The organism is Mesorhizobium sp. WSM4871, from assembly GCF_055811295.1.
Window position 1 is genome coordinate 1 of sequence record NZ_JBVVPU010000010.1, and the last position, 110,553, is coordinate 110,553.

Here is a 110,553-nt window from a genome sequence, read left to right on the forward strand (position 1 = left end):
TCGCTCAACTGCCTCTCCAAAGAATCCTTTCTCTGTCTAAACTCAACCCCAAAATCGCCATATGCGATTCCCCTGCCCGCAAGGGGGAGATTGGCAGCTTCGGCGCGGTCGCTTCCCGAACGTGCCTCACCCCCGCCCGTTCACCAGATCTCCGACGATATCGTATTGGCCGGAAATACGCATCTTGTAGACCTCGTAGTTCTCCATCACGCGCTGGACGTAACTTCTTGTTTCCGTGTAGGGAATCCGTTCGATCCAGTCGACGACGGCATCCACGTCCTTGCCGCGCGGGTCGCCATACTTTGCCACCCATTGGGCGGCGCGGTTGGGGCCGGCATTGTAGCCGGCAAAGGTCAGCACGTAAGAGCCGTTGAAGCGGCCGAGCTGTTCGCCGAGGAAGGCGGCGCCCAGCGTCGCATTGTAGCCGGCATCGGTGGTCAGCCGCGCCTGCGAGAAAGTCATGCCGGCCTTCTTCGCCAATTGTTTGGCGGTCCCCGGCATGAGCTGCAAGAGCCCGCGCGCACCGGCGCTGGACACCGCGCCGATGTTGAATTCGCTTTCCTGGCGGGCGATCGCATAGGCCAGCGCCTTGCCGGAGCCGGAAATGTTGGCGGTATCGGGAATGACGCCGAGCGGATGCGACAGCGCGCCGACGTCGATGCCGCGCGCCCCGGCGATCTTGCCGACTTTCAGCGCCAGGAAATGATTGCCCTGCTTTTCCGCCATCACGGCGAGCAGCGCCAGTTCTCCCGGACTGGTCAATTGCCCGGCAAGGTCGCGGTAAAGCGTGTCGGCATAGCGCTCGTAACCTGCCTCCTGCAGCCGCTTGATGGCGCTGACGGCCTCGCGGCCGGCGAAATTGCGGCGGTCGGTGTTATCAGGCGAGGGATAGGTGATATTGAGCACCTGCCGGCCGACCCGCTCGCCGGCGAGCTGGCCGTAGAAGGTGGTGCCGTATGTGGCGGCGCGGGTGAAATAGTCCTTGGCGCTGCCGGGGCCGCCAGCTTCGGCGGCGCGGCCGAGCCAGTAATAGGCGCGCGACAGCGACATCGGCCCCTGGGCGAGATCCGCGATCCGCGCAAAATGCTTGGCGGCGGTGTCGGGGTCGTTGAGGCCGCGCAGCGCGTACCAGCCGGCATGGAACTCCGCTTCCGCCGCGTTTGTGGCGCTTTCGGCGGCATGCGCCGCGACGATCTTGTAAGCGGTCTTCATGTCGCCCTGGTCGACCAGCTCGCGCGACAGCACCCGGCGCTCGACCCACCAGGCGTCCGGGTCGACCAGCGCGCCGCGGTCGGCGGGCGCCCGCATCACAACCGCAGCGGCATCGGAAAACTTCTCCTGCTTGCGCAGATATTCGGCCTCGGCAAAGAGATAGCCGCCAGCGCGCTGCGCCGTCGGCACCGCCTTCAGCAGTTTGGCGGCGTTCTTGTCGCCCCTGGATACCGCCGCCCAGGCGTCGGCCAGCGGCTCAGCGCCGGCGAGACCGGCGACCCGCAGCGCCGAATTGACCCGGTCGGCATAGAACATGCGCTCCATGCGGAAACGATGGTCGGCGGTCGGGATGAGCTTGCCGAACTCCCTGATGATATTGGCTTCGTCCCTGGCTTCGAGCTTTTCAGTGCGCCAGAACGGCGAGAGCACCGAGCGCGCCGCCTTGGCGTTGCCCAGCGCCACGTAGGAGCGTGCCAGGATCATCACGCCCTCTGGCGTCCGCGGCTGGCTGCCGCCAAAGGCCTGGACCACGACTTGCGGGGCGGGGTTCTCGCGGTAGAGCGCGCGCTCGCTGTTTTCGCGCAAGGCCATCGTGCCTGGCCAGGCCGGCAGCATCCTGGCGGCATCGGCAATGTCGCCGCTCGGCACCTGGTCACCACCATAGAGCGCGATCGCCCAGGCAAGGATATGCCGGTCGAGCGAATGGGCCGGCAGGCCCTCGCGCACCTGGCGCGCACGGGCAATGTCGCTGGCAGCCAGCGCATCGAGGCCGCTCTTCAACCTGGCGATACCGGCCGATGGCGAGGAATCTGGCCTGTCTTGCAGGCTCGGCATCGGGATGGCCGACGTGACCTGCACATCGACATTGCTGCCGACGGCCACGCCCGGCACCAGCATGGCAGCGACGCCAAGCAGAGCGAAAAGGTGAGGCCGTCCGGTCGGCATGGTTCGCGTCATTCCTGTCCTTGCACGGACCAAAAGGCACAGATGTTCTGAAGCCTAGTCGCCCGTGATGAAGAGCACGTAAACAAAAGCTTATCGAGGTCGTTCAAATTGCGCTTGCGGGTTCTTGCTTATGCATTTTGCTATTCCCCAAACCGGTTTCCACTTTTGGGGTGACATGCATTGACGCCATGCTTGCCGCGCAACAATGTCGAGACTATGGTGCGCCGCTTCGCTTTCGGCTAGAAGGCGCGCACGACAGACCAAGAGATTGTTTCGAAATTCGCTCTGGCGAGTCATATGGTGGTGGTTTCGAGAACCGGAGCGCAGCGGACATTTGGGTCCGTGAGCACCGGAAGCGCAGAAAACGCCATCAGATGACCGCCAAAGTAGAATTTCCAAACAGGCTCAGAGAAGTTCCAAGGAGTTGGACGACATGCTGAGAGGCTCGCTCACCGCGCTCGTGACACCGTTCGAAAAGAGCGGCCGTTTCGACGAGAAAGCCTTTCGTGCATTCATCGAATGGCAGCTCGGCGAGGGCACCACGGGCCTCGTCCCGGTTGGCACGACAGGCGAGTCGCCGACGCTGTCGCATGACGAGCATCGCCAAGTCGTCAAAGTCTGCATCGAGGTGGCCAAGGGCCGTGTTCCCGTCGTTGCAGGCGCCGGCTCCAACAACACCGAAGAGGCGGTCGGTCTGGTCCAGTATGCCGAGACGGCCGGCGCCGACGCGGTACTCGTCGTCACGCCCTACTACAACAGGCCGACGCAGCGCGGTCTCTATGCGCATTTCGCCGCTGTCGCGAAGGCGACGAAGCTACCGATCATCATCTACAACATCCCGCCACGTTCGGTGGTCGACATGACGCCCGAGACGATGGGCCGGCTGGCCCACGACTTCAAGAATATCGTTGGCGTCAAGGACGCCACCGGCAAGGTCGAGCGGGTTTCCGAGCAGCGCGCCACCTGCGGCAAGGATTTCATCCAGCTTTCGGGTGAGGATGCCTCGGCGCTCGGCTTCAATGCGCATGGCGGCGTCGGCTGCATCTCGGTGACGTCGAATGTCGCGCCCAGGCTCTGCGCCGAATTCCAGGAGGCGACGCTTTCCGGCGACAGCGCCAAGGCGCTGGATTTGCAGGACCGCCTGCTGCCGCTGCACAAGGCGATCTTCCTCGAGCCCGGCGTGTCCGGCGCGAAATACGCGCTGTCGAAGCTCGGCAAGGTCGAGAATGTGCTGCGTTTGCCGCTGATGACGGTCGAGGCCTCGACCGCCGAGAAGATCGATGCGGCGATGAAGCACGCCGGCTTGATTAACTAGGGATGAGGCGCCACCTCTCCACATCATGAATCAAGTCAGAAAAGCCGATCCCAACAACAAGACCGTTGCGGAAAACCGCAAGGCGCGGTTTTCCTATGAGGTGCTCGACACGATCGAGGCCGGCCTGGTGCTGACCGGCACCGAGGTCAAGTCGCTGCGCCAGGGCCAGGCCAACATCCAGGACAGCTACGCCTCGGTCGAAGGCGGCGAGATCTGGCTGATCAATTCCTATCTGCCGGAATATCTGCAGGCCAACCGCTTCAACCACGAGCCGCGCCGCCGCCGCAAGCTCTTGCTCAACAAGCGCGAGATGGCGAAACTGTCACAGAGCGTCGACCGCGAAGGCATGACGCTGGTGCCGCTGAAAATCTATTTCAACGACCAGGGGCGCGCCAAGCTCTTGCTCGCCGTCGGCCGCGGCAAGAAGCTGCATGACAAGCGCGAGACCGAGAAACAGCGCGACTGGTCGCGTGAGAAGGGCCGGCTTCTAAAAGAGCGTGGCTAAGCTTGAAGAGCCGGATCCTCCTCTGGGGCACGGCTGGCCTGGTTTTTGCGGGTCTCGTCGCGGCCGGCGGCCTTTTCTATTTCCATACGTTCTCGCCGGACCGTGACAGATTTCCGGTCAGGGGCATCGACGTTTCCCACCATCAGGGCAAGATCGACTGGCAACGTGTTGCCGCCGACGATGTCGCCTTCGCCGTCATCAAGGCAACCGAAGGCGGCGACCATGTCGATGACGCCTTCGCCACCAATCTGAGTGAGGCCAGGGCTGCCGGCCTTGCCGTCGGCGCCTATCATTTCTTCACCTTCTGCCGGCCGGGTGCCGATCAGGCGAGGAATTTCATCTCCATTGTGCCGCGCGATCAGCCTCTATTGCCGCCGGTGGTGGACGTCGAATTCGGCGGCAATTGTCCGCAGCGGCCGTCGCCCGAGCAGTTGCAGGCCGAGCTCTCGGCGTTTCTCGGCCCGGTCGAGGCAGCGTTCGGCAAGACAGCGATCGTCTATGTGACGGACGAGGCCGCCAGGATCTATGCCGAACAGATCGCCGGCCGCCCGCACTGGCGCCGTTCGCTGGCGCTGCGGCCAAGCCACGACAACTGGATCTACTGGCAGTACCACGACAAAGGCCGTGTTAACGGCATCGTCGGCGACGTCGACCTGAATGTTTTGCAGGGTGGACCGGAGAAATTGGCCGAGCTGTTTGCCGCGACGCTTTCCGGTTCTATTCCTGCAGAAACGCCGCGATCTCCTTGAACAGGTTGAGGAACATCTCTGCTGTCGAAACGCCGATTGTAGCGCAGGGTGACTGGAATCCTTTGCTCACGCCGCGGCTTGTGACGCCTGCGGGCCGAGCATCACATTCGCATCGCCCCAGGCCTTGAGCGCTGTGATTACCGGCTCCAGGCTCCTGCCGCGCGGCGTCAGGCTGTATTCCACCTTCGGCGGCACCTCGGCATAGACTTTGCGGGCGATGAGCCTATCGGCTTCCAACTCGCGAAGCTGGTTGGTCAGCATGCGCTGCGTGCAGTTCGGAATGCGTCGACGTATCTCGTTGAAGCGCAGCGTGCCTTCGAACAGATGATAGAGCACGACGCCTTTCCACTTCCCGTCGATGTAGCGGAGCGTGCCCTCCACGGTGCAGCCGGGGCTGCAATCGAATCGCTCATGGCGAATGCGCGGCATGACGGTATCCTTTTCGACACTATGTGCATTATATGTGCATTCTTGCGCTTGACGCACATAATCCGCATCTGTGTCCTAGACAACGCTCAACAGCAATCGCGGAGATCAGAATGCGCGCCGTCGGCTATCAAATCCCAGCTCCCATTACCGATGGGTCGTCTCTCGTCGATATCGACTTGCCCAAACCAGAGCCGAAAGGCCGTCAACTGCTGGTCGAGGTGAAGGCGATCTCGGTCAATCCGGTCGACACCAAGATTCGGAAAAGCGCCAAACCCGAAGCCGGAAGCTGGCGCGTGCTTGGTTGGGACGCCGCCGGCCGGGTCGTCGCCACGGGTCCGGATGCCAACCTGTTCAAGCCCGGAGACGACGTCTTCTATTCCGGTGCGCTGGCGCCGCAAGGCACCAATGCCGAGTTCCACCTCGTCGATGAGCGCCTTGTCGGCCGCAAGCCCGGCTCGCTTGACTATGCGCCGGCGGCGGCGTTACCGCTGACGGCAATTACCGCCTTTGAGGCGCTGTTCGATCGCCTTGACGTGAAGAAGCCGGTCGTAGGCGCCGCGAATGCCATCGTGATCATCGGCGGTGCAGGCGGCGTCGGTTCAATTGCGGTCCAGCTTGCGCGACAGCTGACCGATCTGACCGTGATCGCCACCGCATCGAGGCCTGAAACACGTGACTGGGTGCTTGGGCTTGGTGCCCATCACGTCGTCAATCATTCCAGGCCGCTCGCTGCAGAAGTCGCAGCCCTCGGCACCGGCGCACCGGCCTTCGTGTTCTCTACGACCAACACTGACAAACACCTGACCGAAATCGCCGAATTGATCGCACCGCAGGGCCGTTTCGGGTTGATCGACGACCCCCAGACGCTCGACATCAATCCGTTCAAGCGCAAGAGCGTTTCGGTCCATTGGGAACTGATGTTCACCCGCTCGCTGTTCGAGACGCAGGACATGGCCGCGCAGGGCGAGTATCTGAACGAATTGGCACGGCTTGTCGACGCCGGCACTATCCGCACCACATTGAGCGAGACGTTCGGTCGTATCAATGCCGCCAATCTGAAGCGCGCCCATGCGCTGATCGAGACCGGCAAGGCCAAGGGCAAGATCGTGCTGGAAGGCTTCTGACAGCGTTCGACTCTAGGCCTGCAGAAACGCCGCTATCTCCCTGAACACATTGACGAACATCGCTTCGGTCAAAACACCGGTATTGGTGTTGTAGCGTGAGCAGTGATAGCTGGAAAATAGCGCAATGCCGCCGATTTGCTGCTGTCCGCCGTGCTTGAAGGGATGGGCGGCGACACGCCCGCCCAGCGCCCGCACGGTCGACTGGTGGGCGATCGAGCCCAGCGCCAGCACGGCGCGCAGATTGGGAAACCGCGCAATCGTCGGCACCAGGAACGTCCGGCAGGTGGCAATCTCCGCACCCACGGGCTTGTTCTCCGGCGGCACGCACCGCACCGCATTGGTGATCGCCGTCTGGACAAGCTCCAGCCCGTCGTCGGGCCGCGCCTTGAATTCGCCGCGCGCCAGACCGTGCGCGATCAGCGTGCCGTAGAGCAGGTCGCCGGCATAGTCGCCGGTGAAGGGGCGCCCGGTTCGGTTGGCGCCGCGCAGGCCGGGCGCCAGCCCGACGATCAAAAGCCGCACCGCATCCTCGCCCCCGGACGGCAGGAAAGTCGGCACCGGCGCGTTGAACCAGGATGGTTCGCGGCGCCGCCATTCGGCAATGAAATCATGCAGCCGCGGGCAAAGCGGGCAATTGCGGTCGGGTTCCGGGGAGGCGACCAAGGGGGCAGGGGCCGCAGCGGTCAAGGCCACCGCCGTCAAAAGTCGTCCTCGTCGACTTCGGCCGGCTCGGGCCGGCGCACCGGCCTTTCGGACGGATCGCGGCCCACATCGTTCTTCAGCGTCATCAGATCGATGAAATGGTCGGCCTGGCGGCGCAGATCGTCGGAGATCATCGGCGGCTGCGAGGCCATGGTCGAGACGATCGACACCTTGCGGCCGCGCCGCTGCAGCGCCTCGACCAGCGTGCGGAAATCGCCATCGCCGGAAAAGATGACATAGTGGTCGACGACATCGGCGAGCTCCAGTGCATCGACCGTCAGTTCGATGTCCATATTGCCCTTGATCTTGCGGCGGCCGGTCGAGTCGGTGAATTCCTTGGCCGGCTTGGTCACCACCTTGAAGCCATTATAGTCGAGCCAGTCGATCAGCGGCCGGATCGAGGAATATTCCTGATCCTCGACCAGCGCCGTGTAATAGTAGGCGCGCAGCAGGTAGCCGCGCTTCTGGAAGCTCGACAAAAGCTTGCGGTAATCGATGTCGAAGCCGAGCGCGCGAGACGTGGCGTAGAGATTGGCGCCGTCGATGAAAAGGGCGATTTTCTCACGAGGATCGAACATGGAAATATCCTTTTTCGAAATAAACGGTCGTCTAAATGCGTGAGTGACTATCGGTCCGCCCTTAATAAACCGGCTGACCTCTCATCGTTCGAGATAACGCCAGTTTTGCGGCAATCCAAGGGTGCGGTGCTGTACTGCAAGCAATTGTGATCGGACGCCGGATCGTCGCTCGCTGTCGGCGCCCCGAATCACGGTGTTGAATCCCGGTATTGGCCCAGCCCGGCCCCATATTGCCGTGAAGCTTGTATTTTGGCGGCGTTCGGGTTATGGACCGCGCCTGTTTTCCATCAAATCCATCGCATGAAAGGGGCAATCCATGGCCCGCGTAACCGTTGAAGATTGCATCGACAAGGTCGACAACCGCTTCGAGCTGGTGCTGCTCGCCGGTCATCGCGCCCGTCAGATCAGCCAGGGCGCGCCGATCACCGTTCCTCGCGACAACGACAAGAACCCGGTCATCGCGCTGCGCGAGATCGCGGACGAGACGCTGTCGCCCGACGACCTCAAGGAAGATCTGATCCACTCGCTGCAGAAGCATGTCGAGGTCGATGAGCCGGAAGCCGACGGCGAGGCCATCGCCGACCAGACCGGTACTGCCGTTGCAGCGACCGACGCCGACGACGCCGAGGACAACATCGCTTTCGACCGCATGACCGAGGAAGACCTGCTGGCGGGCATAGAAGGCCTGGTGCCGCCGGAAAAAAGCGACGACTATTGATCCTTGGCATAGCTGCCGACACTTTCGTATCGGCAGTTTCGTGGCTATCTATGACATGCGCCGCATTCCAGTGCGGCGCATGATTCATTTCAGCACCGCGAGATCCCGCCCATGATGCGTCAGTATGAGCTTGTCGAGCGCGTCCAGCGCTACAAGCCTGACGTCAACGAGGCGTTGCTCAACAAGGCCTATGTCTATGCCATGCAGAAGCATGGCCACCAGAAGCGCGCCTCCGGCGATCCCTATTTCTCGCATCCGCTCGAAGTCGCCGCCATCCTCACCGAAATGCACATGGACGAGGCGACCATTGCGGTTGCCCTGCTGCACGACACGATCGAGGATACCACCGCGACGCGGGCCGAGATCGACGAGCTGTTCGGCCCGGAAATGGGCAAGCTGGTCGAGGGCCTGACCAAGCTGAAGAAGCTCGATCTCGTCTCCAAAAAGGCCGAGCAGGCGGAAAACCTGCGCAAGCTCCTGCTGGCGATCTCGGAAGATGTGCGCGTGCTTCTGGTCAAGCTCGCCGACCGTTTGCACAATATGCGTACCCTCGACCATGTGCCGGAGGCCAAGCGCCTGCGCATCGCCGAGGAGACGATGGATATCTACGCGCCGCTGGCCGGGCGCATGGGCATGCAAGGCATGCGCGAGGAGCTGGAGGAGATCGCCTTCCGCTTCATCAATCCGGAAGCCTATCGCGCCGTCACCGCGCGGCTCGCCGAAATCTTCGAGCGCAACAAGGGGGTGCTGTCCGAGATCGAGAAGTCGCTGTCCACGCTGTTCGACAAATACGCGATCAAGGCCGAGGTCAAGAGCCGCCAGAAGAAGCCGTGGTCGGTGTTTCGCAAGATGGAGGCCAAGGCGCTGTCTTTCGAGCAGCTCTCCGACATCTTCGGCTTCCGCGTCGTCGTCGAGACGGTCGAAGACTGCTATCGGGCGCTCGGCGCTATTCACATCACCTGGTCGATGGTGCCCGGCCGCTTCAAGGATTACATCTCGACGCCGAAGCAGAACGACTATCGCTCGATCCACACCACCATCGTCGGGCCGTCGCGCCAGCGTGTCGAGTTGCAGATCCGTACCCAGCAGATGAACAAGATCGCCGAATACGGCGTTGCCGCGCATTCGATCTACAAGGATACCGGCGGCAAGGTGAACGGAACCGTCCATGCGATCTCGAAGGAGACCAACGCCTATGCCTGGCTGCGGCGCACCATCGAGCAGCTTGCCGAAGGCGACAATCCCGAGGACTTCCTCGAAAACACCAAGCTGGAGCTGTTCCAGGACCAGGTGTTCTGCTTCACCCCCAAGGGCATGCTGATCGCGCTGCCGCGAGGCGCCACGCCGATCGACTTCGCCTATGCCGTGCACACCGATGTCGGCGACACCTGCGTCGGCGCCAAGGTCAATGGCCGCATCATGCCGTTGATGACCGAACTGAAGAACGGCGACGAGGTCGAGATCATCCGCTCCAAGGCGCAGGTGCCGCCGGCGGCCTGGGAATCGGTCGTCGTCACCGGCAAGGCGCGCTCGGCGATCCGCCGCGCCACCAAGAATGCCATTCGCAAGCAGTATTCGGGTCTCGGTATCCGCATTCTCGAACGCGCCTTTGAACGGTCCGGCAAGACCTTCACCAAGGAAAGCTTGAAGTCGGTGCTGCACCGGCTGGCGCGCAAGGACATCGAGGATGTGCTGGCCTCGGTCGGCCGTGGCGAGCTTGCCTCCACCGATGTCATGAAGGCGGTATTCCCGGACTACAAGGACGAACGCGTGACGCTGGCAGCACCCAAGCAGCGCGAGGAGGGCTGGTCGAAGATCCGCAACGCCGCCGGCATGCTGTTCCAGATCCCCGGCCGCGCCGCGCGCAAGGACAAGAACCAGCCGCGCGACGGCGCCGTGCCGATTCGCGGTGTGCGCGGCGACCTGCCGGTGCGCTTCGCGCCGGAAGGCGCCGTGCCCGGCGACCGCATCGTCGGCATCATCCAGCCGGGAACCGGCATCACCATCTACCCGATCCAGTCGCCGGCACTGCAGGCCTTCGACGACCAGCCCGAGCGCTGGATCGATGTGCGCTGGGACATAGACGAGCGCACCAAGGAGCGGTTTCCCGCACGCGTCTCGGTCACCGCCATCAATGCGCCGGGTTCGCTGGCCGACATCGCCCAGGTCGTTGCCTCGAATGACGCCAACATCCATACCTTGTCGATGGTGCGCACGGCGCCCGATTTCACCGAAATGCTGATCGATCTCGAAGTCTGGGATTTAAAACACCTGAACCGGCTGCTGTCGCAGCTCAAGGAAAATTCGAGCGTCAGCGATGCAAGGCGCGTGAATGGGTGAATAGTGAATAGTGAATAGTGAAAGAAGAGACGCGTTCACTACTCACTATTCACCCATTCACCATTCACCATTCACCATTCGCCATGGACATGGAGCGAGCAATGAACACCGATGAAGTGCTGGGCATTTTCCGCGAAGCCGGCGCCGTTCTCGAAGGGCATTTCATCCTGACGTCGGGGTTGCGGAGCCCGGTCTTCCTGCAGAAGGCCCGCGTCTTCATGCATGCCGACAAGACCGAGCGCCTGTGCAAGGCGCTGGCCGAAAAGATCCGCGCCGCCGTGCCAGGCCCGATCGACTATGTCGTCGGTCCGGCGATCGGCGGGCTGATCCCGGCCTATGAAACCTCGCGCCATCTTGGCGCGCCGGCAATCTGGGTCGAGCGGGAAGGGGGCGAGTTCAGGCTCCGCCGCTTCGAGATCGCCAAGGGGTCGCGCGTCGTCATCGTCGAGGACATCGTCACCACCGGCCTGTCTATCCGCGAGACCATCGACTGCCTGCGTGCGCTCGGCGCCGAGGTCGTTGCCGCCGCCTGCATCATCGACCGCTCGGCTGGCAAGACCGATGTCGGCGTGCCGCTGATCGCGCTCGCCGAATATGAGGTTCCAGCCTATCCGGCCGACAGGCTGCCGCCCGAACTCGCCGCCATAGCGGCCGTCAAGCCCGGCAGCCGCAATATCTGATGCCGCCATGCATGAAAACAAGCACTTGAGCGCGTCGCTTGAATCTCTTCGGGAGCGGTGCGCGCCGACCGCGGCGCCGTCGTGATCGCCGGGATCGACCATTTCGTGCTGACGGTTCGCTCGGTGGACGACGCCTGTGACTTCTACCAGCGTGTGCTTGGCATGAAGCGCCACGACGAGCCGAACCGGCCGACGGCGCTGCTGTTTGGATTACAAAAGATCAATCTGCATGAGGTCGGGCGCACCTTCGAGCCGAAGGCCAAGGCGTCGACGCCGGGTTCAGGCGATTTCTGCCTGGTCGCCGCAAGGCCGCTTGCCGAAATCCGTGCCAGCCTCGCCGCCAACAACGTTGCCATCGAAGTGGGGCCGGTTGAGCGAATCGGTGCCCGTGGTCCGATGATGTCGCTCTATTTCCGCGACCCGGACGGCAATCTGGTCGAGGTCAGCGACTATGGATTGTAGATCGCCACGGATTGTCTGCTGATTTCCACGGCGACTGCGCCTCCTCAAATCCGCCGCGATTGTACCATCCTCGAAGCGGCGAAGCGCCGGCACAGACAACACCGGTGCAGACAAGGGGCCGCACGCAGCTTCGGTTGTTCGGCGGCCGCAGTATCGCTATATCAAAGTCGTTGTTGCCTTTCGATGACCGCAAAGCGCAAGATGTGGACGTCGAGCCCTTGGCCCGCGATGGTCGAGCGTGGTGAACCGGGAACTGGAACAGAGTGCTTTTTCGACGCCGCAAGCCTGATGGTGTTCTCGAGCGCGTGCGTACCTATCTGTGGCCGCGCCGCTCGTTTTCGCGCTCGCTGCGGTATTTTTCCAAGCGCATCCTGCGGCTGAAAGCCACTCCGCATGCCGTGGCGGCCGGCGTCGCGGCGGGCGTTTTCGCCTCGTTCTTTCCGCTCGGCTTTCACTTCATCATCGCTTTTGCAGTCTCATGGGTGATAGCAGGCAATCTGGTGGCGGCGGCACTCGGTACCGCACTTGGCAATCCGCTGACCTTCCCGCTGTTGTGGGGCGCCTCCTGGGAGACCGGCAAGCTGATCCTGCATGAGCGCCTGCCGGCGCACGGGCCGCCCACGCATCTCGGCGACATGCTGCACAACCTTGCCTTTTCGCAATTGTGGGGACCGATACTGAAGCCGATGACGATCGGCGCGGTGCCGCTTGGCCTGACCTTCGGGCTTGTGTTCTACGGCATCACGCGCTGGGGCATGGCCACCTTCCGCGAGCAGCGGCGCAAGCGCCTGGCCGAGAGAGCCGGCAGGACCGGGCGGGAAGTTCCCGCGGAATGATTATCGGCATCGGCAGCGACCTGATCGATATCAGACGCATCGAAAAATCGCTGGAACGCCATGGCCAGCGCTTCATCCAGCGCATCTACACCGAGGTCGAACAGGCCCGTTCCGAAAACCGCGGCGCTCGTGCGGCCTCTTACGCCAAGCGCTTTGCCGCCAAGGAGGCGTGCGCCAAGGCGCTGGGCAGCGGCATCGCGCAAGGCGTGTTCTGGCGCGACATGGGCGTCGTCAACCTCGCCAGTGGCAAGCCGACCATGGCGCTGACCGGCGGGGCTGCCGATCGGCTGGCCAAAATCCTCCCTGCGGGGCACACAGCGGCAATCCACCTCACCATCACCGACGAATTTCCGCTTGCTCAAGCCTTTGTGATCATCGAGGCGTTGCCGGTCGAAGAAGCGCCACATTGATTGCATCTGACCACCGGCATGACGTTGCCCAGCGCGCGCCGAGACTCTATACCAACCAACGCACAATCGAGGACGACATGAGCGTGGCTGAAAAATCCCAGAAGAAATCCGGCGGGCTTGGCGAAACCGTCAGCGTCATCGTCCAGGCGCTTTTGCTCGCGCTGGTCATCCGCACGCTCCTGTTCCAGCCGTTCTCGATCCCCTCCGGGTCGATGCGGCCGACATTGCTGGAGGGCGACTATCTCTTCGTCACCAAATGGTCCTACGGCTTTTCCCGGTATTCGCTGCCGTTCGGGCCTGATATCTTTTCGGGCCGCATCTGGGGCGCCGAGCCCAAGCGCGGCGACGTGGTGGTGTTCAAGTTCCCGCCGGATCCTTCCGTCGACTACATCAAGCGCGTCGTCGGCCTGCCGGGCGACAAGATCCAGGTCAAGGACGGCCAGCTCTTCATCAACGGCGTGGGCGTGCCGCGCCAGAAGGTCGGACAGATCGACAATCGCGATATCACCGAGGAAAACGGACCGGTCGACGTCTATCGCGAGACCCTGCCGAACGGCGTCAGCTATGACACGCTCGACCTGACGCCGAATTCGATCGGCGACAATACCAAGGAATTCGATGTGCCGCCCGGTCACTATTTCATGATGGGCGACAACCGCGACAACTCCGCCGACAGCCGCTTCACTGTCGGTTTCGTGCCGGACGAGAATTTGGTCGGCCGCGCCAATATCATCTTCTTCTCGATCGCCGGCGGCGCCAGCCCGCTCGAAATCTGGAAGTGGCCGTCGCAGATGCGGGCGTCGCGCCTGTTCCACTTCGTCAACTGATGGCTTTGAAACGCCCGACTGGCGAAACATTGGCTGGTGCGGTGGAGGCCAGGACAGGGCATGCATTCAGGGACATGCGGCTGCTCGAGACCGCGCTGACCCATTCCAGCGCAGTCAAGGCGGTCAGGAACAATGAGCGTCTGGAGTTTCTCGGCGATCGGGTGCTTGGCCTCATCGTCGCCGACATGCTTTTTCAGCAGTTTCCCGACGCTCCTGAAGGAGAAATCGCGCCGCGCTTCAACGCACTGGTCGATTCGCGCACATGCTCCGACATCGGCATTGAAATGGAGCTGGAAGATCTGGTCCGCGCCGACGCTGCCTTGAAGTCGCGGTCGCGGGGCTCGGGCGGCAATTATCTCGCCGATGCGGTAGAAGCCCTGATTGCGGCGATTTACGTCGATGGCGGCATCGATGCTGCTCGACGTTTCGTCCTGCGTTACTGGGAGCCGCGCTCCAGCATGGTGGTCGTCAAGCCACCCAATCCCAAATCCGAATTGCAGGAATGGGTTGCCAAAACCAGCGATGCCCGTCCTGAATATGTGATCCAAAACCGCGAAGGGCCGGACCACCAGCCCGTTTTCACGGTTTCGGTACGGGTTGACGGTTTTGCGCCGTCAAGCGGCACAGGCGGTTCGCGCAGGGCTGCCGAAGAAGCGGCGGCCTCGGCATTCCTGCTTCGCGAAGGTGTCTGGCCTAACCAAGGGGGTGCGGTATGACCGCCACCGAAGACGCCGCCCCGCCTGCGGAAGCCGCCGCTACCCGTTCGGGTTTCGTCGCGCTGATCGGCGCGCCCAATGCCGGAAAATCGACGCTGGTCAATCAACTGGTCGGCGCCAAGGTGTCGATCGTCACCCACAAGGTGCAGACCACCCGCGCGATCGTGCGCGGCATCGCCACGCATGAGAATGCGCAAATCGTCTTCGTCGACACGCCCGGTATCTTCAAGCCGAAGCGGCGGCTGGACACGGCGATGGTGACCACAGCCTGGGGCGGCGCCAAGGATGCCGATGTCGTGCTGCTGCTGATCGATGCCGAACGCGGCATCAGGGGCGATGCCGAGGCCATCCTCGAACGGCTGAAGGACGTCCGCCAGCCAATGGTGCTGATCCTCAACAAGGTCGACCGGGTCAGACCCGAGGCGCTTTTGGCCCTGTCCGCGGCAGCGAATGAAAAAGTGCCCTTCAAGCGCACCTTCATGGTTTCGGCGCTGACCGGCTCCGGCTGCAAGGATTTGCTCGACTATCTCGCACAAGCCCTGCCGGCCGGCCCCTGGTATTATCCGGAGGACCAGATCTCCGACCTGCCGATGCGCCAGCTCGCCGCCGAGATCACCCGCGAGAAGCTGTATCTCAGGCTGCACCAGGAACTGCCCTATTCCTCGCATGTCGAAACCGAGAAATGGGAAGAAAAGAAGGACGGCTCGGTGCGCATCGAGCAGGTCATCTATGTCGAGCGCGACAGCCAGAAGAAGATCGTGCTCGGCCACAAGGGCGAGACCATTCGCGCCATAGGCCAGGCGGCGCGCATGGAGATAGCAGGCATCCTCGAACAGAAGGTGCACCTCTTCCTGTTCGTCAAGGTGCGCGAGAACTGGGGCGACGACCCCGAGCGCTATCGCGAGATGGGGCTGGAGTTTCCGCATTAGGGTTCCATGGACGGCAAGCTGAATATCGATACAGCTCTCGTCAGCCGACTGGTCGCCACCCAATTCCCCCGGTGGAAGCACCTTGCGGTCAGGCCGGTTGAACCAGGCGGCTGGGACAACAGGACTTTTCACCTCGGCGACGAGATGCTCGTGCGGCTGCCGAGCGCTGCCGCTTATTCCCTGCAAGTCGAAAAAGAGCATCGCTGGTTGCCAAGGCTGGCGCCGCTGCTGCCGCTGCCGATCCCGGTGCCCCTGGCGATGGGGATCCCGGCCGAGAGCTATCCCTGGCATTGGTCGATCTATCGCTGGATCAACGGTGAGACGGCAAGGCGGGAGCGTATCGCCAGCCTGTCGCAATTCGCAGCAAGCCTGGCCAAGTTCCTGGTCGCCTTGCAACGGATCGATCCCACCGGCGGGCCGCCGCCCGGGCAGCACAACTTTTTTCGCGGCGGACCGCTCAGCGTCTACGATGGCGAAACCAAACAAGCCATTGCCGCCCTCGACGGCAGGATCGACACCGAGGCCGCGAATGCGGTCTGGGAGGCAGCCCTTGCCGCGACGTGGCATGCCGCTCCCGTCTGGTTCCATGGCGACGTCAGTTGGGGAAACCTGCTGGTGAGGCACGGCCGGCTGAGCGCCGTGATCGACTTCGGCACGTCGGGCGTGGGTGATCCCTCATGCGATCTGGCGATTGCGTGGACGCTGTTCGAAGGCAAGAGCCGGGATGCCTTTCGCGCCGGTCTTCCTGCCGATGAAGCCATGTGGGCGCGTGGCCGCGGCTGGACGCTGTGGAAGGCGCTGATCACGCTCGCCGGACACATCGACGTCAATCCGGTCGAAACTGAAAAGTCCCGACATGTGATCGACGAGGTGCTTGGCGACCACGCGCGCGGGACGTGATGCCGCCGCAAATTGGCCTATCCACGCTGTCCGAGTGCAAGCAGCACGCCGCTGACAAGGTGCTCCACGTCGGACGGATTTTCGAACGGAACGCCTGTCCTCGCATAGTCGATCGGCGAAAAACCGGATCCGTCGGCGTTGATGAACGCGGCCTGGCGCCTCGCCGCCTCCATCTTGCCAAGCTGCGCGTAGCAGGCGGCAAGTCGTGTCCTGATCCACGGTGTTGGCCGAGTTGCCAGTTCCAGCGCCTCGGCAGCTGGCAGGTATTCGCCAAGCATATAGAGCGCGAGCGCGCGGTCGTATTGATACCAGTGCGGATGGAGCGGGTTGATGCGAATGGCGCGCGCTAGCCAGGCGAGGCCATCGAGCGGTCGGCCGCGCATCGTCAGCAGATGTCCCATCTGCTCGATACAATCGGCATCATTTGGATTGAGTTCGAGCGCGATTCGCAAATGATGCTCGGCTGCCTCATGGTCGCGCATGTTGAGCCGCACCAGCGACTGGATGCGATGCGCAGTCGCCTGGTCGGGCGACAGTGCAATGCCGCGGTCTGCAAGATCGCGGGCTCCCTCAAGATCGGCCTCGCAGGTGGGCCCGAACTCGCTGTGCAGCACACGCGATAGTGCCAGATAGGTGTAGGCGAGGCCGTAGGCCGGATCCTTGACGATCGCTGCCTCGAAGAACGCCGCCGCTCCTTTCAGATCGCTTTGCGCCGGGTCGCGCAACAGGGCGACACCGCGCAGCACCAACTCATAGGCGGCAAGGCTGGTAACCGGCCGACGGGAGGCGCGCTGCAGGCCGGCATTGTTCACCCGCACCACCAGCCGACCGACGATCTCCTCGACAATATCCTGCTGAATGGCGAGCAGCCCGGCGCCCTCGACCTGGTATCGATCGCCCCAGAGCTGGGTCGCACTGGTGGCATCGACTAGGTTGACCGCAACGACGAAGCCATTTGCCTCCCGTCGCACCGACCCCTCGACGAGATATTCGGCGCCGATGCGCGAGCGGATCGCCGGCCACTCCGCGGGCGAGTGGGAGGCAAACGAAAAGCTCGAATTGCGCGCCAGGACCGTTATCGTGCCAAAGCGCGCCAGGCCATTGATAATGTCTTCAGCAAAGCCATCGACGATCGCTTCGTCAGCAGGACCGGTGCCGTCGTTACGAAATCTGAGCACCGCCACGATCGGCTGCGCACCGGCTTCGGGCACCGCTTCCGTCTCGGGCACCAGCATGTAGCCCCGCTTCGACACTGTTCGCACCAAGTCCCCGCCCAGCACCTTGCGGATTTCGCGGATCGACTGCGTTAGCGAATCCTCGGTGACGAAAACGCCGGGCCACACCGTGTCCATCAATTCCGATTTCGGCACCACGCGGCCGATGTTGCGGGCGAGATGCGTCAGCAATGCATAAGCCTTCGGCCGCAGGAAGGCCGGCTGATCGGCCCGGCTGAGCATGCCCTTGCCCAGGTCGAGCGTGAAACCGCTGAACTCAAATACCTGATCGGCGATCGAGACCGGCATCAAAAGGCCCACTCCGTGGAAGCCATGCCGGCATTGGGCTATGGCTGACGGGCTGGGTCAAGACCTCTGTTGTTTTGGGACTCCGACGAAAGGTCGCGGCACCCCCGACTACGGGCGCCGCGATCATCTGCAAATCTAGACTGCACTGGCGGCGGCAATCTCGGTTCGCGACCTGCGGGCGAAACTTTCGCTGCCGTAGAAGGCCACGATGGCAATTGCGATCGCCGCCCAGATCGCAACCCCGATCCATTGCTGCTGCACATAGTCGCCGCCGGTGAACACCTTGCCGAGGAAGCGCACGCTGTTCTGATGCGTGGCGTGCATTAGTATGGCGAGAAGCACGCTGCCGGTGTTCTGATAAAGCCAGGTGAACACCACTGCCGCCAGCACAACGTTGATCGTGCCATAGAGGCTGAGGTCGCCGACTAGACCAAGTGGGAAGTGCCAGATCGCCCAGATCACGCCGAGGATCAGGCCTCCGGCGAGCGCCGAGTGACCAGCCAGCAGACGTGGCGTCGCAAAGCCGCGCCAGCCGGGCTCCTCGCCAAGCGGACCGCTGAAAACCGCATACAGCGCAACGATCGGCAGTATCTGCAAGAAGGCAGGAATATTGCCCCAGGCGGGTGCTGCCGCGCCAAACAGCGGATTGATCAGGATCGAGGCCAGTTGCGCTCCGAACGGCAGGCCGAACGCCACCAGATACCAAAACGGATGGACCCGCCATTTCACCATCGAAGCGAGGATTGCCTTGACCGAGGCCCAGCCGCCGGCAAGTGCTGCAACGATCAAGCCGGCAACCATCGGCCCGAAGGTAAACCAGGGAATGCTGTCGCCACTCGACAAATAGAATGGGATGAAGGCCAGCCAGGTGAGGGCCAGCGCTAGCGAAAAGAAGGCGGTCAGCTGATGCCTTCGCACCAGGTTCAGGAAGGAAGTCATGTCCGGTCCTCGCGGCGGGCAGGGTCATGAGAGGTCGCCGGCTGCCCGATCGGTCGACTTGCGTCTGGGACTGAGCTAGCCGAACGGTTTCGGCAGGCGTCGACCGCGTCGGTCAACCCGTCCTTATTGGCACCTGCGCCGTTCAAAATCCCGAGCGGTTTCTGATGAATTTCCGATATTGTTGGCGCCGTCGGCGATTGCATTTCCTGCGTCAAGCTCAGCCAAATCTTGATTTCGCCACCGAAGCGGTGACAAGCTCCGTTCATGGAATGGCGCGATGAGGGAATCATCCTCGGCACCCGCAAGCATGGCGAAACCAGCGCCATCCTCGAGGTGATGACGCGCGCGCATGGCCGCCACCTCGGCCTGGTGCGCGGCGGCCGCTCGCGCAAGCAGCAGCCCGTTCTCCAGCCCGGCAACCGCGTCGACCTGTTGTGGCGGGCGCGGCTTGACGAGCATCTCGGCACCTTCCAGGCCGAGGCGATCGAGATGAATGCCGCCCGGCTGATGGATAGCGCCGTCGCCGTCTATGGGCTTCAGACCATGGCCGCGCATCTGCGCCTGCTGCCCGAGCGCGACGCTCATGGCGGCCTCTACGAGACGCTCGCCGTGATGATCGTCCACCTCGACGATGCCGATGCCGCCGGCGAACTGGTGGCGCGCTTCGAACTGCTCGTTCTCGATGAACTCGGCTTCGGCCTCGATCTCAGCCAGTGCGCGGCGACCGGCGCCAGGCAGGACCTTGCCTATGTCTCGCCGAAATCCGGGCGCGCGGTGTCGCGCCAGGCCGGCGCGCCATGGCGCGACAAGATGCTGCCGCTGCCCGCCTTCCTGCAGCGCGGCTCCGGCCTGCGCGCCGATCCGGCGGCGATCGAGGATGCTTTCCGGCTGACCGGCTTCTTCTTTTCTCGCCATGTCTACGAACCGCGTGGCATCGAGCCGCCCGGCGCCCGCGCCGGCTTCCTTGCGGCGCTGCGCAAGCACCATGCGCCCGGCAAGCCCGTCGTTGGAGAAGCCGTTCCCGGAGAGATTACCCGATGAGCGAAGTGGAACTCTATCCCGGCCGGGTCTCGCCGCTCGGCCTCGGCATCCCCACGTGGAAAGACGCCGATGCTGATCGATGCTAGCGGTGCAATAGAGCGGAACCGTAAACTGTTGCAGGCAAGCGCGTGGGCGATGGAGAACGTTGCACTTGGCAACGCGGCAATCGATGTCCTTCGCGCGTCCTGCGATTTGGACCTGAAGTCAGATGACCATGTAACAGTGCTGAGGCTGGCAATTAGGCTGATAAACACGGCAGGCGCTGCCGGTGACGCGGTGATGAGTGGATACTATCAGCCAGCCGCGGCCCTGATCCGGGACCTTATCGAGGTTGGCTTTTTGATTGATCTTTTTCGCCGTGAGCCAAAAAAAGTTGAGGAGTGGCGCCTAGGAGATCGTGGCTTGCGTAAGAAGGAGTTTTCAGCCTTTGAGCTTCGCAAGGCTCTAAATCGTCTTGATGGCTCTACCGAGAACAAGCGGAATGAAGCTTACCAGTATTTCACCTCGCATGGCACGCATGTCGATCCTGATGCGATTGCCCTCACATCACCTAATCGAATGACATTCGTCGGGCCATTTCCCGACCGAGATCGGTTGGTCGGACTTAGTTTTGACCTTGCTAGATACCTCGCTGCCGGCACCGAATATTTTATTCACTGGCTCCTGCTGCAACAATCCGGCACCGGGCCGAAAGTCGACATCGTTGCCGCTCACATCAACCGCTTTCGCGAGGTATGCAACGATATGGTCATTCGACAGACGGATCCCCGAGCATAGACAAGCTGCTGGCTTTCGGCATCGAAACATGCTCGATTTTTCCGGCGGCCAATCTGGCGGCCCGTTGAATCTGCCCGGCCGCCTTGCGGCCGTGGTGTCCGGTCGTCGCCTGGCGGCCGTAATTGCCCGCCGCTTGACGGCCGTATTTGAGTGTCAGTGAAACTGGTCTGGTTTGGGGGAACCGCCATGTTCGAAAGCCTGATCGGCCTTGTCGCCATTATCGCGCTGTTTGTCATCATTGCGCGCCAGCAGAGTCGCATCGGCCTGATCGAGCGCGAGCTTGGCGCGCTGCGCAGCCTCGTGCTTTCGGGCGCGCCTGTGGCTCCGCCGCAGCACAAGCCGGTGGAACCGGCCGCAAACGACAGCAAGCCGGCGGACGCAGCGGCAGCAGCGGTGGCCGATATTGTTTCGTCACCGAAGGACAAGGCTGCGCCAAAGCGATCGGCGAATGCTAAGATAGGCGAGGTCGAATCCGGCCCCTGGACCACGGGCAAAACGGCGCCGGCCGGGTTCGCGCCGGCAGAGCCGGCCGCCGCAACGGCTCAGAAACCCGACATCGAAACGGCGCTCGGCACCCGCTGGGCGGTCTGGGTCGGCGGCATCGCGCTGGCGCTGGGTGGCCTGTTCCTGATCCGCTACACCATCGAGGCCGGCATCTTCGGCCCAGGCGTGCGGCTAGGCATGGCCGCATTGCTCGGGCTGGTGCTGGTCGGCGGCGGCGAGTTCATCCGCCGCACTGGCTTCAGGCTGCCGGTGCAGGGCGCTGCCGGCGCCTATATTCCGGCGATCCTGACTGCGGCCGGCGCGTTCATCCTGTTCGGCACGGTCTATGCCGCGCATGGCGTCTACGGCTTCATCGGCCCGGCACTGGCCTTCACGCTGCTCGGCGCCATCGGCGTGGCGACCATTGCCGCGGCTCTCGTCCACGGCCAGGCGCTGGCCGGCATAGGCTTGCTCGGCGCGATGGTGACGCCGATGCTGATTGCCTCCGAGGCGCCCAATGCCTGGGCGCTGTTCGGCTATCTCGCGATCGTGCTTGCCGCCACCGCCATCATCGCCCGCATGCGCGACTGGCAGGCGTTGATGGCGGCCGCCTTTGTCGGCACCGGTATCTGGGTCGTCCTCTTTATGACCGATGCGCCGGGCGCCAACCTGCCGGTCATCCTGTTCATCGACGCCGTCACCCTGGCCGTGCTTGCCTTCGTTTGGCTCGGCCGTCTCGGTGGCGAAACGGAACCTGACAAGGGCGTCGACTGGCCCTCGATCGCCCCTGGTTTCTTCGTCGGTCTCTCGGCCTTGGCGTTGTTCGTCGACCCGGCTTACGCTGCCGCCAGTGGAGCCCTGGCTGGAGCAGCACTGATCGCGGCCCTGGTGGCGGCGGCGCTCTATCGGCCTCGGGCGCTGGCGCTCCTGCACGCCGCCGGGCTGGTGACGGTTCTGGTCTATCTCGGCATCATTCCGCCGACCTCGGTTGCCGCCGATTTTTCAGGCGGCGCTGTCGGCGTCGACGGCCAGCCGGCGCTGATATCCGACCCGCTGATGCTCAGGATCGGCATCGGTCTCGGGCTTGTTTTCATCGGCGCGGGCTTCTGGGCCGCGCGCAGGTTCGCGGCAACTGCCTGGGTGCGGTCCGCTTCATGGGCGGCATGGGGCGTCGTTGCGCCACTGGTCATTCTGCTGGCGCTCTGGTTCACCTTCGGCAATCTCGACCGCGATCTTGTCTATGCGGCGGCAGCGGCCCTTCTGGTCGCGGGCTTCGCCGCCGGCGGCGAGTGGATCGCGCGAGGCGAGGAACCTCCGCTGCAGGGTGGCGCGGCTGTGTCCTTTGCGCTCGGTGGTGCGGCGGTCGCCGGTCTGCTGATGCTGCATATGGCTTGCGGGTCCGGCTTGACCACCATTCTTCTGGGCGCCGCAGCCGTCGTGCCGGCGCTGGCCACGCGCTGGCGCGCCTATCCGGTGCTCGGCTGGATTTCGGTCGGTGCCGTCATCGCCGTGCTCGCTCGCGTCGCCTTCGATCCGACAATCGTCGGCGCCCAACTTCTGTCGACGACGCCGGTGTTCAACTGGCTGCTGCCGGGATATGGCGTGCCGGCGCTCGCCTTCGGCTTCGCCGCCTGGCAGCTCGCCAGCACTACCGATGGCCGGCCGCGCCTCGCCATGGAAGCGGCGGCGGCGCTGTTTGCGCTGCTGACCATCGCCATGCTGGTGCGTCACGCCATGCATGGCGGTGTCATCGACACCGGTGTGGTCACGCTCGCCGAGCAGGCGATCTACACGCTGATCGCCCTCGGCGCTGGCGCCGTCCTGGTCGCCATCGACATGCGCTCGCCGAGCTCGGTGCTGCGCTACGGCTCGATTGCCGCGGGCGTGGTCTCGGTCGCTTTCATCGTCATCCAGCATTTTCTCGCGCTGAACCCGCTGTTCACGGACGAATCGACCGGTCGGATCCCGGTGTTCGATCTCCTGTTCCTCGCCTATCTCCTGCCGGCGGTCGCTGCCGGGGGGCTTGCCCTCTACGTCAGAGACAAGCGGCCGAAATGGTATGCCGCGATGCTGGCGGTGGTGGCGGCAGTGCTCGCCTTCGCCTATGCGACACTGTCGGTCAGGCGGCTGTTCAAGGGCGAGTTCATCGGCCTGTGGAGCGGCCTCGGCCAGCTCGAGACCTACACCTATTCGGCGCTGTGGCTGGTCATCGGCGTGGCGCTGCTTACCGCTGGCGTCCGGCTGAAATCGCAGGTGCTGCGCATCGCATCCGCGGCGCTGATCTCGGTTGCCGTGCTCAAAGTCTTCGTCTTCGACATGTCGGAGCTGGAAGGCGTGCTGCGAGCGCTGTCCTTCATCGGCCTCGGCGCCGTGCTGATCGGCATCGGCCTGTTCTACCAGCGGCTGCTGACAAGGGCAGCGAAACCTAAGGAAGCGTAAGGCTCAAGCCAGATCGGTCTGCGAGAAATCATTGCCCTTGTAGAGCAGTGGGACTCGGTAGGACTTGGCACATGCATAGCTGAAGCAGTCGCCGAAGTTCAGCTTGGCGGGATGGCCGACATATCGACCGTAGTCGCGGGCGGCTTTGATGGCGAGTTCGCGAATGGCGGTATCCAGAGGAACTTCCACGGCCTTGAGTTCGGCCAGGAAGCCGATGACAATCGTTTGGCATTGATCGATCAGAGCAGGAGGTGTCGGAGCTTGATCGCCGCTTTCAGCTACAGATTTTCTGCGGGCTATCCCCAAAATCGCTTCAAACGCGGAACTGGGCGAGAAGTAAAGCGCATCGGCGGTTTCAATCCTTCCTAGCAAACGCTCTGCATCTGCCTCTCTCAAAATCAGTGTGATAATGGCGGAGGCATCAAGGAACATCGGATTCTCCCCATGCTTCGTCCATAAATTTCTTCATGTCGAAGGTGGGGTCATCAGGACCAAGTGCGCTCGCGGCATCCTGATACTTTTTGATGCGCTCTCGCAGGGGAAGCACGGCATAAGTTCGTTCTAGTTCGCGCTTGAGAGCGATCCGCACCGCCTCCGTCTTCGTGGGGGCCTTGATGGCAGACTGCAATTGACGAGCCAGCGCATCGACCTCGTCATCGCGAATGTAGAGGGACATATCGACTCCCCGTTTGGTGTATATTCCAAAATGAATATACTAAATATACGACATTGAATATACACCTTTGGCTATGCGCTTTCAATCTGAAATTTCTCGTCCCCGAGGCATAAATCTCGACAGGAAACCCCACGTCAGCCGGGAATAAACCGGTGCCCGCCAGCGTTGTTACATTGCTTGGGTGACCGGGGCGGCAGGCCGCTTCGCTTTGGCCGCTTGCGCTGCGCCGCGAAGACGCATTCAATCGGGATGACAGGGCGACCTCAGAATCAGCGGTCATGGACGAAAAGAAGGCAGCGATCCTTGGCGAAATACCGCGGCTGCGTCGCTACGCGCGCTCGCTGCTGCGCGACCGCGATTCCGCAGACGATCTCGTTCAGGACTGCCTGGAACGGGCGCTTGTGCGGCTCGACAACTGGCAGACTGGAGAAAGCCCCAGAAGGTGGCTGTTTACGATCATGCATCATTTGTTCATCGACCAGATGCGCAAGGTCAACCGGCGCGGTGAGGCCGCTATGCTGCCGCTGGAAGCAAGCGAAGCGCAGGCAGCGCCTGCCGAGCAGGTGGCGGGCATCGCCACGCGCGAGATCGTCGACGCGCTGCAGGCGATCAGCCCCGACCGGCGTGCGGCACTGGTGATGGTCGCCATCGAAGGCTTTTCCTATGCCGAGGCCGCCAACATCCTCGGCGTTCCCGCCGGTACATTGATGTCGCGCATCGCGCGCGGGCGTGAGGAATTGCGCGGATTGCTGGAGGACACCGCGCGCCGCCGCTCGATAAGGATCGTCGAGAAATGAGCCGGCACGATTTTTCCGAACGCGACATCCACATGGCCCTCGACGGCGAGTTGCCGGGCGACGAGCGCGCGGCGTATGACGCCTGGCTCGACGCCAATCCCGAAATGAAGGTGAAGAGCGCCCGCTATGTCGCCGACCGTGCCGCGCTCCATGCCGCCTTCGCCGGCGTGCTCGACGAGCCGGTGCCGGCGCGGCTGCAGAAAATCGTCTTGGGCGAGACGCCGGCAAGGACGGCGGGAGGGCGCTCGCGCTGGTGGCTTGCCGCTGCCGCGGCGGCGGTGCTGGCCGTCGGCGGCGCCGGTGGCTATGTCGCCGGTATCGACCGTCTGGGCCTGGAAGATCCCGTCGACGACCAACTCGCCGAGCAGGCGATCGCGGCCCATGTCATCTATGCCGCTGAAAAACGGCACGCGGTGGAAGTGCCGGCCAGCGACAAGGATCATTTGCAGACCTGGCTGTCCAACCGGGTCGGCCTGAAACTGGTCGCACCGGATCTGGCGGCGGAAGGGTTCCAGCTCGTCGGCGGCCGGCTGCTGCCCGCCGGCGATGGCAAGGCTGCGATGCTGCTCTACGAGGACGACAAGGGCGAGCGCATTTCCCTCTTCGTCACTTCCGAATCGGCCGGAAAAGCCAAGGGCACCTATGGATCGGAAGAAAACGGCCCCGAGGCTGTCTACTGGCTGGACAAGGGATATGCCTGCGCCGTCGTCGGCTCGCTGCCGCGCGCGCAACTGACCTCGGTGGCCAAGAACGCCTACAGCCAGCTTCTGGCCGGCCTGGCCGGCTGAAGGCGCCATCTTTTCAAAGCCGGTGCGACCGCTGGAACTGTCACAATTCGGCCCGAATCGAGGTGCGATAGCGCTTGACGAATGCTGGTGTTTCCGCCGGTGTGACCGATGTTTCGACCAGGGCCGTTTCCACAACCCAATCGAGGTTTTCTGAGCCCGCATGCCTGCCGAGATTCGCAAGGCCCGCGCGTCCGACGTCGATGACCTCGCCGCCATCGAGAAAGCTGTTTTCTCGAGCGACCGTATTTCCCGCCGCTCCTTTCGCCAGTTGATCGAGCGCGAGACCGCCGAGATGCTGGTCGCCGAAAGCGATGGCCGCATCGCCGGCTATGCGGTCGTGCTGTTTCGCAAGGGCAGCGGCGTCGCGCGGCTCTATTCGATTGCCGTCGGTTCCTTCTTCGGCGGGCTCGGCATTGGCCGCATGCTGCTGGAGCGGGCCGAGGAGGCCGCCTTCGAGCATGACCGCATGATGCTGCGCCTCGAAGTGCGCGAGGACAACAGTCGGGCGATCCGCATCTACGAGCAGAGCGGCTACCGCAAGATCGGCCGTGAACCCGGCTATTACGAGGACGGCGCCACTGCGCTTCGCTATGAGAAGGCGTTGCGCGGCGACATTCCGGTCGCCACCAGGGTGCCGTTCTACCAGCAGACCTGCGAATTCACCTGCGGCCCGTGCTGCCTGATGATGGCGATGGCCAATTTCGATCCCGGCTTCGTGCCGGATCCGGTCATGGAAATCCGTCTGTGGCGCGAAGCAACCACCGTTTTCATGATGTCGGGGCCGGGCGGCTGCGAACCGTTCGGGCTCGCTGTCGCCGGCTATGAAAGCGGGCTCTCGGCAGAGATCTACGTGTCCTTCTACGGCGCGCTGTTCCTGCAGTCGGTGCGCAGCCAGGACAAACGCCGGGTCATGGAACTGGCGCAGGTCGACTTTCGCCGGCGCGCGGAACTTTACGGCATCCCGGTGAATTACCGTCCATTCGCCATCGACGATATCCGCGCCGCCATCGCCGAAGGCAAACTGGTGCTGGTCCTGGTCAGCGGCTTCCTGATGTTCGGCAAGAAAGTGCCGCATTGGGTTCTGGCCATCGGCGACGATGGCGACCATATCCTGATCCATGATCCCTGGGTCGAGGACGAGAGGCAGGAGACCATCCTTGATGCCGCCAACATTCCCGTGCCTTACGGCATCTTCATGAACATGGCGCAGTTCGGCCGCGACGGACTGCGTGCCGCCATCACGCTAGGAAAGCGCTGAAGACAATGACCTGGGTCATCCTCACCGGCCGGCAGAACGATCTCGACCAGGTGGCGACGCCGCACAAGATCATCACCAACCGCGACTATCTTGCGCATCCGGCGCTGTTTCGCGGCCAGCGGCCGAAGGTCATCAACCTGTCGAACAATTACGGCTATCAGAGCCGTGGCTATTATGCCTCGCTGCTCGCCGGCTCGCGCGGCCACAAGGTCATCCCGACGGTCGAGACGATGATCGACCTGTCGGAGCGCAAGCTCTACGAGCATGCGCTGCCCGAACTCGAGCTCGCGCTCAACAAATGCCGCAAGGATCTCGGCGGCGCCTTTCCGCAGAAGGTCTGCATCTTCTTCGGCATCGGCCCGTCGAAAGTATGGGATCGATTCGCCAAGCTCCTGTTCGACTGGTTCCGGGCGCCGGCGCTGGAGGTCCACATCAAGGACAGCGCCGAATGGGCGGCGATCCGCAAGATCGGCTTCCATCCGCTGATCCGGATGACCGACGAGGAAAAAGTGCACTTCCTGCGGTGCCTCGAGACCTACACCAACCGCGAGTGGCGCGACACCAAGGGCCGCACGCCGGCGCGCTACACCTTCGCCACGCTGGTCGATCCGCATGAGGAACTGCCGCCGTCGGAGATTTCGTCGCTTCGCTATTGGGCCAAGATCGCCGAGAAAATGGGCGTCGAAATCGAGCCGATCACCAGGAAGGACCTGGCCAAGCTCGCCAATTACGACGCGCTGTTTATCCGCGAGACCACCTCGATCTCCAACCACACCTACCGCTTCGCCCGCCGCGCCCAGCAGGAAGGCATGCCGGTCATCGACGACCCGCTGTCGATGATCCGCTGCACCAACAAGGTCTATCTCAACGAGCTGATGACCTATAACAAGGTGCCGGTGCCGCCGACGGTGATGATCGCTGGCACCTCGGACCTAGAATTGGCGGCGCAGACGCTGGGTTTCCCGCTGGTGCTGAAGATCCCGGACTCCTCATTCTCGCGCGGTGTGAAGAAATGCGAGACCTTCGAGGAGCTGAAGACGCTGGCCACCGAATGGCTGGAGGATTCCGACCTTTTGATCGCGCAAAAATTCATTCCGACCGAGTATGACTGGCGTGTCGGCGTGCTCGGCGGCCAGCCCTTGTTTGCCGTGCATTATCTGATGGCCAAGAAGCACTGGCAGATCGTCAACCACAAGGCCAACGGCAAGCCCGACCAGGGCGGCATCAAGACCTTCACGCTGAAGGAAGCGCCGGCCCATGTTGTTGAAACTGCGGTCAGGGCTGCGCGTTGTATCGGCGACGGCCTCTATGGCGTCGACCTCAAGGAGACCAGGGACGGCGTCTTCGTCATCGAGGTCAACGACAATCCCAACCTCGACCATGGCTGGGAGGATTCCGGTGAAAAGGACGAGGTCTGGGTGCGGCTGACGCAGTGGTTCCTGGAGCGGCTCGACCGGCCGGGGCGATAATCATCCGAATAGGGGGCGGCGATGCTGTTTTTCGTGACCGAGGATTTTCGCGGCTGTGACCGCAAGGAGATCTACCGTCGCTTCCGCGACCAGGGCCGCCTGAAGCCGGACGCGCTCGTCGTGCATCACAGCTGGATCGCTGCGGATATGAGCCGCTGCTTCTTGCTGGTGGAGGCCGACGACGTCACGCTACTGCAGCGTTGGGTCGTCGAATGGGCGGATCTGGTCGAATTCGAGATCGTTCCCGTGGCGACGAACAAGCACATGGTGGAAGCATTGAGCGGACATCTCTGAGCGAACAACCGCCGTCACCGGCCCTCGGATGGCCGAGTGATCAACGCCGGCGAACCCACCGAGCACAGGCATTCCTCGATCAGCCATTCCTTGAACGCCGCCACCACGTCGCGCCTCAAGCTTCGTTGCGGAATCGTCAGGCAATAGGGCTGGCGCAGCTCCAGCGCCTGTGCGACGGGCCTCACCAGCCTGCCGTCTTCCACCGCCTCGGCGCAGAAGACGCCTTGCGCCAGCGCGACGCCGAGGCCCGAGATGGCCAGATCGAGCGCCGCCCGCGACGAATTCGCCGACAGACCGCGCTGGCTGGCGCGGCCGGGCTCGATGCCGGCCGTCTCGAACCAGCCGCGCCAGGATGGAAAGGAGGCGCCTGTCGGCCCCCAGTCGGTGTGGATCAACGGCAAGCGGGCAAGCGCGGCGGCGCCTTCGAGATCGCCGATCTCCCTTGCCAGGCCAGGTGCGCAAACAGCATAGACGGCGTCTCTCACGATGTCTTCCGTCGCCTGGTCGCGATAGTGGGCGCGCCCATAGGAAAGACGTATGTCGATCATGTCGCGGTCGAATGACACCGGATCGTCTTCGCCTCTCAGCGATATGTCGACCGCGCCATGGCTGACGACAAAGCTCTTCAGCCGCGTCGAAAGCCAGCCCATCGCCATTGATGGCGGCACCGAGACGACAAGCCGCGATCGAAACTCCGCGCCGCTGAGCTCGCGCGACACGCTGCCGATCTCCTCGAAGGCCGTGGTCAGCCGAGGCAGCATTTCCCGGCCGGCATCGGTCAGCACGGCACGGCGGTTGACCCGGTGAAACAGCTTGCGGCCCATCTGGTCCTCGATGGTCCGGATCAATTGGCTGACCGCAGCCGCGGAAATCGAAAGTTCTTGCGCCGCGGCGGCAAAGCTGCCGCAGCGCGCCGCGGCCTCGAAAGCCTGGAGTCCCCGCAAGGATGGAAGTGCGACCATGGCGACCAACAGATAAGTTGAGCTTGTCTAAATTGCAGAAATCCTCGTTTTGCGAAAGCTGTTTTGGCGATTAGGCTCCTCCGATCGACAGTGCGGGATCAAAACCATGGACCATCGCGACGTGATCGCATCGCTGACGCAGCAACAGCGCGATCGGCTGACCGCCAAGTCGGATCGCCTCGGGTTGCTGCAGCTTGGCGCTCATTGGGGCGCGATTATCGTCATCGGCGCACTGATCATCGCCAAGGTGCCGTACTGGCCGCTATTGATGCTGCCGCAAGGCATCCTCATCGTTTTCCTGTTCACGCTTCTCCACGAGACGGTCCATCGCACGGCTTTCGAAACACAGCGGCTGAACGATTTCGTGGCTCGCGTCTGCAGCCTGGCGATCGCGCTGCCGGCCGACTGGTTCCGTTATTTCCATTTCGCCCATCACCGCTTCACCCAGGATCCGGAGAACGACCCGGAACTCGCCTTCCCGAAACCCGAAACCTGGCGGCAGTATATCGTCCACGTTTCCGGGATTCCGGTGTGGCGGGGCCACTTCAAGACGCTCTACACCAACGCGACCGGCGGCTGTCGGGACAGCTACGTGCCGCCAAAAGGCCGGCCCAAGGTGCGCGCCGAGGCCCGCGCCATGATTGCCTTCTATGCCGTGGTGCTGGTGCTGGCCCTCTGGTTCCGGGTAACCACGCTGCTCTATATCTGGATCGTGCCGGCGCTGCTCGGGCAGCCATTCCTGCGCCTCTATCTCCTGGCCGAACATGGCCGTTGTCCGCTTGTCGCCAACATGCTGGAAAACACCCGGACCACGCTGACCAACTGGTTTGTCCGCAGGCTCGCCTGGAACATGCCCTTCCACGCCGAGCATCATGCCTATCCGGGTGTGCCTTTCCATCAACTGCCGGCGTTTCATGCCCTGATCGAGCGTCATCTCAAGGAGATCGAAGCCGGTTACGTGCGCTTCCACGAAAAATACATCGAAACATTGCGCTGATGGCTGAGGCCGAGCCGCTGACTGGCTCGGCCCTGCCGCGATCAGCCTGATTGCCTGCTTGCCGCGCACGTCTCCAGCAGGCGAGCGATGTCCGCTGCCTTGGATGGCACGCCGATCAGGTAGCCTTGGGCCTCGACACAGCCCTCCTTGCGCAGGAACTCCAGTTGAGCTTCGGTTTCGACACCTTCTGCTGTAACGGTGATGCCGAGCTGCGCGCCGAGCCCGATGACCGTGCGCACGATCGCCGCGGTATCGCGGTTGTCGATGTCACGGATGAAGGAGCGGTCGATCTTGATCTTGTCGACCGGGAAGCGGCGAAGATAACCCAGCGACGAATAGCCTATGCCGAAATCGTCCAGCGCGATGTGGATGCCAAGCTCACGCAACTGCCTGAGTGTCTTCAGCACCGTATCGCTTTCGTCCATCAGCACCGTTTCGGTGATTTCCAGTTCCAGCCGGCTGGCCGGCACACCTGAAAATGCCAGTGCCGAGATGACGCTGCGGGCAAAGGTGCCGCTTTTGATCTGCACGGCCGAGACATTGACCGCAATGCGCAGCCCATGCGGCCAACCTGCCGCCACCGTGCAGGCTTTCCTCAGCGCCCATTCGCCAAGCGGCACGATCAGCCCGATTTCTTCGGCGACGGGGATGAAATTGTCCGGCGCCACCCGGCCGCGTGCCGGCGAATGCCAACGCATCAACGCCTCGGCGCCGACGATTTCGCCGGAAGCGATGTTCATGATGGGCTGGAAATCCAGCTCGAACTCCCGCCGCGGCAACGCTGCCTCAAGGTCGGTTTCCAGTGCCCGTCGCGCCCGCACCATCGCATCCATGCCGGGCTCGAAGAAGCGGTAAACATTGCGCCCTTCGCTCTTTGCCCGGTAGAGGGCCATGTCGGCGTTTTTCAGGAGCGTGTCGGCGTCTGTGCCGTCGTCGGGGAAAAGCGCGATGCCGAGGCTGATGCCGACATGCATGTCGCGGCCTTTGTCGCGAAACGGTTTTCCAATCATGTCGACGATGCGTTTTGCCAATTTTTCCGCATCGGTAGCGCCTTTGGGATCGAACTGGATGATGACGAATTCGTCGCCGCCGAAACGGGCGACGACATCTGTTTCATTGCGCAGGCAACGCTGCAACCGTTCGGCCACGCATTTCAGCAGCCAGTCGCCCACCGGGTGCCCCCACGTGTCGTTGACGGCCTTGAAGCGGTCGAGGTCGAGCGACAATATCGCCAGATTCGCAGCCTCGCCCAAGGCTTGGTCGAGCCGGTCGCGGAACATCGAGCGATTGGGCAGGTTGGTCAGCGTATCGTGAAGCGCAAGATGGGTCATGCGCTCTTCGGCGCGTCGGCGTTCGGTGATGTCGTCGAAAGTTGCCACCCAGCCGCCGCCGCTCATCGGTCGCTGCACGATCGACAGTGTCCTGCCATCGGCAAGATGGCGCTGGATCGACCGCATTTTTCCAGCTTGTAGGCTGGACACGGTGTTCGTGATTTCGCTATCGATGTCGATCCCTGCATAGACGCCCAGGCGGACAAGCTGCTCGATCAGGTCGCGATGGCTCATGCCAAATGGAAAATCGGCTGGCGCTACTTTGTAGAGTTCCAAAAAGCGTTCGTTGCGCACGATCAGCTTGCCGTTCGCGTCGTACATCAACAGGCCTTGCGACATGTTGGCGAGTGCAGCGTCGAAGCGGCGGTTCTGTTCCTTCAGCTCCCGTTCGGCGCGTCGTTGCTCGGTGATGTCCTCGTAGATCGACACCCAGCCGCCCGAGGCCAGCGGTCTGTGCGAAATGTCGACGATGCGCCCGTCCGAGAGCGTTTCCTCGTAGGTCGAGGGTTTTGCCTGGTCGATATAGGGCTTGCGGATGGCGTAGAGTTCTTCGGCGCTCTGCGAGGCGACGCCGATGTCGACGCTGTGCTGGAGGATGTCGAAAAACCGGATGCCTGGTCGCACGATTTCGGCGTCGAGGCAGAAGATGCTGACATAGTTGCCGTTGCAGATGATCATGCGCTCGTTGGCGTCGAACATGCACAGCCCATGCGACATGTTCTCGACAGCTGCCGAAAAGCGTTCGTTCTGCTCGTGCGGTTCGTCTTCGATGCGCCGCTTCGGGCCGAAGCCTCCAGCGCCGCGCCTGCGTGCGGGCGAACCAGCCTTGGCATGAGCGACGGGCATGTATGGGCCTGCGGGACCGAGATCGGACACGGTACTGTGCTAGCCGCCGGTTAATTTAGCGTTCTTTTACTTCGCCGAGTGCACCGTAATCGCTGCCCGACGTTTCGTTTCAATCGCCGCATACCGCTTGAGGAAGGCGTCTTGCGCCCAGGTCACCGAACGCGGCATGAAATCGAAGCGCTCTGCATTGAAGCCGCGCGGCCGGCCGAAATACTCGGTCGCCTCCGCCGTTGAGAAGCCGGCCAATAATGTCGCCTCGTAGTAGGCGGCGATCTGGTCGGCGCGCTTGATCTCCTTGCGCAGGCCGGCGCCGAGTTCAGCCGGCAGCGAAAAGCGCTGGTGGATGGCGCGCTGAAGCCGAAGCTCGCAATCCTTGTAGCTGCCGCCCATCACCGATTTGAACGGGGAGATCATGTCGCCGATGACATATTCCGGCGCGTCGTGCAGCAAGGCAGCCAGCCGCGCATCAGCCGAGGCGTCCGGCACCAGTTCGGAAAACAGCGCCTCGACCAGCAGCGAATGCTGGGCGACCGAAAACGCGTGATCGCCGCTGGTCTGGCCATTCCAGCGGGCGACGCGGGCAAGCCCGTGCGCGATGTCGGAAATTTCGATGTCGAGCGGCGAGGGGTCCAGCAGGTCGAGCCGCCGGCCGGACAACATGCGCTGCCAGGCGCGCGGCGGGGCGCCTGCGCGATCGGCTGCCATCAGGCTTCCTCCGCGCCGACAGCTTCCTGCGGAAAAGTGAATTTCGCCCAGGCCGGAATGGTGAGCGAGACTGCGACATCACCCGCGATGACAGGCTGGCCGGCGTCGAGCGCCGCCTTGACCCGGTCGATACGGGCGATGGCAAGACCCGTCGTCCCGGTCGTCGAGCCGAGCGTGCCGACCGGCCGTCCGCCGACCGTCAGCTCGGCGCCTGGCGCGGGCAGCGGCCGCTCTGCCCTGGCGATCAGCACACGCCGCCTGGCGGTGCCACGATGCTGCATGCGCGAAACCACTTCCTGGCCGACATAGCAGCCCTTTTTGAAACCGACGCCGCCGGTCTCATCGAGCAGCACGTCATGCGGAAAGGCATCGCCAAGCTGGTAGTCGCTGCCGCTTTCGGCGATGCCATGGGCGATGCGCAAGGCCTGCCACGCGGCGGGGTCGCCACCTTCGGCTGTACCACCATATCGGCGCTCGACCTCCACATCGCGAAAGCGGTTGTCGGCAACCCTGGTTGAATCAGATTGTGAAGCGGTTGAATCATTGCCCCACGCAACAACGACAAGCCCTTGGTCGGCTTTGGCAATCTCGACCTTGGCGCGCAGTTTGTAGAGCATCAGCCGGCGCATGAAGTCGTCGGCGACATCGGCGCGGCATTCGAGGTGGAAGGCACTCTCGCCGGCGCGCGAGATCAGGAAATCGAACAGGATCTTGCCTTGCGGCGTCAAAAGCGCGCCTGGCTTTGCCTGGCCGGAAGCAAGCGTGTCGAGGTCGGTCGTCAGGATGTTCTGCAAAAAATGCTCGGCGTCCGGGCCTGACACCGAAATGAGCGCACGGTCGCTAAGCAGGGCAAAGGGCATGGGCTGGACAAAACCTGATCTTGCAAAACGGTCGGCCTTTACGTAAGCCGCTGACACTCCCCCCGCAAGAGACCGGATCGGCATGGCCACGACCTACGACCTCATCCTGACAGGCGGCACCGTGGTCAACCATGACGGCGAAGGTCTTCGCGATGTCGGTGTCAAGGAGGGCCGCATCTCGGTGATAGGCGATCTCGGCCAGGCCTCGGCCGGCGAGACGATCGACTGCCGCGGCCTGCACATCCTGCCCGGTGTCGTCGACAGCCAGGTGCATTTCCGCGAACCGGGGCTGGAGCACAAGGAAGACCTCGAGACCGGTTCGCGCGCGGCGGTGCTCGGCGGCGTCACCGCCGTGTTCGAAATGCCCAACACCAATCCGCTGACCACCAGCGAGGCCGCCCTTGCCGACAAGGTGCGGCGTGCCAGCGGGCGCATGCATTGCGACTTTGCCTTCTGGGTCGGCGGCACCCGCGACAATGCCGGCGATGCCGGTGAACTGGAGCGGCTGCCCGGCGCCGCCGGCATAAAAGTGTTCATGGGCTCGTCCACCGGCGACCTGCTGGTCGAGGACGACGAGGGTGTCGCCGCGATCCTTGGGAATACGCGCCGCCGCGCCGCCTTCCACTCCGAGGACGAGTTCCGGCTGCGCGAGCGGCTTGGCGAACGCATCGAGGGCGATCCGTCCTCGCATCCGGTCTGGCGTGACGAGATCGCCGCACTGCGCTGCACCGAGCGGCTGGTTCGGATCGCCCGCAAGGCGCGCGCCCGCATTCACGTGCTGCACATCTCGACCGCCGAGGAGATCGCCTTCCTCGAACGGCACAAGGATGTCGCTACCTGCGAGGCGACGCCACATCATCTGACACTCGCAGCCGACGATTATGCGCGGCTCGGTACGCTGATCCAGATGAACCCGCCGGTGCGGACAGCGCGCCACCGGGACGGTGTCTGGCACGGCATCGGGCAAGGCATCGTCGATGTGCTGGGTTCCGACCATGCACCGCACACGCTGGCCGAGAAGGCAAAACCCTATCCGGCCTCGCCGTCGGGCATGACCGGTGTGCAGACGCTGGTGCCGATCATGCTGGATCACGTCAATGCCGGCCGGCTGACCCTGCAGCGCTTCGTCGACCTTTCCAGTCATGGCCCGCAGCGCATCTTCGGCATGGCCAGGAAAGGCCGTATCGCGGCCGGCTACGACGCCGATTTCACCATTGTCGACCTGAAGCGCCGCGAGACCATCACCAATGCGCAGGCCGGCTCGAAGGCCGGCTGGACGCCCTATGACGGCAAAGAAGTCACCGGTTGGCCGATCGGCACAATCGTGCGCGGCCGGCGGATCATGTGGGATGGCGAGATCGTCGCGCCCGGACAGGGCATTGCTGTGGAGTTTTCCGAAGCCTTGGTCGTTTGAGCGGACCCTCAATCCCCGGCGACGAAGAACGTCCACTCTCCGGCGGGCGTGATGCCGACGCGGTAGAAGATGTAGGCGCCGAACTGCTTCATGTCGTTATAGTCGCCGGCGGTGACGATCTTGAACAGCTCGACCCTTTGCCTGGCGTCGAGCTTGTCCAGCGGCAGCGCAAAGAAATACGGCCAGACATAAAGCTCCTGCGGCGTGCCGGCATCGACATGGACGAAGCCGGCATTGAGCACCTCTTCCAGTATGGCGAGGATTTCCTGCCCTTCCGTGTCGCCCGCAAGGCCTTTGAGGAAGGCGATCGGGTCGCCGTCGATCTCGCCCAGCGACAATTGGGTCATCGCATCGCCCGTGCCGATCAACGGCCGGAGTTTTTCGATGTCGCCGCTCTTGCAGGCCTCGACTATCAGATCATGCATGCGCCGGACTGGCTCCGGCAGTTTGCCGAGGTCGTAGACGACTTCGGGCAAGGGAGCGTCGGGATCGGCATGCGGGCTGGCCATGCCGCCATCATTCGCCGGCCCCTTTGGTTCTTTCTGTCCCGGCTCGTCGGACGGTGGCGGCTGACTGGCCGCGGGCGGCGTGGTGCCGGGTTGGTCGGGCATCGGCACCGCGTTTCCTGGCGGCGACATGTCATCATTGGCGGGCGGCGTGACCGGCGCGGGAAGGTCCTCGCGCTTGATTTCACTCAGTGCATGGGTGGGGCTGATCGTTAGGCATAGGGCAATCGGAATCGCAACGCTGCAAACGGCGAGCCAGATGCTGAGGACCAAGCCACTCGGCTTGCCTGACATCGAGAAAATCACTGCCTGCTTCTCCCTGGTTCCCGCGCCCGCCCGGGATGCCGGTTAGTGCCGCAGTTTTTCAGGCTCGAAAGCCCCGGCTATCACTTTTTCACGCATGCGGTCGAGCAGGGCAAGGGCGGAAGTCTCGCCGTTGGCGCGCAGCATCTCGCCAAACGCAGTCTCCAGCGCGGCTTCGGCGATGATTTCCGGCTCGATTCCGGCCGAAAGCCCTTCCGCCCAGGCTTCGCTGTGGCTTTCCACGGCGGTCAGGCGCTTTTCTTCCCTGACCAGCGCGTCGATGTCGTTGACGGCATGTTCCATTGCGATGTCCACCCTTTTCAAGCGGCGATCCGATAGACGCGGATCAGGCTTGGGCTGTCCCTTTTTTACGCGGATCTAATAAGCCATTGTAAATACGACATTTCTTGGGTCGTCTTCGACAAGGCTCGTCGCGTCTAGCAAACCTGCGTTCGATCCGATTCAAAACTTAGCCGATTAGACCGGCGAGCGGGATGAAAACCTTCAGTTTGAGTTAATTCCACATCTACGCCGTAACGTTTCGTTAATGCTGTTGCAGAAGTGCAACATGAGGATTGCACCAAGATGCTCCCGGAAACAAGGAGGGAGGATCAAATGCCCCGATGTGGCGAACGGCGCTGGGGCGGAGGGCGGCGGAAAAATTGGCGTCAGTTGCCGTAGCGCGAGGCGATGTCGCGCGACAGCGTTTCGCCTTCTTTTATGTAACGGCTGATGGCTTCCGTCGCCGAAGCGGTGCATTGCGTATAGGTGCCGCCGAAGGAGCGATAGCCGTGGTTGAAACTGGCGATGAAGCGGGCGCGCCGCTCCGGGTCGGGGTTTTCGGAAGCTATCAGCTTCTCCATCTCGACGCGCCACTGGTCGCTTTTCTCGCCGCACAGATTGCGCAGGAAATGCAGCGAGCCCAGCACCTCCGCCAGCCGCATCAATCCGGGCTCGAACGAGGCTTCGGCACTGAACGCCGGCCGCGCGCCGACAGCCATGCTGACGGCGAGGCAAGCTGCGAGGAACAGCGAGGTGCGGGTCATAAGTCTATGTGGCCAAACATTTTGTCGCCCGCAAGGCGGATTCTTGGGGGTTATTCGCCTGTATTTCCGAGCAACTCCTCCGCCACCTCAAACACCGAGCCGGCGAGCGGCAGCGTTCTCATTTCGCCGAGCGTATAGAAGGCTGCGGTCTCGGCGTCGTCGCTGGCCATCGCCTCGCCATCGGCATAGGCCGCGCCGAACACCGTCAATCGGTAATCGACCGGATGGCTCTCGTCGCGTCCGTCGATATGGATTTCCCGAAGCGGCCAATAGCCTTCGGCCCGCAGGCCGGTCTCCTCCAGCAGTTCGCGGGCTGCTGCCTCCTCCAGCGTCTCGCCGGCCTCTACCTTGCCGCCCGGGAAGGCGTAGAGGCCTTGCGAGGGCGGCCTGGCTCGCTTGACCAGCAGCACCGTGTTCCCACGCACGACGGCGACCGAGACTGCCGGAATGATCCTGCGTGTTTCCATGAGTTCCCGCTTGATGGACACAGCCCGTTGTGGACCGGCCGTCGGTGAACAGCTTTAGCGGTTGCGAAAGGCAGGTTCCATCGCCACTTTCACATGTCACCAATTCGAAAGTTGAATTCATGTGCGGACGCTTTGCCCTGACCGCCACACCGGACCAGACCGCTGCCTTCCTTGGGCTGGCGGAACTGGAGGATTTTCCGGCCCGCTACAATATCGCGCCGACGCAGCCGGTGCTGATGGCGCTCGCCGGTCCACCGCTTGCGCCGGGTTCGAACCTGCCTGACAGGCAAGCGATGCTGGTGCGCTGGGGACTGATTCCGGCCTGGGTGAAAGACACCAGGGAGTTTCCGCTGCTGTTCAATGCGCGCTCGGAAGGAGCGGCGGAAAAGGCCTCGTTCCGTGCCGCTATGCGCCATCGCCGTGCTCTGGTGCCGGCCTCCGGCTTCTACGAGTGGCGGCAAACCGGTGGCAAGAGGGGGCAGCCCTATTGGATCAGGCCCAGGCATGGCGGGCTGGTCGCCTTCGCCGGGTTGATCGAGACCTATGCCGAGCCGGGCGGTTCCGAAATGGACACCGGCGCCATCCTGACCGTCCGTGCCAATGCCGACATCGCGCACATTCATGACCGGATGCCGGTGGTGATCCACCCGCGGGATTTCGCCCGCTGGCTGGACTGCCGAGCGCTCGAGCCGCGCGACGTCATCGACCTGTTGCGGCCGGCGCAACTTGATTTCTTCGAAGCCATCCCGGTTTCCGACCTTGTCAACAAGGTCGCCAACACCGGGCCGGAGATTCAGGTGAGGGGTGTCGTCGGGCCGGAGCCCGAGAAGGTCAGGCGCCAGAAGCCAGGCGCTGACGACAGCCAGATGACCTTGTTCTAGCTGCTATTTTTCGGCGGCCTTTGGCACCCTCTTGCCGGCGCATGGCGTCGGCTGGACGTCACCTCAGGCAGCGCGGGGTGATGTGATCTTCTGTGCCGGCTTTTGCTTCTTTGCGGTGTGCAGAAGGGCGGCGACGATCGCGGCCGGCCCGATCGCCCGGTACTGGCTGGCCAGCGTCGGTTGCTTGGCGCGGTTGGTTTCTTGCTTGGTTCGAGGCATTGTCTTCTCTTCCCTGGTAACGTCTTCGTGTCTGCGTTTGCTGGTCGAATCCGACCAAATCGTGACGTCTGGTGATCTAGCCGGCGAATGTTTCATGACTGTGCTGACATGTTTAATAAAATGTTTCAGTGCATCATTACCTGTGATCCAGCGACGCTTTTGCTTGCAGTAGCGACTTGACGGCAACACTGGGTGAGGCGATAAAGCCGCCTATGAAAACGTCTTTCGCCATTTGTGGCATTTGCATTATTGGCTAGCCTCGCGCTGGTCCGGACGTTTTCGCCTCATCTTTCCCTAGAGTGGACAAACGCCCCGGCCAGCAGGCTGGAATCTGACTGGCGTCTCGGCGCGGGAACGACTCCCAGCCCAAACAAAGTACCGGACCGGGAAGGCACGAATGTCTGACGCATCGAAGGGCCTGCGCCTCTACAACACGCTGACGCGGACGAAGGAGGACTTTGTTCCGATCGATCCGCGCAATGTGCGCATGTATGTCTGCGGCCCGACGGTCTACGACTTTGCCCATATCGGCAATGCGCGGCCGGTGATCGTCTTCGATGTGCTGTTCCGTCTGTTGCGCCAACTTTACGGCGAAAAGCACGTCACGTATGTGCGCAACATCACGGATGTCGACGACAAGATCAACGACCGCGCCCTGCGCGATTTCGGCGCCGAGATCACTTCCGGAAAGCTGTCGTTGAACGAGGCGATCCGAAGGGTCACCGAAAAGACCGCCGATCAGTTCCACAAGGACGTGGCGATGCTCGGCTGCCTCGAGCCGACGGTCGAGCCGCGCGCCACCGAATTCGTCGCACCCAGGCCCGACGGCAAGGCCGACATGATCTCCTTGATTCAACGCTTGATCGAACGCGGCCATGCCTATGTTGCGGCAGGCGAAGTTCTGTTCGACACCGCCTCGATGCCGGACTACGGGCAGTTGTCGAAGCGCAATCTCGATGAACAGCAGGCCGGCGCCCGCGTCGCCGTCGACGCGCACAAGAAGAACCCGCAGGATTTCGTGCTGTGGAAACTGTCATCGCCGGAGGAGCCGGGCTGGGACAGCCCATGGGGCAGGGGCAGGCCGGGCTGGCACATTGAGTGCTCGGCGATGTCGGCCGCCTATCTCGGCGAGGTCTTCGACATCCATGGCGGCGGGCTCGATTTGATCTTCCCGCACCACGAGAACGAGATCGCCCAGTCGCGCTGCGCCCACGGCACCGAAACGATGGCCAAGGTGTGGATGCACAACGGCTTCCTGCAGGTCGAGGGGCAGAAGATGTCCAAGAGCCTGGGCAATTTCTATTCGATCAACGAGCTCCTGGAGACCGACATTTTTGGCGGCCGCAAATGGCCGGGCGAGGTGCTCAGGCTGGCGATGCTGATGACGCACTACCGCGAGCCGATCGACTTTTCCGTGCGCAAACTGGAAGAGGCGGAAAACACCCTGCGCAAATGGAAACGCGCCGCGGATCTGGCGCCGGCGGCAGCACAACAATTGCCGGCGGCCGTGGTGGACGCCCTGTCGGACGATCTTGCCACCTATGCCGCCTTCCAGGTGCTGACACAGCTTGCTGGTGAAGCGGCGGAGGGCAACGATGCCGCCACTTCGCTGAAGGCCGCGCTTCTGTTCCTCGGCTTCGATGTCGGCGCGGCCAAGGTCGATGAAGGCGAAATCGACAAGGCCATCGCCAGGCGCCTGGAACTGATCGCCGCCAAGAACTGGGCCGAGGCCGACCGCATCCGCGACGAGCTTCTGGCGCAGGGCGTGCAGTTGAAGGACGGCAAGGATCCTGTCACCGGCGAACGGATCACCACCTGGGAGGTAAAAAGATGATCGACCATCTCGGCATCACCGTTTCCGATTTTGACGCGTCGAAGGCGTTCTACGACAAGGCAATGGGGCCGCTCGGCGCCTCGCTGCTCTATATGGTACCCACGGAATATACCGGCGGTGCCAAGGTCGGCGGCTATGGCCGCGACCGGCCGGTGTTCTGGCTGAGTACCGGCAAGGACAAGCCCCGGGACCATCAGCACGTCGCCTTCACCGCGCGCAGCCGCGCCGAGGTCGACGCCTTCCACGCCGCGGCAATCGCCGCCGGCGGCAAGGACAATGGCGGGCCGGGCCTGCGCCCGCACTACCATGCGAACTATTACGGCGCCTTCGTCTTCGATCCAGACGGCAACAACGTCGAGGCGGTCTGCCATGCTCCGGAGTGACCTGCGATGAGCCTCGACAACCGGCCGGTCTATACAGGCGGCTGCCAGTGCGGCGCGGTGCGCTTCCGCGTCGAAGGCGCACTGGGTGATGCCTCCGTCTGCCATTGCCGCATGTGCCAGAAGGCGAGCGGCAATTTCTACCTGCCGCTGGTGTCCGTGCGTGGCGCCAGGCTCGACTGGACGCGTGGCGAGCCGAAACGCTTTCGCTCTTCCAGCGCCGCGCTACGCGGCTTCTGCGCGGAATGCGGCACGCCACTGACCTTCGAGGCGCCCGACGGCGTCGCGCTCGCCATCGCCGCCTTCGACGATCCGGCCGGCATCGTGCCGACCATCCAGTGGGGCACCGAAGCAAAACTCGCCTATGTCGATCATATCCACGAATTGCCGGGCGAAGACACCATGGCCGACATCTCGTCGGCTCCCTATCTGGCCGAACTCGTCTCCTACCAGCATCCCGACCACGACACCGAACAATGGCCGCCAGAGGAAAGATCATGACCGAGAAAGTTCGAACCGGCGGCTGCCAGTGCGGCGCCGTGCGCTTCCGCATCAAGGGCACGCTTGGCCGCCCGTCCATCTGCCATTGCCGCATGTGCCAGAAACAGTTCGGTTCGTTCTTCGGCGCTTTGGTGACGGTGCCCAAGGACGGTGTCGAATGGACCCATGAGGAGCCGAGCTATTTCCAGTCGTCGGTCAATATCGATCGCGGCTTCTGTGCCCGCTGTGGCACGCCGTTGACCTACCGGCAGCCCAGCGGGCTCGAAATCGCCATCGGCGCTTTTGACGACCGCTCCGACCTCGCACCCCGGATCCAGGTCAATTACGCCGCCAGGCTGCCCTGGGTCGAGACCATCTTCGATGCGCCAGTCCATGACGACTCGGATTATTACGCGAGGCAGGAGCAGATCATCTCCTTCCAGCATCCCGATCACGAGACGGCCAACTGGCCGCAGCAGGGCCTGAAACTATGAGCTTGCGCAGCCTCTATCCCGACATCGAGGCCTTCGAGTCCGGCATGCTCGATGTCGGCGACGGCCATCAGGTCTATTGGGAGCGCTCAGGCACCAAGGGCGCCAAGCCGGCGGTGTTCCTACATGGCGGGCCGGGCGGCACCATCTCGCCAAAGCACCGGCGGCTGTTCGATCCGAAGCTCTACGACGTCGTCCTGTTCGACCAGCGCGGCTGCGGCAAGTCGACTCCCAACGCCTCGCTCGAGGCCAACACCACCTGGCACCTGGTCGCCGACATCGAGCGTCTGCGTCAGATGTGCGGCTTCGACAAATGGCTGGTGTTCGGCGGCTCGTGGGGCTCGACGCTGGCGCTGGCCTATGCCGAGACCCATCCGGATCGGGTTAGCGAACTGGTCGTGCGCGGCATCTACACGCTGACCCGCGCCGAGCTCGAATGGTATTATCAGTTCGGCGTCTCCGAAATGTTCCCTGACAAATGGGAGCGCTTCCTGGCGCCGATTCCGGAGGCCGAGCGCGGCGACATGATGGCCGCCTACCGCAAGCGGCTGGTCGGCAGCGACCGCAAGGCGCAGATCGAGGCTGCCCGCGCCTGGAGCCTGTGGGAAGGCGAGACGATCACGCTGCTGCCGGACCCCGAGACCAGTGGCCCGTTCGGTGAGGACGACTACGCCGTCGCCTTCGCCCGCATCGAGAACCACTATTTCGTCCACGCCGGCTGGCTGGAGGAAGGGCAGCTGTTGCGCGATGCTTGGAAGCTCAAGGATATTCCCGGCACCATCGTCCACGGCCGCTACGACATGCCGTGCCCGGCGCGCTACGCCTGGGCGCTGCACAAGGCCTGGCCAAAGGCGGATTTCCATCTGATCGAGGGCGCCGGCCATGCCTATTCCGAGCCCGGGATTCTTGACCGGCTGGTCCGGGCGACGGACAAGTTTGCGGGGAAATGACCATGGCTCGCGAGCGCCTCTATCTCTTCGACACAACCCTTCGCGATGGCCAGCAGACGCCTGGCATCGACTTTTCGGTCGAGGACAAGATCGCCATCGCCAAGCTGCTCGATGCGTTCGGCATCGACTATGTCGAGGGCGGCTATCCCGGCGCCAACCCGACCGACACCGCCTTCTTCCAGAAGAAGCGCACGGCCAGCGCCAAATTCGTCGCCTTCGGCATGACCAAGCGGGCAGGGGTATCGGCCTCCAACGATCCCGGCCTCGCCGCACTTATCCAGTCGCAGTCGGACGCCATCTGCTTCGTCGCCAAGAGCTGGGACTACCATGTCCGTGTCGCGCTCGGCTGCACCAACGAGGAAAACCTCGACTCCATCAAGGCCTCGGTCGAAGCGGCGGTTGCCGCCGGCAAGGAAGCGATGGTCGACTGCGAGCATTTCTTCGACGGCTTCAAGGCCAACGCCTCCTATGCGCTGGCCTGCGCAAAGACGGCTTACGAGGCCGGCGCGCGCTGGGTGGTGCTGTGCGACACAAATGGCGGCACACAACCCTCGGAAGTCCGCGCCATCATCAAGAACGTCATCGCGGCGGGCATACCGGGTGATCATCTCGGCATCCATGCCCACGACGACACCGGCCAGGCGGTGGCGAATTCGCTTGCTGCCGTCGAGGCCGGCGTGCGCCAGATCCAGGGTACGCTGAACGGCATAGGCGAGCGCTGCGGCAATGCCAACCTGATCTCGATCGTGCCGACATTGGCGTTGAAGCCGGCTTTCGCCGACCGCTTCGAAACCGGCATTTCGGCCGAGACGCTGACCGGCATATCGCGCCTGTCGCGCGCATTCGACGAATTGCTGAACCGCGCGCCGGAAGCGCAGGCGCCCTATGTCGGCGCCTCCGCCTTCGCCACCAAGGCCGGCATCCATGCCTCGGCCCTGGCCAAGGAGCCGGCGACCTATGAGCATGTGCCGCCGGAAACTGTCGGCAACCGGCGCCGCGTCATGGTCTCGGACCAGGGCGGCAAGGCCAATTTCCTCGCCGAGCTGAAGCGGCGCGGCATCGACGTGCCGAAGGACGACCACCGGCTTGACGCGCTGATATCAGTGGTCAAGGAACGCGAGGCTGAGGGCTACGCCTATGAAGGCGCCGACGCGTCTTTCGAGCTTTTGGCGCGCAAGATGCTGCATGGTCTGCCGGAGTTCTTCGCTGTCACCTCGTTCCGCTGCATGGTCGAGCGCCGCTTCGACGCCAATGGCAATCTGAAGACGGTCTCCGAGGCGATCGTCAAGGTGCTGGTCGACGGCGAGGAGAAGATGTCGGTGGCCGAAGGGCACGGCCCCGTCAACGCGCTCGACATCGCGCTGCGCAAGGATCTCGGCAAATACCAGAACGAGATCGCCGACCTCGAACTCGCAGACTTCAAGGTGCGTATCCTGAATGGCGGCACCGAGGCGATCACCCGCGTGCTGGTCGAATCGCACGACTCGACGGGTGCCCGCTGGTGGACGGTCGGCGTCTCCGAAAACATCATAGACGCATCCTTCCAGGCCTTGATGGATTCGATCGTCTACAAGCTGATGAAGAACCGCGACATGGCCGGACTGGTGGCCGCGGAGTAGTCTTGAACCATCAGCGAAAGTCCATTGATCCATCAGCAATTTGCGATGGTCTTGGCACGACGGCTGGCGCATAGCGTTGGGCCATGGCCACGCAAGCACTTCAACTGGACGCAGCCTCCAACGCCCGTCGCGGCTTCCTCCTGGCGCTGGGCGCCTATCTCCTGTGGGGGCTGCTGCCCTTCTATATGAAGGCGGTCGCGCATCTGCCGCTGGCCGAAGTCATTGCGCACCGCATCGTCTGGTCGGTGCCGATCGCTGCCGCCGTTCTGGTCTGGGCTGGCCGCACCGCGGACTTCAAGGCCGCAATCCGCTCGCCGCGCACCATCGCAATGGCCGCGCTGACGGCGGCGCTGATCTCGGTCAACTGGGGCATCTATGTCTGGGCGATCGCCGTCGACCGCACCGTCGAGACCGCGCTCGGATACTACATCAATCCGCTGGTCAGCGTCGTCGTCGGCGCGCTGCTGCTCAGCGAACGGCTTGGCCGGCTTCAGGTCGCCGCTGTGGTGCTGGCGGCCGTCGCGGTGGCGGTGCTGACTGTCGATGCCGGCAAGCTGCCCTGGGTGTCGCTGGCCCTGGCGTTTTCTTTCGCTGCCTACGGCTTCTTCCGCAAAACGCTGCCGATCGGCCCAAGTCAGGGTTTTCTACTCGAAGTGCTGCTCTTGTCGGTGCCGGCGCTGGGTTACATCGTCTTCCTGATCGCCAACGGACAGGACCATTTTGTAGCAGGCGATGCGGCCGACACCGCGCTGCTCATCGGCTGCGGCCCGGTCACCGCGGTGCCGCTGCTGTTGTTCGCGTTCGGCGCCAGGCTGCTGCGCCTCTCCACCATCGGCATCATGCAATATATCGCGCCGACCATTGTGTTTTTGATCGCTGTGCTGATTTTCGGCGAACCCTTCGGCAGCACCCAGGCCATCGCCTTCGGCCTCATCTGGACGGCGCTGGCGATCTACTCCTGGTCGATGTTCACCTCGGCGAGAAAGGCTTGAACGCGACGCTTTAAACGTTGCGGCCCAGCCGCGTGACGACAAAGAAAACTATGGCCGCCACCGCGAAGGAAAACAGGGTGACGATCCAGAAGCCTGAAGACGTTTCCAGGAACGGCAGGCCGCCGACATTCATGCCGAACAGGCCGGAGATGATGGTCATCGGCAGCAGCACCGCCGTCATCACCGAGAGCACGTAAAGCAAGCGGTTCGACTCGGTCGTCAGCTTGGCCATCAATTCGTCCTGCAACAGCCGGGCGCGCGCCTGCAATTGTTCGCCGTCATGGTAGAGCGTATGCGCCCGGTGCGACAGCCGCGCCGCCATGTCGTTGATTGTGTCGAGCAGGTCGTTGCGATGCGAATGGTCGAGATGGCGAAACAGATTGCTCAGCGTCGCCATCTGCCGGTGGATCACCACCAGATGCCGGCGCGCGTCGACAAGCGCCTGGCGCTCATTGTGCCATGCGTCGCAGACGATACGATCCTCGATGCCATCGAGCGTGTCGCCGAGGCGGGTGAGTTCCGCCACCATCCCGTCGAACGACTGGCCGACGACGGCCTCGATCAGGTCGGCCGGCGAGCGGAACTTGCGCGACCCGTTCTCGATGGCCTTGCGGATATTGTCGACCGACTGCAGCGGTTGCTTGCGGGCGCCGACCAGCATCGTGTCGTTGAGGGCGAAGCGGAAATGGCCAAGTCCGCGCGCTTCCGCCGAATAGTCGTGGCGCAGGTCCGGCAGGTCGCCATAGAGCCAATCATCCTCGAGGTCGATATGGCAGCCATGGCTGGCGGACAGGAAGGCTTCGCGCACCGGCGGCGGCAAAGCCTGATCGGCGGCGATCTCGTGGCGGGCGCGCATGTCGGAAAGCTGGTAGCTGCGCCAGGTCCAGTGCGCTTGCGCGGCGTCCTTGGTGCGCACGCCTTCGGCGGTGAAGTGATAGATGAAGAACAGCCCATGCTCGTCGGGCAGGTAAGGAGACAGGTCGGTGCCTTCCGCATTGAGAGCGATGTTCATCGTCGCTTCGCCAGTTTCTTGAACGCAGCATCGCGCAAGCGGCTGCCGGCCCTGAAACCTAGCATGGCTGCTGCCGGTTTTGTGTGACGGTTTCTTGACAGTCGGTCACAGCAGTAGGGCAGTAGGGGGGCTTTCTTTGCAATTCACGTACTGCCTTACTACCCTACTCCCTTACTCCCCTACATCTTGTCGATCACCGACTGCACGCCCTCGGTTGGCGCATCGACCGAGGACCCCGCCACCATGATGGCGGCGACAATGGCTTCAGCGTCGTCGACCACCAGCGGCTTGACCCGCTGGGCGGTGTGAATGAAGCCTTCGGCCGACATGTGATCGAGCAGCGAAAGCATCGGATCCCAAAACCCCTTTATGTTGGCGAAGACGATCGGCTTGCGGTGGTGGCCCAGCTGGCCCCAGGTCATGATCTCGACGATCTCCTCGACCGTGCCGATGCCGCCCGGCAGCGCCACAAAGGCGTCGGATTTCTCGAACATCCTGTGCTTGCGCTCGTGCATGTTGTCGGTGATCACCAGTTCATCGAGCCGGTCAAGCGCGGTTTCGGTCGCTTCCCTGTTGATCAGGAAGCGCGGAATGATGCCGGTCACCTTGCCACCGGCCTTGAGCGCGCCATCGGCGACGGCGCCCATGATGCCTTTGGTGCCGCCGCCATAGATCAGACGCAGGCCAGACCTGGCAATCGAGCGGCCAAGCAAGTGCCCGGCCTTGGCGTAGGTTTCATCGCGGCCCGGAGACGAACCGCAATAGACGCAGACGGATCGAATCGTGTTCATACCGATGATTGGTGATAGGGACGGCAGGTATGGTCAAGCCCGGGGCGAACCTTTTTCTTGCGGGGCCCTTTTTCTTGTAGGGTTTGCTAAAACAGGCTAGACCGGCGTTAGGTGGCTAAGGGGCAGGGAACTATGGCAATTAACCCATTAAAGGCGCTTTTATTCGCGGCGGGTGGCTCGGTAGCCGCGGCGGGAACCGCCTATGTGTCGGGCGCGCTCGACCCGTATCTCAATCGTACGCCGCCGGCGGAAGTGGCGACGCTGACGCCCCCAACGGCCACCGACGCGAAGACACCGGCCGCACCCGCGCCGGACAGCAACGCAATGGCGCCCGCTGCGCCGGCTTCGGATGCGGCTGCTCCGGCAGCTCCTGCTGCACCCGCCGCGACCGGCCCGATCGCGCCGACCTTCGACATCGTTCGGGTCGAAAGCAACGGCTCGATCGTCATCGCCGGCAATGCGGTGCCCAACGCCAAGGTCGAGGTCCTCAATGGTTCGACAGTTCTCGGCTCGACGGTCGCCGGTTCGGATGGCGCCTTTGCCATCGTTCTCGAGAATCCGCTGAAGCCTGGCGACTATACGATCACGTTGCGCTCGACTGGCACTGTGGTGATCAACTCGGCACAGACCGCTGTTGTCTCGATTCCCCAGAATCCGGCGGGCCAGGTGCTGGCCATGGTCGAGGAACCGGGCAAGCCATCCGAGCTGCTCACGGTTCCCGCGCCCGAGACAAAGCCGCAAACACCTCCCGCCGGCGAGCAGGCGGGCGCTCCGGCGACGGAAGCGCCCACCGCGACGCCTGTGCCGGCCCAACCGGCGCCCGACGCGCCTGCTGTGGTGGAAGCCGCACCCGCGCCGGCTCCGGCAACACCTCCAGCACCTGCCACGCCGGGGGCGGAACCCAAGATCGTCGTCGAGGCAGTCGAGATCGACGGCAAGAAGATTTTCGTCGCCGGCATCGGCGATCCAGGCCGCAAGGTTCGCGCCTATGCCAACGACATTCTGCTTGGCGACGCGAAAACCTCGCCGGATGGCCATTTCCTGGTCGAGGCGACGCGCGACATTCCGGTCGGCACCTACACCATCCATGTCGATGCGCTCGATGCCGACGGGGTCAAGGTGGTGGCCCGCGCCGCCGTGCCGTTCGAGCGCGAGCCGGGTGAGACGGTTGCCGCCGTGGCGCCCGCCGAGGCCAAGCCGGACGACGCGAAACCAGCCGAGGCAGCAGGCGCCGCCGCTGAAGCGCCCGCATCCGCGACAGAGCCTTCTTCGCCGCCAGCCGTGGCTGCGAAGAATCCACCCGCTGCACCTGCCGCCGAGGCGCCCGCCGATGTTGCCGCGGCGACGCCGCCAACTGAAGTTCCCGAGACGGTGGCGCCAAAGCTCGAGCATGCCGACAGCGCGGTCATCATCCGCCGCCACGACACGTTGTGGCGGATTTCGCGGCGGGTCTATGGGCAGGGCATGCGCTATTCGACCATTTATCTCGCCAACCAGGATCAGATCAGGAATCCCGACCGCATCTGGCCGGGGCAGGTGTTCAAGGTTCCGGAAAAGTCGAAGGAAGGCGAACCCGCCAATCTCAAGGCGATGGGCGACCAGATGACAACAGCCCCGGCGAAGACTGAGTAGAAAATCTTTTTTCTGCTTTCCGGTCCTTGAAGAAAGTTAATTCATCGTCTATCGCCGATAGACGATGAATGTTCCCTCAATTAAAACCCCGAACACCTGCGGCTTTGCCGACAGCCGGACCGTTGCCACGAAGCTCGCCGCACTTTCGCATCCGGCGCGCATCGAGATTCTCAAACATCTGTCGGCCAGCCACTCCTGCTGCTGCCGGGAGGTGGTCGACCATCTCGACCTGGCGCAGTCCACTGTCTCCCAGCACCTGAAGATACTGGTCGATGCCGGTCTGGTCCGCTACGAGCCCGACCGCCAGCGTTCGCGCTATCAGGTCGACCGCGATGCGCTCGCCGGTCTTTCCGTGTCGCTGGCCGCGCTCGTCAACTCCTGCTGCTCCGGCTGCTGAGAACAGGACAAGAAAATGCCCGAAAAAACCGTCTCCGCCGACTCCGGCTCGACCTTCGATACATTGCGCAATCTGTGGCCGTACATGTATCCGGCCGATCGCCCGGATCTGCGCTGGCGCGTAACCTGGGCGACCTTGCTGCTTGTCATCGCCAAACTCGTGCTCGTCGCCGGGCCGTACTTTTTCAAATGGGCAACCAATGCGCTGGCAGGGCAGGGCGCGGCCCTGCCGCCGTTGTTGCCAGCTTTCCTTTTGGCGCCGGTCGCTCTCGTGACCGCCTACAATTTTCTGCGTCTCGTCCAGCTCGGCTTCAACCAGTTGCGCGACGCGCTGTTTGCCCGCGTCGGGCAGTATGCGGTGCGCCAGCTCGCTTTCCGCACCTTCGTCCACATGCATGAACTGTCGCTGCGCTTCCATCTCGAGCGCCGCACCGGCGGCCTGTCGCGCATCATCGAGCGCGGCACCAAGGGCATCGAGACGATCGTTCGCTTCATCATGCTCAACACGGCGCCGACCATTCTCGAATTCGCACTCACAGCTGGCATCTTCGCCTTCACCTATGGCTGGAAATATGTCGCCGTCGTTGCCGTGACCGTATGGATCTATGTCTGGTTCACGGTGAAGGCGAGCGACTGGCGCATCACCATCCGCCGCGACATGAACGACAGCGACACCGACGCCAACACCAAGGCGATCGATTCGCTGCTCAATTTCGAAACGGTCAAATATTTCGGCAACGAGGCGATGGAGGCCGAGCGCTTCGACCGCTCGATGGCGCGCTATGAGAGCGCCGCGACCAGGATCTGGACCTCGCTCGGCTGGTTGAACTTCGGCCAGGGCGTTATCTTCGGCCTCGGCACGGTCGTCGTCATGTGCATGTCGGCACTGGAGGTGCAGGCCGGCACGCAGACGGTCGGCGACTTCGTCTTCATCAACGCCATGCTGATGCAGCTTTCGGTGCCGCTCAACTTCATCGGCTTCATCTACCGCGAAATCCGGCAAGGGCTGACCGATATCGAGCAGATGTTCGACCTGCTCGATGTCCGTCAGGAGATCGTCGACAAACCAGACGCCAGGCCGCTCGCCGTCTCGGCCGGCAAGATCGAATTCCGCGATGTGCATTTCTCCTATGACCCCAACCGCAAGATCCTGAAAGGCGTCAGCTTCGAAGTGCCGGCCGGCAAGACGGTCGCCATCGTCGGACCATCGGGTGCTGGCAAGTCGACCATTTCGCGGCTGTTGTTCCGCTTCTATGATGTCCAGGATGGCCAGGTGCTGATTGACGACCAGGATGTCAGGGACGTGACGCAGGAGAGCCTGCGCGCGTCGATCGGCATGGTGCCGCAGGACACCGTGCTGTTCAACGACACCATCGCCTACAACATCCGCTACGGCCGCATCGACGCCAGCGAGGACGACGTACGCAAGGCGGCCGAGCTTGCCCAGATCGGACCTTTTATCGAGCGGCTGCCCGACGGCTACCGTTCGATGGTCGGCGAGCGCGGGTTGAAACTCTCCGGCGGCGAAAAGCAGCGCGTGGCCATTGCCCGCACCATCCTGAAGGCGCCGCCGATCCTGATCCTCGACGAGGCGACCTCGGCGCTGGACAGCCACACCGAGCAGGAAATCCAGGCCGCGCTCGATCTTGTCAGCAAGGGCCGCACCACCATCGTCATTGCCCACCGGCTGTCGACCGTGATCACGGCCGACGAGATCATCGTGCTCAAGGACGGCCAGATCGCCGAGCGCGGCACCCACGCGGCACTGCTAGCCAAACACGGCCTCTACGCGTCGATGTGGGATCGCCAGCGCGAGGCGACCGAGGCCGAGGAGCGGCTGCGCATCGCCCGCGAGACCGACGAGCTGGGTGTGGTGGTGCGGCGGCGCACCTCGGAGGTGGGGTGAAATTTGGCCGGTGAACTGAAAGGCTTTGCGAAATCGCAAAATGAGATAAGGATATATCTCTAATGGCGATTTCCTATTGAAATGATTATCGCAATATGCGATATTCGTTTCAGATGAAAACGCTTGTTATTCAGGCTCTCGCCGCCAAGGCCTTGCGTAGGCATAAAGCAGACGCGGACCGCATCATTGCCAAGATGGAGGCCTATGCTGCAGATCCCGGGTCCTTGGCGAACAAGGTCATCACGATGCAGGGCTCGACGCATCGCAGGCTGCGCGTTGGCGATTTCCGGGTGATATTCGAGGAGACGGCAACGGAAGTGATCGTCACCAAGATCGGCCCTCGCGGCTCGGTCTACGATTGACGGACACACTGAGAGGTAAGGCACATGAGCAAGAGCACGACCTATCTGGTGACACCGGGCGGCGAGGAACTCGCCGTGTTGCCCCGCCGCGATTATGAAGTGATGAAGGAAGCAGTAGAGCACGCCGTGGCTCTGGGTGACTACCGCTCCGGCCGTGTGCCCGGCCTTACCGCCGATGAAACTCGCGCCTTGGTCGGCGCCGTATCGCCGCTCGCCTTCTGGCGCGGCTATCGCAGCATGACCCAGAGTGAACTGGCCAAGAAGGCCGGCATCGCCCAGAATTATCTTTCTGATATCGAGAATAGCAAACGCGCTGGTGACGTTGGCCTTTGGATGCGCCTCGCCCGTGCCCTCGATCTTCCAATTGAGGTGATTGTCGACGATGAGGATTAACGCATGTCGTCGACAACGACATGCAAAAAAACAGAGATTTAAGCGCGGATGGGTGCTGAGAATTCGGGAGTTGATTTTTTTCATTGACCTCAATCCAGCTTGAGGTTGTAGACCTCCGGTCCAAGGTGCGTGGTGCGCCTGTCTGTGATCGGAGCTACGGAAAATGAATCAACTGAATCAAAAGCTTGGCAATGACAGCGTATTCAGGGTCGACAAGTTCGTCGTCCCGGCCGAGGCTCGCGAGGAGATACTGCGCAAGGTCAGGGCGACGCATGAATTGCTGCGCCTTCAGCAAGGCTTCGTGCAGGATTTCCTGCTCGAGCAATTCTCGGGGCCAGGCGAATTCAACCTCGTCACCATCGTCGAATGGGAGAACCAGGCGGCCATCGACAACGTCGTGCCGATCGTCAAGGCGGCGCATGAGCGGGCGGGCTTCAACCCGCAGGAGACAATCGCCCGGCTTGGCGTGCGGGCCGACATCGCCAACTATCAGCGCTTGCCCGAGTTGTAGGAAGGTTAGCCCGCGCCTGGCGCCGGGTGAGCCAGCCACTCCCACTGCTGCGTTGCGGGAAGGGGGGCTTTCGGCTATTGAGGCCGGACCTGAAACAGGGACCGCCCCCATCCCATGAGCCCCAATCCATGAGCCTCGTCGATACGATCAAGAATGCGTTCGTTCCGATCCACCGCGAGGGCTATCCCTTTATTGCCGCCTTCGGCGCGGCGACGCTGGTGCTTGGATATTTCTCCACGTTCCTATTCTGGGTTGGCCTCATACTGACGGCGTGGTGCGCCTATTTCTTCCGCGATCCAGAGCGCGTCACGCCCGTCGACGACCGGCTGGTGGTGAGCCCCGCCGACGGCATCATCTCGGCGGTCGGCCCAGCCGTGCCGCCGCGTGAGCTTGGTCTCGGCAACGGCGAGATGACCCGTATCTCGGTGTTCATGAACGTCTTTTCCTGCCATGTGAACCGTGCTCCGGTGCGCGGCCGCATTTCCAGGATCGAGCACCGGCCGGGCAAATTCCTCAATGCCGAACTCGACAAGGCAAGCTCCGAGAACGAGCGCAACGGGCTGGTTATCGACAGCCCCAACGGCACGGTGGCGGCGGTGCAGGTCGCCGGGCTGGTGGCGCGGCGCATCGTCTGCTGGGCCGAGCCCGGCAACGCGGTTGCCATCGGCGAACGTTTCGGGCTGATCCGCTTCGGCTCGCGCGTCGACGTGTTCCTGCCGTCGACCGCGACGCCGCGCGTTGCCGTCGGCCAGACCGCAGTCGGCGGCGAGACCGTATTGGCCGAGTTCGGCGGCGTTGCCGCGACGCCGCTCGTGCGGATTTCCTGACCGGTGGGCGCGCCGTTCAAGAAATTCGAGGCGCATGCCAGCGGCGGCCCGCGCATCCGCGAAATCCCGATGCGCATGGTGCTGCCCAACCTCGTCACCGTGCTTGCCATCTGCGCCGGCCTGTCCGGCATCCGCTTCGGCTTCGAAGGGCGCTTCGAGCCGGCGGTGGTCATGGTGCTGCTTGCCGCCTTTCTCGACGGTATCGACGGCCGCCTGGCGCGGATGCTGAAGGCGACCTCCAAATTCGGCGCGCAGATGGATTCGCTGGCCGACATCGTCAATTTCGGCGTCGCCCCGGCTTTGGTCCTCTATGCCTTCCTGCTCGATCGCGCCGGCTCGCCGGGCTGGATCGCGGCGCTGTTGTTCACCATTGCCTGCGGACTGAGGCTTGCCCGTTTCAACGTGCTTGACGAGGAGAAGACCGAACGGCCGCTTTGGCAAAGCGAATATTTCGTCGGCGTACCGGCGCCGGCCGGCGCCGTGCTGGTCATGCTGCCGCTATACCTCTATTTCCTGCGCCTTGGCCTGGAGCCGAGCCGCCTGGCCGCCTTCATCGGCACCGGCTTCACCATCCTCGTCGCCTTCCTGCTTGTCAGCCGGCTGCCGGTCTACTCCGGCAAGAGCATACGCATACCGGGCGACAAGGTGTTGCCGGTTATCCTCGGCGTCGTCCTCTATGTGCTGCTGCTGATGACCTATCCCTGGTACACGCTGACCGCGTCGGTCGCCGGTTATCTGATCTTCCTGCCGTTCAGCGTGCGTGCCTATACCAGGCGTGCCAAGCGCGAGGGCGAGAAGGTTCCACCTTCTGATATCGGCTAGCAAAGCTCTCGCTCAGGGCTCTTCAACGGCCCTTGTCGGAACCTGCCGGGCATCTTGACCGTTCTGTTCTCGCGCGCGAGTTGCGGCGTCAGCAATTGTGAGAGGCGCAACCCTCACGAGCACTTCGCCCGCGCGCCCCGCAAGCTTCTGAATCAGGCAGGAACTGAAGAGGAGCGTGAAGAAATGGCTGTCATCGTCATTGGTGCGTTGCTCACCGTCGCCGGCATTGTGTACATGGCGGGCGCGGCCCTCAGGCGCGGGCGGCTCAGCGATCCGGCGCCTGTCTCGGCGTCGGATCGCCCGACGCCAAATCTCGCAACGCCAGGGCCGACACTTGAACCGAGGCGGCGCGGGCTTGGTTTCCTAAGCCTGTCGCAGAATTGGCCGGGCCTGTTGATGATGGGGGTCGGCGTCATTCTGCTATTGTCGGTGGTGGTCCTTTAGAGTTCGAAAACCATTCATCTGTATCGCCGAACAAATTCCCGACAAGGTCCGGCCTCAAGCAGCCGCGCTCAGCCCCAGCCTGTCGATCGCCAGCTTGCGGGTCGAGACATAGTCGGTCTTGCCAGAACCCAGCGCCGGGATCTCTTCGACCTTGACGATGTCGTTGGGCACCATCAATTCGGCGGCACCTGCCTTCTTGCCGAACTTGCGCAGTTCTTCCGCGTCGGCGGCTTCGGCGGTGGTGACCAAAACGATGCGCTCGCCGCGCCTCTTGTCCGGCACCGAGACCGCGGCATGCCGTTCTTCCGGCCACAGCGACTGCACCAGCATCTCCACCGCGCCCAGAGATACCATCTCGCCGGCGATCTTGGCGAAACGCTTGGCGCGGCCGCGAATGGTGATGAAGCCCTCGCGATCGACCGAAACGATGTCGCCGGTGTCGTGCCAGCCATCGAGCGGCTGCAATTCGCCGGGCCGGTCCGCGGTCATGTAGCCCATCATCAAATTGGGTCCATTGAGCCACAATTGCCCGGCATCGCTGATGCCTTCGACCGGTTGCAGCTTCATGCGTATCGCCGGCAGCAGGCGCCCGACCGTGCCGTCGCGGCCGTGGATGGCGGTGTTGACGGCGACCACGGGTGCTGCCTCGGTCAGTCCGAAGCCTTCGATGATCTCGGCCTGGAAACGCTGGCGGTAGACGCGGCGCGTCTCCGGCTTCACCGCCTCGGCGCCGGCGACGACGAAGCGCAGGCTGGAGAAATCGCCGTCCTTGGCGGTGCGCGCATAATTGGCGAGGAAGGTGTCGGTGCCGAACATGACGGTCGGCCGCACCTTGCGCGCGATCTCCGGGATGATCTTGTAGTGAAGCGGCGAGGGATAGAGGAACAGCCTTACCCCGGTGACCAGCGGCAGGATGGTGCCGCCCGTCAGGCCGAAGGAGTGGAACACCGGCAGCACGTTGAGCAGGATATCGGCCGGCGAGATGGTGATGCGGGCCTCGGCCTGCATGGCGTTGGCGTAGAGGTTCCGGTGCGACAGCAGCACCGCCTTGGGCGTGCCTTCCGAGCCTGACGTGAACAGGATCACCGCCGGTTTGGCCGCGTCCTGCCGTTGCAGCGGCCAGCGCCAGCGCAAGGCTGCCGCGAACTTCTCCAGCGCGGTCACGCTTTCGCGGATATCCTCCAGCCACAACAGCTTGGCGCCACCCTTCTCGACCGCCGCGACGATGTCGGCAAGGTCGGCCTTCTCGACGAAGGCGCGGGACGAAACCACCGTGCGGATCACCGCCGTGCGCACGGCTGCGGTAACGCTGGCCGGCCCCGCGGTGTAATTGATCATCGCCGCTACCCGGCCGGCCGAGAGCAGGCCGACGAAAGACAACACGACGCCATTGGCATTAGGCAGAAGCAGCCCGACCGCTTCGCCCGGCGCGGTTACAGCCTCGAAGCGACGGCCCAGCACCCGCGCGCCGATGAACAGTTTTCGGTAGCTCAGCGCGCCCGAGATGACGTCCTCGACGATCGGGTGCGAGCCGCCGACGCGGTCGGCGGCGTCACGCATGGCCAGGAACAGGCCGCGATCGAGATCGCTGCCGAACAGCCGGGCCTCGGCAACGCGGTCGAACAGCGCATTGGTGTTCGAGGCCTGGTCGGGGTTTCGCGCCACGAGCTCGGCGATGGTCAATGGCTCCAGCACGCTGATCGACAGGCGCGCAAACCAGTGGCGCGGCGCCTTGTCCGCCGGCGTCAGCGACGCCGGCAAGGTGCGCGTACCGGCGACGAAGATCGGCACGATGCTGGCGTTGGCTTGCATGGCGATGCGGGTGACGGCGCGAAACAGACGAAACGTCTTGACGTCGGGCTCGACCGCGTCGGGCAGGTAGACGGCGAGTCGGCCCTTGCCCTTCAGCACTCGTACCAGCCGGCGGCTGACGAAGACATGCTCGGCATTGAAGGCGATGGTGCGGCCAAGCTCGCGCCACGGCTCCAGCCAGGGAGACCGCGCCGAGACATCGTCGAGGATGTGCAAAGTGTCGTCAGGCAACAACGACAGCATCAGCGCCGGCTCGATACGCGACTGGTGGGAGATGACATAGATGACCGGGGCCGTCGCTTTGCGCGCGATCTTGATGCGGTCGTCGCCGATTCGGTAGGCAAGCTTGAACGGCACATAGAGCAGCGCCTGGGTAAAGCGCAGGCCGAGGCGGAACTTTTCCACCACGCCGATCAGCAGCCAGGCCGCAACGAGGCCCGCAAGCAACGCCAGTGTCAGGATCATTGCCGCATCTCTCCCAACGGTTTTTCGCATCGCGGCTCTTTCACGGCCGCTTCGGGGGGAGAACCTAGCGAAAGTGCGGGAGACGTCAATGCGGAGTGAGTGCGCTCTGACCTTCTCCTGCATAGGAAAGGGAAGTCGGTCTCCTCACGCTGCCTTCAATCTGCCGCTGATGAAGCGGAATTCCTGCGACTTGCCGCCGAAACCATAGGCGGCGGCCGGAACTTCGTGCACCAGGGCGTAGCTTTCCTCGTGCACATTTCCCAGGATTTGGCCGAAGGCGGCAAAGATCGCTCGCAGATAAGCCTCCAGCTCGAGCTTCGTGTTGGTGCCGTCGACGACCTTGATGTCGAGCCAGAAAGTGTTGGCGCTATGCTCGGCCAGTGATTTGCCGCCGGCGAACCAGTGTTGCGGCTCGAGATAGGTGATCGCGACCGCGGTAATCGTCGGGTCCTTGCGCAGATGCGTGGCGGTCAGCCCGGTGACTTCCCTGGCGATTGTCGCGGACAAGGCGGCGTCCGGCTTGCCGGTGACGCTGACATTGATGATCGGCATTTTTCTCTCCTTGGTTTGGGACGGACGGCTATCAACCGCCGAACAAACCATGCCATTACGACCACATCAAAAAAATCAAATTGTTTTCAAGTAAAGGTTTGATAATACCGAACTATGCAGATGCTCGACCCAGACCTCCTGAAAACCTTCCTCGCTTTCGTCGACGGCGGCTCGCTGGCACGGGCGGCGACGATCGTCGGCCGCTCGCCCTCGGCCGTCACCACGCAGATGCAACGGCTTGAGGAAACCGTCGGCGAGCAGCTTCTGACGCCACAGGGCAGGGGCCGCGGCCTGACACCGGCGGGCGAGGATCTCGTCGGCCACGCCAGGCGCATCCTGGCGGCTCATCGCGAGGCTTGGCTGGCGCTGAAGGGTGCGCGGGCTGCCGGGCACGTCGCCATCGGCACGACACAGGATTTCGCCGACAGCGATTTGCCGGACCTGCTGCGGGCCTTCGCCGTCAGCCATCCGCGCGTCAGGATCGAATTGCGCGTCGGCCGCTCCGCCGAATTGACCCAGGCGCTGCAGGCCGGTGGTCTCGATCTGGCGATCGCCATGCGCCAAGCCCCCGCATCGGACGAAGTCGGCCTGCTCAGGGAACCGATGGTCTGGCTCTGTTCGCAAAAGGGATTGGCGGTGCGCCAGGACGAGATACCGCTGGCGCTGCTCGATCCGCATTGCGGCTTTCGCGAAGCGGCGATCGCCGCACTTGATGCGGCGGGCCGCCGTTATCGCATCGCCGCTGGTAGCGCCAGCCTGGCCGGCCTGCGCACGGCCGTGAATGCCGGCATCGCGCTGACGTTGAGGACGGCGCGCTTCGCCCACTCCGGCATCGTCGAAGCGCCGCGCGATCTTGCCCTACCAGCGGTTCCGATTGCCGAATTCGCCATTCGGCTGCGCAAGGGCGCCGACCGGCCGGCGCAGGATCTTGCCGCGCTGTTCAGCGGCAGTCTTTCAATGTCCGCCTGACCGTAGCAAAGAGTGGGCGCCCGCAAGAATGAGCGCTGCAAAGAAAAAGCCGACCTTGCGGTCGGCTGGAGGTTAGACGGGTCGAGGGGTTTGGGGGGACTTGGGGGTGACCCGTCGCACCTACAATGTCTGAGCCCGACGATGGTTCCATGACTTTGCAGTTTATTTCGGCCAAGGTTTTAGCACGATCAGGGTGCCGCGCCTTTCCTTGCCACGAGCCAGTCGCGTCCGGCATGGGCGAATACGGCGCAGAGCACGATCACGCCGCCAATCATGCTCGCGGCAGGCGGGATCTCGGCCAGGAACAGGAAAGCGAACAAGATCGCGAACGGCACTTCGGCCGACCCCAGCAAGCCGGATTCGGGCGCCGGGATCAGCCGCGAGCCCTCCGTCCACAGGATCGAGGCCATCGCGAAGGAAGCGCCGAACGTGGCGAGCAGCACGGCGTCCCGGGCCGAAACGGCTAGCGGATCGGTGACGAACCAGCCGAGCAGAAAGAGAAGGAAGGCCGAAACCGCGCCGGCCCACACGACAGGTGTGTCGCGAAAGGCGCGTACCATGATCATGTAAAACGCGCTGCTGATGGTCATCAGTAGCGCCAGACCGTCACCCAGGAGATGACCGGTACCGAAGCCGGACCCGACCATTATCGCCACGCCACACAGCGACACCGCCGCGGCAGCCAACGTTTGCATGCGGAACGGCTCGCGCACCAGGATGAAGGCAAGCAGCGCGGTGATGAAGGGCGCCGTGGCATAGATGACCGCGACATTGGCGACATAGGTGAATTTGAACGCAGCGATGAAGGCGATGCTGGCCAGCACTCCCTCGACGGCCAGCAGCCAGCCTCGCCAGCCAAGGCGCAGGCTTTCGCGCCCGCCGGAAAGGTGGCGGCGCCACAGCACATAGAGCGTGATCAGGATCGAGCCGACAAACCCGCGCCAGCAGGTGATGATCAGCGGATCGGCATGGATCGACTTGGTCAGCACGCCGGTGAGGCCGAAGACAGCCGCCGACGCCGAAACCAGAGTGATGCCAAGGGTTCGCTCGGCGGCGGTGTCGGTGGTGCCCGGCATGCTGGAAGCCTCCGTCATTTCGCCAGACTACGCCGTCTCGTGCTGACACCATACTGTCAGCAGGGATACCTGATCCTACAGCCGCTTGCGGAAATGTTCATTGCCGATGATCAGCAGGCCGGCCGTGAAGATCAGGGCAGCCTTGGCCGCGGGACACTTCGAACGTCGCTGTTGACTTGGCCCCTGGGTCAGCCCCGATAAGAAAGCGGTCAGCCGGCAACAAGGTGATTCCATGCGCTCCTCCGCCCAGTTCCTGAACGCTTCCGAAGCCGCCAGCCGGCTCGGCGTGTCGGCCAAGGCCCTGCGGCTCTATGAGCAGCGAGGCCTGATCGCTCCGATCCGCACCGCGGCCGGATGGCGGGCCTACGGTCCTGTCGAGATGAGCCGCGCGGCCGAGATCGCGGCATTGCGCGGCCTTGGCTTCAGCCTGGCCCAGGTGGCGAGGGTGGTGGAGGGCGACGCCAGAGGCATGGAGTCAGCCTTGGCCGCGCACCAGGCGATCCTCGAAGGCCGGCTGCGCCAGCTTGTCGGCATCATCGAGAAGATCGGCAGCCTGCGGGACGGCCTCGCTCGAGGCAAAGCGCCAACCATTGCTGAACTGGCGCGCCTGATGATGCCAGATACCGGGCCTGACGTCGCTTTCGACCTTCCCTGGCCTTGGGGTGGCGAGCGGTTCGAGCTGGGACCGGTTCGGACGCTGAACTACATCATCGGTCCGCTGGGCAGCGGCAAGACCCGGCTGGCGCGGCGCCTTGCCGAGAGCCTGCCCAACAGCGCCTTCCTTGGCCTGGACCGTCTGGCGGACGGATGTGCTGTGGCTCTTGCCCGCATGGAGGCCGATCCGGCTCTGAGGGCGCGGGTCGACCGGACGCTGGCCTGGCTGGTCGAGGATGGCGCCGCGGTGTCGGACGCACTGCTTGCCCTCCTTGCCGGATTGGAGGCCGAGGGTCCTGCTAGCCTGGTCGTCGACATGATCGAGCAGGGGCTGGACCAGGCTTCCCAGGAGGCGCTGATTGCCCATCTGCGCCGCCGTGGCCCCGATGGCCGGCCGCTTTTCCTGCTCACGCGCTCCTGCGCCATCCTGGACCTGGCGGCTGTCGGGGCCGACGAAGCGATCATCCTCTGCCCCGCCAATCACAGCCCGCCAACCTATGTCGCCCCATTCCCCGGCACTCCTGGCTACGAGGCCGTTGTCACCTGCCTGGCCTCGCCTGAGGTGCGAGCCCGGACGGAGGGCGTCATTGCCTGGCGGCCGCAAGTCGCTTGAATCTCTTAAAGCATTGCAGCGACGTGTTCACTGCGTCACCCTATAAAGTTCCGAAGCGGCCTCTTTCAGCGCACGCCGGCCGTCCAGCCTGAAATACATCATGTGCCCGCCCTCCACGACATCGAGGCGGATGGGTTTTGCATCGGTGAGCGACGGGATCTGGTTCACCAGATAGCGCGAGGCCAGATAGGGCGTGACGAGGTCGGTGTAGCCGTTGACGATCACGACGCCGAGCGCGGGGTTCAACGAGCGCGCCCGCTGCAGATCGTCCATCACCCCGGCATAGCCTTGCCGCGAGGTGCCATAATCCCAATTGCGGCTGATCTCGCCGTTGAGCAAGCGGTAGCTGACGTCGGTGCGGTAGTTCAGCTCGTCGCTGATATAGCCGGTGAAGGCCGAGGTCAGCACTGGCACGCTGCGGTCGAGCACCGGATCCGGACCGGCGATGCGGGCGCTCTCTGGCGCGATATCCGCCGTGGCGATCGTGCCGTCATAGGGACTGAGCACCTTGCCGTTGGCGCGGGCAAACTCCCTTGCGAACAGCCCGGTCGGGATACGGGCGAAATTCCGCTGGACGAGTTCAAGCGGCAGGCCGGTGATGTCGGCCACGCGTTGGCTGGCCACACGCCCGCCTTGTTCCAGTCCGCTGGCTAAGGCCGTAAGATAGCCGCTCAGCGCATAGTGCTCGACCTCGGCGAGCTTCTCCTGAAGCGCATGGCCGGTAATGCCTTCGCTACCCAGGCGCACCGCCGCGAGCGACGGCAGTTCGAGCGCCCAGTGCAGGGGTTCGAACTCGTCGGGTTGCACCAGCATGAACTCCAGCGCCGGCGAGATCAATACGATGCCGCTCGGGCTGATGCCGACATCTTCCTGCAAGGTCCTGGCGAGCAGTGCCGCCCGGAACCCGCCATAGCTTTCGCCGGCGAGGAACAGCGGCGATCCGGTACGGCCGTTCTGCGCAAGATAGAGCCGGATGAAGGCGCCTATCGAACTGGCATCCTGGTTGACGCCCCAGAAATCGTGCGTGTTTTGGCCAGGCGCCTCGCGGCTGTAACCGGTTCCGACGGGATCGACGAAGACAAGGTCGGTCATGTCGAGCCAGCTGTCTGGATTGTCGGTGAGTTTTTGCGGCGAGGGCAGGAATTGCCCATCGTTTCCGGTGGCGATTACGCGCGGGCCGAGCGCGCCGAGATGCAGATAGGCGGACGCCGCTCCGGGGCCGCCGTTGAACACGAAGGTGATCGGACGCCGCGGCTCCTTCGCCTCGTCGTCTGGCGGCCGCCTGACATAGGCGACATAGAATATCTCCGCCGTGACCTCGCCCTTGCCGGAAAGCAGGGACAACGTGCCGGCCTTTGCCTGATAGTCGAGCTTGCGCCCGGCCAGCGTGATCGAATGGTCTGTAGTCTGCGGTGGCGGCAGCAGCGACAGCACGCCGCCTGTGGGCGCGGGGCGCTCAGCCGTTTCGGCCAGGACAGGCTGCGCGAAGGCGGCAAGCACCAGCAGGATGAGGGGGACCAGTTTCAGCTTGAACGGCATGACAGCTCCGCGAGAACAACTCCCGCATAGGTATGGCCGAGGCGATCGAAGTCAAAGGAAATGGTCTGTGCGGTCCAGGCGATCTGCCACTTCGGTTTCGCACAAACACTGCGGCTGCTATCAAGGCGCGAAAGACTGTCGAAAGGAATGGAAATGGACGTGACCGCACTCAAGGCCATGCAGGCGCCGCTGAAGGAGGCCTATCGGGACGATGCGTCGCGCGCGCTGATCACGCTAAGGGCCAAGGGCTCGATCGATGACGAGTCGATCGCTTGCAAGGTCGAGACGGGCAGGGCGCTTGCCGTTGCCGGCCTGCATCCAGCAACCGGCGGTTCCGGGCTCGAACTCTGCTCGGGCGACATGCTGCTGGAGGCACTGGTCGCCTGCGCCGGTGTAACGTTGAAGGCGGTGGCGACGGCGCTGGAATTCAAGCTCGGCGCCGCCACGGTGGAAGCCGAAGGCGATCTCGATTTTCGCGGCACGCTTGGCGTGGCAAAAGATGCGCCGGTCGGCTTCCGCGCCATCCGGCTTAATTTCGGCCTCGACACCGACGAGCCGCAGGAGCGCATCGATGCGCTGCTTAAGCTCACCGAACGCTATTGCGTGGTGTTCCAGACCATCAACCAGAAGCCTGAATTGACGGTAAGCGCACGACGCTGAAGCACCAATCTCCCCCCTTGAGGGGGAGATGTCGCCGAAGGCGACAGAGGGGGTCGGTACGTCCTGACGCGGCTCTCCATCACGGACAAAGGAGGTCGGCGCTCCAGGCGAGACGACCCCCTCTGGCCTGCCGGCCATCTCCCCCTCAAGGGGGGAGATCAAGCTTCCCTACTGTGCCGATGGCTCCTCGGCGTCGCCTTCATCGGTGAAGGGCGAAGCGCTCGGCACGCACTGCACTGCCCAGCCTGCCGGCGTCGGCTGCTTCTGGTACTCGGTGACGGCGTTGGTGCATTGTTCGCGGGTGTCGAAGGTGCTGGGCAGCACGACCATGCCGCCTTGCGGACCGGCGATCACCAGATACCAGACCAAAGCTACGCTCGAAGCCGCCATGGGAATTTCCTCGCTGTGATTGTTGTGGGAGTCGCGGCGATCCTATCAACTCCGCATGACAGACGAAAGCGCGGCCGGGGCGCGGCGATGCGCCACGGCATCACAGCCACGTGATAGCGCGATCCTTTCCGATTTCCGGAAAGGGTCATGCGTTAAGCGTTTGCGAATACCGGTTCAGTTCGTTGCAAAGCAATAGAACAGGCCGTCGCCGCCGGTGCCCTTCAGCGCGTCCTGGCTGCAGCCGCCGCGCGAGGCGTGCGAGGAGTTCCACGATTTGGCGGCGGCCGAATCGTCGAGGCCCATACGGTCATGATGACCCACCATCGCCACACCTTCGGCCCCGCTCATCGTCCAGTCGCCGCAGGTCTGGTCGGCGATCTTCGTGCCATCGGGCTTGGAGCCGGTCAGTATGTCGTGCCGGTTGGGTTTGTCGCCGCGGCCGTTGACGACCTCGCCCTTTTCGTCGAGCGCTGTCTGCTTGGTGATGGCGTTGGCGTCGCTGTGCAGCGAAGCGACGTCGTCGGCGATCTTGACGCCCTTGGCGTCGAACCACGGCCCCTTGCCGATGCGGTCGCGTGCATCGGTATCGCTGGTCGAGAGATAGGCAGCCCAGGTCTTGCCGGTGACGCCGACGGCTTCAGCCAGCGAGGCGCAATGCGCGTCCGCACCCTTCAACCCACCGAGATCGGCACCCTTGCCGGATCCCACGCTGGTGACGAAGAAACTCATCGTCGCATCCTGTGCCGAGGCAACGCCGGCGGCTGCAAGCAAGGTGGCGGCGGTAACGAGAAGCAGTCTGCGCATGATGGTCCTCCGGTTTCGAATGTTACATTCGAAGAACGTAGCCGGAGGCCTGTTTCATCCCTCTTGAAGTCGAGTTTATTCCGGCTGCCGGTAGGCGACAAAGCGGTTGTGCTTGGCCTGGAAGATCAGCCCGGTTTCTTTCAGATCGGGGCTCGCCAGCGGCACGATGCGCTTGGCGATCTCAGACGGGTGCGGCAGCGTTTCCGGATCCTCGCCAGGCACGGCCTGCGCACGCATGGCGGTTCGGGTGGCGCCGGGGTCGGCGGCGTTGACGCGTAGCGCCGAGTTTTCCGCCTCATGCGCCCAGGAGCGCATCATGGTTTCGACCGCTGCCTTCGAGGCCGCATAGGGCGCCCAGAAGGCGCGCGCAGAATGCGCGGCGTTGGACGACAGGATGATGGCGCGGCCGGCGTCGGAGAGCCTCAGCAGCGGGTCGACCGAGCGGATCAGCCGCCAGGTCGAGGTGACGTTGATGGTCATCACCTTCTCGAAGGTCTTGGCCTCGACATGGCCGATCGGCGAGATGACGCCGAGCACGGCGGCGTTGGCGACCAGGATGTCGAGCTTGCCCCAGCGCTCATGAATGGCGCCGCCCAGCCGGTCGATGCCTGCCATGTCGGCAAGGTCGAGCGGCACCAGCGTGGCTTGTCCGCCGGCCGCCTTGATCTGGTCGTCGAGTTCCTCCAGCCCGCCGACGGTGCGCGCGACCGCAATCACATGCGCACCGGCGGCGGCCAGTTCCTTGGCGATGAAATAACCGATGCCGCGCGAGGCACCGGTGACGACCGCGACGCGGCCGGAGAGGTCGAGGGTCATGCTTGAACTTTCGTGAGGTCGGCGTGTAGCACCCCCCTCTGCCCTGCCGGGCATCTCCCCCTCAAGGGGGGAGATTGGCCCTCATCAGGCTCAGCACCCGTTCTGCGACAGTCGCGATTGGCGAAAGTCGACAGTTCAGCCGATCTCCCCCCTTGAGGGGGAGATGCCCGGCAGGGCAGAGGGGGGTAACCTGGCGAAGACAAATGGTGATCCGGCAACCCTAAGCCCCGCTCGCCGCCAGCAGCGACAGCGTGCGTACATTGTCGGAGCCTTCGAAGTCGGCAAGCCGCGTCGGGTATTGCCCGGTAAAACAGGCGTCGCAGAATTGCGGCTGCTCATTGTCGCGGCCTGCTTCGCCGACGGCGCGGTAGAGCCCGTCGATAGTGAGGAAGCCGAGCGAATCGACGCGGATGAAATCGGCCATCTCCTCCACCGACATGCGTGATGCCAAAAGCTTCGATTTCTCCGGCGTGTCGACGCCATAAAAGCACGAGGCGCGCGTCGGCGGCGAGGCGATGCGCATATGCACTTCCTTGGCGCCGGCGTCGCGCACCATCTGCACGATCTTCTGGCTGGTGGTGCCGCGCACGATCGAGTCATCGACCAGCACCACGCGCTTGCCTTCGATCATGCGGCGGTTGGCATTGTGCTTGAGCTTGACGCCCATGTGGCGGATCGAATCGCCCGGCTGAATGAAGGTGCGGCCGACATAGTGGTTGCGGATGATGCCAAGCTCGAACGGAATGCCCGCGGCCTGGGAAAAACCGATTGCCGCCGGCGTGCCCGAATCCGGCACCGGCACGACGATGTCAGCCTCCACGGGGCTTTCGAGCGCCAGCTCGGCGCCGATGCGCTTGCGCACCTCATAGACGTTGCGGCCCTCGACCGAGGAATCCGGTCGCGCGAAATAGACATATTCGAAAATGCAGAAGCGGTTCTTCTGCGGCTCGAAGGGGAACAAGCTCTCAATGCCCTTGGCGGTGACGACGACCATCTCGCCGGGCTTCAGGTCGCGCACGAAACGCGCGCCGATGATGTCGAGCGCGCAGGTTTCGGAAGCCAGGATCCAGGCGCCGTCGAGATCGCCCAGCACCAGCGGGCGGATGCCTAGCGGATCGCGGCAGCCGATCATCTTCTTGGCCGTCATCGCCACCAGCGAGAAGGCGCCTTCGACCTGGCGCACCGCGTCGATGAAGCGCGAATTCAGGTCGCGCTCCTTTGAGGTGGCGACCAGATGCAGGATCGTCTCGGTGTCGGAGGTCGACGAAAAGATCGCGCCCTGTTTCTGCAGCGCGCGCTGCACGGTCATGGCGTTGGTGAGGTTGCCATTGTGGGCGACGGCGAAGCCGCCGTCGGCGAGTTCGGCGAAAAATGGCTGGATGTTGCGCAGGCCGGCGCCACCGGTGGTGGCGTAGCGCGTGTGACCGATGGCGCGGTTGCCTTGCAGGCTGTCGATGACATGCTGCTTGGTGAAGGTGTCGCCGATCAGGCCGACATGGCGTTCGACATGGAACTGGGTGCCGTCATAGGAAACGATTCCGGCCGCTTCCTGGCCGCGATGCTGGAGCGCATGCAGACCGAGCGTGACGATGGCCGCGGCGTCCTGCCGGCCGAAAATGCCGAACACGCCGCATTCGTCATGGAAATGGTCGTCGGCTTCGGCGGAAAGCACGTCGTCTGCGTCTGCCATCTCTTAGAGCCTCATTGTGGAAAGGCGTCATATAATGCAGTCGGTCAGTCAATGCCACTGGCAAATCAGAATGCCGCGTTGTTATGCTTGTCAACTATTCGGTAGCGTTGTCCTCCACACAGGTCGTTGCAAATGCAGGATGAACCGGACGAGGCCGAAGAAGAAGCTTGGTGCGAATCGCAACGCCAATACGTGCTCGGTTATCTGGGTCGCGAGAATTTGAAACATGGCAGGGTGGGAGAATGGCCTGCCTGGCATGTTTATCCGTATGTTGCGGTTTGGGCGATCGAAAGCATCGAGCATCCAGAGTGGGTTGGTTGGTGGGCAATCTCTGGCGACCTACCAACCGACTACATCAGCTGCGGACCGGACGGGACTCCTCGGGCCGCCGTTCGGGACTTCGGCTTGCGCTGGAAGGAAGTGGCGGCAGCAATGGCTGAAGGACGAGAGCACGAAGAATTTACAACCGGCGGCCCTGAACACGCCACAACATTGGCGCCTCTGCTTCGATCGAGGGCAAAGATACTGCTCGACTGGGCGAGTGACGATAGCGTTTGGGAAGATGATCCCGAAGCGCCCTCGAAAGCTTGACCCAATGCGCTGAGGTAGAACTTCAGTTTGCCGGCGCCGGAGTGGCGGGTGGGGTGGCTGGGGCGTTGTCGGCCGGAGGCACGTCGGTTTCGCTGTCGTCTGGCGCCGGGGCTTCGTCGCCGGTTGCCGGCGCATCAGCCGCAGGCGCATCGGGAGCCGCCGGCGTCTCGGCGCCGGCCTCGGGCGCGGCCGGCTGATTCGGGTTGAGCTGCTTGAGGATGGTGTTTTCCGGATCCTCGGGCAGCATGCTTTCGAGCTTGGCGCCGATCGATTCCAGCAGCGGCCGCGATTTGGCGTTGGCGACCCAGCCTGGAGCCTTGGTGCCGGCCAGCCAGTTGAAGAACAGCAAGGCCACCGCGACGACCAGGATGCCGCGCGCCGCGCCATAGAGGAAGCCCAGCGTGCGGTCGAGCGCGCCGATCCTGGAATCGATGATCCAGTCGGCGAGCTTCATGGTGATGACGGAAACCACGATGAGCGCAATGACGAAGACGATGCCGGCGGACGCCGCCATGGCGGCCTTCTCATTGTCGATATAGGGCTGAACGTAAGGCAGGACCGGCTTGTACAGGAAGAATGCCGCCGCCGCCGCTGCTATCCAGGCGATGATGGACAGGATCTCGCGTGAAAAGCCGCGAACCATGGCGAGCATCGCCGAGACCAGGGTGAAGCCGACGAGAATTCCGTCAAGCAGCGTAATCGGCATGTCTTTGCCCCCACTCCGATCTCTTTTTCACAACTCGGGCGAGTCGCGTCACTCTTGCTCGTCGGCGCGGCTGCGCCGTGAGCCGGCTATCCGCGCCACGAGGTCGGCCAGTTCGGTGGGCTGGAAAGCACCGGCCCCTATCCCCGCGGCTCCATTGCCACCAACAAGTTCCTCGCTGCCCAAGGGCAGGACCGCACTTCCAAAACCCAGCTTTTCGGCTTCCTTGAGGCGCTGCTGCGCGTGCGCAACCGGCCTCACGGCGCCCGAAAGGCTGATTTCGCCGAAATAGACGCAATCGGCCGGAAGGGCAAGACCGGTGAGCGACGAAACCAGTGCAGCGGCAACCGCGAGATCGGCGGCGGGCTCCGTGATGCGGTAGCCGCCGGCGACGTTGAGATAGACGTCGTGCGTGCCGAAGCGGACCCCGCAATGGGCTTCGAGAACGGCGAGGATCATCGACAGCCGGGCGCCGTCCCAGCCGACGACGGCGCGGCGCGGCGTGCCCAGCGACGATGGCGCCACCAGCGCCTGGATCTCGACCAGCACCGGCCGCGTGCCTTCCATGCCGGCAAAAACCGCCGCTCCCGGCGATTTCGCATGGCGTTCGCCGAGAAAGAGTTCGGACGGATTGGCGACCTCGCGCAGGCCCTTGTCCGACATTTCGAAAACGCCGATTTCGTCGGTCGGTCCGAACCGGTTCTTGACCGTGCGCAGGATGCGGTAGTGGTGGCCGCCTTCGCCCTCGAAATAGAGCACGGCGTCGACCATGTGCTCGACCACGCGCGGCCCGGCGATCTGGCCTTCCTTGGTGACGTGGCCGACGAGCACGATCGCCGCCCCTGTGGATTTCGCATAGCGGATCATCGCCTGGGCGGCAGCGCGCACCTGTGTGACGGTGCCGGGCGCCGAATCGGCCATGTCGGTCCACAAGGTCTGGATCGAATCGAGGATCACCAGGTCCGGCCGCTTGCCGTCGGCGATTGTGGCCAGGATGTCCTCGACATTGGTCTCGGCCGCCAGCTCCACCGGGGTGTCGGCAACGCCGAGCCGCTGCGCCCGCAACCTGATCTGGGCGACGGCCTCTTCGCCCGAGACATAGACGATGCGGTGGCCCTTTGCCGCGAGCGCCGCGGCAGCCTGGGTCAACAGCGTCGACTTGCCGATCCCCGGATCGCCGCCGACCAGAAGTGCGGAACCGCGGACAAAACCGCCGCCGGTGGCGCGGTCGAGCTCGCCGATGCCGGAAACGATGCGCGGCGCATCCTCGATGTCGCCCGACAGGCTGGTCAGCACCACGGCGCGGCCCTTGCGGGCGTTACGGGTGTTGGCCGGGCCTGAACCTATACCGCCTGCCGTGCCTTCCTCGACCAGCGTGTTCCACTCGCCGCAGGCATCGCATTTGCCGGCCCAGCGCTGATGCACCGATCCGCAATTCTGGCAGATGAATTGGACGCGCGATTTGGCCATCAGGCGTGGCCCGGTGTGGCAGATGCAAACGATGGATAGGCCGGCGGGACAGCGCCCCCCTCTTTCCTGCCGGACATCTCCCCCTCAAGGGGGGAGATTGGATGTCGCTTCGGCTTTCGCCAATCACCAGCATTGCAAGGTGTGCGGCTCGATCGAAGCTGCCAATCTCCCCCCTTGAGGGGGAGATGTCCGGCAGGACAGAGGGGGGCGCGAAGGATTGAGACCTGTCTCAAGCGGCTACTCAAACCTCTCCGCAATATGATGCTCTTCCGCAAGGTCGGAGAAGCGGGTGAACTCGCCCTGGAAGGCGAGGCTGACCGAGCCGGTGGGCCCATGGCGCTGCTTGGCGACGATGACCTCGGCCTTGCCGCGCATCTCATTCATCTCGTTTTCCCATTTGATGTATTCGTCGGTGCCGGGCTTCGGCTCGCGGTTCTTCAGGTAGTATTCCTCGCGGTAGACGAACATCACCACGTCGGCGTCCTGCTCGATCGAGCCCGATTCGCGAAGGTCCGAGAGTTGCGGGCGCTTGTCGTCGCGGCTTTCGACCTGGCGCGACAGCTGCGACAGCGCGATGATCGGCACCGCAAGCTCCTTGGCCAGCGCCTTCAGCCCGGTGGTGATCTCGGTGATTTCCTGTACGCGGTTCTGCGAGGCCCTGGCGCTCGATCCTTGCATCAGCTGGATATAGTCGATGACGATGACGTCGAGGCCGCGCTGCCGTTTCAGCCGACGCGCGCGCGCCGACAATTGTGCGATGGAAATGCCGCCGGTCTGGTCGATGAACAGCGGGATCTTCTGCATGGTCTGCGAGCAGGCGACCAGCTTCTCGAAATCCATTTCGGAAATCTCACCGCGGCGGATTTTCGACGACGGGATTTCGGTCTGCTCGGAGATGATGCGGGTGGCGAGCTGTTCCGACGACATTTCGAGCGAGAAGAAGCCGACGACGCCGCCATTGGCCGCCTTGAACGAACCGTCGGCCTGCTGCGCCGGCACATAGGCCTCGGCGATGTTGAAAGCCATGTTGGTGGCAAGCGAAGTCTTGCCCATGCCGGGACGGCCGGCGATGATGATCAGGTCGGACGGCTGCAGGCCGCCCATGCGGCGGTCGAGATCGCGCAGGCCCGTGGCGACGCCCGACAAATGCCCGTCGCGCATATAGGCGGCGTTGGCCATGTCGACGGCGGTCTTGACCGCGTCGGTGAAGCTCTCGAAGCCGCCATCGTAGCGGCCGGTCTCGGCCAGCTCGAACAGCCGGCGTTCGGCATCCTCGATCTGCTCGGACGGCGACATGTCCACTGGCGCATCATAGGCGATGTTGACCATGTCCTCGCCGACGGTGATCAGCGCGCGCCGCGTGGCGAGATCGTAAATGGCGCGGCCGTAGTCGGCGGCGTTGACGACGGTGACCGCCTCGACGGCCAGCCGCACGACATATTGCGCCACCGTCATATCGCCGACCTTCTCGTCGGCCGGCAGGAAGGTCTTCAGCGTGATCGGCGTCGCTATCTTGCCCATGCGGATCAGTTCGGCCGCGACCTCGAAGATCTTTCTATGCAACGGCTCGTAGAAATGACCTGACTTCAGAAAGTCCGAGACACGGTAGAAGGCATCGTTGTTGACGAGGATGGCGCCGAGCAGCGCCTGCTCCGCCTCGATATTGTTCGGTGCCTCGCGATAGAGCGGTTGCTCCGCGACGCCGAATTTTCGCGCTGCCTCTGCCATGATGTCCCCGATTTCGATCCCGGTCTCTCGATACCAGAATAGGACGATCAGGATGCTGACCTTTCTGCATCACTGCACAGTCAACCAGCCTTGATGCCCATTGTTCACAGGGACGGCGAACCGTCCACAGGAGAGTGTTTGCGTACCCCGATTCCGGTTGACTCGGAAAGGTGTAAACCCTATCCGACTCGCCAGAACATATCAAGAACAATTCCGATCGCTGGTTGCCGTCGGAGGCTTGGGCAGCAGTCCTATTTTGGTTTGAGGCAAAGAGTCACGAACCGTCCGAGATTAGCCGAAACGTCCGTCAAGTCGTCATCCTATGGCGGAGCAAGGAGCGAAGCGACGCGGCGCAGACCATAGGATCCATGCCGTTACTTATGAGCGCTGCAGCGGTGCAGAAAAGCCTCTGTTCTGCATGGTCTTGACGCTTTGCGCGACGTCACGGCATGGATCCTCGGGTCTGCGCGTCCGCTTCGCTCCCGCTCCGCCCGTGGATGACGAAGTTTCGGCGCTTCGGCCAATCTCCAAAGTAGCGATTCTATCTATCAGTGCGTGGACGATGCGACCTCTCTCGGTGTCGCCGGGTATGCGGCCTATGCCAGCGTATCCCCCCAGTCCGACCGCCGCGCGGCTTTGAACGTCGTGCCGTCGCGCTTGCTGAACAGCCGCTCGCCGGCATGGCCGTCGGGCTGGCAGAGCTTGAGCAGAACCTTGCCGGAACCTGATTTCGGCGGCGCGATCACCCGCGCAGCACGGGATGGGGCAGGGTGCCGCGAGGCGGCGACATAGATGAATTTCTCGTCCTCCCAAGGCACGTCGGCGTCCTTGGCCAGCCGGTGCAGGCGCGAGCGGGCGACGCGACGCGAAAAATGGCACCAGTCGGGCGCGGCGAGCGGGCAGGGCGCCTCATGCGGGCAAGGCGCAAGAACATGCGCGCCGGCCTCGATCAATTGTCGGCGCGCGGCAAGAATGCGTTGCCAACCGGCTGGCGTGCCCGGCTCGATCACCAGAAGCGTGTCGGCGGTGAACTGCCAGAGCCTGTCGACGAGCTTGGGCAGCGACGCCGGCGCGATCTCGTCCAGCACATAGGCACAGGTGACCAGATCGGCCGGCTTGAGCGCGCCAAGGTCGATGGTGATATCGCCGGCCAGCCAGGCAATGCTGGCCGTGATCGCCTCACTGGCAAGAGCCTCGCCGACCCGGCGCACCGCGGCGCTTGCCTCGATCAGCACCGCTTCTTTAAGGTCGGGCCATAGATCGGCCGTGGCCCAAAGCACCGTACCAGGCCCAGCGCCGACATCGAGCAGGGTTTTCGGTGTGTAAGCGGGCCGAGCCTCGCTGACCGCATCCAGGCTGGCGTGGACGGCGGCATAGGTCGCCGGCAGCCGTGTCGCCAGATAGGCCTTCACCGCCATCTCCTCGGCCATATGCAGGCGGCCGTCGCGCAGCTCGGCGCGGTAGCGGTCCGACAGCGTCCTTGCCGCTTGCTTGAGCACAGCCAGCGGCACCTTTTCGAGAAGGCGCTCGACACCTTGCCGAAGTGGAGCAGGCAGTTCCATCACGCCCCCCGAGGCGCGAGCAGGATGACCGAGGCGCCAATGATGCAGAGCGCCGCACCGGCGAGATCCCAGCGGTCGGGGCGCACCCCTTCCACCAGCCACAGCCAGCCCAGCGATGCCGCGATGTAGATGCCGCCATAAGCGGCATAGGCGCGGCCGGCGGCCGACGTGTCGACCAGCGCCAGCAGGAAGCCGAACAAAGCGAGGCAGATGAGGCCCGGCGCCAGCCACAGCGGCGATTTTTCCAGCCGCCACCACGCCCAGAACGAAAAGCAGCCGGCGATCTCGGCAAGTGCGGCGGCGACATAGAGGAGATAGGTCATAAAAAAGGTCTCGCGGTGACGAGACCTTTTTCAGCGTGCAGGCCTGCAATGGCAAGCGGCAATGGCGCAGTCGCCGGATCTATTCCGGATCAGCCACCTTGCGGCGCCGGGCGGGCTTGGCGGCAGGGGCCTTTTCGCGATGCCCCATGTCGCGCATCTCCAGCGCCTTTTCGCATTTGGCCATGTAGTCGCGCGCCATCGGCAGCGTGTCGTTCTTCTTGGCGATCTGGATCTGGAAGATCACCAGATCCTGCCAGCGGAAAGCGGCTTCGGAGGCCGCCAGGTAGAACTCCCACATGCGGCAGAAGCGCTCGTCATAGATCGCCTTGGCCTTGTCGCGATTGGCGGCGAAGCGCTGGCCCCAGTGCTTCAGCGTGTCGGCATAGTGCAGCCGCAGGATCTCGATGTCGGTGACGACAAGTCCCGACTTCTCGATCGCCGGCATCACTTCGGACAGTGACGGGATATAGCCGCCCGGAAAAATATATTTGCGGATGAAGGCGCTGGTCGCCCACGGCACCCCGGAGCGGCCGATCGTGTGCAGCAGCATGACGCCGTCCGGCTTGAGCAGCGTCGCCGACTTGTCGAAGAAGGTGCGGAAATGGTTGACGCCGACATGCTCGAACATGCCGACCGAGACGATGCGGTCGAAACGCTCATTGAGTTCGCGGTAGTCCTTCAGTTCGAAGTGCACCCGGTTTTCCAGGCCTTGCGCATGGGCGCGATCGGTGGCGACGCCATGCTGCTCCGTCGACAGCGTCACGCCCTGCACGTCCACGTCGAACGATTTCGCCAGATAGAGGCCGAGCCCGCCCCAGCCGGAGCCGATGTCGAGCACCGTCTGGCCCGCCTTCAGCCTGAGCTTGGCGGCGATGTGGCGCTTCTTGGCGGCTTGCGCCTCGTCGAGCGTCATGTCCGGCTGCTCGAAATAGGCGCAGGAATACTGCATGTCCTCGTCGAGGAAGAGCCGGTAGAGGTCGCCCGACAAATCGTAGTGGCGCTGCACGTTGCGGCGCGCTCGCGCGGCCGTGTTGATCTGCTGCAGGCGGCGAAAGGCGTGGCGCAGGCCCTCGATCGCCTTCGACCAGGTGGCGTCGATGCCGCCGCTGCCCATGTTCTGGAAGGCGATGCGCATCAGACCCAGAACGCCGCCTTCAAGGATGTCGAGCTCACCGTCCATGTAGGCTTCCGGCACCGCCAGCATCGGATCGAAGGTGATGGCACGCTCGGCGTGCCTGGTCTTGATGTGCATGTGCACCGGCTCGCCGGAACCGTCGCCGAAAATCACTGACAGGCCCTTGGGTCCGGTTACCTTGAGATTGCCGGTACGCACCAGGCGGTCAAGTACGCGCTTCAACAGAATATTCATGACCAAACGTCCCCTCTCGGTCAGACAGGCTGTTCGCGCATGAGATCGCTACCGATTTCGGAAAGGATTATGCGCCCTAGTCAACGTGCCACACGTCCGTTGCGCGTCCAAACGACGCGCGACGCTGTAGTCTGCATCAATATATAGGGGTTCGAAAAGTTCCTTTTGGCACAAAAATGCCCGGGCGAGAGGCCCGGGCATTGGTCCAGAATAACTGGAAGCCGCCAAAATTGATCGGGGCGCCGTTTTGGGGCCCCCCGCAATACGCAATCAGGCGTTGTCTTCCTCGCCTTCGAATTCGGCATTGGGGTCGAAGAAATTTTCCGGCCGCGCATTGTCGTTGATGTCTTCGCCATAGATGGCTTCGGCGGTGGTCAGCGTCTCGCCCTTGGCCTGGCGCTCGGCTTCGTCGGCCGTGCGGGCGATGTTGAGCGTGACGGTGACCTCGACTTCCGGATGCAGCGCGATCGCCACATTGGTAAGGCCGATGGCCTTGATCGGCTGGTTGAGCAGGATCTGGTTGCGGTTGACCGAAAAACCTTCCGCTGTCAGCAGCTCGGCGATGTCGCGGGTCGAAACCGAACCGTAGAGCTGGCCGGTTTCACCGGCCGAACGCACGGCGATGAAGCTCTTGCCGTCGAGCTTTTCGGCAACCTGCGTGGCTTCCGACTTGCGCTCGAGGTTGCGGGCTTCGAGCTGGGCACGCTGTCCCTCGAATTTCTTCTTGTTGGCTTCGTTGGCGCGCAGCGCCTTGCCCTGCGGCAACAGGAAATTACGGGCAAACCCGTCCTTGACCTTGACGGTATCGCCCATCTGGCCGAGGCGGGAAACGCGTTCGAGGAGAATGACTTCCATGGTTTTGTTCCTTTAGGTTAGGCGCGGACGCCGAATTCATCGGAACAGGTCAGGAAGCTTGAGCGCCTTGGCGCTGGTGTCGCTGTCCTGCCTGTCGGCAGTTAGGATTTCTTCCGAAATCCAACTCGGGATTTGACGCTCGAACCGGCTGTGCCCGTCACGGTCGGTGAAAAAAAGCGGGCGGCGAACCGCCCGCTTCTAAAGATTTAGCGAACCACGTAAGGCAGCAGGCCGAGGAAGCGGGCGCGCTTGATCGCCTTGGCGAGCTCGCGCTGCTTCTTCTGGCTGACGGCGGTGATGCGCGACGGCACGATCTTGCCGCGCTCGGAAATGTAGCGCTGCAAAAGACGAACGTCCTTGTAGTCGATCTTGGGCGCGTTGGCGCCGGAGAACGGGCAGGTCTTGCGGCGACGGTGGAACGGGCGCCGGGTCGGGATCTGATTGATGTCGACCATTATTCTGCACCCCCTTCAATGCTGCGTGGCGGACGGTCGCCGCGGTCGCGGTCGCCGAAGCTGCGCGGCGGACGATCGCCACGGTCGCCGCGATCGCGGTCGCCGAATGAGCGCGGGCCGCGATCACGGTCGCCGAAGCCGCCGCGCTCCGAGCGCTCTTCGCGCTTCTGCATCATCGCCGACGGGCCTTCCTCATGCGCATCGACCTTGATGGTGAGGAAACGCAGCACGTCCTCGGACAGGCCCATCTGGCGCTCCATCTCGTTGAGCGCGGCCGGCGGGCAGGTGATGTCCATCAGCGTGTAGTAGGCCTTCCGGTTCTTGTTGACCCGGTAGGTGAGGGACTTCAGTCCCCAGTTCTCGACCCGGCCGACGGACCCGCCATTTGCTGAGATGACGCCCTTGTACTGTTCGACAAGCGCATCGACCTGCTGCTGCGAGAGGTCCTGCCGGGCAAGAAACACATGTTCGTAGAGAGCCATATAGTTCTTTGCCTTTCTTCGTTTCTCTCCCGGTTCCCGGCGGCAAAAGCCTCTGCAACTTCTCTGACCCGCTGGAGCGGGGAAGAAAGGAGCATCACGAGACGGTCGAGAGCGGAGACACGGGAGGCGGAAGCGCTTCTGGCTTCACGCGAAGGTTTTCGAAAAAACCTCCGGCCCTCCGTTCAGCCCCCAGCAAGGACCGGCAGATTGCGGGCGTCTATACAGCAATCCGGCCGGAAGGCAAGGGCAAGCGGAAAATCGGCCGCTGCGCGGACGGTATGGCGCTCAGCTCGTATGCGGGCCGAGCTTGTTCACCGTTTCGGGGAAGAAGTCGGGCGCCGCGCGCCGTTTGCCGAACATCATATCGTACTGCAGCAGGCGGAAATTGTTGATGGCCGGGTCGATGTTCTTCTGCCGTGCCCAGTCGGGGACGGCTTCGCCCGTCGGCGTCAGCAACAAATTGCGGTCGACGACGCGGTAGCGCTCTCGCATCTGGCCAAGGAAGCCGGTGTAGTAGGGATGGCTGATCCCGGCGGTCGTCAGGATATGATAGGGCAGAAAGGCTGGGCTCACCGCGCCCATGTCCTCGGCCGGACCCGTGCGATTCGACCAGACGACCAGCGGCGTCTGGTGATGCTGCAGCATCTGGTCGGCCGCCTCCTTGCGCGGCGCGACATTGTCCTTCATGAAGCCGGTCTCGACATAGACCGGGCCAAGCGGCGGCAGATGGTCGCCGAAGAAGGCGATGACCGTGGGCCGCTCGCGTTTCTTGGCCCATTCTATGAGGCGCTCAAGGCCGCGGTCCGCGTCCGAAGAGCCTTCCGTGTAGCTCAACAGCGATTCACGCGCCCACTGGCTGATCGGGGCCTGCACCTTGTGGGTCGGATTGTAGTAGCGATAGGGTTCGTAGGGCCCGTGGTTCTGCAGGCTGACGGCGAAGAAGAAGACAGGATCGGCGCTGGCGTCGGCCTCGCGGATGATCTCGTCGGTCATCGACGCGTCCGATGCCAGCGGCCCGCGCTTTTGCATCGGCGGCAAAGTCTCTTCCGACTTGAAGTCGTTGAAGCCGAAATCGGCGTAGACCGCGCCCCGGTTCCAGAACCAGTTGGTGCCGGGATGGATGGCGCGTGCCCGGTAGCCTTCGCTTTTCAGGAAGGTCGCCAGCGAGGGCGTCGGCGAGCGCACATATTGCTGGTAGGGAATGCTGCCTGCCGGCAGGAAGGCGTTGGAAAAGCCGGTCAGCGCCTCGAACTCGATGTTGGCGGTCATGCCGCCGAATTCCGGCGAGAACATGTAGCCCGAGCGCAACGCTCGTACATTGGGGATCGGGTCGGGCGTGATGGTGACGCCCGGCAGCTTGGTCGGATCCCAGAAGGATTCGCTCATGACGACGATGATGTCCGGCTTCTCTGTCGGCATCGTGGCCTTCACACCGGGCCTGTCGATCGCCGCGATCGCCTTGTCGGAATAGCCTGCCGGCGCCGAGACATGCGCCATCGGCACATTGAGCGCGAAGGCAAGCGCGAAGCCGTTGGAAGCGTAATTCTCCTTCTGGTCCCACATGATCGGGATGATCTGCAGCCGGTCGCGGGTCCACGAGAAGGTGGCATAATCCATGATCGAGACGAAAAAGGCGAGCAGTGGCACCGTCAGCGCCAACCGGGCGAGGCGGCCCTTGTGGCTGAGTGCCGGCACCCGCCGGCGCCATAGCCGCCAGCCATAGACGAGCAGCGACAGGCCGCCGATGATGCCGACCGCCATGGCGATGGCGGTTCCCGGGCGATCGCGCACCAGAAGCGGCATCAGCGCCACGATCTGGCGCGAATAGAGGAAATCGGTCGGATAGAGCGGGTCGCCGAGATAATGCGATTTCTGATGGCCGACGAAGGCCAGCGCCAGCGCCAGCGGCGCGACGATCATCAGGCTCTGGTGGCTGCGGCCGAGCACGGCGTCGAGGCCGACCAGCACCAGCGCGAAGATGATGATGGTGGTCCAGCCCGGCTTGAATGGCTGCAGGAAGAAGGAAACGGTGCCGGCGAAATCGCCGCGCACGATCAATTCGATCGCAAACACCAGGATGGTGGCGGCGAGCAGGCTGGCCAGGCCATAGCGGATAACCGGCCCTTTCCGCCCCGGCAGATAGCCGGTGGACGGATCGCCTTCCAGAAACTGTGGCGCAGCCTTGCCCGCGCTCTTCCTAATCCTTGCCACCTTGATCTTTCCCCGGCCCGTAACATTAGCTTCACTGAAATGTCATCGTACTGTCACGAAAAGCTAGCGCCTGTGGCGAAAATAAGAAGAGCCAGCAAACGATTCGTGAGCGATTTTCATCATGAGTGATCGCCAAAAAGCCTTTTGGAACAGGCGCTCGGCCGCCTCCGTTGTGCCGAAACCGGCGCGGATCGGCCCATCGCGGGCTTGACTTGCCCGGCCGCCTTGGTCACAGGCAGGGAAAACCAGCCTCTGGGAGCCGCATATGGCCGTTGCATTCACCTTTCCGGGACAGGGCAGCCAAGCTGTCGGCATGGGTAAGGATCTCGCCGAAGCATTTCCGGAATCGCGGAAGATCTTCGAAGAGGTCGACGACGCGCTCGGCGAAAACCTGTCGAGGCTGATCTGGGAGGGGCCGGAAGAAACGCTGACGCTTACCGCCAATGCGCAGCCGGCGCTGATGGCGGTCTCGCTTGCCGCGATCCGGGCGCTGGAATCGCGCGGCTTCTCGCTGAAGGACAAGGTCGCCTATGTCGCCGGACATTCGCTCGGCGAATATTCGGCACTTGCCGCCGCCGGTTTCGTTTCGATCGCCGACGCCGCCCGGCTGCTGCGCATCCGCGGCAACGCCATGCAGGCGGCGGTGCCGCCCGGCGAGGGCGCCATGGCGGCGATCATCGGGCTGGAACAGGCTGACGTCGAAGCCGCCTGCGCAGAGGCGTCCAGCGGGTCAGTCTGCCAGATCGCCAACGACAATGGCGGTGGCCAACTCGTCATCTCCGGCGCCAGGTCCGGGGTCGAACTGGCGGCAAGACTATGCACGGAAAAAGGCGCCAAGCGGGTACTGATGCTGCAGGTCTCGGCGCCTTTCCATTCGGCGCTGATGAAGCCGGCGGCCGAGATCATGCGCGAGGCGCTGGCCGGGGTGGCGAAAGCCGCGCCCGTGGTTCCCATCATCTCCAACGTCACTGTCACCCCGACCAGCGATCCGGACGAGATCGCCCGGCGTCTGGTCGAGCAGGTTGTCGCCCGTGTGCGCTGGCGCGAGACGGTGGAATGGTTCGGCGCCAACGGCGTTACAACGCTCTATGAAATAGGCGCCGGCAAGGTGCTGTCGGGACTGGCGCGCCGCATCAACCGCGACATCACCACCGGCGCTATCGGCACGGCGGCTGATGTCGAGGCGACGCTGGCGGCGCTGGCATAATCCGCTGGCGATTTGGACGCACCCGTGTGAAGGGTGCTCTCTGAAGATCGGGAGACAAAAAATGTTCGAACTGACTGGCCGCAAGGCGCTCGTCACCGGCGCATCGGGGGGCATCGGCGAGGCGATCGCCAGGGTGCTGCATGCGCAAGGCGCCATCGTTGGCCTGCATGGCACCCGTATCGAGAAACTCGAGGCGCTGGCCGCCGAACTCGGCGACCGGGTCAAACTGTTTCCAGCCAATCTTTCGAACCGGGACGAGGTCAAGGCGCTCGGCCAGAAGGCAGAGGCCGATCTCGAAGGCATCGACATTCTCGTCAACAATGCCGGCATCACCAAGGACGGGCTGTTCGTGCGCATGGCGGACGCCGACTGGGACAGCGTGCTCGAGGTCAACCTGACCGCCGTGTTCCGGCTGACCCGCGAACTCACCCATCCGATGATGCGCCGCCGGCACGGCCGCATCATCAACATCACCTCGGTCGTCGGCGTCACCGGCAATCCAGGCCAGGCCAATTACTGCGCCTCCAAGGCCGGCATGATCGGTTTTTCCAAGTCGCTGGCGCAGGAGATCGCCACCCGCAACATCACCGTCAATTGCGTCGCGCCGGGCTTCATCGAATCGGCGATGACCGACAAGCTCAACGACAAGCAGAAAGAGGCGATCATGGCGGCAATCCCGACACGGCGCATGGGCACCAGCGCCGAAGTCGCTTCCGCCGTAGCCTACCTTGCTTCCAACGAGGCAGCCTACGTCACCGGTCAGACCATCCATGTTAACGGTGGCATGGCGATGATCTAACAGTTGCGGGAAAACCCCCCATTTCGGCTTGGACCTAAGCCATTTTTCGTGTAATGCGGCCCGCAACCCGGCGGTTCGGGCAAAAACCGGCCCGGTGGCGTTGCGTATCCGCCGGGACCATCTTTCAGCTTGATTAGCGGCATTCCGCCCGCTAACGAAGACAGACAAACAAAAGACGAGGATGCCCAAATGAGTGACACCGCAGAGCGCGTCAAGAAGATCGTCATCGAACACCTTGGCGTCGATGCCGACAAGGTGACGGAGCAGGCGAGCTTCATCGATGATCTGGGCGCGGACAGTCTCGACACGGTCGAACTCGTCATGGCGTTCGAAGAAGAGTTCGGCGTCGAAATTCCCGACGATGCGGCCGAGACCATCCTGACCGTGGGCGATGCCGTGAAGTACATCGACAAGGCCTCGGCCTGAAGCTTTCCGCAGGCATCACCTTGGAGCACCTGCGATGAGGCGTGTCGTCGTCACGGGCCTGGGGCTGCTTTCGCCGTTCGGCATGGGCTTCGAGCATAGCTGGAAGGAACTCCTGACCGGCCGCAGCGCCGCCAAGCGCATCACCGAGTTCGAAGTGGAGGATCTTGCCTGCAAGATCGCCCACGTCATTCCGCGTGGCAACGGCGAGAACGCCACCTTCAATCCGGAGGCCGTTCTCGAGCCGAAGGAACTGCGCAAGATCGGCGACTTCATCCTCTACGGGATCGCGGCCGCCGACGAGGCGCTGAAGGACTCCGGCTGGACGCCGAAGACGCATGAGGAGCAGTGTGCCACCGGCGTGCTGATCGGTTCCGGGATTGGCGGCATCGAAGGCATCGCCGAGAACGCGATGATTCTCAAGGAGCGCGGTCCGCGCCGCATCAGCCCGTTCTTCATCCCCGGCCAGATCATCAATCTCGTCTCCGGCCAGGTCTCGATCCGGCATGGGCTGAAAGGCCCCAACCACGCCGTGGTCACCGCTTGCTCCACTGGCGCCCATGCCATCGGCGATGCCGCCCGGCTGATCATGTGGGGCGATGCCGACGTCATGGTCGCGGGCGGCGCCGAGGCACCGGTGACGCGGCTTTCGCTCGCCGGCTTCGCCGCTTGCCGGGCGCTGTCCACCGAGCGCAACGACGCTCCGCAAACGGCCTCGCGCCCTTATGATCGCGACCGTGACGGCTTCGTCATGGGCGAGGGCGCCGGCGTCGTCGTGCTGGAAGCCCTCGAACATGCCGAGGCGCGCGGCGCCAGGATCTATGCCGAGGTCACCGGTTACGGCCTGACCGGCGATGCCTATCACATCACAGCACCCGCCGAAGACGGCGACGGCGCCTTCCGCTGCATGACGGCGGCGCTGAAACGGGCCAGGCTGACGCCCGCCGATGTCGACTACATCAACGCGCACGGCACTTCGACCATGGCCGATACGATCGAACTCGGCGCCGTCGAGCGTCTGGTCGGCAATGCCGCGTCGAAAATATCGATGTCGTCGACCAAGTCGTCGATCGGCCATCTTCTGGGAGCGGCCGGTGCGGCCGAGGCGATCTTTTCGATCCTCGCCATCCGCGACAACATCGCGCCGGCCACCATCAACCTCGACAATCCCGAGCGCGAAACGGCGATCGACCTGGTGCCGAACCAACCGCGTGCCCGCCAGATCGACGTGGCGCTGTCCAATTCCTTCGGTTTCGGCGGCACCAACGCCTCGCTGGTCTTCCAGCGCTACAATGGCTGACCTGTGCGCCGACCGGCACGGCACGCGCATATCGTCAATTTTGCCATATTCGCCCCTACTCTGCCCAAGGGGATTCGCTGCAAGATCAAAGGGTAGGGCGCCATGAACACAAATTCGGCGGACAACGGGGAATTAGGGCAGCGGCCCGTACCGCCAGCCCCGATCGTGCCGAAAACGGCCAGCGAGGCATTGCGGCCTGAAGCCGGCACGCCGCCGCCCAAGCGCTCGCGCGCCTCGCGCAGCCAGTTCGTCGTGTTCATGAACTTCGTCATCTCCTCGATCATGCTGGTGGTTCTGGCAGCCGGCGTTGCCCTGTATTTCGGCAAGCAGGAGTTCAACGAGCCCGGCCCGTCGGCCAATGGCGATACATTCCCGGTCAAACCGAATTCCGGCGTCCAGGACATCGCCGAACAGCTCGAGCGGCGCGGGTTGATCAGCGATGCCCGCATCTTCCGCCTTGGCGTGCGCGCCTATGGCAACGATTCTGCGCTGAAGGCTGGCGAATACGAGATCAAGCCGCGCGCTTCCATGCACGACATCATGGAGTTGCTGAAGAGCGGCAAGTCGGTGATGTATTCGCTGACCATCCCGGAGGGACTGACGGTCGAGCAGGCGCTGCAGCGCATAGCCGACCAAAGCGGGCTGGCCGGCGATATGCCGGCAACCGTTCCGCCCGAGGGCAGCCTCGCCACCGACACGCTGCGCTTCACGCGTGGCGCGACACGCCAGCAAATGGTCGACAAATTGCTGGCTGACCAGAAGAAGCTGGTCGACGATGTCTGGCAGCGGCGTGCCCCCGACCTGCCTCTGGCCAATGTTGAGGACTTCGTCATCCTGGCCTCGATCGTCGAGAAGGAGACGGGCAAGGGCGATGAACGCTCGCGGGTCGCTGCCGTTTTCCTCAACCGGTTGGCCAAAGGCATGCGGCTGCAGTCGGATCCGACCATCATCTATGGCCTGTTTGGCGGAAAGGGCAAACCCGCCGATCGCCCGATCTACCAGTCGGACATCAAGAAGCCGACGCCCTACAACACCTATCTGATCAATGGCCTGCCGCCGACGCCGATCGCCAATCCCGGCCGCGCCTCACTGGAGGCCGTGGCCAATCCGTCGAAGACCGCAGACCTTTATTTCGTTGCCGACGGCACCGGCGGCCACGTTTTTGCCGCGACGCTTGCCGAGCACAATGAAAACGTCGCTCGCTACCGGGCACTGCAGAAGAAGCAGGTCGAGGACGCCGCCAAGGCCGGTGACGCCAAGGTGGAAGGTCAAACCGATGCTCCGGTGGAAGGCGGCGACGCCGATGGCGATGCGGGTACCGCTCAGTAGCCCGGACATTTGAAATCGCGCCCCGCGGCAAGGGACGCGCTGATATTTTGACAAGAGCGTTCTAAAGTCGATACCACGTGCAGGGAACGCTCGGCATTTTAGAGCTGCCCATGGTCTGGTCGGAAAGCGCCAAGGATCATGTGCAAGGGGGGGATACACGGGATCATGAATTTGCAGAGCATGACCGGTTTTGCGCGTGCTGGCGCCGAGCACGACGGCACGTCGATCACCTGGGAAGTCAAATCCGTCAACGGCAAGAGCGTCGAGGTCAGGCTGCGGCTGCCGCAGGGCTTCGAGCGACTGGAGCCGGCCGTCAGGCAGACGATACAGAAGCGCTTTGCACGCGGCAATTTCCAAGCGACGCTGACCATCGGCCGCGCTGCCGGCCAGCAGGTGCAGCCGATTGTCAATGAAGCCTTCCTGAAAGACCTGGCGGGGCTGGCCACGCGGCTGCAGGAGCAGTTCGGCGTGGCCCCCGCGACGGCCGATGGGCTGCTTTCGCTGCGCGGCGTGCTCGACATCCCCGAAACCACCGAGACCGAAGAAGCACGAGCCGCGCTCGACGCCGCGATAGGGTCGGCGCTGGAGGTTGCGCTGAGCGGGCTGGAGCAAGCGCGCCAAAGCGAGGGCGCCGCACTCCGTTCATTGCTGTCCGGCCATATCGACGCGATCGAGGCGCTGACGCTCAGAGCCGAGGCCGACCCGTCGCGCGAGCCGGCGGCGATCCGCGAAAGGATTGCCGAGCAGGTGCGATTGCTGCTGGACGCCTCCGCCAATCTCGACGCCAGCCGGTTGCATATGGAAGCGGCGTTCCTGGCCACCAAGGCCGACATCCGCGAGGAGATCGACCGGTTGAAGACGCATGTGGCGTCGGGCCGGGTGCTTCTGGCCGGCGGCGGCGCTATTGGCCGCAAGCTCGATTTTCTGGCGCAGGAATTCAATCGCGAATCGAATACGCTGTGCTCGAAGTCGAATGCCGCCGCGGTGACCGCCATCGGGCTGGAACTGAAGGCGGTCGTCGACCAGTTTCGTGAACAGGTTCAGAATCTGGAGTAACCCGTGGTTACCAAGGAGCCCTTGATTGCCATGACTGCAAAGGATTTGGGTTCGCGCATCCGCCGCCGCGGGCTGATGCTGGTGCTGTCGTCGCCATCCGGCGCCGGCAAGTCGACGATCGCGCGCAATCTGCTGGAAAGCGATGGCAGTCTCGAACTGTCGGTCTCCGTCACCACGCGGCCGCGTCGAGGCAGCGAGATCGAGGGCGTCCATTACCACTTCCGCACCATGCGCGAGTTCGAGCGGCTGCGCGATTCCGACGCGCTGCTCGAATGGGCCGAAGTGCATGGCAATTGCTATGCGACGCCGCGCGAGCCGGCGGAACTGGCGCTGGCGCAAGGGCGCGACATGCTGTTCGACATCGACTGGCAGGGTGCCCAGCAGCTCAAGGAGAAGATGCGCGCCGACATCGTCTCGATCTTCATCCTGCCGCCGTCGATGAAAGAGTTGAAGGCGCGGCTGAAGCGCCGCGCCGAGGACCAGGAGCAGGTGATCGAGACACGGCTGAAGAACGCGCGCAATGAGATCGAGCACTGGAAGGAATATGATTTCGTCATCGTCAACGACGATCTCGACCGTGCCTTCGCCGAGGTTCGCGGCATCGTGACCGCCGAGCGGCTGAGGCGCGACCGCCGGCCCGGCCTGTTCGATTTTGTCTCAGGGCTGTTGGACGAGAAGACGGATTGAGACAACTGCCGCTTACCCTTGCGGCCCACGAAGCGTTCTTTGGCCAACAGCCAGGCGATATGGCTCCGTGAGCGACTGTTACTGGCTGGCGATATGAGCTTCGCCAACGGCGCCTCCTCGCCGGCAAAGCTGTCGACCATCGCATTCAGCACGCTTTCGCGATCGAGCATATCGGCATTGAACGAGAACCCTGCGTTCTCCATCAACATTGCCAGGAAGGTAAGCTGCGTGCAGCCGTTACCTTCACGGAACGGGTGCACGGCATTGATCTGGGCCAAAACATGCGCCGCCCCAACAGCGAAATCATCGACGCCGAGCCCGCAAAAGTGATCGGCATCGGCTAGCTCGCCAAAAATCCTACGCATCTCCTGTTCGATATACTCAGGATAGCAGAACCAGTTGCCACCCTTGCCGATGCGAATGGTGCGAACCTCTCCTGCCCATTCATAGATGTCCTGGAACAGGTGTTGGTGGACTGCCTTGTAGTGCTTGTAACTCAGACTGCCGGCAGGAACTCGTTCGTCGGCCCTGGTCAAGAAGAGCGCCAATTCGAACTCGTCGAGTTCGGCCTGATCCTCGATATTTAGTCTGTTGCGGAGAACGGTCGTGCCTGGATAGCACAGCGGATCATCTTCAGCGGCATAGACCAATTGCCGATCCTATTTCTTGCGGTATGCCTGTTCTTTGATGAGTGTCCTGCGCTCATCGCCACTCAAGCCACGCTCGCGGCTTTCTTTCAGAATGGCGCCCATGCGTTGCGATAGTTTCAGGCCCTCGACCGCGCTGATTTTCTCGCCCCTGCCACTGGTCAGGACGAACAGGCCGTCTTTTATCGAACGGACGGTTGAGGAACTCTTTTTCATGTGGCGATAGTATCACGCTTGGCGATTCACCGGCAACTCACACCGCGTTGGTCAGCCGCACGAATTCCTCGACGCTCAAGGTTTCGGCCCTCCGTGTCGGATCGATGCCGGCGCGAGTGAGCAGCGCTTCGCCGCCGAGGCTTTTCACGCTCTGCCGCAGCATCTTTCTGCGCTGGCCGAAGGCTGCTTCGGTGACGCGGCCGAGTTTTTTCACTTCAGCAGGAAGGGGGCTGGCGCGCGGCACAAGATGCACCACCGAGGATGTCACTTTGGGCGGTGGCGTGAACGCCTGTGCCGGCACGTCGAAGGCGATTTTTGCCTCTGTCCGCCAGCCGGCCAGCACGCCGAGCCGGCCATAGGCATCGCTGCCGGGGCGGGCGACGATGCGCTCGGCCACCTCGCGCTGGAACATCAGCGTCATCGACGTATAGAAGGGCGGCCACTCGGTGACCGTCAGCCAGCGGATCAAGAGTTCGGTGCCGATATTATAGGGCAGGTTGGCGACGATCTTAACGGGACCGCCGCTCGCCGCGCCGGCAAGGGAGGCGAAATCCGTCTTCAGCGCATCGCCGGCAATGACCTCGAGCCGACCGGGATAATGGTTGGAGACTTCGGCCAGCGCTTCCAGGCACCGCTCGTCGCGCTCGATGGCGATCACCCGTCGTGCGCCGCTGAAGAGCAGCGCCCTGGTCAGCCCGCCGGGGCCAGGGCCGACCTCGATCACGGTTGCGTCGGCAAGATCGCCGGCGGCGCGCGCGATCTTGCCGGTCAGGTTGAGGTCGAGCAGGAAATTCTGACCGAGCGACTTCTTCGCCTGCAGCCCGTGGCTCTCGATCACCGCGCGCAGCGGCGGCAGCCCGTCCATGCTCACGCGAGGACGCTCATGCGGCCGAGGCCTTCGTTTCGCTATCGGCCAGCCAGCGGGCGAGCTTCAGCGCCGCAATCAGGCTATCGGCCCGGGCCAGGCCCTTGCCGGCGATGTCGAAGGCGGTGCCGTGGTCCGGCGACGTGCGGATGAAAGGCAGGCCGAGCGTCACGTTGACCGCCTCGTCGAAAGCCAGTGCCTTGGCGGGGATCAGCGCCTGGTCGTGATACATGCAGATTGCCACGTCGTAGCCGGCCCTTGCACGGGCATGGAACATCGTATCGGCCGGTAGGGGCCCGAATGCGTCGATGCCTTCCGCCCTCAGCCTCTCAATTGCCGGGCGGATGATATGCTCGTCCTCCGTACCCATCGCCCCGCCTTCGCCGGCATGCGGATTGAGGCCGGCAATGGCCAGCCGCGGCCTGGCAATGCCGAAGCGATGTTCGAGGTCGGCGGCGGTGATGCGGGCGGTCGCGACGATCAGGTCGCTCGTCAGCGCCTTCGGCACCTCGGACAGTGCGATGTGGATGGTGACCGGGACGGTGCGCAACTCGGGGCCGGCAAGCAGCATCACCGGCATCGTGTCCGCACCGGTATGGAGCGATGCCAGATGCGCCAGATATTCGGTATGGCCGGGAAAGCGGAAGCCGGCGTCGTAGAGCGGCTTCTTGGCGATCGGGCACGTCACCACCGCGGCGGCGCGGCCGCCAAGGCAGTCGGCGACGGCGCGGTCGATGGCCTCGACGATGCCGGCGGCGTTGGCCGGATCCGGCCGGCCGGGACTATCGATGGAGCGGGCGGCAAGCGGCACGACCGGCAGCGCGTGGACAAAGACTTCTGGCGCTTTGGCCGGCGTGGTTTCCGCCATCGCCACGCTGGCGCCGAGCCGACGCGCCCTTGCATCAATCAGCGCCGGATCGGCGAGGAGATAAAAAGGCGGCACGCTGACGCTGTCACGCGCCTGCCAGGCGGCGATGGCGATTTCCGGCCCCACGCCGGACGGATCGCCGACGCTCAACGCGAGCGGAAGCTTTTCGTCCGGCACGGCTATGTCGACTTCAGCGCTCGACGATGCGGGCTTTCTTCCGCAACTCCTCGACATACTTCGTGGAGAGTTCGTCGGCGTTCTTGTCGTTCTCGCCTTCGCTCTGGAACACCATCTGGGCGGCCTTGTCGTCCGACACTTCGCGCGACGAGCAGATGCCGATGAACTCGACGCCGCGGTCCGTCTCGCGCGTTGCGGTGGCGCCGCCAACCTTGGTGGCCTTGATCTGCTCGGCCCAATCCGGCGGCAATTGCGGCGCCAGCACCCGGCCGAGGTCGCGGACGGTGACGTCGATCAGGCCCTTGGCGAATTCGCGCGTGGTGTTGCAGCCATTGAAACGCGCACGCATGGCGTCGGCCTCGCGCTTGCGCTTGGCCAGCGTCGCGCTGCGCTCGGCCGCCGGCACCACGAAGATGACCTGCTGCAGCATGTATTCCATGGCCGAGGGCTTGGCCCCGCCCTTGTCGAGCATGCGCCTGACTGCGTCCTGCTCGCTCACGGAACCGCCTTCGCCGGAGCGGTAGCGCGCGCTCAGTGCCTGGTTCCAGGCCATCTGGGCGCGGATGAATTCCTTGAAATGCTCCTTGCTGACGCCGGACTGCGCCATGACGCCATCGAGCTGCTTGAGCTGCATCTTGTTGGTCGTGGCAAAGCGCTGGTAGGCGGCATTGACCTGGGCGTCGCTGATGCGGATGCCGAGCCGCTTGGCTTCTGCGACGCGCAGCGTCTGATTGATCATTTCGTCGGATGCGCTGCCCTTCTTGCGCTGCAGTTTCAGGAACGCGGCCCGGTGCGCGATGTCGCCGGTGGTGATCGGTATGTTGTTGACGACATATTTGATCTCGCTGGCAAAAGCCGGCGATGCCGTTGCGGTGATCGAGACAGAGGCCGCCGCCACCAGCAGCGCCAACCCTGCCGAAAAGAGGTAATTCCTCATCGAAAGCATCCCAATTTTATCCCGGCTTGGCTCATTCTATTCTAATCGAGGGAGCCTAAAGCCGTGCCTCCTCTATGCGGCGAAACGATGTCGTCGGCGCATGAACCCGAAATCGGAAATCGATTCCGGCAAGGATCCTACGCCAAATCAAGGTTCTATAGCGAAAGGACGCGCTGTCCGTCCAGTCGCTGCTACTGGCCAGTCCTGCTACTGAATGGTGTCGATGGAGCTTTGTGACGAGCCGAAATCGCCGAGCGTGCGGAACGACAGGTTGAAGCCGATGTTCTGCGACACTTCCTTGGTCTCCAGATCGCGGGATTCCGAGAACGTCATCAAATAGGTGAAGCAGGAATCACTATAGGCAAAGCCGACCCCGTCCTTGACCAGGACACTCTGCTCAAGGTCGTAGGTGCCGGTGCCGAAGACGCGCCAGTTCTCGGCGAGATGTGTCGACGCGCCGAGCGTGATTTCGTGGCGATCGGTTTCGAAGCCATACAGCGGCTGCGCCTGAATGAAGGCATATTTGGCGCTGAGCGAAATCGGCAGGCCGGAATAGGCGGCCTTCACCTCCGCGCGGCGGATCTCGAAGGTCTGCTCGTCCAAACGGCCGCTGATCGAGCCGGAGAAGCCGCTGGGGCTGTTGAATCCGACGAGGCCGACATAGTCGGAGGTCGAGGTCTCAAGGCCGGAATAGGCGCCGGCATTGACCAGATCCGGCGCGGCGAAGGAGTTCTGCCCACCAAGCTGGTAGGATTGGCCGAACAGCGCGTTGGTGCTCCAGCCATTGTCGTAGGCGCCGGAGTAGCGCAGGCCGACATTGGCGCGGCTGCCGCCTTCCATGCGGTCGTAGCCGGAGAACTTGTCGCGTTCGAACAATGTCGTGGCGTCGAAGACGAAACTCTGGGCGTCTTCATTAGGGACCGCGAGGCCGCCGACATATTGCTCGTTCGGACGCATGAAGACTTGCGCCATCGGCTCGAGGATGTGGCTCGAACTTGGCATCGAGAACAGCACCGGCCAGCGCATTTCAAGTCCGGCGGTCGCCATGTAGCGGGCGAGCGAGGAACTCAAATCGTCGCTGACGCCAAGATTCGTCGCCATCTGGTTGACCGCGGCGAGCGATCCCGAGGAGGCATTGAGATAGCTGGCATCGCCGCGCAGCGCCAGAAGCGGCGTCAACTGCAGCCCGCCATCGGTGGTGAAGGTGCGCTTCCATTCGGCCTCGGCGGTGAGGCGGCCGGATTGCCCCTCGATGCCGCGGACATTGTTGATGGAGGTGGGTATCGCCGAGTCGGCCAGGGCCACGTCCAGCCTGTCGCGGCTGATGGCCCGTGCATTGACATTGAACGACAATTGTCCGCCGGCCACGGCCATGTCGGGAATGTAGGCGTAATCGAGCGAGGGCAGCACCCAGGGCTGCTTGGCGGCGCGGGCGGTTGGGTCGCTGGCGAGCGTGGTTTCCTGGACCTCGAAGCGCATGGCGCGCACATCGAAATAGTTGCGGCCGTCGAGGCCGGTCAGATAGATCGAGGACTGGTGGGCGTAGTCGTTGAAGTCCTCGATGGCATAGGTGCGCGAGAAGTTCTTGTCGGTCTGCAACAGGACGTCCCAGCCGAAGTCCCAGCGCGAATTGATGGCGAATTGGCCCTTGGTCCCCATCATGCCGCGGAACTTGTTGGGGTCGCCGGCAGCGCCCGAATCGACATTGTGCCCATGGCTGTCGATGAATTCGTCGGGATCCTGCTGGTGGATGCCGGCGATCTTCAGGCTGTACTGGCCATTGTCGAAGCGCTGGCGCCACTCGGCTTCGCCAAGGAAGCCCTGCTTGGTGTAGCCGGTGCCGGTGACGGTGAGGTCGTAGGTCGGCGAGAGCGCGAAATAATAGGGGACCCTGATACCGACGCCGAGGTCGCTCTTGTAAGCGATGCCGGGGATCAGGAAGCCGCTCTTGCGCTTGACGGTCGGGTCGGCGATCTCGAAGGCCGGCAGATAGGCCAGCGGAAAGCCGAAGAACTCGAAATTCGAATTCTCGAAGCGAACCGTCTTCCTCTCGCCGTTCCAGATGATCTTCCTGGCCTTGATGCGCCAGGTCGGCGCCTTGTCGGGCTTGTCCTCGCACGGCTCGCAGGCCGTGTAGACGCCATTGTGAAACGTCGTCAGCACGCCGCCCATGCGTTCGGCGCTCTCGGCGGCGAAATACGCCTTGTCGACGGTCTCGACACGCAGCGCATTGACGAAACCATCGGCAAAATCGTCGGTTATGTCGACATGCTGCGAATAGATCTTGGTGCCGTCGCTGTTGACGACCGCGACATTGCCGCTGGCGACCAGGCGCTTGGTGTTGCGGTCGTATTCGACCCGCTGGGCGACGAGGCGATTGCCGCCATAGTCGATCTGGACGCCGCCAACGGCCGTTACCGTGCTGTTGTCATTGTCATAGACCAGTGTATCGGCAGCCAGCAGCATTTGCGAGCCGGCCGGAACGTTCGCGGCCATGTCGCCGATTTCCTGGGCGGAAACCGGGGCATTGACGGGGACGCAGGCGAACAGGCACGCCAAGGCGCTCGCCCCATAGAGGCGTGCCAGACCGGCCTGCCTATGGCTGGGCAAAACCGCTTCCCTCACTAGCCGTCTTCCTTGTACAGCAGGAACGTCACCCCGAAGAACATAGCCACGACAACCGGAACCCATGCAGCCACGGCCGTGGGTACGAATCCCGCTACGCCGAATGCCTTGACCAGCACCGATACGACATAAAGCAGAAACCCGGCCATGACGCCACCCAGAATCATCGTCGCCGATTGCCCCATCCTCGCAAATCGCATTGAAACTGTTGCCGCAATCAGCGTCATGGCGACAAGCAGGAACGGCAGTGCCACCAGCGAATCGAACTGCATGGCAAAGGCATTTGCCTTGAGGCCGAAGGAGCGGGCAACTTCGATCTTGCCGGGCAGATCATAGAAAGGGATGGTTTCGGGGCGCGCCAGCCGCTCTTGCACGAATTCGGGCTTGAGATTGGTCGCGACCCGGTCGCTCGCCAGCGATTCAATGTTGCCGTCGCGAAACACCTTGACGTCCTGTAACTCCCAGTAGCCATCCCGCAAAAAGGCGTGCGCCGCGTCCTTGCGTTCGACGATATCGCCCTGCGGGCTGAGGACGAAGAAGACGGCGTCGGCCATCTCCAGGCCCTGGTTGAGGATCGAGCGCGCACCGATGATTGTGTCGCCCGCGCTGGTTTTCTGCCGGATCCATGGCGCGGCGTCGGTCGACACGGCGTTTGACTTGCCGGAACGGAGCTGAGCCTCGATTTGCTCGGACCACGAAAAGGCATGCGCGGCGATCGGGTTGATGATGCCGACCGACAGCACGCCGAACAGCAGCGCCCCGATGCAGCACGGCAGCAGGAACTGCCATGCGGAAACGCCGGCGGAACGCGCGATGACCAGCTCATACTTGCGATTGAGCGAGACCAGCGTCGCCATCGCCGAGAACAGGCCGACGAACGGCACCGTCTGCAGCATGATCATCGGCATCCTCAGGCCTGAAATGGCAAGGGCCGTCCCGTAGGTGAAGCCCGGCAGGCCGGTCGCGCGGCCGGAAAGCTCGGTGAAATCGATCAGGAACACCAGCGCCAGCAGGCCGATGAAAAACCAGACGGTAATCGTCACGTAGCGGAAGAAGAAGTAGCGACCCAGAGTCCAGCCCATCAGCGGGTCTCCTGGCCGGAAGTGCCGCGCCTGGCAAAGCGGAGCTTGACAGCGTTCCAGCCGTCAGTGAGGCGGCTGGCGAAATTCGTCATCCAGTCGGCCCAGGCGACAGGCAGTTCCATGGTCCGGTTGGAGACGATGAACCATATTGCGACCGCGGATGACACGATCGGAACGCCGTAGACCATATAGGCGTATTGCGGAACCTTATCGGCCTTTCCCGCGGCAAAGAAACCAAGCCAACGCACGAAGAGCGCAATCGCGATGGCCGTGATCAGAGGATGGACGCGCGCCTCGCGATGCGAGCGCGCATCTCCCGCGACGGCAAGCGCGATCAGCGCGAAAACGAGCGAATAGGACCACTCGGAAAAGCGCTGATTGAGCTCGGCCAGATACCTGTTCGGCCTTTGCTGGTACATCTTGTCGTTGGGGCTCGGGTTGAGCAGGTACTGCGTCGTCCGATCCTTCGGCAAAAGCAGTATGCCCGAGGAAGCCGACATGAAGGCGGACAGATCGAAGGCATAGGAGGTGAAGCGGATGACCGACAGGTCGCCGGTCAGCGTTTCGCGATGGATGACGCCGTCATTCATCATCAGCACCTTCTCGTCGCCGCGTTCGACGATGCTGCCGGTCTTGGCGTAGTAGATGAGGTTGACGCCTTCCTCGCGTGAATCCGCCACAAAGATGCCGCCGAGCCGGTTGTCCGGAAGCCGCTCGCCGATCTGCAGGAACAAGCCATCGTCTATCTTGCGGAAGGTGCCTTCCTGGATGATCAGCGACAACAGATCGGCGCGCGACGACGCCACCAGCTCGCGGTTTTTCTGGCGGGCATAGGGATCGACACCATTGTCGACGGCGAACGAAAAGACGCTGGCTGCCAGCGCCAGAAGCATGATCGGCCTGACGACCGTCCAGCGCGAGGCGCCGGCGGCGTTGATCACCGCCAGCTCCGAATCGGTGTTCATGACGCTGAGCGTCTGGGCGACCGCCACCACCAGGGCGAACGGCACGACGATCGGAACGATCGATGGGATGATCAGCGCCGCGACCTCGAAAAAGGTCAGCGCCGACTGGCCGCTGTCGGTGACGAGGTCGATGCGGGCGAGCACCTGCGTCGTCCACACGATTGCCAGCGTCCAGATGAGCGCCGCGAGGAAGACCGCCAACGCGCGACGCATGATGTAGCGTTCAACGACCTTCATGAAGGCTTTTCTCGATTTTGCCGAACGGCATCATGCCCCCCGGACAAGGTAGTCGCCCGGCGGCGCCCGCACAACTGGCTCCATTGGACGGTTCCCTCAAGCGGTTCGATCCGGTTCCCGTCCCACGCCCGTTCAGCGGATCGCAGTGTCGGCGGCAATGGATAAGAAAAGGCCAACATCGATGGTTAACAAGAGGTTGCGGCAGAAAAGCGGGGCCGGGCCGCGACGAATCGCCCATCGATTCCATGTGCCATATGGGGTGTGATTCCGGCAAAGTCTTGCCAAATGAGGAAAAACGACCAAATGTCGCGCCGACCACGGTTGCGGCCGCCGTGACTGTGACAGGTGCAGGTATGGACGTCAGGGAATTGCGCGGTCAAACCGGGGAGGTATCGACCTCGCACGGTGTGATCGTGATCGGCGCCGGCGCTGCCGGGCTGGCGGCCGCCCATGCGCTGATCGAGGCCGGCATCCCGACGGTTATACTCGAAAAGGAAAGCCGGCTCGCCGAACCGTGGCATCGGCGGCACGAACGTTTGCACCTCAATTCGCATCGCGATCTCTCGACGCTGCCCGGCGTCGGCTATCCCGCCGGCACCCCCGCTTTTCCCCACAAAACCGCTGTCATCCGCCATCTGAACGATTTCAGCCGGACGCACAGCCTGCCGGTAGAGTTCGACGCGGCCGTGGAGGAGATCGCGTTCAAAGGCGATCATTGGGTTGTACGGACCAACATCGGCCTCCGGTTGGCGCGCCATGTCGTCATCGCCACCGGGCGCGACCGGCAGCCTTTCATTCCTGCATGGAAGGGGGCAGGCGACTTTGCCGGCCGGATCGTCCATTCGGCGGATTTTGGCAGGGCCGAGGACTATGTTGGAGAAAAAGTGCTGGTCGTCGGCGCCGGCAATTCGGGCTTCGACGTGCTCAATCATCTGGCGGATATAGAGACCAGCAATATCTGGCTGTCGGCTCGCAACGGTCCCTCGATCCTGCCCAAGCGTATCGGCAAGATTGCCGTCCACAGGCTTTCGCCGTTCATGGCGCGCCTGCCGCTGCGGGTCGCCGATACGGCGATGGCCGTGACACAGCGCCTGGTTTTCGGCGACCTGACGAAATTCGGCATGCCGAAAGCGCCCTCGGGAGGCGCCAGCCGCCTGACTGCCGACTACACCGCAATCGCAACCGACGACGGCGCGGTCCGCGCCATCAAGGCTGGCAAGATCGTCGTGATGCCGACAGTGCGCGAATTCACCCGCGACGGCGTGATCCTGGGCGATGGCAGGCTGATCGCCCCCGATATCGTCATAGCGGCGACGGGCTACCGCACCGGCCTCGAACGCATAGTCGGCAAGCTCGGTGTGCTGGACGGCAACGGCGTGCCGCTTTTCAATGGCGGCGAGACCGACCCGAAACTGCCCGGCCTGTGGTTTACCGGCATGCGGCCAAGTATTCGCGGCTGTTTCGCCAATGCCCGTATCCAAGCCAAGGCGATCGCGCGGCAGATCGTCGGCCGCGGCTGGTGATTTGCAGCGCGCCGCGATCGTCACCCGTGGAAGCTCGGAACTGTCATCTCGAAACTGTCATGAGGGATAGCAGGGCAAAAACCGGCAAAAAGGCGAACAAAATCAAGGATCGAAAAAGAGGGTGGTTTTTTTGGTCGGAAAACGGGCAAATGTCGTGCATCTTCAACGCGCTCCCCTGAAAACCCAACGCACTTCGCCGAAAGCAGGACATGATGACTTCCAGACCTTCGATCGCCTTCGCCAAATTCGCAGCGCCCAAAAAGGGCAGCGTCTTCGTGCTGGTGGCCGACGACAGCAGCCTCGGCGAGGCGGCAAAGGCCTGCGATCCGGCAAGAACCTTGGAGCGGGCGTTTCCGGTGGCCGACTTTTCCGGCAAATTCGCCAGCCTGGTTGAAGTGCTGGCGCCGGAGGGGACGTCGCTCGACCGGCTGGTGGCGCTCGGCGCCGGCAAGGTGTCAGGGCTCGACGACCATGGCTGGCTGAAGCTTGGCGGCACCATCGCTACGTCCCTGCGCAAGGCGACCGAGGTAGCCGTCGTGCTCGATCTACCGGGTGCAGCCGCCGGCGGCAGGCAGGCGGCGCAACTTGCTGCTGGTATCCTGCTGCGCAGCTATGCCTTCGACAAGTACAAGACGAAAAAGGACAATGGCGACGGCCAGCATGACGGCAAGAAGGCCGAGCCCAAAAAGCCGGTCAAGGTGACCATCCACACCACCGATCCGGCGGCGGCGAAAAAGGCCTTTGCCGACGAGGTGGCGGTGATCGACGGCGTGCTCCTGGCGCGCGATCTGGTAAACGAACCGGCCAACATCCTTGGCCCGGTGGAATTCGCCGCCCGCGCCAGCGAACTGGAAGCGCTCGGCGTCAAAGTCGAGATCCTGGCCGAGAAGGAGATGAAGAAGCTCGGCATGGGCTCGTTGCTCGGCGTCGCGCAAGGCTCGCCGCGCGGCGCCCGCATGGCCGTCATGCAGTGGAACGGCGGCAAGGCCAAGGACAGTCCGGTCGCTTTCGTCGGCAAGGGCGTCACCTTCGATACCGGCGGGAATTCGATGAAGCCGGCCTCCGGCATGGAGGACATGAAGGGCGACATGGGCGGTGCGGCCGCAGTGACCGGGCTCATGCATGCGCTGGCCTCACGCAAGGCCAAGGCCAATGTCGTCGGCGTCATCGGACTGGTCGAAAATGCCGTCGATGGCCATGCCCAACGCCCGGGCGACATCGTCACCTCGATGTCCGGCCAGACCATCGAGGTGCTGAATACCGATGCCGAAGGCCGCCTCGTCCTGGCCGATGCGCTTTGGTACTGCAACGACCGTTTCCAGCCGAAATTCATGGTCAATCTCGCGACGCTGACCGGCGCCATCATGGTCGCGCTCGGCCAGCACTATGCCGGCCTGTTCTCCAACAATGACGAACTGGCGGACAGGTTGACCAGCGCCGGGCAGTCGACGCAGGAACGGCTGTGGCGCATGCCGCTCGGCGCCGAATACGACAAGCTGATCGATTCCAAGAACGCCGACATGAAGAACATCGGCGGCCGCTACGGCGGCGCCATCATCGCGGCGCAATTCCTGCAGCGCTTCGTCAAGGACACGCCTTGGGCGCATCTCGACATCGCCGGCACCGCGATGGGCGCGCCTTCCAGCGAGATCAACCAGTCATGGGGCTCCGGCTTCGGCGTCAGGCTGCTCGACCGGCTGGTGCGCGACAACTACGAGGGGTGAGGTCTCTGAAGGCGCAACCATGGCCGAAGTCCTGTTCTATCACCTGACCGAATCGACGCTGGAGGATGCGCTGCCCGGCCTGCTTGAGCGCAGCGTCGATCGCGGTTGGCGTGCCGTGGTGCAGACCGGCACCGAGGAGCGGCGCGACGCGCTGGATCAGCATCTGTGGACGTTCCGGGACGATTCGTTCCTGGCCCATGCGACCGACCGCGAAGCCTATCCCGCCGAGCAGCCGATCCTTCTGACCACCGGTCAGGAAAATCCGAACGAGGCGCAGATTCGCTTCCTCGTCGATGGCGCGCCACCGCCCGAACTTGCCGGCTATGAACGCGCCGTGTTCCTGTTCGACGGTCACGACACGACACAGGTCGAGGCTGCGCGCACCCATTGGAAGACGATGAAGGACGCAGGCCACACAGTGACCTACTGGCAGCAGACGCAGGACCGGCGCTGGGAACGCAAGGCGTGAGGTGCGCCGCCGCTCCCGCTCCTATCTCATGGAATGAACAATGCGCTTTCTGTTTCTCCTGATCCTGCTCGCCGGCATTGCCATCGGCATCGCCTATCCCTGGGCGATGAGCAATTTTTCCGGCCATGAGATCGGCACCTGGCGGGTTTATGAGCAGGGCCGGTTCAAGCCGGTGACGGTGCCGCTTGCCGAAAGCGACGCGCCGGTCAGAGTGCTGGTCGACCTCACCGCCAGGGCCGAGCGCATCGTCGCCTCGCAACAGCGCACCCTGCTGACATTGACCGCCGCCACCGGCGGCCGGACCGTGCTCGCCTCGACGCTTGCCTTCAACCATTCCGAAAACCCGCGCCAGCCCAGCCCGCAATCGCCGGACAAGATCTTTCGCGATGAAGCGGGCGTGATCCAGACGGTCAGTCCCGGTCCTTATACCTTCACGGCCGGTCCCGGCGACGCCGAGGACATCCCCATGCGGGCGGTGGACCTCGTGCTGCGCGCCGGCGCCGGCGAGATCGACAGCCGCGCGCAGCCGGTCGGCTTCTCCTTGATGGCGGTCGGCCTGATCGGGCTGGTACTGGCGTTTCGCTTCGGCGGCGGCCGGCCGCAAAACCCGAACTCGCAGCCGCCGCCACGCTGGGGCCGCAACGGCTCATCGAGTTAGTTGATGGCATGAATTACCGCCACGCCTATCACGCCGGAAACTTTGCCGATGTCGTCAAGCATGTCGTGCTGAGCCGCCTCGTCGAGTATCTGAAGCAGAAGGACAAGGCATTCCGCGTCATCGACACCCATGCCGGCATCGGCCACTACGATCTGTCTTCGACCGAAGCCCAAAAGACCGGCGAGTGGCAGGGCGGCATCGGCCGGCTGATCGATGCCCCACTCAGCGCCATGACTGCGGCGCTGCTGGCTCCTTATCTCGATGTGGTCCGCTCGCTCAATCCGGAGGGCGGACCGGATGGCGGGTTGAAAAAATATCCGGGCTCGCCGCTCATCGCCAGGCAGCTCTTGCGCAGGCAGGACCGGCTGTCCGCGGTCGAGCTGCACCAGGACGATGCCGCGAAGCTGAAGGTGCTGTTTGCCGGCGACTTCCAGACGCGGGTGATCGAGCTCGACGGCTGGCTGGCGCTCGGCGCGCATCTGCCGCCCAAGGAGAAGCGTGGCCTCGTGCTCATCGATCCGCCCTTCGAGGAGCAGGGCGAGTTCGGCCGGCTCGTCGACGGGCTGCAAAAGGCGCACAGGCGCTGGCCAGGCGGCATTTATGCGCTGTGGTACCCGGTGAAGGACCGCAAGGCGGTGATCGCCTTCAGGAAGGCGCTCAAGCAATCGGGTATCCCGAAGCTGCTCGACATAGACTTCGAGATCAAACCCCCGTCGGCCGAACCCGGCCTCGACGGCAGCGGCATGGTGGTGGTCAACCCGCCATTCACGCTGGAAGGCGAATTGCGCATTGTGCTGCCAGCCCTGCACCGGCTGCTGGTCGTCGAAAAGCCGGCGGACTGGAGGATGGAGTGGCTGGCGGGGGAGTAAATGCCAGCAACCCTTTGTTCATCGACGCCACCGAGATGACTGTGCAACCGCTTGACCGCCGCCGGGCGAATCCGCACAGTGCGCTGAGTCGACCATAAGAGGCTGCCATGACTCGCTTCGCCAGATCCGCCCTTGCCGCACTGATTGCCCTTTGCACACCGCTCGGCACGTCGCTTGGCGTCACACAGGCCGTGCACGCGGCCGACCTTGGCGTCTATTCCGACGACGGCAGCGTCTGCGGCGAGGATTGGGTGCTGAAAAAGATCACCAACCGCTTCAGCTATCAGGTGCATCACGTGCCGCATCTTCCGGATGTCGAAATCGTCGATTTCCAGCGCATTCACCAGCATCGTTATCTGCCGGCCGATGAAACCTGGCCGATCGGCCGCCGCTATTGCGGCGCCACCGTCAGCCTGTCCGACGGCCGCGCCCGCACCATCTGGTATCTGATCGAGGAAGGGCAGGGCTTTGCCTCGATCGGCGACAATGTCGAATTCTGCGTCTCGGGCTTCGACCGCTGGATGGTCTATAACGGCCGCTGTCGCGTCCTGCGCTGATCCCGGCATTCCTCTTCTAATTCTTCTTTAGCCTGCGGCGACATCGCCGCAGGCTTTCTTTCGGTGCGTTGACAGCCGGCGCGATTCGCCGCATAGGTGTGAGACAGACCTGTCTCATCACCGAGTGAAGGCCATGATATCATCGCCCACGCCTGGCAAACGCCAGCATGTCGTCGACACCGCCTATGCGCTGTTCAAGCGTGACGGCTTCCACGCCACCGGCATCGACCGGATCATCGCCGAGGCCGACATAGCCAAGATGACGATGTATCGCCATTTCCCGAGCAAGGACGAACTGATCGTCGAGGTGCTGGAGCATCGCGCCAGGCGTTTCGAGCGCCAGCTCGACCGCCTCGCGCAAGAGGTCGCCACGCCCGAGCAGAAGATTGGAAAAATCTTCGATTGGCACGAGCGCTGGTTCCGCAGCGCCGATTTCCACGGCTGTCTGTTCGCGCATGCGCTGGCCGAATTCGGCGATCCCGGCCATCCGGTGTTCAAGGCTGTCGCCAGGCAGAAGAACGGCTTCAAGCAGCGCATGCAGTCGATCCTCGAGAAGGCGATGGCGCCCAAGCAGGCCGAGAGCGCTGCTGCGGCGCTGTTGATGCTGATCGAGGGCGCGACGCTGATGGCGCAGATGGGGCAGCCCGCCATCGACGACGCCCGCAAGGCGGCCGCCGCCGTCATCGCCAGCGCGCGCACACCGCAATGAGCACGACGGTCATTGCGCTTGCGCTGTTCGCGGCCGTCCTCCATGCGAGCTGGAACGCCTTCCTGCGGACAGGGGCCGACAGGCTGTGGACGGTCACCGTCATGAGTTTTTCCAGCACGCTGGTTGCCATTCCCTTCGCGCTTCTCCATGCACTCCCGGTGGCAGCGGCCTGGCCCTATGTCGTGCTCTCGGCCGGCTTGCAGGTCGGCTACAGCGTCTTCCTGGTTGCCGCCTACCGATATGGCGAACTGGGGCAGGTCTATCCGATCGTGCGCGGCAGCGTGCCGCTGTTGGTCACGCTCGGCGGGTATTATCTGGCCGGCCAGCAACTCAGCGTGCCGGAGATCCTCGGCGTTGCACTGGTTGCCGGCGGCATCATGGCGCTTTCACTGGGTAAGGGAAGGGCGTCGACGATATCGATCCTCTATGCGCTGGCGGCGGGCGCGATCATCGCCGCCTATGTGACGGTCGACGCCATCGGCGTTCGTGTTTCGCAAGACAGTGGCGCCTATACGGCATGGGTGCTGGTGCTCTACGGCGCCCTGCTGCCGGCGACCTTCGTCGCCTTGCGCGGCAGGATTGCCGTCGATTTCGGAGCGCCGGAAACCTGGAAGGCGCTGGGCGGCGGACTGTTGGCGTTGCTCGCCTATGGCGTCGTGGTCGCCGCCTTCGCGCTCGGACCGGCTGGCCCGATCACCGCGGTCCGGGAAACCAGCGTCGTCTTCGCCGCGTTCATCGGCAGGCTATTCCTCGGCGAGGCGCTGACGCCAAGGCGCGTCGGTGCCTGCGCTGTCGTCGCGCTCGGCGCCATCTGCCTCGGCTACCAGGCGTGAAGACCAGAAATGGATACTGAACTGCCGAAACCGAACCCGTGGATCGGTCGGGCCGCTGGTTCGCCAGGCTTTGTCAGCGATTTGCGCCAGACAGGTAAACGCAGATCAGTTCGACGAGCTGCTTCTGCAAATCGGCGGCATCCAGCATGCCCCGGCGCGCTGCATTGTGGATCACGCCCTCGACCGCCGATGACAATACTCGTGCCACGGTCTCGTTGTCTTTCCTGCGCCTGCGATACTGCGCCACGGCGGCAGTGTAGTGTTCGAGATAGCGTGACTGGAATGCGGCATGGGCGGCCCGTGAACCACGGTCGCCCGGCGCCTCGTCGAGCAGCACCTGGTGCAGCGTCGGGTGGATGCTGTGCGCCGCGATCATGCCGCGCACCAGCTCGCGCGCAAATTGCCTGAGCGGCTTTTCGTCCGCCGCCGCTTCACTGATGACCGACAGCACATGATCGAAATGGCGGCGCCGGATGGCCTCGACCAGGGCGAGCTTGTCGGGGAAATATTGATAGAGCGAGCCGATGCTGACTCCGGCCGCCTCGGCCACCTTGTTTGTGGTGAAGCCTACCCACCCAAGCTCGCTCAGAATATGAGCACCGGCTTCGATGATTGCTTCGACGGTCGCGATCGAGCGCGCCTGACGTGGCTGCTTGCGCATGCGCGGACGCGATTTTGCAATGCGAGTAGACACGTTTGCTTGTCCCCAAGAAATGCAGATATGAAAATATAAACGACATACTCACATTTTCCGGACCGGAAGGAAACGAATCATGAGGGCCTTGCTCTTGCTTCGCGGCCTTTTTTGCGTATCAGGCCTGGGCCAGCGACGAACTGCTGGAGAAAATCGCGAGCCTGGATCAGCATGTGCACTATGAGGAACGCCACGTCGCGATACGGCTGATCAATCATTGCCATGTGGTGGCGCGGATATTTTCGGCGCACCTCGTCGGCGGGAGCCACAGCTATGACGCTGACACCACGGTGGACACGCCGGCGCTCGGCGAATTGCGCCTGACGGTCGCGGCGTCGGATCGCTGGTACCGCGACTATCTCGAAATCGTCTCACCGGAACAGCTATCGGAACTCGTGCCTTTCGTGTTCACCGATGGTGACAAGGGGTCGATGTCACGCCAGAAAATGTTGATGCATGTTGCTCTCCACGCTGGCTATCATCGTGGCGAGATCGGCCGCATCCTGGTGCGGCTTTCCATCACGCCGCCATGGGACACCTTCGCCGTCCACCTCCATCAGGCCGAGCCTTCACGCCGGCTGCAGGTCGAACCGCTTGGAGCGGCGTGCATCCATTTGGACGCGCAAACTGCGCTATAACGGTTTGAATATGCTTATTATTTTCATAGGCTGAGATCAGTAGGGCAAAAAATGGATTCCGACTTTCGGGCTGATGCACCGGCGCTCGACCGACTGAGGATTGCCAATTTTTCACACCACCAACTCGATTGCCGAAAGCAAGATCCTGATCTCGAAAAATATGAGCTTAAAGCTCACTTTCATCGCGCAAGGTAATGCGGCGGCACTCGTCGTGTTGCTTTCGTCCACACCTGTAGTTCGTCGTGTTGGTCAAGACGAAGCGAGCTGCGTTGCAGCTCTTCATGGTCGTCGCGATCAGCAGCCCTTGCTTGCGGTGAAGGCCGTTCGAAAAAGTTCCTTCGCTTGTCGAGAAGGCCGACAAAGATAGAGCGCATGGAATTTCCATCGCAGAACTTCACCACGCAAGTCGAAGATCCCACGTGGATTTCTGCGACGATCTGCATGGTCGTGCGCGTGACGTAACCAAAATTTAAGCTGCAAAAATCATTGTAATGCTTCGCTGGCTAGAAGCACGCGAGTCAGATATGCATGACAAGCCGGGTCACTAATGGCCATCGGCACAACGCAAGGGGCATCGCATGGCTAAGACGTCATCCAAAGCGCCGGCATCCAAGGCACCGGCAAAGAAAGCATCAGTAAAGGCAGTGGCGGCGAAAGCAGCAACTGCGGTTAAGAAGGCAGCACCTGCTGCCAAGCCTAAGGCAAAAGCTGCGCCGGCCAAGAAGCCGGCCGCAAAGGCCGCGGCAAAACCGGCAGTGAAGAAAGCAGCTCCGGCCAAGGCCAAGGCTGCACCGGCAAAGAAGGCTGCACCGGCGAAGAAGGCCGCACCGGCAAAGAAAGCGGCGCCGGCTAAGAAGCCCGCTGCAAAGGCAGCGGCGAAGCCCGCCGCGAAGAAGGCAGCGCCCGCCAAGGCCAAGGCCCCGGCGAAGGCCGCCGCGGCGAAGTCTTCGGCAGCAGTGAAGAAAGCTGCGCCTGCCAAGGCCAAGGCGAAGAAGTAGTCGCGTTTCTTCGCGCGCCGGTGCCGGAACATATGAGGGCGGATACCGTCAAGGTGCCGCGCTCTTTGTTTCGGTATTGATGCGCTCGAAAAGAGGGGCGGAGGTATCTTTCGCAGCTCCCAGGACTTCGCCATGCGGCGAAGTCCGGTGGGGCTTTTTTATTGCGTCTCGACGCGGATCGCGCTCACGATTGATGTCGCCTCTGGCAGCCGATTTTTACGCTGCTGGCCGTTGCCTCGTCAAAGGCGATCGGTAAAACGCACTGTCCGCAAACAGGAAACCGATCATGCCAAAGCTGCTTTATGCGTCCACGTCCCCCTATAGCTCCAAGGTGCGCATGGCGGCGCTTTATGCAGGCATCGCCATCGATCTCGTGCCGGTCAAGACCGAGGACAAGCCGGCCGAACTGACCGGCGCCAATCCGCTTGGCAAGATCCCGGTGCTGGTGCTGGACGACGGCCGCTCGATCCACGACAGCCGCGCCATTACCCAGCACCTCAACCGGGTGTCGAAGAACGCGCTGTTGCCGCGCAATCCCGACAAGCGTCTCGATGCTGAAGTGCTCGAGGCGCTAGCCGACGGCATCTGCGACTGCGCGCTGTCGATGGTCTATGAGCGGCGCACCCGCCCTGAGGACATGGTCTATCAGCCCTGGCTCGACCGCCAGTGGGCAAAGATCACCGCGGCGCTCGATCTGCTCAACGCCAATCCACCGAAGCTGCCGAAGAAGATCACCACCGGCCAGATAGCGCTGCGCGCCTGCCTCGGTTATCTCTCGCTGCGCTTTGCCGGAAAATGGGAGAAGGGCCGCAGCCGGCTGATCCGCTGGGCGGCTCGTTTTGATGAGAAGTTTCCGGAGTTGAAGCCGGCGATTCCGGGCTGAGCACATCCTGCGACCGGTTTGTTGCCGTCTCGCACAAAGTTCTCGAAACCGGCAAGCTCTTGGGCTACAACGGTTTCCAGCAACGCCTGTGTGAACCCTGCAATGACCAAGACTGATGACGACAGCCCGAATGGCGGACGCAGCGCGCTGTTTGCGCCGCCTGGCGATGCGTCGGGGGCGGAACCGGTTTCGCGTCCGCGCAAGGCGCTGCTGTCCTCCTCCATGGTCGGCTCGACCAATCGCGGCCGCGTGCTGCAGGCGCTGTTCGATCTCGGCCCCACCAGCCGCGCCGAGCTGGCGCGGCTTGCGGGCGTCAATCGCACCACCATTTCCGGCATAGTGCAGCCGCTGATCGACGATCAGGTGTTGATCGAGAGCGACCCGATCCCCGCCAATCCTGGCGGCGGCAAGCCGGCGCGGCCGCTATGGTTCTCGCCCAATGCCCGTCCGATCTGCGGCGTGCTTTTGATGCCGGACGCGGTCCATGCCTGCGTGGCGACGCTCGACGGCAAGATCGAAGCGGAGCGCAAGATGGCGTTGCCGGACGGCACGGGACCGGTCGGGCCGATCATCGAGACCATCGCCGAATGCGTCGGCGACACGCTCGCCAAGGCGCGGCGCACACCTTTCGGCATCGGTGTCGGCGTCGGCGGCATGGTCGACACCGATCGCGGCTCGATCGTCACCGTCAACCTGGCGCCAGCGCTCGACCGCTATCCGCTCGCCGACGAACTCGGCCGCCGTTTCGGCCTGCCGGTCAAGCTCGACCACCATCCGCGCGCCTTGCTGGTCGGCGACCGCTGGTTCGGCGCCGGACGCGGCGTCAGGCAGTTCGCCGTCGTCTATACCGGTGAAGTGCTCGGCGGCGCGTTCTTTTTCGACGGTCATCTCTATCGCGGCACCGCCGGGGCAGGGGGCGAACTCGGCCACACTTTCGTACAACTAGATGGCGAGCTTTGCCGCTGCGGCCGGCGCGGCTGCTGGGACACCATCGCCACGGTGAGCTGGCTGCGGCGCGAGGCCAGCCGAGCGGCTCTGCCCGAGCCCGAGCTGATCGATTCGGCTCGCCTCGTCGACATGGCGCAGCGCCAGTTGCCGGGGGCGGCCGAGCTGCTCGACCGCTACGCTCGCAACGTCGCCGTCGGCATCGCCAATCTGCAGCAGACTGTGGCGCCCAACATCTTCATCCTGCATGGCGATGTCGTGCTCGGCGGCGACGGCCTGCTCGGCGCGATCGCCGACCACGTCCGCGCCATGGTGCCGGCCCGGCCCGGCGGTGCGATCGAGTTCATCGCCGGCGATGCCGGTGACGGTGCTGCCCTGCTCGGCGCGGCAGGACTGGTGATCTCGGAGCTGCTGCAGCTGCCGATTTAGAGGGATCGGCCCTTGGGGATTGGCGAAAGCGGCCGAATGCGTAATCTCCCCCTTGCGGGGGAGATGGCCGGCAGGCCAGAGGGGGTGGTCTCGCATAGATTCGTCGCGGAAGGCGCCGGCGCTCCACGCGCGGCGACCCCCTCTGTCGCCTTTGGCGACATCTCCCCCTCAAGGGGGGAGATCACCGCCCCGCCAGCTTCAAGTAACTCCCGAACCACGGCTGCATGCGCTCGAACCGCGCCGCCATCGCCAGCACGCTCGCGTCGGCATGCCGCCGCCCGATGATCTGCAAGCCGACGGGCAGGCCCTGCGCCGTCAACCCGGCCGGCACCGAGATCGCGGGATGGCCGGTGTAGTTGATCGGATAGGTCATGCACCATCCGATCAGCGGATCGACCGCCTCGCCATTGATCGACGTCGGTCCGATCGTGTTGCCGTCGGTCGCATTTTTGACCGGTGGAATGGCCAGCGTCGGCGAGACGATCAGGTCATGGGTATCGAACAGATCCTGAAGACCGTCAAAGACGCCGGTGCGCAGCAGGTCGTCGAGTGCGTGCTCGACCGCCGACACTTTGTAGGCGCCCTCCAGCATGGCGAGGAACTGCGGCGTCAGCACCGCCGCGTGCTCGCCCATCAGGTCGATGCCTTCCTGTTTCCAGTATACGGCGATGGCCGCGTAGTGGATCGAGATCGTGCGCACCCACAGCGCCGCCAATTCCTTGTGGTCTGCCTTGAAATCGGCTTCGACCTCATCGACCTCGACGCCGTTCCGGCGCATGGCATCGACCGCGTCGGCAACAACCGCGGCGACATCGGGGTGGACCGGGAAGTTGCCGAGGCGCGGGCTGTAGGCGATCCGCAGCTTTCGCGCCTGCCCGCCGACCGCACCGACATAGTCGACGCCATCGTCCGGCAGGCTGAGCGGGTCGCGACTGTGCGGTCCGGCCATCACCTTGGTCATCAGCGCCGCGTCGGCAACGGTTCGGGCCAGCGGTCCGATATGGACCAGCGGATGCCCCCACAGGAAGCCGTCCGGACGCGTCACCGAGGGGACGCGGCCGAAGGAAGGCTTGAAGCCGACAGTGCCGCTGAACGAGGCCGGGATGCGCACCGAACCGCCGCCATCCGTGCCTTGCGCCAGCGCCGCCATGCCGTCTGCCACTGCGGCAGCGCTCCCGCCCGACGAGCCGCCGGAATTGTAGCCGATCGCAAAAGGCGTGCTGGTCGGCCCGAAGCGCAGATTGTCGGTGATGCCCTTGTGGCCGAACTCCGGCGTGTTGGTCTTGCCGAGCACGATCGCGCCGGCATCGAGCAGGCGCTCGACCGCCGTCGCGCTGTCTTTCGGCACTCGGTTGTGCACCGCCCGCGATCCCATCGAGGTCGGCACGCCGGCGACGTCGTCGAGATCCTTGATGCCGACCGGCACGCCGTGCAGCGGCCCGAGCGGAACGCCTGCCATGACAGCCTTTTCGGCGACGCGGGCGGCATCCATCGCTTCGTCGCCGAGCACCAGCGTATAGGCGTTGACGACCGGATTGCGCGCCTCGATACGGCGCAGATATGCCTCCGTCACCTCGACCGGCGACAGGTCGCGGCGCCGGATGCGCTCGGCCAGTTCGGTGGCCGGCAGGAAACAGAGCTGGTCGTCTGCAGAAGTCATGGAAGTCATTCCGTCTTGTTGGGTTCTATTTGATGAACACTGGGTTTGCCGAGCCGCCCGTGCCCTTGCTGACCTTGGCCGGGCTCGCGCAGTAGAAACCCTCGTAGCGGCGATCCTCGGCGCAGTCGGCGGCCAGCGCGTCCAGCGACGCCATTTCGGTGAAGACGATGCCGAGATTGCGCATCAGTGCTGCGTGCAACACCAGCATCAGGCCCGTTTTCGGCTCGTAGGTGGTCTCGTTGGCCAGCGTGTCGGTGACCAGGCAGGGGATCTGCATTTCGTCGAACCAGCGCACCAGCTCGAGGCTGAAGGTCAGGCCCGGTTCCCAGTAATCCTCGCCAACGCTCCCCGCCGCCAGCGCGCCGACCCAGCCGGTGCGGACGAGCAGGATGCTGCGCGGCAGGATGTCGACGCCTTGCGCCCGCGCGCATTCCATCAGGTCGTGATGCGTAAAGGTCTCGGCGCGCTCCAGCGCCGGCTTGCCGCGAAAGCGGGCGATGTCGAGCAGCACGCCGCGGCCGACGATGCCGCGCTCGGCGATCGGCATGATGCCGGCCCTGGTCATGCCGCCATTGGTGCTGCTGGCTGGGAATCCGTTCCACAGCTTGTCGTCGAACCACATGTGGCCGAGCGCGTCGCAATGCGTGCCGGCCTGGGCGAAGCCGGTGACATAGTCGTCGGCGAATTCGAGACCGCCGGCGAGCGGCTGCCAATGGCCATTCACGAAGCCGGCCTTGTCGGCAACCATGAAATGCTTGGCCGGCCAGCGGCCGGGAAACACCGGGTCGCCCTCCTGCGTGGCGATCGGCACGCCGAGGGTGAAGGTGCGGCCGTCGCGCGCCGCCGAGAGCCCGCGCTTGACCTCGTCCGACGTCAGATAGTTGAGCGCGCCGATCTCGTCGTCGGCGCCCCAGTGGCCCCAGCGGTTGGGCGCATCGGCCAGCAGCCGGTTGAGCGTCATGGCGTCGGCTGCCCTCATGCGCCGGCCTCCAGCGGGGCGACGCGGGCCGGCATCGCTTCCTTGGCGCCGGTGATGTAGGCGACGACCTCTTCCATGTTGGTGGCGGCGCTCGGAAGATCGGCGGCCTTGCGGCCCCGGCGCATCACCACAACGCGGTTGCAGACCTGCCAGAGGTGATCGAGATTGTGGGTGACCATGACGATGGTCAGCCCCTTGGCGCCGAGCCTCCTGATGAGGTCGAGCACCTCGCGCGATTCGCGCACGCCAAGTGCCGCGGTCGGCTCGTCGAGCAACAGCAGCTTATGTCCCCAGAAGGCGCCGCGCGCGATCGCCACCAACTGGCGCTGGCCACCCGACATGCGCTCGACCGTCTTTGAGCGCACGCCGGGGATGTCGATGTGCAATTCATCGAGACCCTTGATCGCGGTGTCGCCCATCGATTTCAGGCGGATCCAGCGCAGCAGGGCAGGGCCGCGGCCGAGCGCGAGCTCGCGCCCGAGAAAGAAATTCTCGGCCGCGGTGAAGGTGCCGATCAGCGACAGATCCTGATAGACCGTCTCGATGCCGAGCCGCTGCGCCTCGGCGGGCGGCGACAGTCTTCGCGGCTGGCCTTCGAGAACCACTTCGCCGGACGTCGGATCATGCGCGCCGGCCAGGATCTTGATCAGCGTCGACTTGCCGGCGCCATTGTCGCCGACCAGGCCGACGATGTCGCCCTTGGCAATATCCAAGGAAACATTGTCGAGCGCCTGGATGCCGCCGAAGCTGCGGCAGATGTGGCGGAGCGAAAGCAGCGTTGATTGTGCCATCTCGCTCACCCCCGTCCGTAGCGGCGGCCGATGCCGCCGAGCGCCACGGCGACGACGAGCAGGCAACCGGTGAACAGGAACTGGGTGAAGATCGGCGCGCCGATCATGGCCAGACCATTGTTGCCGACTGCGACCGTCAGCACGCCGATCAAGGTGCCCAAGATGTGAAACTGACCTTCCCTGAGCGCCGCCGAACCGAGGAAGGCGGCCGAGAACGAGGTCAGCATGAAGCCGTCGCCTGCTGTCACCTGGCCGGAGCCGAGATTTGAAGCCATCAGCACGCCGCCGATGGCGGCACAGGTGCTGGCGATGGCGAAGGCGACAATGCGGCTGCGATCGACTGCGACACCGGCGCGGCGCGCCGATTCCGGGCTGACGCCGATCGCCTTGATGTGCTGGCCCTGCACCGTCCGGTTGAGGATGACCCACAGCAGCGCCAGCACGACAGCCATGATGATGACCAGATGCGGCACCCCGGCGATGCGGCCGATGGCGATGTTGGTGAATTCCCGGCTCTGCGTGAGCTGCAGCGGAATACCACCGGAGTAGGCGTAGTTCAGCCCGACGACAATGGTCCCGGTGCCGAGCGTGGCGATGAAGGCGTTCACGCCGATCTTGGACACGACGATGCCGTTGACGATGCCGATCAGCGTGCCGAGGCCGACGACAAGGACGATGGCGAGCGGGATCGACAGGCCGCTGCTGCTCAATAACCCGACGACGAGCAGCCCGCAGAAACTCGCGA

General features: G+C 63.5%; 115 protein-coding genes and 1 pseudogene (1 of these 116 only partly in view). 64 read left to right on the plus strand and 52 right to left on the minus strand.

The genetic code is table 11. The features are described from left to right. Positions 1-126 precede the first annotated feature (126 nt). Positions 127-2,157: a lytic transglycosylase domain-containing protein gene (locus tag AC0L2H_RS20510; protein WP_473591917.1), complete on the minus strand. Its 2,031-nt coding sequence runs from the start codon at positions 2,155-2,157 to the stop codon at positions 127-129. A gap of 433 nt (positions 2,158-2,590) precedes the next feature. Between AC0L2H_RS20510 and dapA the strand changes: the two genes are divergently transcribed. Genes dapA through AC0L2H_RS20525 form a run of 3 tightly spaced genes read left to right on the plus strand, consistent with a single transcriptional unit; the run spans position 2,591 to position 4,726 of the window. Continuing rightward, the gene (gene dapA, locus AC0L2H_RS20515; protein WP_473591918.1) at positions 2,591-3,472 is read left to right on the plus strand and encodes a 4-hydroxy-tetrahydrodipicolinate synthase; all 882 of its coding nucleotides are present in this window, start codon (positions 2,591-2,593) and stop codon (positions 3,470-3,472) included. Positions 3,473-3,497: 25 nt separating this feature from the next. Beyond that, on the plus strand, positions 3,498-3,977 hold the full coding sequence (gene smpB / locus AC0L2H_RS20520) for an SsrA-binding protein SmpB (RefSeq protein WP_006202221.1): 480 nt from the start codon (positions 3,498-3,500) through the stop codon (positions 3,975-3,977). Between the two features lie 2 nt (positions 3,978-3,979). Beyond that, the gene (locus AC0L2H_RS20525; RefSeq protein WP_473591919.1) at positions 3,980-4,726 is read left to right on the plus strand and encodes a glycoside hydrolase family 25 protein; all 747 of its coding nucleotides are present in this window, start codon (positions 3,980-3,982) and stop codon (positions 4,724-4,726) included. Between the two features lie 66 nt (positions 4,727-4,792). On the opposite strand, the gene AC0L2H_RS20530 is transcribed toward AC0L2H_RS20525, so the two are convergent. Continuing rightward, a complete protein-coding gene (locus tag AC0L2H_RS20530) occupies positions 4,793-5,155 on the minus strand; it encodes a winged helix-turn-helix transcriptional regulator (RefSeq protein ID WP_107652009.1) in 363 nt (120 codons plus the stop codon). 110 nt (positions 5,156-5,265) lie between these two features. Here AC0L2H_RS20530 and AC0L2H_RS20535 point away from each other — a divergent pair, with 110 nt between their 5' ends. Next, on the plus strand, positions 5,266-6,279 hold the full coding sequence (locus tag AC0L2H_RS20535; protein ID WP_473591920.1) for a zinc-binding alcohol dehydrogenase family protein: 1,014 nt from the start codon (positions 5,266-5,268) through the stop codon (positions 6,277-6,279). Between the two features lie 12 nt (positions 6,280-6,291). On the opposite strand, the gene AC0L2H_RS20540 is transcribed toward AC0L2H_RS20535, so the two are convergent. Continuing rightward, positions 6,292-6,981 (minus strand): uracil-DNA glycosylase, encoded by a 690-nt coding sequence (locus AC0L2H_RS20540; RefSeq protein WP_473591921.1) that lies wholly within the window; start codon positions 6,979-6,981, stop codon positions 6,292-6,294. After that, positions 6,978-7,559, minus strand: a complete 582-nt coding sequence (locus tag AC0L2H_RS20545) for a LabA-like NYN domain-containing protein (protein ID WP_006331197.1) — start codon at positions 7,557-7,559, stop codon at positions 6,978-6,980. Before AC0L2H_RS20545 ends, AC0L2H_RS20540 begins: the two co-directional genes overlap by 4 nt. A 316-nt stretch (positions 7,560-7,875) precedes the next feature. Between AC0L2H_RS20545 and rpoZ the strand changes: the two genes are divergently transcribed. The 10 genes from rpoZ to AC0L2H_RS20595 all read left to right on the plus strand — a co-directional run bounded on the left by rpoZ (position 7,876) and on the right by AC0L2H_RS20595 (position 16,377). Beyond that, on the plus strand, positions 7,876-8,277 hold the full coding sequence (gene rpoZ, locus AC0L2H_RS20550) for a DNA-directed RNA polymerase subunit omega (RefSeq protein ID WP_473591922.1): 402 nt from the start codon (positions 7,876-7,878) through the stop codon (positions 8,275-8,277). Between the two features lie 111 nt (positions 8,278-8,388). Next, positions 8,389-10,617 carry a RelA/SpoT family protein gene (locus tag AC0L2H_RS20555; protein ID WP_473591923.1) on the plus strand — a complete coding sequence of 743 codons (2,229 nt, stop codon included), beginning with the start codon at positions 8,389-8,391 and terminating at the stop codon, positions 10,615-10,617. Positions 10,618-10,718: 101 nt separating this feature from the next. Continuing rightward, positions 10,719-11,297 (plus strand): orotate phosphoribosyltransferase, encoded by a 579-nt coding sequence (gene pyrE, locus AC0L2H_RS20560; protein ID WP_473591924.1) that lies wholly within the window; start codon positions 10,719-10,721, stop codon positions 11,295-11,297. A gap of 81 nt (positions 11,298-11,378) precedes the next feature. Further along, on the plus strand, positions 11,379-11,759 hold the full coding sequence (locus tag AC0L2H_RS20565) for a VOC family protein (RefSeq protein WP_473592177.1): 381 nt from the start codon (positions 11,379-11,381) through the stop codon (positions 11,757-11,759). A 263-nt stretch (positions 11,760-12,022) separates the two neighbouring features. Beyond that, positions 12,023-12,595 carry a DUF2062 domain-containing protein gene (locus AC0L2H_RS20570; RefSeq protein WP_473591925.1) on the plus strand — a complete coding sequence of 191 codons (573 nt, stop codon included), beginning with the start codon at positions 12,023-12,025 and terminating at the stop codon, positions 12,593-12,595. Continuing rightward, positions 12,592-13,005 (plus strand): holo-ACP synthase, encoded by a 414-nt coding sequence (acpS, locus tag AC0L2H_RS20575; protein ID WP_473591926.1) that lies wholly within the window; start codon positions 12,592-12,594, stop codon positions 13,003-13,005. Before AC0L2H_RS20570 ends, acpS begins: the two co-directional genes overlap by 4 nt. Positions 13,006-13,082: 77 nt before the next feature. Then, positions 13,083-13,832, plus strand: coding sequence for a signal peptidase I (gene lepB, locus AC0L2H_RS20580; RefSeq protein ID WP_473591927.1), 750 nt, complete (start codon positions 13,083-13,085; stop codon positions 13,830-13,832). Then, a complete protein-coding gene (gene rnc, locus AC0L2H_RS20585) occupies positions 13,832-14,548 on the plus strand; it encodes a ribonuclease III (protein WP_473592178.1) in 717 nt (238 codons plus the stop codon). The genes lepB and rnc overlap by 1 nt, the downstream gene beginning before the upstream one ends. After that, positions 14,545-15,477, plus strand: a complete 933-nt coding sequence (gene era / locus AC0L2H_RS20590) for a GTPase Era (RefSeq protein ID WP_107652018.1) — start codon at positions 14,545-14,547, stop codon at positions 15,475-15,477. The genes rnc and era overlap by 4 nt, the downstream gene beginning before the upstream one ends. A gap of 6 nt (positions 15,478-15,483) precedes the next feature. Beyond that, entirely contained in the window at positions 15,484-16,377 is an 894-nt protein-coding gene (locus AC0L2H_RS20595; RefSeq protein ID WP_473591928.1) for an aminoglycoside phosphotransferase family protein, read from the plus strand. 17 nt (positions 16,378-16,394) lie between these two features. Here the strand turns inward: AC0L2H_RS20595 and AC0L2H_RS20600 are convergent, their stop codons facing one another. Then, a complete protein-coding gene (locus AC0L2H_RS20600; protein ID WP_473591929.1) occupies positions 16,395-17,900 on the minus strand; it encodes a winged helix-turn-helix domain-containing tetratricopeptide repeat protein in 1,506 nt (501 codons plus the stop codon). A gap of 135 nt (positions 17,901-18,035) precedes the next feature. Next, positions 18,036-18,839 carry a CPBP family intramembrane glutamic endopeptidase gene (locus AC0L2H_RS20605; protein WP_473591930.1) on the minus strand — a complete coding sequence of 268 codons (804 nt, stop codon included), beginning with the start codon at positions 18,837-18,839 and terminating at the stop codon, positions 18,036-18,038. Between the two features lie 264 nt (positions 18,840-19,103). On the opposite strand from AC0L2H_RS20605, the gene recO reads away from it, so the two are divergent. The 3 genes from recO to AC0L2H_RS20620 all read left to right on the plus strand — a co-directional run bounded on the left by recO (position 19,104) and on the right by AC0L2H_RS20620 (position 23,579). Continuing rightward, positions 19,104-19,880 carry a DNA repair protein RecO gene (gene recO, locus AC0L2H_RS20610; protein ID WP_473591931.1) on the plus strand — a complete coding sequence of 259 codons (777 nt, stop codon included), beginning with the start codon at positions 19,104-19,106 and terminating at the stop codon, positions 19,878-19,880. A 69-nt stretch (positions 19,881-19,949) separates the two neighbouring features. Continuing rightward, positions 19,950-20,657 carry a hypothetical protein gene (locus tag AC0L2H_RS20615; RefSeq protein ID WP_473591932.1) on the plus strand — a complete coding sequence of 236 codons (708 nt, stop codon included), beginning with the start codon at positions 19,950-19,952 and terminating at the stop codon, positions 20,655-20,657. Positions 20,658-20,843: 186 nt separating this feature from the next. Beyond that, a complete protein-coding gene (locus AC0L2H_RS20620) occupies positions 20,844-23,579 on the plus strand; it encodes a DUF2339 domain-containing protein (protein ID WP_473591933.1) in 2,736 nt (911 codons plus the stop codon). 3 nt (positions 23,580-23,582) lie between these two features. Here AC0L2H_RS20620 and AC0L2H_RS20625 read toward each other — a convergent pair whose 3' ends face one another. After that, the gene (locus AC0L2H_RS20625) at positions 23,583-24,011 is read right to left on the minus strand and encodes a type II toxin-antitoxin system VapC family toxin (protein ID WP_473591934.1); all 429 of its coding nucleotides are present in this window, start codon (positions 24,009-24,011) and stop codon (positions 23,583-23,585) included. Further along, the gene (locus AC0L2H_RS20630; protein ID WP_473591935.1) at positions 24,001-24,255 is read right to left on the minus strand and encodes a type II toxin-antitoxin system VapB family antitoxin; all 255 of its coding nucleotides are present in this window, start codon (positions 24,253-24,255) and stop codon (positions 24,001-24,003) included. The genes AC0L2H_RS20625 and AC0L2H_RS20630 overlap by 11 nt, the downstream gene beginning before the upstream one ends. A 278-nt stretch (positions 24,256-24,533) precedes the next feature. On the opposite strand from AC0L2H_RS20630, the gene AC0L2H_RS20635 reads away from it, so the two are divergent. The 5 genes from AC0L2H_RS20635 (at position 24,534) to AC0L2H_RS20655 (ending at position 28,861) form a co-directional block, all read left to right on the plus strand. Further along, positions 24,534-25,052 carry a sigma-70 family RNA polymerase sigma factor gene (locus AC0L2H_RS20635; protein ID WP_473591936.1) on the plus strand — a complete coding sequence of 173 codons (519 nt, stop codon included), beginning with the start codon at positions 24,534-24,536 and terminating at the stop codon, positions 25,050-25,052. Continuing rightward, entirely contained in the window at positions 25,049-25,840 is a 792-nt protein-coding gene (locus AC0L2H_RS20640) for an anti-sigma factor family protein (protein WP_473591937.1), read from the plus strand. Before AC0L2H_RS20635 ends, AC0L2H_RS20640 begins: the two co-directional genes overlap by 4 nt. 160 nt (positions 25,841-26,000) lie before the next feature. Further along, on the plus strand, positions 26,001-27,098 hold the full coding sequence (locus AC0L2H_RS20645; RefSeq protein WP_473591938.1) for a peptidase C39 family protein: 1,098 nt from the start codon (positions 26,001-26,003) through the stop codon (positions 27,096-27,098). 5 nt (positions 27,099-27,103) lie between these two features. Continuing rightward, the gene (locus tag AC0L2H_RS20650) at positions 27,104-28,567 is read left to right on the plus strand and encodes a RimK family protein (protein ID WP_473591939.1); all 1,464 of its coding nucleotides are present in this window, start codon (positions 27,104-27,106) and stop codon (positions 28,565-28,567) included. Between the two features lie 21 nt (positions 28,568-28,588). Beyond that, positions 28,589-28,861: a DUF3303 domain-containing protein gene (locus AC0L2H_RS20655; RefSeq protein ID WP_473591940.1), complete on the plus strand. Its 273-nt coding sequence runs from the start codon at positions 28,589-28,591 to the stop codon at positions 28,859-28,861. A 14-nt stretch (positions 28,862-28,875) separates the two neighbouring features. On the opposite strand, the gene AC0L2H_RS20660 is transcribed toward AC0L2H_RS20655, so the two are convergent. After that, a complete protein-coding gene (locus AC0L2H_RS20660; protein ID WP_473591941.1) occupies positions 28,876-29,823 on the minus strand; it encodes a LysR substrate-binding domain-containing protein in 948 nt (315 codons plus the stop codon). Between the two features lie 106 nt (positions 29,824-29,929). Between AC0L2H_RS20660 and AC0L2H_RS20665 the strand changes: the two genes are divergently transcribed. Further along, positions 29,930-30,820 carry a fatty acid desaturase family protein gene (locus AC0L2H_RS20665; protein ID WP_473591942.1) on the plus strand — a complete coding sequence of 297 codons (891 nt, stop codon included), beginning with the start codon at positions 29,930-29,932 and terminating at the stop codon, positions 30,818-30,820. Positions 30,821-30,861: 41 nt separating this feature from the next. Here the strand turns inward: AC0L2H_RS20665 and AC0L2H_RS20670 are convergent, their stop codons facing one another. From AC0L2H_RS20670 to ygfZ, 3 genes are all read right to left on the minus strand, one after another. Beyond that, a complete protein-coding gene (locus AC0L2H_RS20670) occupies positions 30,862-32,997 on the minus strand; it encodes a putative bifunctional diguanylate cyclase/phosphodiesterase (protein WP_473591943.1) in 2,136 nt (711 codons plus the stop codon). A 66-nt stretch (positions 32,998-33,063) separates the two neighbouring features. Next, positions 33,064-33,702, minus strand: a complete 639-nt coding sequence (locus AC0L2H_RS20675) for an HD domain-containing protein (RefSeq protein ID WP_473591944.1) — start codon at positions 33,700-33,702, stop codon at positions 33,064-33,066. Next, entirely contained in the window at positions 33,702-34,562 is an 861-nt protein-coding gene (ygfZ, locus tag AC0L2H_RS20680) for a CAF17-like 4Fe-4S cluster assembly/insertion protein YgfZ (protein ID WP_473591945.1), read from the minus strand. The genes AC0L2H_RS20675 and ygfZ overlap by 1 nt, the downstream gene beginning before the upstream one ends. An 82-nt stretch (positions 34,563-34,644) precedes the next feature. Here ygfZ and AC0L2H_RS20685 point away from each other — a divergent pair, with 82 nt between their 5' ends. Further along, complete coding sequence (locus AC0L2H_RS20685) at positions 34,645-35,976, plus strand: dihydroorotase (RefSeq protein ID WP_473591946.1); 1,332 nt, start codon at positions 34,645-34,647, stop codon at positions 35,974-35,976. Positions 35,977-35,984: 8 nt separating this feature from the next. Here AC0L2H_RS20685 and AC0L2H_RS20690 read toward each other — a convergent pair whose 3' ends face one another. From AC0L2H_RS20690 to AC0L2H_RS20705, 4 genes are all read right to left on the minus strand, one after another. Continuing rightward, positions 35,985-36,788: a hypothetical protein gene (locus tag AC0L2H_RS20690; protein ID WP_473591947.1), complete on the minus strand. Its 804-nt coding sequence runs from the start codon at positions 36,786-36,788 to the stop codon at positions 35,985-35,987. Between the two features lie 42 nt (positions 36,789-36,830). Further along, positions 36,831-37,088, minus strand: a complete 258-nt coding sequence (locus AC0L2H_RS20695; RefSeq protein ID WP_107652038.1) for a hypothetical protein — start codon at positions 37,086-37,088, stop codon at positions 36,831-36,833. 365 nt (positions 37,089-37,453) lie between these two features. Beyond that, positions 37,454-37,831, minus strand: coding sequence for a TIGR02301 family protein (locus AC0L2H_RS20700; protein WP_473591948.1), 378 nt, complete (start codon positions 37,829-37,831; stop codon positions 37,454-37,456). A 50-nt stretch (positions 37,832-37,881) separates the two neighbouring features. After that, positions 37,882-38,298, minus strand: coding sequence for an NUDIX hydrolase (locus tag AC0L2H_RS20705; RefSeq protein ID WP_473591949.1), 417 nt, complete (start codon positions 38,296-38,298; stop codon positions 37,882-37,884). Between the two features lie 119 nt (positions 38,299-38,417). Here AC0L2H_RS20705 and AC0L2H_RS20710 point away from each other — a divergent pair, with 119 nt between their 5' ends. After that, on the plus strand, positions 38,418-39,179 hold the full coding sequence (locus AC0L2H_RS20710; RefSeq protein ID WP_473591950.1) for an SOS response-associated peptidase: 762 nt from the start codon (positions 38,418-38,420) through the stop codon (positions 39,177-39,179). A gap of 63 nt (positions 39,180-39,242) precedes the next feature. Here AC0L2H_RS20710 and AC0L2H_RS20715 read toward each other — a convergent pair whose 3' ends face one another. Further along, complete coding sequence (locus AC0L2H_RS20715; RefSeq protein ID WP_473591951.1) at positions 39,243-39,398, minus strand: hypothetical protein; 156 nt, start codon at positions 39,396-39,398, stop codon at positions 39,243-39,245. A 397-nt stretch (positions 39,399-39,795) separates the two neighbouring features. On the opposite strand from AC0L2H_RS20715, the gene cysS reads away from it, so the two are divergent. The 7 genes from cysS to rarD all read left to right on the plus strand — a co-directional run bounded on the left by cysS (position 39,796) and on the right by rarD (position 46,144). Beyond that, complete coding sequence (gene cysS, locus AC0L2H_RS20720; RefSeq protein WP_473591952.1) at positions 39,796-41,232, plus strand: cysteine--tRNA ligase; 1,437 nt, start codon at positions 39,796-39,798, stop codon at positions 41,230-41,232. Continuing rightward, positions 41,229-41,615 (plus strand): VOC family protein, encoded by a 387-nt coding sequence (locus AC0L2H_RS20725; protein ID WP_473591953.1) that lies wholly within the window; start codon positions 41,229-41,231, stop codon positions 41,613-41,615. Before cysS ends, AC0L2H_RS20725 begins: the two co-directional genes overlap by 4 nt. 6 nt (positions 41,616-41,621) lie before the next feature. Beyond that, a complete protein-coding gene (locus AC0L2H_RS20730) occupies positions 41,622-42,113 on the plus strand; it encodes a GFA family protein (RefSeq protein ID WP_473591954.1) in 492 nt (163 codons plus the stop codon). Then, a complete protein-coding gene (locus AC0L2H_RS20735) occupies positions 42,110-42,586 on the plus strand; it encodes a GFA family protein (protein WP_473591955.1) in 477 nt (158 codons plus the stop codon). Before AC0L2H_RS20730 ends, AC0L2H_RS20735 begins: the two co-directional genes overlap by 4 nt. Next, positions 42,583-43,533 (plus strand): prolyl aminopeptidase, encoded by a 951-nt coding sequence (pip, locus tag AC0L2H_RS20740; RefSeq protein ID WP_473591956.1) that lies wholly within the window; start codon positions 42,583-42,585, stop codon positions 43,531-43,533. The genes AC0L2H_RS20735 and pip overlap by 4 nt, the downstream gene beginning before the upstream one ends. Further along, positions 43,530-45,152 carry a citramalate synthase gene (gene cimA, locus AC0L2H_RS20745; RefSeq protein ID WP_473591957.1) on the plus strand — a complete coding sequence of 541 codons (1,623 nt, stop codon included), beginning with the start codon at positions 43,530-43,532 and terminating at the stop codon, positions 45,150-45,152. Before pip ends, cimA begins: the two co-directional genes overlap by 4 nt. Before the next feature lie 83 nt (positions 45,153-45,235). Continuing rightward, positions 45,236-46,144, plus strand: a complete 909-nt coding sequence (rarD, locus tag AC0L2H_RS20750) for an EamA family transporter RarD (RefSeq protein WP_473591958.1) — start codon at positions 45,236-45,238, stop codon at positions 46,142-46,144. Positions 46,145-46,154: 10 nt separating this feature from the next. Here the strand turns inward: rarD and AC0L2H_RS20755 are convergent, their stop codons facing one another. Then, the gene (locus tag AC0L2H_RS20755; RefSeq protein ID WP_473591959.1) at positions 46,155-47,156 is read right to left on the minus strand and encodes a transporter; all 1,002 of its coding nucleotides are present in this window, start codon (positions 47,154-47,156) and stop codon (positions 46,155-46,157) included. A 179-nt stretch (positions 47,157-47,335) separates the two neighbouring features. After that, positions 47,336-47,947 carry an LOG family protein gene (locus AC0L2H_RS20760; RefSeq protein ID WP_473591960.1) on the minus strand — a complete coding sequence of 204 codons (612 nt, stop codon included), beginning with the start codon at positions 47,945-47,947 and terminating at the stop codon, positions 47,336-47,338. Between the two features lie 132 nt (positions 47,948-48,079). Here AC0L2H_RS20760 and AC0L2H_RS20765 point away from each other — a divergent pair, with 132 nt between their 5' ends. From AC0L2H_RS20765 to AC0L2H_RS20805, 9 genes are all read left to right on the plus strand, one after another. Beyond that, a complete protein-coding gene (locus AC0L2H_RS20765) occupies positions 48,080-49,579 on the plus strand; it encodes a LysM peptidoglycan-binding domain-containing protein (protein WP_473591961.1) in 1,500 nt (499 codons plus the stop codon). A 64-nt stretch (positions 49,580-49,643) separates the two neighbouring features. Then, positions 49,644-49,976, plus strand: coding sequence for an ArsR/SmtB family transcription factor (locus AC0L2H_RS20770; RefSeq protein WP_473591962.1), 333 nt, complete (start codon positions 49,644-49,646; stop codon positions 49,974-49,976). 15 nt (positions 49,977-49,991) lie between these two features. Continuing rightward, positions 49,992-51,881 carry an ABCB family ABC transporter ATP-binding protein/permease gene (locus tag AC0L2H_RS20775; protein WP_473591963.1) on the plus strand — a complete coding sequence of 630 codons (1,890 nt, stop codon included), beginning with the start codon at positions 49,992-49,994 and terminating at the stop codon, positions 51,879-51,881. A gap of 113 nt (positions 51,882-51,994) precedes the next feature. Continuing rightward, complete coding sequence (locus AC0L2H_RS20780; protein WP_473591964.1) at positions 51,995-52,243, plus strand: type II toxin-antitoxin system RelE family toxin; 249 nt, start codon at positions 51,995-51,997, stop codon at positions 52,241-52,243. 24 nt (positions 52,244-52,267) lie between these two features. Beyond that, positions 52,268-52,636, plus strand: coding sequence for a helix-turn-helix transcriptional regulator (locus tag AC0L2H_RS20785; RefSeq protein WP_473591965.1), 369 nt, complete (start codon positions 52,268-52,270; stop codon positions 52,634-52,636). Between the two features lie 163 nt (positions 52,637-52,799). Further along, positions 52,800-53,147 (plus strand): antibiotic biosynthesis monooxygenase, encoded by a 348-nt coding sequence (locus AC0L2H_RS20790; protein WP_473591966.1) that lies wholly within the window; start codon positions 52,800-52,802, stop codon positions 53,145-53,147. Between the two features lie 89 nt (positions 53,148-53,236). Then, positions 53,237-53,974 carry a phosphatidylserine decarboxylase gene (locus AC0L2H_RS20795; RefSeq protein WP_473592179.1) on the plus strand — a complete coding sequence of 246 codons (738 nt, stop codon included), beginning with the start codon at positions 53,237-53,239 and terminating at the stop codon, positions 53,972-53,974. Positions 53,975-53,977: 3 nt separating this feature from the next. Next, positions 53,978-54,796 carry a CDP-alcohol phosphatidyltransferase family protein gene (locus AC0L2H_RS20800; RefSeq protein WP_473591967.1) on the plus strand — a complete coding sequence of 273 codons (819 nt, stop codon included), beginning with the start codon at positions 53,978-53,980 and terminating at the stop codon, positions 54,794-54,796. Positions 54,797-54,850: 54 nt separating this feature from the next. Next, entirely contained in the window at positions 54,851-55,240 is a 390-nt protein-coding gene (locus AC0L2H_RS20805; RefSeq protein ID WP_473591968.1) for a hypothetical protein, read from the plus strand. A 54-nt stretch (positions 55,241-55,294) separates the two neighbouring features. Here the strand turns inward: AC0L2H_RS20805 and AC0L2H_RS20810 are convergent, their stop codons facing one another. Next, positions 55,295-57,517: an AMP-binding protein gene (locus tag AC0L2H_RS20810; RefSeq protein WP_473591969.1), complete on the minus strand. Its 2,223-nt coding sequence runs from the start codon at positions 57,515-57,517 to the stop codon at positions 55,295-55,297. Positions 57,518-57,661: 144 nt separating this feature from the next. Further along, entirely contained in the window at positions 57,662-58,069 is a 408-nt protein-coding gene (locus AC0L2H_RS20815) for a tautomerase family protein (protein WP_473591970.1), read from the minus strand. A 114-nt stretch (positions 58,070-58,183) separates the two neighbouring features. On the opposite strand from AC0L2H_RS20815, the gene AC0L2H_RS20820 reads away from it, so the two are divergent. After that, a complete protein-coding gene (locus tag AC0L2H_RS20820; RefSeq protein WP_473591971.1) occupies positions 58,184-59,038 on the plus strand; it encodes a LysR substrate-binding domain-containing protein in 855 nt (284 codons plus the stop codon). 188 nt (positions 59,039-59,226) lie between these two features. On the opposite strand, the gene AC0L2H_RS20825 is transcribed toward AC0L2H_RS20820, so the two are convergent. Together AC0L2H_RS20825 and AC0L2H_RS20830 are read right to left on the minus strand one after the other, a co-directional pair. After that, the gene (locus AC0L2H_RS20825) at positions 59,227-60,114 is read right to left on the minus strand and encodes a DMT family transporter (protein ID WP_473591972.1); all 888 of its coding nucleotides are present in this window, start codon (positions 60,112-60,114) and stop codon (positions 59,227-59,229) included. 75 nt (positions 60,115-60,189) lie between these two features. Further along, a complete protein-coding gene (locus AC0L2H_RS20830; protein WP_473591973.1) occupies positions 60,190-60,348 on the minus strand; it encodes a hypothetical protein in 159 nt (52 codons plus the stop codon). Here AC0L2H_RS20830 and AC0L2H_RS20835 point away from each other — a divergent pair. Further along, complete coding sequence (locus AC0L2H_RS20835; RefSeq protein WP_473591974.1) at positions 60,347-61,381, plus strand: MerR family transcriptional regulator; 1,035 nt, start codon at positions 60,347-60,349, stop codon at positions 61,379-61,381. The two genes, AC0L2H_RS20830 and AC0L2H_RS20835, sit on opposite strands and share 2 nt — an antisense overlap. A gap of 27 nt (positions 61,382-61,408) precedes the next feature. On the opposite strand, the gene AC0L2H_RS20840 is transcribed toward AC0L2H_RS20835, so the two are convergent. Next, entirely contained in the window at positions 61,409-62,920 is a 1,512-nt protein-coding gene (locus AC0L2H_RS20840; protein WP_473591975.1) for a S10 family peptidase, read from the minus strand. Between the two features lie 153 nt (positions 62,921-63,073). On the opposite strand from AC0L2H_RS20840, the gene AC0L2H_RS20845 reads away from it, so the two are divergent. Next, positions 63,074-63,580, plus strand: a complete 507-nt coding sequence (locus tag AC0L2H_RS20845; protein ID WP_473591976.1) for an OsmC family protein — start codon at positions 63,074-63,076, stop codon at positions 63,578-63,580. 168 nt (positions 63,581-63,748) lie between these two features. On the opposite strand, the gene AC0L2H_RS20850 is transcribed toward AC0L2H_RS20845, so the two are convergent. The 4 genes from AC0L2H_RS20850 to purF all read right to left on the minus strand — a co-directional run bounded on the left by AC0L2H_RS20850 (position 63,749) and on the right by purF (position 67,280). Further along, positions 63,749-63,970 (minus strand): hypothetical protein, encoded by a 222-nt coding sequence (locus AC0L2H_RS20850; RefSeq protein WP_097573434.1) that lies wholly within the window; start codon positions 63,968-63,970, stop codon positions 63,749-63,751. 174 nt (positions 63,971-64,144) lie between these two features. Then, a complete protein-coding gene (locus tag AC0L2H_RS20855) occupies positions 64,145-64,774 on the minus strand; it encodes a hypothetical protein (RefSeq protein WP_473591977.1) in 630 nt (209 codons plus the stop codon). Positions 64,775-64,849: 75 nt separating this feature from the next. Next, entirely contained in the window at positions 64,850-65,590 is a 741-nt protein-coding gene (locus AC0L2H_RS20860; protein WP_473591978.1) for an SDR family NAD(P)-dependent oxidoreductase, read from the minus strand. A 220-nt stretch (positions 65,591-65,810) separates the two neighbouring features. Further along, positions 65,811-67,280, minus strand: a complete 1,470-nt coding sequence (purF, locus tag AC0L2H_RS20865; RefSeq protein ID WP_473591979.1) for an amidophosphoribosyltransferase — start codon at positions 67,278-67,280, stop codon at positions 65,811-65,813. A gap of 132 nt (positions 67,281-67,412) precedes the next feature. On the opposite strand from purF, the gene AC0L2H_RS20870 reads away from it, so the two are divergent. Beyond that, positions 67,413-67,871 carry a DUF4826 family protein gene (locus tag AC0L2H_RS20870; RefSeq protein ID WP_473591980.1) on the plus strand — a complete coding sequence of 153 codons (459 nt, stop codon included), beginning with the start codon at positions 67,413-67,415 and terminating at the stop codon, positions 67,869-67,871. Positions 67,872-67,893: 22 nt separating this feature from the next. Here AC0L2H_RS20870 and AC0L2H_RS20875 read toward each other — a convergent pair whose 3' ends face one another. The 10 genes from AC0L2H_RS20875 to AC0L2H_RS20920 all read right to left on the minus strand — a co-directional run bounded on the left by AC0L2H_RS20875 (position 67,894) and on the right by AC0L2H_RS20920 (position 79,029). Continuing rightward, positions 67,894-68,577, minus strand: coding sequence for a CvpA family protein (locus AC0L2H_RS20875; protein WP_473591981.1), 684 nt, complete (start codon positions 68,575-68,577; stop codon positions 67,894-67,896). A 48-nt stretch (positions 68,578-68,625) separates the two neighbouring features. Then, the gene (gene radA / locus AC0L2H_RS20880) at positions 68,626-70,044 is read right to left on the minus strand and encodes a DNA repair protein RadA (protein ID WP_473591982.1); all 1,419 of its coding nucleotides are present in this window, start codon (positions 70,042-70,044) and stop codon (positions 68,626-68,628) included. Positions 70,045-70,281: 237 nt separating this feature from the next. Beyond that, positions 70,282-71,772 carry a replicative DNA helicase gene (locus AC0L2H_RS20885; protein WP_107652070.1) on the minus strand — a complete coding sequence of 497 codons (1,491 nt, stop codon included), beginning with the start codon at positions 71,770-71,772 and terminating at the stop codon, positions 70,282-70,284. Between the two features lie 596 nt (positions 71,773-72,368). Further along, a complete protein-coding gene (locus tag AC0L2H_RS20890; protein ID WP_473591983.1) occupies positions 72,369-73,334 on the minus strand; it encodes a small ribosomal subunit Rsm22 family protein in 966 nt (321 codons plus the stop codon). Continuing rightward, positions 73,334-73,657, minus strand: a complete 324-nt coding sequence (locus AC0L2H_RS20895) for a YnfA family protein (RefSeq protein WP_473591984.1) — start codon at positions 73,655-73,657, stop codon at positions 73,334-73,336. The genes AC0L2H_RS20890 and AC0L2H_RS20895 overlap by 1 nt, the downstream gene beginning before the upstream one ends. Positions 73,658-73,736: 79 nt before the next feature. Then, positions 73,737-75,026 (minus strand): class I SAM-dependent methyltransferase, encoded by a 1,290-nt coding sequence (locus AC0L2H_RS20900; protein ID WP_473591985.1) that lies wholly within the window; start codon positions 75,024-75,026, stop codon positions 73,737-73,739. 270 nt (positions 75,027-75,296) lie between these two features. Next, entirely contained in the window at positions 75,297-75,881 is a 585-nt protein-coding gene (rplI, locus tag AC0L2H_RS20905) for a 50S ribosomal protein L9 (protein ID WP_473591986.1), read from the minus strand. A gap of 206 nt (positions 75,882-76,087) precedes the next feature. Continuing rightward, positions 76,088-76,336, minus strand: coding sequence for a 30S ribosomal protein S18 (rpsR, locus tag AC0L2H_RS20910; RefSeq protein ID WP_006203718.1), 249 nt, complete (start codon positions 76,334-76,336; stop codon positions 76,088-76,090). Next, positions 76,336-76,818 (minus strand): 30S ribosomal protein S6, encoded by a 483-nt coding sequence (gene rpsF, locus AC0L2H_RS20915; protein WP_097573413.1) that lies wholly within the window; start codon positions 76,816-76,818, stop codon positions 76,336-76,338. Before rpsF ends, rpsR begins: the two co-directional genes overlap by 1 nt. Before the next feature lie 285 nt (positions 76,819-77,103). Then, positions 77,104-79,029 carry an LTA synthase family protein gene (locus AC0L2H_RS20920; protein WP_473591987.1) on the minus strand — a complete coding sequence of 642 codons (1,926 nt, stop codon included), beginning with the start codon at positions 79,027-79,029 and terminating at the stop codon, positions 77,104-77,106. 265 nt (positions 79,030-79,294) lie between these two features. Here AC0L2H_RS20920 and fabD point away from each other — a divergent pair, with 265 nt between their 5' ends. The 7 genes from fabD to gmk all read left to right on the plus strand — a co-directional run bounded on the left by fabD (position 79,295) and on the right by gmk (position 85,830). Beyond that, positions 79,295-80,236 (plus strand): ACP S-malonyltransferase, encoded by a 942-nt coding sequence (gene fabD / locus AC0L2H_RS20925; RefSeq protein ID WP_473591988.1) that lies wholly within the window; start codon positions 79,295-79,297, stop codon positions 80,234-80,236. Positions 80,237-80,297: 61 nt separating this feature from the next. Continuing rightward, on the plus strand, positions 80,298-81,035 hold the full coding sequence (fabG, locus tag AC0L2H_RS20930) for a 3-oxoacyl-[acyl-carrier-protein] reductase (RefSeq protein WP_473591989.1): 738 nt from the start codon (positions 80,298-80,300) through the stop codon (positions 81,033-81,035). Positions 81,036-81,224: 189 nt separating this feature from the next. Then, the gene (locus AC0L2H_RS20935; RefSeq protein WP_006203723.1) at positions 81,225-81,461 is read left to right on the plus strand and encodes an acyl carrier protein; all 237 of its coding nucleotides are present in this window, start codon (positions 81,225-81,227) and stop codon (positions 81,459-81,461) included. Between the two features lie 34 nt (positions 81,462-81,495). Further along, complete coding sequence (gene fabF / locus AC0L2H_RS20940) at positions 81,496-82,758, plus strand: beta-ketoacyl-ACP synthase II (protein ID WP_473591990.1); 1,263 nt, start codon at positions 81,496-81,498, stop codon at positions 82,756-82,758. Positions 82,759-82,860: 102 nt separating this feature from the next. Continuing rightward, positions 82,861-84,087, plus strand: coding sequence for an endolytic transglycosylase MltG (gene mltG / locus AC0L2H_RS20945; RefSeq protein WP_473591991.1), 1,227 nt, complete (start codon positions 82,861-82,863; stop codon positions 84,085-84,087). Positions 84,088-84,252: 165 nt separating this feature from the next. After that, positions 84,253-85,143, plus strand: a complete 891-nt coding sequence (locus tag AC0L2H_RS20950) for a YicC/YloC family endoribonuclease (RefSeq protein WP_473591992.1) — start codon at positions 84,253-84,255, stop codon at positions 85,141-85,143. Between the two features lie 30 nt (positions 85,144-85,173). Next, the gene (gmk, locus tag AC0L2H_RS20955) at positions 85,174-85,830 is read left to right on the plus strand and encodes a guanylate kinase (protein ID WP_107652080.1); all 657 of its coding nucleotides are present in this window, start codon (positions 85,174-85,176) and stop codon (positions 85,828-85,830) included. A 215-nt stretch (positions 85,831-86,045) separates the two neighbouring features. Here gmk and AC0L2H_RS20960 read toward each other — a convergent pair. The 8 genes and pseudogenes from AC0L2H_RS20960 to lptF all read right to left on the minus strand — a co-directional run. Then, positions 86,046-86,480 (minus strand): annotated as a pseudogene (locus AC0L2H_RS20960) (Fic/DOC family protein); the annotation flags it as partial. A 9-nt stretch (positions 86,481-86,489) separates the two neighbouring features. Continuing rightward, positions 86,490-86,693, minus strand: coding sequence for a hypothetical protein (locus AC0L2H_RS20965; protein WP_473591993.1), 204 nt, complete (start codon positions 86,691-86,693; stop codon positions 86,490-86,492). A gap of 37 nt (positions 86,694-86,730) precedes the next feature. Then, positions 86,731-87,564, minus strand: coding sequence for a 16S rRNA (adenine(1518)-N(6)/adenine(1519)-N(6))-dimethyltransferase RsmA (gene rsmA, locus AC0L2H_RS20970; RefSeq protein ID WP_473591994.1), 834 nt, complete (start codon positions 87,562-87,564; stop codon positions 86,731-86,733). A 10-nt stretch (positions 87,565-87,574) separates the two neighbouring features. Next, entirely contained in the window at positions 87,575-88,603 is a 1,029-nt protein-coding gene (pdxA, locus tag AC0L2H_RS20975; protein WP_473591995.1) for a 4-hydroxythreonine-4-phosphate dehydrogenase PdxA, read from the minus strand. Positions 88,604-88,616: 13 nt separating this feature from the next. Further along, a complete protein-coding gene (locus AC0L2H_RS20980; RefSeq protein WP_473591996.1) occupies positions 88,617-89,549 on the minus strand; it encodes a peptidylprolyl isomerase in 933 nt (310 codons plus the stop codon). Positions 89,550-89,747: 198 nt separating this feature from the next. Continuing rightward, complete coding sequence (locus AC0L2H_RS20985) at positions 89,748-92,165, minus strand: LPS-assembly protein LptD (RefSeq protein WP_473591997.1); 2,418 nt, start codon at positions 92,163-92,165, stop codon at positions 89,748-89,750. Continuing rightward, on the minus strand, positions 92,165-93,250 hold the full coding sequence (gene lptG / locus AC0L2H_RS20990; RefSeq protein WP_473592180.1) for an LPS export ABC transporter permease LptG: 1,086 nt from the start codon (positions 93,248-93,250) through the stop codon (positions 92,165-92,167). Before lptG ends, AC0L2H_RS20985 begins: the two co-directional genes overlap by 1 nt. Further along, positions 93,247-94,449: an LPS export ABC transporter permease LptF gene (gene lptF, locus AC0L2H_RS20995; protein WP_473591998.1), complete on the minus strand. Its 1,203-nt coding sequence runs from the start codon at positions 94,447-94,449 to the stop codon at positions 93,247-93,249. Before lptF ends, lptG begins: the two co-directional genes overlap by 4 nt. Positions 94,450-94,802: 353 nt before the next feature. Here lptF and AC0L2H_RS21000 point away from each other — a divergent pair, with 353 nt between their 5' ends. The 8 genes from AC0L2H_RS21000 to AC0L2H_RS21035 all read left to right on the plus strand — a co-directional run bounded on the left by AC0L2H_RS21000 (position 94,803) and on the right by AC0L2H_RS21035 (position 101,791). Next, a complete protein-coding gene (locus AC0L2H_RS21000; protein ID WP_473591999.1) occupies positions 94,803-95,972 on the plus strand; it encodes a flavin-containing monooxygenase in 1,170 nt (389 codons plus the stop codon). Positions 95,973-96,184: 212 nt separating this feature from the next. After that, positions 96,185-97,696 carry a leucyl aminopeptidase gene (locus AC0L2H_RS21005; RefSeq protein WP_473592000.1) on the plus strand — a complete coding sequence of 504 codons (1,512 nt, stop codon included), beginning with the start codon at positions 96,185-96,187 and terminating at the stop codon, positions 97,694-97,696. Between the two features lie 19 nt (positions 97,697-97,715). Then, the gene (locus AC0L2H_RS21010) at positions 97,716-98,165 is read left to right on the plus strand and encodes a DNA polymerase III subunit chi (protein WP_473592001.1); all 450 of its coding nucleotides are present in this window, start codon (positions 97,716-97,718) and stop codon (positions 98,163-98,165) included. A 40-nt stretch (positions 98,166-98,205) separates the two neighbouring features. Next, on the plus strand, positions 98,206-98,823 hold the full coding sequence (locus AC0L2H_RS21015) for a hypothetical protein (RefSeq protein WP_473592002.1): 618 nt from the start codon (positions 98,206-98,208) through the stop codon (positions 98,821-98,823). Between the two features lie 8 nt (positions 98,824-98,831). Continuing rightward, complete coding sequence (locus tag AC0L2H_RS21020; protein ID WP_473592003.1) at positions 98,832-99,692, plus strand: 23S rRNA (adenine(2030)-N(6))-methyltransferase RlmJ; 861 nt, start codon at positions 98,832-98,834, stop codon at positions 99,690-99,692. Between the two features lie 107 nt (positions 99,693-99,799). Further along, on the plus strand, positions 99,800-100,249 hold the full coding sequence (locus AC0L2H_RS21025; protein WP_097573361.1) for a hypothetical protein: 450 nt from the start codon (positions 99,800-99,802) through the stop codon (positions 100,247-100,249). Positions 100,250-100,382: 133 nt separating this feature from the next. After that, positions 100,383-100,958 carry a TetR/AcrR family transcriptional regulator gene (locus tag AC0L2H_RS21030; RefSeq protein ID WP_473592004.1) on the plus strand — a complete coding sequence of 192 codons (576 nt, stop codon included), beginning with the start codon at positions 100,383-100,385 and terminating at the stop codon, positions 100,956-100,958. Continuing rightward, complete coding sequence (locus AC0L2H_RS21035; RefSeq protein WP_473592005.1) at positions 100,955-101,791, plus strand: EamA family transporter; 837 nt, start codon at positions 100,955-100,957, stop codon at positions 101,789-101,791. The genes AC0L2H_RS21030 and AC0L2H_RS21035 overlap by 4 nt, the downstream gene beginning before the upstream one ends. A 73-nt stretch (positions 101,792-101,864) precedes the next feature. Here AC0L2H_RS21035 and AC0L2H_RS21040 read toward each other — a convergent pair whose 3' ends face one another. Then, positions 101,865-102,452, minus strand: a complete 588-nt coding sequence (locus AC0L2H_RS21040; protein WP_473592006.1) for a TetR/AcrR family transcriptional regulator — start codon at positions 102,450-102,452, stop codon at positions 101,865-101,867. Positions 102,453-102,646: 194 nt separating this feature from the next. On the opposite strand from AC0L2H_RS21040, the gene AC0L2H_RS21045 reads away from it, so the two are divergent. Both AC0L2H_RS21045 and AC0L2H_RS21050 read left to right on the plus strand, forming a co-directional pair. Continuing rightward, positions 102,647-103,123, plus strand: a complete 477-nt coding sequence (locus AC0L2H_RS21045) for a DinB family protein (RefSeq protein ID WP_473592181.1) — start codon at positions 102,647-102,649, stop codon at positions 103,121-103,123. Positions 103,124-103,223: 100 nt separating this feature from the next. Continuing rightward, positions 103,224-103,490 carry a hypothetical protein gene (locus AC0L2H_RS21050; protein ID WP_473592007.1) on the plus strand — a complete coding sequence of 89 codons (267 nt, stop codon included), beginning with the start codon at positions 103,224-103,226 and terminating at the stop codon, positions 103,488-103,490. Between the two features lie 177 nt (positions 103,491-103,667). Here the strand turns inward: AC0L2H_RS21050 and AC0L2H_RS21055 are convergent, their stop codons facing one another. Beyond that, entirely contained in the window at positions 103,668-104,255 is a 588-nt protein-coding gene (locus AC0L2H_RS21055) for a hypothetical protein (RefSeq protein ID WP_473592008.1), read from the minus strand. Between the two features lie 152 nt (positions 104,256-104,407). On the opposite strand from AC0L2H_RS21055, the gene AC0L2H_RS21060 reads away from it, so the two are divergent. Together AC0L2H_RS21060 and AC0L2H_RS21065 are read left to right on the plus strand one after the other, a co-directional pair. Then, positions 104,408-105,004, plus strand: coding sequence for a glutathione S-transferase family protein (locus tag AC0L2H_RS21060; protein WP_107652093.1), 597 nt, complete (start codon positions 104,408-104,410; stop codon positions 105,002-105,004). Positions 105,005-105,106: 102 nt separating this feature from the next. After that, positions 105,107-106,378, plus strand: a complete 1,272-nt coding sequence (locus AC0L2H_RS21065) for an ROK family protein (protein ID WP_473592009.1) — start codon at positions 105,107-105,109, stop codon at positions 106,376-106,378. 181 nt (positions 106,379-106,559) lie between these two features. Here AC0L2H_RS21065 and AC0L2H_RS21070 read toward each other — a convergent pair whose 3' ends face one another. The 4 genes in view from AC0L2H_RS21070 to AC0L2H_RS21085 are tightly spaced (at most 25 nt apart) and all read right to left on the minus strand, a layout consistent with a single transcriptional unit that may run on beyond the window. Further along, positions 106,560-108,038: an amidase gene (locus tag AC0L2H_RS21070; protein WP_473592010.1), complete on the minus strand. Its 1,479-nt coding sequence runs from the start codon at positions 108,036-108,038 to the stop codon at positions 106,560-106,562. 25 nt (positions 108,039-108,063) lie between these two features. Then, positions 108,064-109,017 (minus strand): cyclase family protein, encoded by a 954-nt coding sequence (locus AC0L2H_RS21075; protein ID WP_473592011.1) that lies wholly within the window; start codon positions 109,015-109,017, stop codon positions 108,064-108,066. Beyond that, complete coding sequence (locus AC0L2H_RS21080) at positions 109,014-109,808, minus strand: ATP-binding cassette domain-containing protein (protein ID WP_473592012.1); 795 nt, start codon at positions 109,806-109,808, stop codon at positions 109,014-109,016. Before AC0L2H_RS21080 ends, AC0L2H_RS21075 begins: the two co-directional genes overlap by 4 nt. Positions 109,809-109,813: 5 nt before the next feature. Next, positions 109,814-110,553: the 3' portion of an ABC transporter permease gene (locus AC0L2H_RS21085; RefSeq protein ID WP_473592013.1), read on the minus strand. 316 nt of this gene lie beyond the right edge of the window; only the last 740 of its 1,056 coding nucleotides appear in the window; its start codon lies off the right edge, out of view — the gene reads right to left on this strand; it ends in the stop codon at positions 109,814-109,816.

What these genes read in the sequence shown, in the direction of transcription:
- AC0L2H_RS20510 (WP_473591917.1), bottom strand. Translation starts at nt 2,157, where the DNA reads ATGCCGACCGGACGGCCTCACCTTTTCGCTCTGCTTGGCGTCGCTGCC.
- dapA (WP_473591918.1), top strand. Translation starts at nt 2,591, where the DNA reads ATGCTGAGAGGCTCGCTCACCGCGCTCGTGACACCGTTCGAAAAGAGC.
- smpB (WP_006202221.1), top strand. Translation starts at nt 3,498, where the DNA reads ATGAATCAAGTCAGAAAAGCCGATCCCAACAACAAGACCGTTGCGGAA.
- AC0L2H_RS20530 (WP_107652009.1), bottom strand. Translation starts at nt 5,155, where the DNA reads ATGCCGCGCATTCGCCATGAGCGATTCGATTGCAGCCCCGGCTGCACC.
- AC0L2H_RS20535 (WP_473591920.1), top strand. Translation starts at nt 5,266, where the DNA reads ATGCGCGCCGTCGGCTATCAAATCCCAGCTCCCATTACCGATGGGTCG.
- AC0L2H_RS20545 (WP_006331197.1), bottom strand. Translation starts at nt 7,559, where the DNA reads ATGTTCGATCCTCGTGAGAAAATCGCCCTTTTCATCGACGGCGCCAAT.
- rpoZ (WP_473591922.1), top strand. Translation starts at nt 7,876, where the DNA reads ATGGCCCGCGTAACCGTTGAAGATTGCATCGACAAGGTCGACAACCGC.
- AC0L2H_RS20555 (WP_473591923.1), top strand. Translation starts at nt 8,389, where the DNA reads ATGATGCGTCAGTATGAGCTTGTCGAGCGCGTCCAGCGCTACAAGCCT.
- pyrE (WP_473591924.1), top strand. Translation starts at nt 10,719, where the DNA reads ATGAACACCGATGAAGTGCTGGGCATTTTCCGCGAAGCCGGCGCCGTT.
- acpS (WP_473591926.1), top strand. Translation starts at nt 12,592, where the DNA reads ATGATTATCGGCATCGGCAGCGACCTGATCGATATCAGACGCATCGAA.
- lepB (WP_473591927.1), top strand. Translation starts at nt 13,083, where the DNA reads ATGAGCGTGGCTGAAAAATCCCAGAAGAAATCCGGCGGGCTTGGCGAA.
- rnc (WP_473592178.1), top strand. Translation starts at nt 13,832, where the DNA reads ATGGCTTTGAAACGCCCGACTGGCGAAACATTGGCTGGTGCGGTGGAG.
- era (WP_107652018.1), top strand. Translation starts at nt 14,545, where the DNA reads ATGACCGCCACCGAAGACGCCGCCCCGCCTGCGGAAGCCGCCGCTACC.
- AC0L2H_RS20595 (WP_473591928.1), top strand. Translation starts at nt 15,484, where the DNA reads ATGGACGGCAAGCTGAATATCGATACAGCTCTCGTCAGCCGACTGGTC.
- AC0L2H_RS20600 (WP_473591929.1), bottom strand. Translation starts at nt 17,900, where the DNA reads ATGCCGGTCTCGATCGCCGATCAGGTATTTGAGTTCAGCGGTTTCACG.
- AC0L2H_RS20605 (WP_473591930.1), bottom strand. Translation starts at nt 18,839, where the DNA reads ATGACTTCCTTCCTGAACCTGGTGCGAAGGCATCAGCTGACCGCCTTC.
- recO (WP_473591931.1), top strand. Translation starts at nt 19,104, where the DNA reads ATGGAATGGCGCGATGAGGGAATCATCCTCGGCACCCGCAAGCATGGC.
- AC0L2H_RS20615 (WP_473591932.1), top strand. Translation starts at nt 19,950, where the DNA reads ATGCTGATCGATGCTAGCGGTGCAATAGAGCGGAACCGTAAACTGTTG.
- AC0L2H_RS20620 (WP_473591933.1), top strand. Translation starts at nt 20,844, where the DNA reads ATGTTCGAAAGCCTGATCGGCCTTGTCGCCATTATCGCGCTGTTTGTC.
- AC0L2H_RS20625 (WP_473591934.1), bottom strand. Translation starts at nt 24,011, where the DNA reads ATGTTCCTTGATGCCTCCGCCATTATCACACTGATTTTGAGAGAGGCA.
- AC0L2H_RS20630 (WP_473591935.1), bottom strand. Translation starts at nt 24,255, where the DNA reads ATGTCCCTCTACATTCGCGATGACGAGGTCGATGCGCTGGCTCGTCAA.
- AC0L2H_RS20635 (WP_473591936.1), top strand. Translation starts at nt 24,534, where the DNA reads ATGGACGAAAAGAAGGCAGCGATCCTTGGCGAAATACCGCGGCTGCGT.
- AC0L2H_RS20640 (WP_473591937.1), top strand. Translation starts at nt 25,049, where the DNA reads ATGAGCCGGCACGATTTTTCCGAACGCGACATCCACATGGCCCTCGAC.
- AC0L2H_RS20645 (WP_473591938.1), top strand. Translation starts at nt 26,001, where the DNA reads ATGCCTGCCGAGATTCGCAAGGCCCGCGCGTCCGACGTCGATGACCTC.
- AC0L2H_RS20650 (WP_473591939.1), top strand. Translation starts at nt 27,104, where the DNA reads ATGACCTGGGTCATCCTCACCGGCCGGCAGAACGATCTCGACCAGGTG.
- AC0L2H_RS20655 (WP_473591940.1), top strand. Translation starts at nt 28,589, where the DNA reads ATGCTGTTTTTCGTGACCGAGGATTTTCGCGGCTGTGACCGCAAGGAG.
- AC0L2H_RS20660 (WP_473591941.1), bottom strand. Translation starts at nt 29,823, where the DNA reads ATGGTCGCACTTCCATCCTTGCGGGGACTCCAGGCTTTCGAGGCCGCG.
- AC0L2H_RS20665 (WP_473591942.1), top strand. Translation starts at nt 29,930, where the DNA reads ATGGACCATCGCGACGTGATCGCATCGCTGACGCAGCAACAGCGCGAT.
- AC0L2H_RS20670 (WP_473591943.1), bottom strand. Translation starts at nt 32,997, where the DNA reads ATGCCCGTCGCTCATGCCAAGGCTGGTTCGCCCGCACGCAGGCGCGGC.
- AC0L2H_RS20675 (WP_473591944.1), bottom strand. Translation starts at nt 33,702, where the DNA reads ATGGCAGCCGATCGCGCAGGCGCCCCGCCGCGCGCCTGGCAGCGCATG.
- ygfZ (WP_473591945.1), bottom strand. Translation starts at nt 34,562, where the DNA reads ATGCCCTTTGCCCTGCTTAGCGACCGTGCGCTCATTTCGGTGTCAGGC.
- AC0L2H_RS20685 (WP_473591946.1), top strand. Translation starts at nt 34,645, where the DNA reads ATGGCCACGACCTACGACCTCATCCTGACAGGCGGCACCGTGGTCAAC.
- AC0L2H_RS20695 (WP_107652038.1), bottom strand. Translation starts at nt 37,088, where the DNA reads ATGGAACATGCCGTCAACGACATCGACGCGCTGGTCAGGGAAGAAAAG.
- AC0L2H_RS20700 (WP_473591948.1), bottom strand. Translation starts at nt 37,831, where the DNA reads ATGACCCGCACCTCGCTGTTCCTCGCAGCTTGCCTCGCCGTCAGCATG.
- AC0L2H_RS20705 (WP_473591949.1), bottom strand. Translation starts at nt 38,298, where the DNA reads ATGGAAACACGCAGGATCATTCCGGCAGTCTCGGTCGCCGTCGTGCGT.
- AC0L2H_RS20710 (WP_473591950.1), top strand. Translation starts at nt 38,418, where the DNA reads ATGTGCGGACGCTTTGCCCTGACCGCCACACCGGACCAGACCGCTGCC.
- AC0L2H_RS20715 (WP_473591951.1), bottom strand. Translation starts at nt 39,398, where the DNA reads ATGCCTCGAACCAAGCAAGAAACCAACCGCGCCAAGCAACCGACGCTG.
- cysS (WP_473591952.1), top strand. Translation starts at nt 39,796, where the DNA reads ATGTCTGACGCATCGAAGGGCCTGCGCCTCTACAACACGCTGACGCGG.
- AC0L2H_RS20725 (WP_473591953.1), top strand. Translation starts at nt 41,229, where the DNA reads ATGATCGACCATCTCGGCATCACCGTTTCCGATTTTGACGCGTCGAAG.
- AC0L2H_RS20730 (WP_473591954.1), top strand. Translation starts at nt 41,622, where the DNA reads ATGAGCCTCGACAACCGGCCGGTCTATACAGGCGGCTGCCAGTGCGGC.
- AC0L2H_RS20735 (WP_473591955.1), top strand. Translation starts at nt 42,110, where the DNA reads ATGACCGAGAAAGTTCGAACCGGCGGCTGCCAGTGCGGCGCCGTGCGC.
- pip (WP_473591956.1), top strand. Translation starts at nt 42,583, where the DNA reads ATGAGCTTGCGCAGCCTCTATCCCGACATCGAGGCCTTCGAGTCCGGC.
- cimA (WP_473591957.1), top strand. Translation starts at nt 43,530, where the DNA reads ATGACCATGGCTCGCGAGCGCCTCTATCTCTTCGACACAACCCTTCGC.
- rarD (WP_473591958.1), top strand. Translation starts at nt 45,236, where the DNA reads ATGGCCACGCAAGCACTTCAACTGGACGCAGCCTCCAACGCCCGTCGC.
- AC0L2H_RS20755 (WP_473591959.1), bottom strand. Translation starts at nt 47,156, where the DNA reads ATGAACATCGCTCTCAATGCGGAAGGCACCGACCTGTCTCCTTACCTG.
- AC0L2H_RS20760 (WP_473591960.1), bottom strand. Translation starts at nt 47,947, where the DNA reads ATGAACACGATTCGATCCGTCTGCGTCTATTGCGGTTCGTCTCCGGGC.
- AC0L2H_RS20765 (WP_473591961.1), top strand. Translation starts at nt 48,080, where the DNA reads ATGGCAATTAACCCATTAAAGGCGCTTTTATTCGCGGCGGGTGGCTCG.
- AC0L2H_RS20770 (WP_473591962.1), top strand. Translation starts at nt 49,644, where the DNA reads ATGAATGTTCCCTCAATTAAAACCCCGAACACCTGCGGCTTTGCCGAC.
- AC0L2H_RS20775 (WP_473591963.1), top strand. Translation starts at nt 49,992, where the DNA reads ATGCCCGAAAAAACCGTCTCCGCCGACTCCGGCTCGACCTTCGATACA.
- AC0L2H_RS20780 (WP_473591964.1), top strand. Translation starts at nt 51,995, where the DNA reads ATGAAAACGCTTGTTATTCAGGCTCTCGCCGCCAAGGCCTTGCGTAGG.
- AC0L2H_RS20785 (WP_473591965.1), top strand. Translation starts at nt 52,268, where the DNA reads ATGAGCAAGAGCACGACCTATCTGGTGACACCGGGCGGCGAGGAACTC.
- AC0L2H_RS20790 (WP_473591966.1), top strand. Translation starts at nt 52,800, where the DNA reads ATGAATCAACTGAATCAAAAGCTTGGCAATGACAGCGTATTCAGGGTC.
- AC0L2H_RS20810 (WP_473591969.1), bottom strand. Translation starts at nt 57,517, where the DNA reads ATGATCCTGACACTGGCGTTGCTTGCGGGCCTCGTTGCGGCCTGGCTG.
- AC0L2H_RS20815 (WP_473591970.1), bottom strand. Translation starts at nt 58,069, where the DNA reads ATGCCGATCATCAATGTCAGCGTCACCGGCAAGCCGGACGCCGCCTTG.
- AC0L2H_RS20820 (WP_473591971.1), top strand. Translation starts at nt 58,184, where the DNA reads ATGCAGATGCTCGACCCAGACCTCCTGAAAACCTTCCTCGCTTTCGTC.
- AC0L2H_RS20825 (WP_473591972.1), bottom strand. Translation starts at nt 60,114, where the DNA reads ATGCCGGGCACCACCGACACCGCCGCCGAGCGAACCCTTGGCATCACT.
- AC0L2H_RS20835 (WP_473591974.1), top strand. Translation starts at nt 60,347, where the DNA reads ATGCGCTCCTCCGCCCAGTTCCTGAACGCTTCCGAAGCCGCCAGCCGG.
- AC0L2H_RS20830 (WP_473591973.1), bottom strand. Translation starts at nt 60,348, where the DNA reads ATGGAATCACCTTGTTGCCGGCTGACCGCTTTCTTATCGGGGCTGACC.
- AC0L2H_RS20840 (WP_473591975.1), bottom strand. Translation starts at nt 62,920, where the DNA reads ATGCCGTTCAAGCTGAAACTGGTCCCCCTCATCCTGCTGGTGCTTGCC.
- AC0L2H_RS20845 (WP_473591976.1), top strand. Translation starts at nt 63,074, where the DNA reads ATGGACGTGACCGCACTCAAGGCCATGCAGGCGCCGCTGAAGGAGGCC.
- AC0L2H_RS20850 (WP_097573434.1), bottom strand. Translation starts at nt 63,970, where the DNA reads ATGGCGGCTTCGAGCGTAGCTTTGGTCTGGTATCTGGTGATCGCCGGT.
- AC0L2H_RS20855 (WP_473591977.1), bottom strand. Translation starts at nt 64,774, where the DNA reads ATGCGCAGACTGCTTCTCGTTACCGCCGCCACCTTGCTTGCAGCCGCC.
- AC0L2H_RS20860 (WP_473591978.1), bottom strand. Translation starts at nt 65,590, where the DNA reads ATGACCCTCGACCTCTCCGGCCGCGTCGCGGTCGTCACCGGTGCCTCG.
- purF (WP_473591979.1), bottom strand. Translation starts at nt 67,280, where the DNA reads ATGGCAGACGCAGACGACGTGCTTTCCGCCGAAGCCGACGACCATTTC.
- AC0L2H_RS20870 (WP_473591980.1), top strand. Translation starts at nt 67,413, where the DNA reads ATGCAGGATGAACCGGACGAGGCCGAAGAAGAAGCTTGGTGCGAATCG.
- AC0L2H_RS20875 (WP_473591981.1), bottom strand. Translation starts at nt 68,577, where the DNA reads ATGCCGATTACGCTGCTTGACGGAATTCTCGTCGGCTTCACCCTGGTC.
- radA (WP_473591982.1), bottom strand. Translation starts at nt 70,044, where the DNA reads ATGGCCAAATCGCGCGTCCAATTCATCTGCCAGAATTGCGGATCGGTG.
- AC0L2H_RS20885 (WP_107652070.1), bottom strand. Translation starts at nt 71,772, where the DNA reads ATGGCAGAGGCAGCGCGAAAATTCGGCGTCGCGGAGCAACCGCTCTAT.
- AC0L2H_RS20890 (WP_473591983.1), bottom strand. Translation starts at nt 73,334, where the DNA reads ATGGAACTGCCTGCTCCACTTCGGCAAGGTGTCGAGCGCCTTCTCGAA.
- AC0L2H_RS20895 (WP_473591984.1), bottom strand. Translation starts at nt 73,657, where the DNA reads ATGACCTATCTCCTCTATGTCGCCGCCGCACTTGCCGAGATCGCCGGC.
- AC0L2H_RS20900 (WP_473591985.1), bottom strand. Translation starts at nt 75,026, where the DNA reads ATGAATATTCTGTTGAAGCGCGTACTTGACCGCCTGGTGCGTACCGGC.
- rplI (WP_473591986.1), bottom strand. Translation starts at nt 75,881, where the DNA reads ATGGAAGTCATTCTCCTCGAACGCGTTTCCCGCCTCGGCCAGATGGGC.
- rpsR (WP_006203718.1), bottom strand. Translation starts at nt 76,336, where the DNA reads ATGGTCGACATCAATCAGATCCCGACCCGGCGCCCGTTCCACCGTCGC.
- rpsF (WP_097573413.1), bottom strand. Translation starts at nt 76,818, where the DNA reads ATGGCTCTCTACGAACATGTGTTTCTTGCCCGGCAGGACCTCTCGCAG.
- fabD (WP_473591988.1), top strand. Translation starts at nt 79,295, where the DNA reads ATGGCCGTTGCATTCACCTTTCCGGGACAGGGCAGCCAAGCTGTCGGC.
- fabG (WP_473591989.1), top strand. Translation starts at nt 80,298, where the DNA reads ATGTTCGAACTGACTGGCCGCAAGGCGCTCGTCACCGGCGCATCGGGG.
- AC0L2H_RS20935 (WP_006203723.1), top strand. Translation starts at nt 81,225, where the DNA reads ATGAGTGACACCGCAGAGCGCGTCAAGAAGATCGTCATCGAACACCTT.
- fabF (WP_473591990.1), top strand. Translation starts at nt 81,496, where the DNA reads ATGAGGCGTGTCGTCGTCACGGGCCTGGGGCTGCTTTCGCCGTTCGGC.
- mltG (WP_473591991.1), top strand. Translation starts at nt 82,861, where the DNA reads ATGAACACAAATTCGGCGGACAACGGGGAATTAGGGCAGCGGCCCGTA.
- AC0L2H_RS20950 (WP_473591992.1), top strand. Translation starts at nt 84,253, where the DNA reads ATGAATTTGCAGAGCATGACCGGTTTTGCGCGTGCTGGCGCCGAGCAC.
- gmk (WP_107652080.1), top strand. Translation starts at nt 85,174, where the DNA reads ATGACTGCAAAGGATTTGGGTTCGCGCATCCGCCGCCGCGGGCTGATG.
- AC0L2H_RS20965 (WP_473591993.1), bottom strand. Translation starts at nt 86,693, where the DNA reads ATGAAAAAGAGTTCCTCAACCGTCCGTTCGATAAAAGACGGCCTGTTC.
- AC0L2H_RS20980 (WP_473591996.1), bottom strand. Translation starts at nt 89,549, where the DNA reads ATGCTTTCGATGAGGAATTACCTCTTTTCGGCAGGGTTGGCGCTGCTG.
- lptF (WP_473591998.1), bottom strand. Translation starts at nt 94,449, where the DNA reads ATGAAGGTCGTTGAACGCTACATCATGCGTCGCGCGTTGGCGGTCTTC.
- AC0L2H_RS21000 (WP_473591999.1), top strand. Translation starts at nt 94,803, where the DNA reads ATGGACGTCAGGGAATTGCGCGGTCAAACCGGGGAGGTATCGACCTCG.
- AC0L2H_RS21005 (WP_473592000.1), top strand. Translation starts at nt 96,185, where the DNA reads ATGACTTCCAGACCTTCGATCGCCTTCGCCAAATTCGCAGCGCCCAAA.
- AC0L2H_RS21010 (WP_473592001.1), top strand. Translation starts at nt 97,716, where the DNA reads ATGGCCGAAGTCCTGTTCTATCACCTGACCGAATCGACGCTGGAGGAT.
- AC0L2H_RS21015 (WP_473592002.1), top strand. Translation starts at nt 98,206, where the DNA reads ATGCGCTTTCTGTTTCTCCTGATCCTGCTCGCCGGCATTGCCATCGGC.
- AC0L2H_RS21020 (WP_473592003.1), top strand. Translation starts at nt 98,832, where the DNA reads ATGAATTACCGCCACGCCTATCACGCCGGAAACTTTGCCGATGTCGTC.
- AC0L2H_RS21025 (WP_097573361.1), top strand. Translation starts at nt 99,800, where the DNA reads ATGACTCGCTTCGCCAGATCCGCCCTTGCCGCACTGATTGCCCTTTGC.
- AC0L2H_RS21030 (WP_473592004.1), top strand. Translation starts at nt 100,383, where the DNA reads ATGATATCATCGCCCACGCCTGGCAAACGCCAGCATGTCGTCGACACC.
- AC0L2H_RS21035 (WP_473592005.1), top strand. Translation starts at nt 100,955, where the DNA reads ATGAGCACGACGGTCATTGCGCTTGCGCTGTTCGCGGCCGTCCTCCAT.
- AC0L2H_RS21040 (WP_473592006.1), bottom strand. Translation starts at nt 102,452, where the DNA reads ATGCGCAAGCAGCCACGTCAGGCGCGCTCGATCGCGACCGTCGAAGCA.
- AC0L2H_RS21055 (WP_473592008.1), bottom strand. Translation starts at nt 104,255, where the DNA reads ATGGCGAAGTCCTGGGAGCTGCGAAAGATACCTCCGCCCCTCTTTTCG.
- AC0L2H_RS21060 (WP_107652093.1), top strand. Translation starts at nt 104,408, where the DNA reads ATGCCAAAGCTGCTTTATGCGTCCACGTCCCCCTATAGCTCCAAGGTG.
- AC0L2H_RS21065 (WP_473592009.1), top strand. Translation starts at nt 105,107, where the DNA reads ATGACCAAGACTGATGACGACAGCCCGAATGGCGGACGCAGCGCGCTG.
- AC0L2H_RS21070 (WP_473592010.1), bottom strand. Translation starts at nt 108,038, where the DNA reads ATGACTTCTGCAGACGACCAGCTCTGTTTCCTGCCGGCCACCGAACTG.
- AC0L2H_RS21075 (WP_473592011.1), bottom strand. Translation starts at nt 109,017, where the DNA reads ATGAGGGCAGCCGACGCCATGACGCTCAACCGGCTGCTGGCCGATGCG.
- AC0L2H_RS21080 (WP_473592012.1), bottom strand. Translation starts at nt 109,808, where the DNA reads ATGGCACAATCAACGCTGCTTTCGCTCCGCCACATCTGCCGCAGCTTC.